This is a genomic window from Halobacillus sp. ABD4_316 (genome assembly GCF_056161385.1).
In genome coordinates, this window is record NZ_JBSWZA010000002.1 from 288,059 (window position 1) to 403,401 (window position 115,343).

Sequence of the window (115,343 nt, forward strand, 5' to 3'; positions counted from 1 at the left end):
TGGAACTGATTGAAGCGAAGAAAAATAATGAAGAAATTACAACAGCGAAGGATAAACCGGCTCCGGATAACGTTACAAGTCTGATGGACGCCTTGGAAAAATCCCTTGAAAAGACAAAAGGACCCACGAAAAAGCGCAAGACCAAAGCAGCACGAACGAAAACAACGACGTCTGGAAAGAAGAAATCATCCTGAATACATCAAGCCCTCCCCGTCATGGGAGGGCTTTTTTTAGAGGGTTTTACAAAGATTCCCCTCTCTGCCCCTTTTCCGACTATCAATCCATCCCCTATAATAAGTAATAATCAGAATTTTTTATCTATTTCAGGGGGGATTCTTTGGAACAGCTGTTGTTGAGAGATGTGTGGAAAGCGAGGAAACGTATCGGGAGCATCGTGAAACCGACGCCGCTTGTGTATTCGGAGTATTTCTCCGACCGCTCAGGGCAGCCGGTTTACTTGAAAATGGAACAATCCCATCCTACAGGATCTTTTAAAATAAGGGGGGCGGCAAACAAGCTGCTATCTTTAACAGAAGATGAAAAAAAGCGTGGTGTGACAACATTTTCTACAGGAAATCATGGAATCGCCACCGCCTACGCAGCACGGCAGATGGGTATTCCTTGTACGGTTTGCCTATCCCGTCGTGTTCCAGAAGCGAAGCTTAGACGTCTGAAGCGTCTGGGGGCGGATATCGAACGGACGGGGGTCAGTCAGGATGAAGCTGCTGTTCGCTGCAGGGAGCTGGCATCTAAGTATGGAATGACGATCGTCCAGCCCTTTGATGACCCCGAGGTGATTGCTGGACAGGGAACCATCGGTCTTGAATTGATGGAACAGCTTCCTGAACTGAAAGAAGTGGTGATCCCGCTGTCCGGAGGCGGCCTTTTATCCGGGATCGGATTCGTTTTGAAAAAGATGGATCCTGCTGTTTCAGTCACCGGGGTGACGATGGAACGAAGTGCCGTCATGCAGGCCAGTCTGAAAAAAGGGGCGGTCGTTAGGCTGGAAGAAGAGGATACCCTGGCCGATAGTCTGCTGGGTGGCATTGGTGAGGATAACCGTTATACATTTTCTATGACCCGGTCGTTGATGGATAAAGGTGTGCTTTTACAGGAAGACCGTATTAAAGAGGGATTATACAGTCTCCTTGATCATCATAAAATTATCGTAGAGGGTGCAGCCGCTGTTGGAGCCGGCTATCTCCTTGATCAGCCGATTTTGGAAGGGCCTGTGGTCTTGATCATTACGGGAAACAATGTAGATACAGATACGGTTCGAACGTGGATGGACAACTGAAAAAGGGGGAGTGGGGATGGGTGTACCTGTGGAAGAGGTATTGAAGCTGCCGATGTTAGAGAAAGCGAACGTGCAGACGCCTGTTTATGAGCGTGATGTGGAGTGGATCTCTGTCATAGAGACGCCTGTCGAAAATTTTGTGAGAAACAATGAATTTGTTCTCAGCACGGGAGTGGGATGCGGGGAGGATATCCCGGCCCTGGAGGCCTACGTGAAGGATGTCATCCGGTCAGATGCTTCCATTCTGGCTTTTGCCACCGGCCGTCATTTGTTTAAAATCCCTGATCGTATCATTGCTCTAGCTGAACAACATGAGCTCGTGCTTGTGGAAATCCCCTGGGAAGTACGGTTTGCGGATATTCTTCAAGGCGTGCTGCAGTTAATCAATGATGAGAAACAGAAGATTCACAGGCATGTCGAAGGGATCCGTCAGGAATTGATCAATTGCGTGCTGAATGGGAAGGGACTTCAGGAAATCACGACCATCCTCTATCAATACACAGGGCTGCCCAATGCCATCAGTGACCATTTGAAGCACATCCGGGCCAATCAGCATTTTGATTCTTCCCTGATTGAAGCGTTGAACGGGCGTAAAGAAGCGGTTGTTTCTTTAATTGAGCATCCTTTCCGTGTGGAGCACCCGCTTACACATTTTATAGAAGCTTATCAAATCGGTGAAGAATGCTGTTATCAGCTTACGATTCTATCCAACTATAAGAAACAGGGATATTTGTTGTTTCAGCCGGAAAAGGACCAAGAGGTAACAACAGAGATGATGACGATTCTTGAGCACACGCTGACCGCCTGTGCCCTTTATTTCGTGAAGGAAAATGCCATCGAAATGACAGAAATCCGTCTCAAGGATAACTTTCTTTTGGAACTGGCGAAGCAGGAGCAGCGCATGGACAAGCAGCTGTTGTCGAAAGCCAGGCTTCTCGGCTATGATCTTGAGAAACCTTACGTCTGCTTTGTCGGAGAGGTTCTGTTCCATCGGCCGGCAAGCCGTTCAGTAGGAAACGATGGACAGCTTCCCTCTTCTTCTTCTCTACAGAGCCGCAACTATTACATCCAGAAGGAGGCCGCTTATGCCGGGCACATGGTGGGACGGCAGGTGATGACGACCTTTGATGAAGAGAGAGTCATCATCTTTCTGGAGGCGGATAAAGCAGGCAGTGAGGAAGCAGCGAATCAATTTCTGGACCTTGTCGAAAGGCGTTTGTTCGAACTGCTGGCTGGTGTCACGATCCAATGGGGGATTTCGTGTCATAAAGAAGGGTATCAAGTCTTCCATCACAGCTATGAGGAAGCGCGGACAGCCCTGCAGATGGGAGAGCAGCAGAACGAGGCCGGGGGCCGGACATTCTTTAAGGAGACAAGGATGAACAGGCTTTTGATGGCCTTATCCCATAAAAAAGAAATCGAGGATATTGTTCAGGATACTCTCCAGCCCCTGATTGATTATGATCAGAAAAGGCAGGCGGAGCTTCTTCATACATTTATGGTTTATAACAAGTACAACAGCAATGTCAGCCAGACATCGAGGGCACTGAATCTGCACCGGCAGTCCCTTCTGCACCGGCTGAGGAATATTGAACAGCTGACGGGGTTGTCCTTGTTGAACGCGGATGATTTATTTTTACTGGAGCTGAGTGTGCGGCTGTGGCTCCTGAAAAAAGTAGAGAAGCCCGGGCCGCAGTGAACGGAAGTCTTTTTGCCTGGCTGCATGAGGCAGGAGATGATGACAGATTCAACCAGTTTTGTTATGATGGATGCAAGTGAATAGATTTCAAAACTACTAGGGGAGCCTGAAGAGGCTGAGAGGAAAGCATGGACGCTTTCTGACTCTTACGTACCTGATCTGGTTAATACCAGCGGAGGGAAGTAGTCACATGATCGTCATTGATCGACTTCTTCTATCAAAACCAGGTCCCCGGTGGACCTGGTTTTTTATTTTATTCCCAGGAAGGAGCTGACTGATGAATAAAACCAGAATTCTTACATTCATGGCCGTCCTTGTGGCCGTAGGTACACTAGGCTCGCAGTTTTTATCGTTTCCCGCTGGAGCAGCCAAAGCCTACCCTGTCCAGCACGCCGTCAATGTCATGGCAGCCGTAATGCTCGGTCCGATTCCAGCGGTGGCGGTCGCTTTTGTCATCGGCCTGCTGCGTTTTCTGCTGGGACTCGGGACGATTCTGGCTTTTCCCGGAGGTATGTTCGGGGCGTTTTTTGCCGGTGTATTTTATAAGGTTTATGCACGGAAGCTTTCTGCAGCAGCAGGAGAAGTGCTGGGCACAGGTGTGATTGGTGCTCTGGCCGCCGTTCCCTTCGCCAGCTGGTTCATGGGAAGCTCAGCAGCGGTCTTTGCGTTTCTTCCGTCGTTTCTAGTGAGTAGTCTGTCAGGAGCGGTCATTGCTGTGTTCCTTTTATCAAGAGTGAAGGTGGAAAGCCCGCTCCCGCAGTCCTGATGAAATCCAATTGAAAAGAATGATTGATAGGAAAGGAAGTGGTTCAATGAAACCCGCATGTGTATTAACAATTGCCGGTACGGATCCAAGTGGAGGAGCCGGCATCCAGGCCGATTTGAAAACATTCCAGGAATTGAAAAGCTATGGTATGAGTGTGGTGACTTCGGTTGTCGCCCAAAATACGACAGGAGTCAAAGATGTGCATCATCTCCCTGACTCCTTCCTCCGTGAGCAGCTGTTTGCGGTAAGTGATGATATGCCGGTGCACGCTGTGAAGACAGGGATGATTGCCAATAAGGAAATGATGCAGGTCATTAAAGACTGGATGCAGACCATCGATGCTCCGTATATTATGGACCCTGTCATGATTGCTCAAAGTGGAGATCCGCTTGTAGAGCAGGAAGAACAGATCTATTTAAAAAGGCATCTTGTACCAGAATCGACGCTTGTCACCCCCAATATTCCGGAAACAGAAACCCTTCTCAATCGAAGGATCCATCATGAAGAGGATATGAAGGAAGCAGCTGTGGAAATTGTAGAACAGCTGGGAGCCGGTGCTGCGCTTGTAAAAGGCGGCCATTTAAAAGGGAAAGCGGTCGACTTTCTATATGACGGATATGAGCTGCACACCTTCGAAGAAGAACGGATTGATTCAGCGAATACCCATGGCACAGGCTGCACGTACTCGGCTGCTATAGCCGCTTATATGAGCCAGGGATATCCGCTCGCGCAGGCGGTAGAGAAGGGCAAGCATTTTGTGACAGAGGCTATTCGCCATTCTTTCGATCTTGGTAAAGGGGACGGCCCGACCAATCATTTCGCTGTACGCAGGGAGGTTTTTCATCCATGACACAAACATTGATCCAGAAGCTGCGGAGTGAACGCCCTTTGATTCATAACATTACCAATGCAGTCGTCATGAATTATACAGCCAACGGCCTGCTTGCTCTCGGCGCTTCGCCGATTATGTCGAATGCCGTTCAGGAAGCCGGGGATGTCGCTCGTTTGGCAGACGGCCTTCTGTTGAATATCGGCACATTGAACGAGCAGCAGGTGGAAGCGATGCTGGAGGCGGGAAAAGCGGCGAATGAAGCCGGCGTCCCTGTCGTTCTGGATCCTGTAGGAGTCGCTGCCACCTCCTACAGGGAAGAGGCCTGTAGGAAAATATTGTCGACGGTTCATGTCGATGTGATCAAAGGCAATGCGGGAGAACTGGCTTTCCTTGCTGGAGAGAAAGTCGAAACAAAAGGGGTGGACTCTGGAGAAGCCTCCAATACCGATGAGATTGCTCTCAAAGTTTCTGAACTTTATCAGACGATGGCTGTCTGCACAGGCAAAACCGATGTGATCGGGTATGAAGGAGAAGTCTTCAAAAACGATACAGGACACCAATGGCTTTCAAAAGTCACAGGATCCGGATGTCTGCTAGGTGCCGTTCTCACTGCGTTTCTTGCCATTGAAGGAGACCGCGCAGGAAACGTCCGGGCCGGTCTCTATCATTTTGGTAAAGCAGCAGAACAGGCCGCTTCTCACCCTCATGTGTCAGGACCCGGGACATTTGTTCCTGCGTTTATCGATGCTCTGGGAGCAGAAGAGGAGGCGGACCGGTGAATTTGGAACAGCAGCTCAGAAAATATTTGATCATGGGCAGTCAGGACTGTGACAGGGACCCTTTATCCATCCTGGACGAAGCGATTGAAGGGGGCATTACGGCTTTCCAATTCCGGGAAAAAGGGGAAGGGGCGCTGCAGGGGGATGAAAAATATCAGCTGGCGGCTGCATTGCAGCAGCGCTGTAAATCCGCCGGTATTTTATTCATCGTAAATGATGATGTGGACCTTTTCCGCCGATTGAACGCGGAAGGCATCCATGTCGGTCAGTCGGATGAACACGTCAAGGGGATCCGGGAGGCACATCCTGATGCGGTGATCGGTCTGTCCGTCTCCGACCTGGATGAATGGGAAAACAGCCCCGTTGATCTCGTTGATTACCTTGGAGCAGGACCGGTCTATCCTACAACGAGTAAAAAGGATGCCAACCCGGTTTCCGGTACGGAATGGATCAAAGAATTAAAAGATAGACAGCCGGACATGCCTGTGGTCGGCATCGGCGGCATCACCACGGAAAATGCACACAGAGTGATGGAAGCCGGCGCATCCGGCACAGCTGTCATATCCGCCATTACGAAAGCGGAGGATATCCGGAAGGCTGTTGGAGAGTTATAAACGCTGAAAAGGACCGGAACGACGCAATGACGAGCGTCGTTCCGGTCCTTTTTATAGAATCAAACGTTTGTAAATGAATTACGGTACATCATGGCCCATGGAGCTCTGTAGAATTTCAAACCACTGATCATGAGTAAGGGTGTAATCCAGGCTTCTAACGGCACCGGCGATCCGGTTCTTTTTACCGGATCCGACGATCGGCATAATCCGGGACGGATGGTTCAAAAGCCAGGCATACATGACTTCATCTATGCCCTCGGCACCGATTTCCTCCTGGATCTTCGCCAGTGTGTCTCGCAGCCGCACGGCTTTATCATCGTTGGATGTAAAGACTTCTCCGCCGGCCAGAGGGGACCAGGCCATGGGCGCGACGCGTTTCTGCTGACAAAGGTTTAACGTACCGTCTTCAAAGTTTTCCAGTTGGTAGGCGGAAAGTTCCAGCTGGTTGGTTACAAGAGAAAACGGCAGATAGGATTCAAGCATCTGCCATTGATGATCCTTGAAATTGGACACACCAAAGGTACGTACTTTTCCTTCTTTCTGCAGCTGAATAAAGGCCTCAGCTGTGGATGCAGGGTCCATGAACGGGTCGGGACGAAGGATCAGCAAAGTGTCTACATACTCTGTCTGAAGATCGGTAAGCGACTGTTCCACCGACTTGATGATATGTTCTTTCGTCGTATTGTAGTGATGAGACATATGCTCCGGGCGGTTTTCTGAAGGAAGTACGATGCCGCACTTCGTTACAATCTCCATCTGATCCCTGAGAGATGGCTTCAGACTGAGTACCTCTCCGAAAAGCTTCTCACAAGTATAGCTTCCGTAAATATCAGCATGGTCAAATGTCGTTATGCCTTGATCGATATTGTGTTCAATCAAGTCCAGTGTCTCTTCCTTCGATTGGTTCCAGTCGGCTAAACGCCATAATCCGTGTACAATGCGTGAATAAGAGAGGTCTTCTGCTATTTGTATGCGTTCCATTCTATCCCAACTTTCTTTAAGAATACTTTCATCATACCTTTCTTTTCAAAGTGTCACCAGGTTGAAGGATTGGAATATCAAGGTTTACGGTGTCCGGATATTTGATGCCGGCTCCGGTATTCAATACGACGACGTGCTCTTCTTCCTTGATCCAGTTCTTCTGACGCAGCTGCCGGGCAGCAGCAAAAGCAGCCGCACCTTCCGGGCAGACGAATGTTCCCTCCATTTCCGCCGCCCGCTGCTGTTCTTCCAGAATCGATGATTCAGATACAGCAGCCGCACAGCCATTGGACTCATAGATCGCCTCCAACACAAGGAAATCACCGATGGCTTTCGGAACGTTGATTCCAAACGCCATCGTATCTGCATCCTCCCAGAAATCGGACTCTGTCCGTCCCTCTTCCCAGGCCTTCACAATGGGGGCACAGCCCTCTGACTGGACAGCAGCAAGTCGCGGCATCCGCCCGTCTTCTACCCATCCCAGTCGCTGGAGCTCCCGAATCGCTTTATAAATACCGATTAAACCGACGCCGCCTCCGGTCGGATACAAAATGACATCCGGCAGCTTCCATTCGGTCTGTTCTGCGATTTCAAGCCCCATTGTTTTCTTTCCTTCGATTCTATAAGGCTCTTTCAATGTGGAAACATCATAGATGTCCGGGTCCTGAGCGGCCCGTGAAATGATTTGGCCGGCATCGCTGATCAAGCCATTGACAAGGAAAAGGCGTGCTCCCGAAACCGCGCACTCATTCCGTGTGATTTTCGGGGCATCGACCGGCATAACAATGGTGGGGGTGATGGACGCTCTGGCGGCATAGAGGGACCAAGCCGCTCCTGCATTGCCATTTGTCGGCATAGCCAGTTCCTTCACGCCAAGTTCGCGGGCTTTGGATACCCCGACAGCTGCTCCGCGGGCTTTGAAAGAGCCCGTCGGAATGACGCCTTCATCCTTCATATCCAGATGGGGGATGTTCATGTCTTTTCCAAGAGCGGGCAGAGAAAGGAGCGGTGTCATCCCCTCTCCCAGGGAGACCCGGTAAGAAGGGTTCTGTAGTGGAAGAAGTTCATGATAGCGCCAGAGATCGGGATTGCGGTCCCTGAGGCTTTCTTTTGACCAAGATGTAGACAGCGCTTCCAAATCATAGTTTACAAGCAGTGGTGAGCCGCAAGTACATAAGTGGTGAGGTTCTGAGGTGTTGTAGGTTTTCGAGCATTTCGGGCAGTAAAGGTGAGAGATGTAACTGTACGTCATGGATCATCCTCCTACAAGCATTTATAAAGAGCATAACACCAAAGGGGACATCTGTGTCCATTATGTAGCAAGGACAGCCTTGAAAATTCATACAATTTTTACATTACATAAAAAATTTCTGTTGAATACAATGGACGTAATGAAGATTTAAAATTCTGACTACTTGGATGGAGGGGATGGAATGGTTCTTCCGTTTGACATTTTGGAGTACCAGAAGCGTCTGCAGGCCGTCAAAGGAAATATGGCGGACAGAGGGATCGATGTGCTGCTGATAACGGATCCTGCCAATATGAATTATCTCTCCGGTTATGATGCGTGGTCCTTTTATGTCCATCAAATGCTCGTAATTTTGATTGATGAACCTCAGCCACTCTGGATTGGCCGATACCAGGATGCCGGCGGTGCCAAAGTGACGACATGGATCTACGATGAAAATGTCATCGCCTATCCGGATTACTATGTCCATTCAGCCGTTTACCATCCGATGGATTTTGCAGCGGAAATCATCCGGCAGATCGGTCAGGGGAAACGACGCATCGGTGTGGAAATGGATCACTACTACTTCACGGGTATGGCTCTGGAACGGCTGAAGCAGGGACTTCCGGACGCTTCTTTTGCGGATGGTTCGCTTTTGGTCAACCAAGTGAGGATGGTCAAGTCAGACCAGGAAATTGAATACATGAGGCGGGCAGCCCGGATTGCGGATCTTGCCATGACTCAAGGGGTGGAAAGCGTCCGGCCCGGTGTCAGAGAATGTGATACGGCAGCGGAGATTTACTACCATCTCGTAAAAGGGACGCCGGAATACGGCGGGGATTATCCATCCATCGTGCCGCTTCTGCCGACCGGAGACCATACATCGATTCCTCATTTAACGTGGACGGACCGTCCGTTTGTAGAAGGAAGCGCCGTTATTATAGAACTGGCAGGGTGTTATAAGCGGTACCATGTTCCACTTGCAAGAACCGTAGCCATCGGACAGCCGAATGAGAAGATGAAGCAGGTCGCTCCCGTAGTTCTCGAAGGTATTCAGACGGTGCTTGATTTTGCGAAGCCTGGAGTCACCTGTGGAGAGCTTGAAGAAGTATGGCGGCACACGATCAAAAAATACGGATATGAAAAAGAAGCCCGTCTCGGGTATTCTGTCGGCATGAATTACCCTCCGGACTGGGGCGAGCATACAGCCAGTATTAGAAAAGGGGACCCGACTGTCCTTCAGCCTAATATGACCTTCCACCTCATCCCGGCACTCTGGTTTGATACAGATGGGATAGAAATATCGGAAACGTTCCGGGTGACGGACTCAGGCAGTGAACGCTTCACCACATATCCTCAGGAATTAGTCATTCGTGACCATTTGGATTTGAGCGGACAAATCAGCTGAAAGGAAGTGGCCGTGATTCAATTGTATACCAGGGAGGAGATCGAGCGCCTCATACGTCTCGACCCCCCATTACTCAAAGTCATCGAACAAGCCTTTACGGCATTGGTCACGAAAAAGGTGACGATGCCGCCGATTATGCGTATAGACGTGCCGGAGCATAACGGGGAAGTGGACATCAAGTCCGCCTATATTGAGGGCGAAGACAGTTTTGCTGTTAAATTATCCACCGGCTTCTTTAACAATCCTTCCGCAGGCCTTCCGACATCCGGAGGCATGATGATTCTGCTTGACAGCCGTACCGGACAGCCGCTTGCCGTGCTGGCAGATGAGGGTCTATTGACAGATCTGCGTACCGCCGCCGCGGGGGCCGTGGCAGCGGCGTTCTGCAGCAGAAAAGACGCACACCGGGCCGGTATCATCGGGACAGGTGCCCAGGCAAGACTCCAATTGAAAGCTTTGACGCTCGTCCGTCCTATCGATCACGTATATGTGTATGGACGAAGAGTGGAACAGGCGGAAGCGTATAAAAAAGAGGTGGAAAACGAACTGGGCCTGCCGGTAACGATCTGCTCAAGCGTGAAGCAGGTCGTCGATGAAAGCGACATCGTTGTAACGACCACCCCGTCCCGTGAGCCGCTGATTTATGCAGCATGGTTAAAACCCGGCCTTCACATCACAGCAATGGGATCGGATGCGGAACATAAGCAGGAGCTTGACCACGGGGTGTTGGAACAAGCGGACAGCATCACCTGTGATGTCATCCATCAGTCCAGACGTCTCGGGGAACTGAGAGGGGTACCGGATCTGGAAAAACAGGCTCTGGAACTCGGGGAGCTCACCAGCGGCCGTAAACAGGCCCGAACTTCCGATGAGGATATTACGGTCTGTGATTTAACAGGAACAGGGGTGCAGGACACAGCCATCGCAAGGTTTGCGTGGAAAGCTTTGAAAAATAAAGGAGATGATCTTCGTGAAAGAAGCTAAAATGAGCACAAAATCCATCTGGGCTGGTGAAAAGGAACAGCTGGCTTTCGGAGCGACACAGGTACCTGTCGTCCACAGCGTATCTTTTGGTTATGACGACATGGATGAATGGTATGACGTTGCTGTAGGCGCTAAGCCCGGTCATATTTATGGCAGGAACACCAACCCGACTGTGCAGGCGTTTGAAGACAAAATCCGTATCTTGGAAGGAGCGGAGGCAGCCACAAGCTTTTCCACAGGGATGGCGGCCATCAGCAATACGCTCAGTACGTACTTGTTCCCGGGCGACAGGGTGGTGTCCATTAAAGATACGTACGGCGGAACGAATAAAATCTTTACTGAATTCCTTCCCAAACAGCAGGTCGAGGTTGTCCTTTGTGAGACTGGAGATCACGAGTTGATTGAAGGGGAGATTGCCAAAGGATGCAAGGTGTTGTACTTGGAAAGCCCGACCAATCCAACCGTGAAGATTACGGATATCAAGCGGATGGCTGAGGCTGGAAAGGCTGCTGGTGCCCTTGTCATCGTCGATAATACATTTGCGACACCGGTCAACCAAAACCCACTGGAGCTAGGGGCAGACCTTGTCATCCACAGTGCCACGAAATTCCTCGGTGGCCATGCTGATGCTCTTGGGGGAGCAGTCTGTGGCAGAAAAGAATTGATTGAACCGATCTACCACTACCGTGAAATCAATGGAGCCACCCTCGACCCGATGGCTGCCTACCTGCTTCTGCGCGGGATGAAGACGTTGAAGCTGCGCGTCGATCAACAAAACAAGAATGCTGCAGCCATCGCTGAATACTTGAAATCCTTTGACGAAGTGGAAGCCGTTTTCTATCCAGGCCTTCCGGAGCATCCGCATCACCAGACAGCGAAAGAACAGATGAGAGGATTCGGTGGCATGCTCAGCTTTTCTGTGAAAGGCGGAGTGGCAGGTGTCCGTGATTTACTGCCTAAGTTGAATTATGCCAATAGAGCCGCCAACTTAGGGTCTGTAGAAACCGTTGTCGGCCCTTCGAGAACGACGAGTCATGTGGAGTGTACACCAGAAGAACGAGCGGCTATGGGAATTCCTGAAGGCTTGATCCGCTATTCGGCGGGAATCGAAGACATTGAAGATTTGAAGGCGGACTTAGCCCAGGCATTCCAATCGCTGAAAACCTATGTGAATCCTTAAGGGGGGAGCGGTGTGGAGACCAGAAACCCGGACTTGGCCTTGAGATCCCGTCAATTGTTTGAGCAGCTGGTCAGCTGGAGAAGGGATTTCCACCGCCACCCTGAACTCAGTTTTCAGGAAAAGCGGACGAGTGAAACGATTGCTGCGGAACTTAAGAAGCTTCCAATCTTTAAGGTAGAAGAAAAAGTAGGCGGCCATGGCGTGGTTGCTTCCATTCGTCATGGAGAAGGTCCGGTGGTCGGACTGCGGGCGGATATGGATGCCCTCCCGATTCAAGAAACGACCACCCATTCGTTCTCTTCCAGGGTTCCAGGGGTGATGCACGCCTGTGGCCATGATGCCCATATGGCTGTACTGCTGGGTACCGCTCAGCTGCTGCATGAAGATGCAGAACGAGGGCGTTTCAAAGGCACAGTGAAGTTGATCTTTCAACCGGCCGAAGAATGCTGCGACTCTAAAGGGGAAACCGGAGCTGTGAAAATGCTGCAGACAGGAAGATTGGATGATATTCAAAAAATGGTGGGGCTCCACATGTGTCCGTGGCGTAAACCAGGGGAAGTGCAGTGGCATGACGGGCCGAGTATGGCAAACAACGATGAATTTTCCATTGTCATCCATGGTTCCGGCGGCCATGCCGGCTATCCACAGCAAGTGAAAGACCCAATCTGGATGGCCTCCTCGCTGCTGGGAGCTTTATACAGCCTGAATGGGCGCCGGATGGACCCATTGGAAGTCGGGACACTCAGCGTCGGCCGGGTTCAGGCTGGTGAAGCGGGAAACATTATCCCCGACCGGCTTTATCTGGAGGGTACGATCCGTTCTTATAAGGAATCCGTCCGAGAACAGCTGCTGGAAGAATTGAAGCAGACCCTTGCACTCGTGACAGCCCTTGGCGGGAAATATGAACTTACTGTCCAGCGGGGAGAACCAGCCCTTGTAAACGACCGCGATATCAACACAGCCATCAAAACAGCCGCAGGTTCTTTGAAGCTTATTGAAGAACCCTTCGGCATGGGGAGTGAAGATTTCAGTTTTTACACGAAAACCATTCCCGGTGCGATGTTTTTCCTTGGCTGTGGGCTGACCGAAGAGAAAAGTCTGCATCAATCCGATTTTGATTTGGACGAACAAGCACTGCCCCATGGTGTTCAAGTCCTTTTGGGGAGTGCTTATGAACTATTAAAGCGAGGGGGATGACAATGCCTGTTAAAATCGCCTTTATCGGTTTTGGAGGAGTCGGACGCGCACTTGCGGAAATCATCGAAGAGAAAAGATTCCGCCTTAGGAAGGAGTATGGCTTGGATACTGTCGTTGTCGGAGTCAGTGATGTTATGAAAGGGGCGGTATATCATCCGGATGGGCTTGATATTCCCGTTCTTTTGAAAGGGCTCAGCGATCATGGGACTGTGGAAACCTATCCGGAACACGCGGGTGTCGTTAAAGGCTGGGACAGTTTGGAGATGATCGATCACGCTCATGCAGACGTCATCGTGGAAGTCACTTATACGAATGTGGAAACAGGCGAACCGGCATTGACCCACTGCCGCCGGGCTCTGGATCAAGGGAAAAGTGTCATCACGACGAATAAAGGACCTGTCGCCCATGCGTATGAGGAGTTGACCCGGAAAGCGGAGGAGAAAGGTGCATTTTTCGGTTTTGAAGGCACGGTCATGAGCGGAACACCTGCGCTGCGTCTTCCAGAGCAGACACTTGCAGGAAATACGATCCATAAAATCAAGGGCATCCTGAATGGTACGACCAATTATATTTTGACGGAAATGGAGCAGGGTCTGGACTATGGAGAGGCTTTGAAGCAGGCGCAGGGCCTAGGGTATGCAGAAGCTGATCCCACCAGTGATGTGGAAGGTTATGATGTCCGTTATAAACTCGCCATCCTGTCCAGTCATGTCTTTGGTGTGGCGTTGTCCCCGGAAGATATTCCTTGTACAGGGATTACGGGAGTGAGTGCATCGGATATACAGGAAGCGGAAAAAGCGGGAAAGAAATGGCGGTTGATCGGTACATTAACCTTGGACGGTGACCGTGTTACAGGGGTGGTCAAGCCGGAACGCATCTCCGCTCATGAGCCTCTTGCGGGAGTATCAGGAGCCTTGAATGCCATTTTATATGACTGTGACATGTCCGGCCCCATTTTTATGACAGGAGCAGGAGCGGGACTGAAGGAAACCGGGTATGCCTTGTTGATTGATTTGATCCATTACCATAAACAGCAGTCCAGAATAAAAGTGTAGGAAAGGAGCAGAGCCATGAAAACGAATCCTGTTGTTGAAAAAATGCTGTGCGCGGGGCGGTGGGTCGAAGCCGATTCCACTTTCCCGGTCTACAATCCTCAGGACGGGCGTTTACTCGCCGAAGTACCTTCCGCCTCCAAATCAGATATGGAAGAGGCGGTGGAAGGGGCGCATCGTGCTTTTACTTCCCGGCGCCCTTGGCCGACGCATGAACGGATGACAGTGTTGAAAAAAGCTGCCGCTTACGTGCGGGAGAATCAAGAGTCCTTTGCTGAAGTGATCGCCCTGGAAGGAAGCAAAACGATTACCGAAGCCAGGGGAGAAGTGAAGCGGGCGGTTCAGACGATTGAAATCAGTGCCGAGGAAGCGCGGCGGTTAAAAGGAGAAACCATCAATTTTGATCAGAATGAAGGCGGTGAAAACCGAGTCGGCTATTATCAGCGCTTTCCGATCGGTGTCATCGGAGCTATTACGCCGTTTAATGATCCCCTCAACTTAGTGGCGCATAAGATCGGCCCTGCGATCGCTGCGGGTAATGCGATTGTCCTGAAACCGGCCTCTGTCACCCCCTTAAGTGCTTTGAAACTTGCTGAGGCGTTTACAGCCGCAGGGCTTCCAGAAGGGTATTTGTCCGTCATTACAGGATCAGGAAAAGATATTGGTGACACTTTAATCACTCATCCGGCCGTTCAGATGATCTCATTTACCGGTGGACCCGAAGCAGGTGATGCGATTACGAAAAAAGCAGGGACAAAAAAATTAAGTATGGAGCTCGGATCCAATTCCCCTGTTATCGTCTTGAACGACGCAGACCGGGAAGAAGCTGTAAAAGCCTGCGTTTCAGGTGCTTTTTCAGCGGCCGGGCAGAATTGCATCGGTGTGCAGCGGATTTATGTGGAGGAACAGCAGTATGGAGCTTTTCTTGATGAGTTCGCAGCCGCGTCAGCTGCTCTCCATGTTGGCGATAAAATGGAGGAAGAAACGGATGTCGGGCCGATGATTCAGGAAAAAGAGGCGCTCAGGGTGGAAAGCTGGGTGGAGGAAGCGGTCAGCGAAGGGGCGGAGATCGTCCTTGGTGGAAGAAGAGAAGGAGCCTTTTACTATCCGACCATTCTGACCGGCGTTCCGCATGATGCAAAAGTGGCTAAGGAGGAAATATTTGGACCTGTTGTGCTCGTACACCCGGTGAGAAGTCTGGATGAAGCGATTGAATTGTCCAATTCTGTGAACTACGGGCTGCAGGCGGGAATTTTCACCAATACTATTCAACAAGCGTTTGAAGCTATTCAGTATATGGATGTTGGAGGACTGATGATCAACGACAGCAGTGATTACCGGATTGATGAGATGCCGTTTGGTGGAACCAAGGGATCGGGGATCGGCCGGGAAGGTGTGCGCTTCAGCATGGAAGCAATGACCGAGCAGAAGGTCGTCTGTTTCCGATTGAATCACCGGTGATAAGTACGAAGACTGTGGGGTTCCGCAGTCTTTTTTTTACGTGGAAAAGCAAGAGTGATGCTGGTACTTCTTTTCAGGGATAAGGTTATGGAAAGAGCAGATAGTATAGATGAACCTATTCCTTAAGGAGGATGAAAATGAGGAAGAATATCCTTGTGATCTTATCAGTCATCATGCTTCTCGGCTTGTTGGCTGCTTGTAATACAACAGAAGAACGTGCGCGTGAAAGTCAGCGCAACAATTTGAACCAGGTTACCTTCGATCCGGAAGATGAGAACATGCAGCAGGAACAAAGGTATGCCGTAGACCCCCGTTCCAATGAACAGAGCCGTTTCGATGCCAACGTCTATTTTGAGGGCATCAATCCCAATGGTCCGAATGGAAGGATGGAAGGCCCGTACTTTTTCGATCAGGAAGGCCGTTATGACCAACGTCAGGCTGCACCATCCGGGGATAACCAAGGACAGCCGGAGTCTGCTCAGCAAAACAAGAACCAAACTGAAAAAGACTCCAGCCCAAGCGAAAGCCAGGCAGCATCCGGTGATTTTCAGAAAAAGGTCATCGAGTTAACAAACGAAGCCCGTAAAAAGAATGGGTTGGAGCCATTGAAGAATAGTGCAGAAGTGGAAGAGGTCGCCCAGGTGAAATCAGAGGATATGGCGGAGAATGATTATTTTTCCCATACGTCTCCAACCTACGGCAGTCCGTTCGATATGCTGAAGGACTTTGATGTCGATTATTCTACAGCGGCTGAAAACATAGCTGCAGGCCAGCAGTCTCCAAAATCCGTTGTGGATGGATGGCTGAACAGCTCCGGACACCGGAAAAATATCATGAACAACAGTGTCACCCACATTGGTGTAGGCTATGCCAAGGATGGGAACTACTGGGTGCAGATGTTCATAGCGAAGTAAAGAAAAGCGGCCGGCTCTGCCGGCGCCTTTCTACATAAACCAGCAAAGGACGATACACATGAAGAAGACAGGACTACTACTGTTTCTGCTCATATGGATGACGGGAGCTGTCCATGTCTACAGCTTCCCTGAAAAGCAGATCACAGCGCTTGGTGACTCCATCCCATATGGGTATCACCTTACCCCCGTCAATAAACAGCCATCACCTTATGCTTTTCCTTATTTGATTGGGAAAAAAGGGAACATGGCCGTCAATAATCTCAGTGTCCCGGGACTTACATCAGGAGAACTGCTTCAGGAGTTGAAAACAAATAAGGTCTTCCGTAAAGCGGTCGCTGATTCGGATTATATCCTTCTTTATATTGGAGGGAATGACCTGCTCAATTTCCTTAAGAAAAACGATAACCTACAAGGGGTGGATCTGGAGGAAGCGGCACCTGTCATCAGAGATCTTATTTATAATGTGTATTCGACAATCCTTGAAATTGACGATTTGTCAGACGGGGAAATTCTTGTCTATAATTTATATAATCCCTATCCGGCAGCCTCTGATCAGTTGAGTGCCCCCCTCTCCTACATTAATCAGCAGTATCAATCACTCGTCCAACTGGTCCGTCATTTTGCCTCTGTTACGCTGATTGATGCGTATGGAGCTTTTGAAGGACATCCGGAATATATCATAGAACGGGATGTTCACCCGAACAAAAAGGGACAGGAAAAACTGGCTGAGCTGGGCTGGAATCAGTTGAAAAACTAGCGGTAAATATAGGGGTTTCCTATGGTTTCATGTATAATGACCATAAAGAAGGGGCGGTGTATCGTTTTGAAATTTGCCATCATAGGAACAAATACCATTACCGAAAAGCTGATTGAAGCCGGGCGCAGCCATCCGGAATTTGAATTGACAGTGGTTTATTCAAGAAACCAGGAGCGGGCCGATGCGTTCGCCGATCAGTACGGAGCTCCACTCCGTTTCACAAAAATAGCAGACCTGGCTCTCAGTGAAGAAATCGAGGCCGTCTACATAGCCAGTCCGAATGCTCTCCACGCCGAACATGCGGTCACTCTTATGAAGCATGGAAAACATGTACTCTGTGAGAAGCCGATGGCGTCAAACCAGCAGGAAATTGCCGGTATGATTGATACAGCCAAAAACCAAGGGGTCGTCCTGATGGAAGCGATGAAGTCCACGCTGATGCCTGGATTTTCAGCGGTGAAGCAGCATCTCCATAAGCTGGGCCCTGTCCGCCGGTATGTAGGGAACTTCTGTAAGTACAGCTCCCGCTATGACGCGTATAAGCAAGGGGAGGTCCTGAATGCCTTCAAACCTGAATTATCCAACGGCTCATTGATGGATTTAGGGATTTACGGCATCTATCCGATGGCGGCTTTATTCGGGGCACCACGCTCCATTAAAGCAAACGGCCTGTTTCTGGAATCCGGTGTCGACGGCCAAGGATCTGTAACAGCGGACTACGGCGATATGGAAGGGGTCGTTATGCACTCGAAGATTATCGACTCCCATTCTCCTTCAGAAATTCAAGGAGAAAAAGGGACCATGATCATTCCGAACATTTCTGAACCGGAAAACATCCACATCCTATACCGGGACGGAAAACGGGAAGAACTGACGGTCGAGAGTGATTTTCCTCCTATGTATTATGAAGTGGCTGAGTTTATTGAGGTCATTGGACGGGGGGCGAAACAGTCTTCTGTAAATTCCTTCGAACACACGTTGATCACTGCCCGGATTATGGAGGAAGCCCGCAGACAGATTGGTCTCCTATATCCCGCAGATGAATAAGACGAAGAGAAAAGAGGCACGTGTATGAACGTGCCTCTTTTTTCTTAAGATGTGGATTCGTCACCTGCCCGGTCAGGATAGGGCTGTGCAGCTTCCAATTCTTCCTGATGCTTGATTCCCCACTGGTTCATAGCATGGAGGAAGGAAGCTGTTGAGCGGCCGTAAGGGGATAAGCGGTATTCAACATGAGGCGGAACGGTCTGATGGTCAATTCTTTCCACAAGTCCGTCATTCATCAGCTGTTTCAGCTCACGTGCCAGGATCCGCGAAGAAATATTACCATCAAGAGTACGACGTAGCGCATTAAACCGCATGGATTCAGCCTGAAGAAGCTTCCAGAGAATCAACCCCTTCCATTTCCCACAGACGACCTCAAGTGTGACACTAATGCCGACTCTGCCTCCCATCAGTCCCGCCTCTTTTCCATTTATTTTTTCTGCCCCTGTTTCTGCATGGCTTTTTCATAGCCTTCCATGATGCCCTGGGCATATACTTTATTTAATACCGTCATTGTTTGAGGAATGATTTTTTCTTCCTCTGATTGAGATATTTGATTCAACAAGTCCACAAGTTCGAGCAATTCTTCCGTAACCGGAAAAATTGGCTTTATATTGTCCAAATGGATCACCTTCCTGATAAATCGGAAAACGCTATTACTATAATTCTATTTCCTTTTTATTCACATCACAAGTAGTTACAAAAAGGTTAGTTTCAACATAGACCATTATGAACTAAAAATAGTTGGTTAAGCAACAACTAAGTCCGTGTTTTTGGTTTGTACAGCCTGTTGAAAAGGGGTGTACAGGTATACAAAAGTTATACTTATATAATAAATTTCGGGGTTTTTGTATAAGTGCATGCGTCGGACCATACATAACACAGGGGCTGTATACGGAACAGCTTGTACAGTGGACACAGCCGGAAAGGAAAAAATATGAAACGAATATTTTCTTATGCCATTCCATATAAGAAATCCGTAGTTATCGCTTTACTGCTGATGGTGATTGAGTTGATCGTCGAACTGACTCAGCCTGTCCTTATGGCGAAGATTATCGATGATGGAATTGTCCCGGGTGATTTATCGGAGGTCACGATCTGGGGACTTGTTCTGCTCGGGTTATCGTTCGCCGCCTTTGCTGCCGGGATAACAAATTCCTTTTATGCCGCCGATTTCAGTCAAGGAGTGGGGCATGACCTGCGTCGTGACTTATTTGAAAAAGTCCAGTATTTTACCGATGATCAATTTCAAAGGATCTCGACACCGAGTCTCGTTACAAGAATTACAAACGATGTCATACAGCTGCAGTCCCTGCTTTTCATGCTGGTCAGAATCGGGCTTCGCGCCCCTCTTTTCATCATTTCTGCCCTTATCATGGCACTGACCATTGATGTCCGTCTTTCCATGATTTTGATCGGGGGTGTTCCTGTATTTCTCGTATTCTTATTTTTCACTTTAATGAAAGGGGTCCGGTACTTTAAAAAAGTGCAGGAAAAGCTTGATGCTTTGAATAATGTAATCAGACAGAATTTATCTGCCGTCCGTCTTGTGAAAGGATTCAATCGCAAAGATTACGAGGAAGAGCAGTTCCGCACGGCTAATGCGGGGCTCGTCGCTGAGAATAAAAAGGCGCTCTGGTTGATGGAAACCGCTATGCCGATGGTCATGCTCGGCATGAATGTGGTCATTCTCGTTCTGTTATGGACGGGCTCCGGTTTTCTGGCCATCGGAAGTCTACAGCCGGGAGAGCTTGTCGCCATCATCAATTATGCGACTAGAATTCTTTTCACATTCTCTGTGTTCACCTTCCTCATTGTGATGGTTTCCCGCGGCCAGGCTTCTGCCGGGAGGGTGGAAGAGGTTCTTTTATCATCTGTGGAGACCGACTGTGCGGCCGGGTCCTGTTCGCTTGACCATGTCGAAGGTGGAATAAATTTCTCGAATGTCTCTTTCCGCCGGGGCGGTCAACGTATTCTAAACAACATTTCCTTTGAAGCTGAGAACGGAAGCACCGTGGGAATCCTAGGAGAAACAGGCTCAGGTAAAACGTCTCTCCTTCATTTAATACCCCGATTATACGAAAAAGAATCCGGTCGAATTGTTTTGGACGGAAAAGATATGGAGGATTATTCCCTGGAGGTGTTAAGGCAGTCCGTCAGTCTTGTTCCTCAGGAGGTCCAGCTTTTCTCAGGAACGGTCCGTGAAAATATCAGCTGGGGCAGACCGGGAGCGGACGAAGCAGAAATCAGGGAGGCGGCCGCTCAGGCGCAGATAGCTGACTTCATTGAATCACTTCCTGGTGGGTATGATACACAAATCGGGCAGAAGGGCGTCGTTTTTTCCGGCGGGCAGAAACAACGGTTGTCCATTGCGCGGGCTTTAGTGCGGAATCCGTCTGTTCTGCTGCTGGATGACAGCACCAGTGCTCTCGATGCCCATACGGAAAAACAGCTGTTGAAAACTCTGGATGATCAGTCCTGTACGGTCTTCATTACAGCTCAGAAGATCAGTTCCATCCAGCAGGCGGATCTGATTCTGCTGCTTGATCAGGGGAGGATTGCTGCGAAAGGAACACACGAGGAACTGCTTGAAACGAATGCCTATTACAAGCGGGTCTTTGAGTCACAAAAGGAAGGGGTGATGTCATGAAGCGCCAGGAAGCAGGGGGAGGCCGCCATCACTCGATCGGAATGTCAGGACAGAAGACGGATCAATTTGGTTCGACTTTAAGACGGATTTGGAGCTATATGAGTGGACGCAAGTGGGCTTTTTTCCTCGTTATAACAGCTATTGTACTAAGTGCGGGTCTTTCTCTTCTCGGACCTTACCTGCTCGGAAGAACAGTAGATACCGTCATTGAGGATCCAGGTAGAGGACAGCTGCTCATCATGCTTGGGCTTCTCTTGGGTGTATATCTGATGCACTCTGTCTTTTTATGGCTCCAAAATTACTGGATGATCGGGATTGCCCAGGAGGCTGTGCAGGGTATGCGGGACCAGTTATTTGCCCATGTTCAGCAGCTGCCTGTCATCTATTTTCAAACAATGCCGCAGGGGGAGCTGATGAGCCGTCTGACCAACGATATTGAAAATGTAAGTCGGACGCTGAACACAGCGGTTGTCCAATTCGTTACGAGCGTGTTGACCATTGTGGGTACAATCGGAATGATGCTTTGGCTGAGCCCTGTGCTGACTCTTTTGACATTGACGATCGTTCCGGTCATGTATGCCGGTATGAAATGGATTACGAACCGGACAGGCCCTTTTTTTAAGAAACAGCAGCGGAATCTCGGTGACGTGAATGGATATGTAGAGGAAATGTTCACCGGTCAGTTCATCGTAAAAATGTTCTCAAGAGAACCCCACGTCATTGAGGACTTTGCTGAAAAAAATAAAGCGTTGAGAGAGTCCGGCTATTATGCGCAGGTATATACCGGGTTTATCCCCAAACTGATGAACATGCTGAATAACGTCAGCTTTGCCATTATTGTAGGAGCAGGCGGCCTTCTCGCGGTCAATGGATTCATATCGATTGGAATCATTGTGACTTTCACGACCTATTCCCGTCAGTTCACCCGGCCTCTTAATGATCTTGCCAACCAATTCAATATGATCCTGTCAGCTGCTGCAGGAGCGGAAAGAGTTTTTCAAGTGATGGATGAACAGATGGAAACCGAGGATGAATCCCGGTCTGTATCGATTCCTCTGCAGGGGGAAGTGGAGTTCCAGAATGTCTCCTTCGCCTACAAGGAAGGACAGGATACCTTGAAGGATATCAGCTTCAAGGTGAAACAAGGGCAGACAGTGGCCCTTGTAGGACCGACAGGGGCAGGGAAGACCACTGTAATCTCCTTGTTATCCCGCTATTTTGAACCGGATCGAGGAAGCATCCTGCTGGATGGTACAGCTTTGAGCGATATCCGCCGGGACAGTCTGCGCAGTCAGATGGGAGTCGTTCTCCAGGACGCTGTCATGTTTAACACGACAATTCGGGAAAACATCCGGTACGGCCGTCTTCGTGCTTCGGATGAAGAGGTGGAGCAAGCCGCCATTTCTGCACATGCTCATGATTTTATCGTCCGGCTTCCGGACGGCTATGATACGAAACTCGATTCGGATGGGAAGGGGGTCAGCCACGGGCAGCGCCAGCTTCTTTCTATCGCCCGGGCCATGATCGCTGACCCGGCACTTTTGATCCTTGATGAAGCGACAAGCAGTATTGATACAGTGACGGAAATCAAAATCAATGCAGGACTGACGGAATTGATGAAAGACAGGACAAGTTTTGTCATCGCCCACCGTCTGCATACGATTCGATCGGCGGATGTGATTCTTGTTATGGAGAATGGGGCCATCGTAGAGCAGGGGACCCATACGTCCTTAATGAAACAGGGCGGCAGATATGCGGGATTGATTCAAGCTCAGTCCGGGACTCAGCGTTCATCAGCTCGGTGAAAAATACACCACCGTGGTCCCTGTGTCATATGGTATGACATAAGGGAGGGGAAGCGTATGTCCCGTAATCACAACTATCCACTTTGGACGGAACTGCCTTACGCAGGAGAAGATCATCCTCCGAAGCTCGATTCCGGTGTTGAAGTGGAGGCAGGTGAATGGAAGACTTATTTTATTCACCACAGCCGCCGGCATGGGTTCAAACGGCTTGATGGACAGCCAATCCGTTTAATGATCCAGGACCCGGAAACGATCCACTGGCAGGAAGAGTTAAAGAAAGTGAAGAGAGTACTGGCAGGTTTGACGGACCATGACATCCGTGTAGCGAAATATTGGGGGGAGGGGCCGGCTTCCAAGCAGTGGCTTCCGATTGCTGATCGTTTGATCGACACTTATGGGGTGGAAGCTCCACGGGCTGCCCGGATGTTAGGGGCTTTGTTCAGTGGGATGAATGATGCGTTCGTCGTCTGCTGGTCGTTGAAGTATAAGTGGCTGGTGCCGCGTCCGAACCAGCTTGATCCATCTCTGGCCACCGTCATCTGCACACCGGACCATCCTTCGTATCCGTCCGGCCATGCAACCGTATCCGGAGCCGCAGAAGCTATATTAACCTACTTCTTTCCGGCAGAAAGGAAAAAAATCAGGGAGCTCGCGGAGGAAAATGCCCGGTCACGGCTGCTCGCTGGTGTTCACTATCCTGTCGACAACGACCAGGGCCTTCGACTGGGGCGCCAGATCGGCGGCATCGTTGTTGAAGAATTGAAGAAGGATCAAGTCCGGGGTGTCCCGCTCGATCGACCTTTCACCCAGTATAGAAATGCGGACGTGTACCCTGCGGATTATACGCAGGCCATACCCTTTGATTATGATCAGCGGTGCCGGTCCCTGCTTCTCAGCGAAGACGATGAATCCTCGTCCTATACGGAATGGATTGATCCAAAGCTCTTTTTTTAATATGGATGAGAGAGAACAGCCGGACGGCTGTTCTTTTTGTATGGGAAAAAAGAGACAAGTTCCCCTGGAGGACCTGCATATATATGTAAGGAACATCTACAGGAGGGATAAACATGGAAGCATGGATATGGTCGGCGAAGAAAATCGGTCTGATCGGGGGTGCCCTTGTTATAGCACTGGCCGCCTATTTTATCGGATCATTCTTTTGGAAAAGTGCCGTCTCGACAACGACAGCCCCGTCAGGTGGAGAACCGCGGGGGGTCCAGCTTGTAACAGGGGAATTCAAAGCCGAAAAAGCGGATGGCACAGAAATGGAAGCCTACCGATGGGACCCGGGAACAATTCTTGTTGAAAAGGGAGAGGATGTCCAATTATCCATTTATGGAGTGAATGGGAAAGAGCATCCTTTCTATATTGAAGGTACAGACATCAAAGGAGTGGTGGAGCAGGGCAAGGAAACGGTGGTGGATTTGAAATTTGATAAGGAAGGCATCTACCGGCTGATCTGTACAACGCATGCAGAGATCGATACCGACGGACCTATGATTGCCTACATTGTCGTTGATTAAATCTGCAGGGGGGAGAATGGATGGTTACTCTTCTTGCAGGTTCCATTGTCCTGGGATTATCTATAGCAGCCCCTGTCGGACCCATTAACATAGAAATTATCCGGAGAGGGCTGACCTTTGGCTTCTGGCCGGCGTTATGTGTAGGGCTTGGCGGGATGTCTTCCGATTTACTGCTGATGTTTGTGATGTTTTTAGGAGCAGGCACTGTGCTGTCATGGTCTTGGGTGCAGATTACTTTATTGCTTCTTGGATGTTTGGTTTTAACGCATGCCGGGTGGACAAGCTTCCGTAAACCTGTCGTAGCGGAATGGGACGCAGCGGAAGGAAACAGGAGCAGCCGTGGTGCCTCCTTGGTTTCCTATGCCCGCGGCGTGCTGATTGCCGGCACCAATCCCATGAATATTCTTTTCTGGGTAAGCATTTACGGATCTGTGTTAAGCGGTGCGCTGCAGAAAGAGGATGTTCTTCACTCTTTTTTGATCAGCTCCATGGTCTTTATTGGAATCGGATTGTGGAACATGAATCTCGCTTTTATTGTCCATTTCAGCAGATCCATCATGACCTTTACTCTGCTGAAATGGGTTCAGAGAACGGCCGGACTTGTTCTCTTTTATTATGGAGTGAAATTCGGATTTGAAGCATGTCTTCTCATTGGAAGATCCGGGTGGCTGTAGCAGACGGATCTATCAAAGCAGATCCTTAAGGCTGTCGGAAAGGTTTCCGGCAGTTTTTTGATGGATGAATCTCGTTCATCTCTCTTTGGGAACAGCTCTCCGGGGGTTCTTTGGTTTGTCAAAGCTTCTTTTGAAAGACGATCATGTCGATCCCCCGTATGCCGTTTTCATAGAACGGTTCCGGATAGGACAGGAAGAAGTCTTTTTTTATAGAATGAAAGCGGAAGCCGGCTTTCTGGTAAAACAAGAGGTTCTCAATGCTGGAGTTGGATGTTCCGGCGATCACCCTTGTTTTTCCTTTGCTCCTGTAAAAGGCTTCAATCTTTTTAATCGCTGCTTTTCCGATTCCCTGCCCGCGGAAAGCTTCCTTTAAAGCGATATTCTTAATTTCGATGGTAGATTCTTCCGGGAACGTACATACACATCCCCCTGCTGTTCTGCCGTCTACAGTAATCGCATAGAAATCGCCCTCGTTCATATACGACCGGATCAGCTCTTCGCTTTCATCAGCCAGCAGAAGGACGTCCATGTAAGCAGCGGGTTCTTTTTTATGTATCTTCACTTCATCGTTCAAGTATATCTGCTCCTCTCTACGAACATCCTGAGCATATGATAACATAAGACTAGTAGATCAAATTCTGAAATCTATCACTTTTCAGATAAGGAGTCGTGGATGATGGAGCAACAAGAAAAGGTTTTTGACTTAATCGGTGTAGGGGTAGGACCATTCAACCTCAGTTTAGCAGCACTTTCTGAGCCGCTTGAAGATGTAGAGGCTCTGTTTTTTGAAAAACAGCCCGCCTTTGAATGGCACCCAGGGATGTTGATCGAAGGGACGAAAATGCAGGTCCCATTTCTCGCTGACTTAGTAACGATGGCGGATCCGACAAACCCGTACAGCTTTTTGAATTACATCAATAAACATGGACGGATGTATCCTTTTTATTTTCTGCAGCGCCTGGATATCCCGAGGAGGGAATATAACGATTACTGCCAATGGGCCGCTGAACAGCTGACCAGCTGTGTGTTTGGAAAAGAAGTTGTGGGATTGACGCTCGAGGAAGAAAAGTCGTTGTATACGGTTGAAGTCCGTGATGTAGGAACACAGGAGGTTTGCACGTATTACGCAGAGAACCTTGTGCTCGGCACAGGCAGTGTCCCTGTGATGCCGGCCTCGTTCCGAAAAGTGGAAGGCGAGGGGGTTTTTCATACGTCTGAATTTCTATCCCACTACGACCACTGCAGGAATGCGGAATCGATTACAGTGGTCGGTTCAGGACAGAGTGCTGCCGAAACGTTTCGCGAACTTCTGAAAGAGCAGAAGAGCGGGGGCTACCGGCTGGATTGGATCACCCGTTCTGCCGGATTTGAATCGATGGAAGAATCAAAGTTGAGTCTGGAGCACTTTTCTCCGGATTATGTGGATTATTTTTATCAGCTTCCCCAAAAGCAGAAAGATGATATTTTTGCCGGGCAGGGATTGTATTACAAAGGAATCAGCAATCATACCATTAATGATATCTATAATTTGTTATACGAGCATTCGGTCGGCCGGGAGACATTGAACGTCGGATTGAAAGTGCTCAGTGAAATCAATGGAATAGAAAGAAATGAATCGGGGGGCTTCACCCTTGAAGGCCGTCATATTCAGAAGGGTGAAACATTCAGTCATGATTCTGAAGTGATTATTGCAGCCACAGGTTATCAGCCATATGTTCCGGACTTTGTCACGGAACTCACCGATCTATTGGTGTGGGACGATGAGGGCCGGTATAAAGTGACAGAGGATTACCGTCTGGTGCAGCAGAAACCGAACTCCAATCATATTTATGTCCACAGCGGCATTTCCCACACCCATGGCGTTGGTTCCACAAACCTCGGGTTGTCGGTACACCGGAATAAGGTGATTATTAACCACCTGACGAAGAGAAACGTTTATCCTTTGAATGAGACCAACGTTTTCCAAACCTTTGACGTCTAATAACCGAAACGGCGTGGCACATGCTGGACCATTTCATTGTATAGACAACCCTGTGATTTCTGCTTTGGCTGTTATGATCCATACGGATGGTTTTCCGGTGAAGGGGAAGCACATTTTTTCGCACCTATGACTTTATAGGATAAGAGAGGAGTTTTTCTGGTGAACAGAAAAACTCCTCTTTTTCATTCCGTCATAAGGTGAGGTCTCGAGGAGCGTTCGGTGGTGACGCCTGCGGGAACAGCACGGACCAAAGATCCACTTGGACAGATGGTTTTCCTGTCCAAGTTAGCTGAGGTCGTGCCCGCGGCAAGCATCCACCGATAAGCGGAACGTGGCCGTCAAACCTTTTATGTGGAAAGATCCTTACCTTTTCTTAGATAGGGAAGGGCATATAAGACTTTGATTGTGGTTTTTGTGTATAAATGTGTGTATATGATGTGTGTATATGTGAATAAAAACAGAAATTTTCAGGAATAGGTGTCAGTTATGCACATGTGGATAACTTTGAGCTGGAAAAGCTGGATGAATTGCAACAACAGCAGTCTATGAGATTACGACACTGTAAAATCGTCAGAATGTGGCAGCAACCTATTGACAGATGACTTCTAAGGGTTAATAATATTGTAAATATACAGACCTTATCATATTTATACATAAAGGTGGTTTTTTCGTTGAAAGCAGGAATTGTAGGGGCGACAGGATACGGAGGCATGGAACTGTTCCGGATCCTCAGCACTCATCCGCAGATCAGTCAAATAACGCTGTACTCCTCATCAAGGGCAGGAGAAGTTTATGAGGAAATGTTTCCTCAGTTTGCAGGGGGAAGCCGTCATGAATTACAGGATCTTGTCCCTGAAAAGATGAAGGAAGAGCAGGATGTCCTGTTCCTGGCAGCACCCTCAGGAGTGTCGTCGGAACTTACACCTGAACTGCTTGGAGGAAAAGCTAAAATTATCGATGTATCCGGAGATCTGCGCCTGCGGGATCCTGAAGCTTATCAACAATGGTATAAAAAGCCGCCCGCTCCTGTTGAAACCCTTCAGAAAGCTGTTTACGGACTTCCTGAATGGAATGCAGAAGCCATTCGTGCAGCCGGAGTGATCGCTAATCCGGGTTGTTACCCGACGGCTTCTCTGCTCGGACTCGGTCCAGTGATATCCGAAAACCTTGCTGACCCATCATCTATTGTCATCGATGCGAAATCGGGTGTTTCCGGAGCAGGTAAAAATGCCAATCCATTGACGCATTTCGCTCATGCCCAGGAAAATTTCCAGATTTATAAAGTGAATCAGCATCAGCATATCCCGGAGATTGAGCAGCAGCTTTCTGTATGGAGTGGAGACACGCGTCCGGTGACGTTTTCCACCCATCTGGTTCCGATGACGAAAGGAATCATGGCTACGATCTATGTAACATTAAAAGAAGAAAAGACAGCCGAAGAACTGCATTCTCTTTTTCTCAAATACTATGAATCCAAACCATTCGTCCGTGTGCGAAGGCCGGGGGAATTCCCAGCTACGAAAGACGTATACGGGTCCAATTATTGTGATATTGGTGTAACGGTCGACCCAAGAACGAACCGGGTGACCATCGTCAGTGTCATTGATAACCTAATGAAAGGTGCAGCCAGTCAGGCCGTTCAAAATATGAATCTATTATTCCAGCTTGACGAAAGAACAGGACTTGCGCCACATCCTGTCTATCCCTAACTAAAGAAGGAGAGAAATGATTTGATACAAGTGGATAAATCAAAGCAGATGGAAAAAGTAACGGGAGGCTCCATTTTGTCTCCAAAAGGGTACCGTGCAGGCGGGATTCACAGCGGCCTCCGCTACCGTAAAAAAGACTTTGCCCTTCTGCTAAGTGAAACACCAGCTTCTGCTGCAGCCGTTTATACCCAGAGTCATTTCCAGGCTCCTCCATTGAAGGTGACTCAGGAGAGTGTCAATGAAGCAGGGAAACTCCAGGGGATTGTCATTAACAGTGCTGTAGCGAACGCCTGTACAGGAGAAGAAGGTTTGCAGAACGCCTATGAAATGAGAAAAATGATCGCCGGACGCTTTGGTCTGCCTGAACATTTTGTAGCCGTCGCTTCCACCGGTGTAATCGGACAGCAGCTTCCTATGGAGAAAATATCCTACGGGTGTGAAACCGTTGAAGTATCGGAAGAGGGGTACAGCGATTTTCAACAGGCGATTTTAACGACAGATACCTGTCAGAAATCCGCCTGCTATCAGGTGGTGATTGATGGGAAAACCGTGACCATCGGCGGCGCATCCAAAGGTTCAGGGATGATTCACCCGAATATGGCGACGATGCTTGGTTTCATTACGACCGATGCGGCTATTGAACCCGCAGCGCTCCAACGCGCGCTCAGCCAATCGATAGATAAATCGTTCAACCAGATTACTGTGGACGGGGAAACTTCCACGAATGATATGGTTTTGACGCTTGCCAACGGCCATGCGGATAATGAACCGCTTGATGAGGATCACGAAGACTGGGATGCATTCCAAGCGACCCTTCAACTGGTGTGCGAGGATCTGGCCAAGCAGATCGCTAAAGACGGGGAAGGAGCTACCAAGCTCATCGAAGTGAACGTTTCCGGTGCTCGTTCAGATGAAGAGGCACGGATCATTGCTAAGAAGGTAGTCGGCTCAAGTCTTGTGAAGACGGCCGTCTACGGGCTGGATGCCAACTGGGGCCGGATTGTCGGCGCGATTGGTCACAGTGAAGCTGAAGTGAACGCGGAAGCGTGTGACATTTATATTGAGGATCAGCTCGTCTTCAGCAAAGGGACGCCGTGTCCGTTTTCAGAAGAGCAGGCAACGGAGGATCTGGACAATGAAGAAGTTCATATTTCCATACACCTTGATGAAGGAAATGGAGCTGGAACGGCCTGGGGGTGTGACTTAACGTATGACTACGTCAAAATCAACGCCAGCTACCGAACATAAACCAACCATTGTCATCAAACTCGGCGGCAGTATGCTCGATAAGCTGACAGACGATTTTTATGACAGTTTCCAGGAACTCCTTACCCATTACCGCTGCATCATCGTGCACGGTGGAGGACCTGCTATCAGCCGGCTGCTTGATCGTCTGCAGATCCACGGGGAGTTTATTGAAGGGTTGAGGAAAACGACAGCAGATACGATGGAGGCTGTTGAGATGACCCTCGGTGGTACCGTGAGCAGTCAGATTACAGGAAGGCTTGCCGGACGAGGGATAAAGGCTCTCGGTGTGAAAGGATCTGAAGCCGGATTGTTGACCGCTGACTTTGTGGACGAAGCACAGCTTGGTTTCGTTGGAAAAGTGAAAGAGATCGATCCATCCGTGCTCGATCACCTGCTTGAGGGTGGATACGTACCAGTCGTCGCTCCATTTGGAAAAACGACAGACGGACGCACGGTAAACATCAATGCCGATACCGCCGCCGCCGCAGTAGCAAGAGCTGTTCAAGCAGAAAAGCTCCTCTTTGTCACAGATGTTCCCGGTATTTTAGTAGAAGGGGAGCTGGTTGTGGGTACCACCCCGGAGGAAATTAATCAGTACATCCAGGAAGGTGTCATTTATGGGGGGATGATTCCAAAGGTGCAGTCCGCCGTAGAAGCCTTATCGGACCGGCTTCAGGAAGTGTGGATTGTAAGCGGCGGGGATCGTCTTGTACAGGGCAGCCATTTGAAAGGAACCTCCATCCGTTCTGGACGAAAGGAGACCGTATTATGAGTTTATTTCCGACATATAACCGTTTTCCGTTAACGATTGTATCTGGAGAAGGTACAAGAGTGACGGACGATCAAGGAAAGGAATACTTGGATTTTGTATCAGGCATCGCTGTCTGTAATCTCGGACACCGTCCACCCAAGGTCCAGGAAGCCCTTCAGAAGCAGCTCGATCAGGTGTGGCACGTATCCAACCTTTACGAAATTCCTGTTCAGCAGAAAGCGGCGGAGCTTTTATGTGAAGGATCGGGTCTGGATTATGCCTTCTTCTGCAACAGCGGGGCGGAAGCGAATGAAGCGGCTATTAAATTGGCCCGCAAGCATACAGGAAGGGAAAAGATTATTTCCTTCAAACAGTCCTTCCATGGACGGACCTTTGCGACGATGAGTGCGACAGGTCAGGCGAAAATTCAGGAAGGGTTCGGAAGTCTGCTGCAGACGTTCGAATACTTCCCTTACAATGACAAGGAAGCCATTGAGCGCGTTCATGATGGTTCAGTTGCCGCCATCATGGTTGAGGTGATCCAAGGGGAAGGGGGCATCATCCCTGGTACCACAGAATTTCTGAAGGCAGTTGAAGCCAAGTGTGACGAACTCGGGGCACTTATGATCATTGATGAAGTACAGACAGGGATCGGCAGGACAGGGAAATCGTTCGCCTACCAGCATCATGGTCTGAACCCGGATATCGTAACGACAGCGAAGGGGCTTGGCAGTGGGTTTCCGGTCGGAGCCATGATCGGAAAAGAAGAACTGGCTCCTTCCTTTTCAGCCGGGTCCCACGGCTCTACATTTGGCGGAAACCCGCTGGCTTCTGCCGCTGTGCAGGCGACGCTGGAAGAGATTTTTGTTTCTTCCTTCTTATCCGACGTAGAGGAGAAGGGACGCACGTTCGTCCAAGCGCTCCAAGAAGAGCTTGGCTCTTTAAACAGCGTCAAGGATATCCGTGGAAAAGGATTGATGATCGGAGTGGAGGTGGACACGCCGGCCATTGAGCTCGTCCACTCCCTCAGAGGCAGAGGACTGCTGGCTGTTGTAGCCGGGCCGAATGTCCTGAGACTGCTTCCCCCATTAACGGTGGAAACGGACGAACTGCAGCGGGCGGCCGCTTTGATCAAGGCATCCCTTGTGGAACAGGAAAAAAACCTGCAGAACGCCTAATAGATGAGACGGTGACTTCTAAGCGCCGTCTTTTCCAGACACTCAATGTATAAAAATTCAGTGTATATAATAAATATTCATTCAGCGAGGTGAAGGGCATGGAAAGTTACCTACATTTGCAAGACGGCCGGACATTTAAAGGAAAGGCTTCTTCGACGTTACAAGAACCGATGCAGGGGGAGATTGTTTTCTTCACCGGCATGACCGGATATCAGGAAGTTCTTACAGATCCCTCCTACAAAGATCAGATCGTCGTTTTCACGTATCCACTCATTGGAAACTACGGCATTAATGAAACGGATGAAGAAAGCAGCGAAATTCAAGTGAGTGGAGTGGTCATGTACCAATGCACACAGCAGCCTTCTCACTTCCAGTCGACCCAGTCGCTCGGGGCCTATTTGGATGGGCAGCAGGTGCCCTATCTCACGGGCGTAGATACAAGGGAAGTCACGAAAGCGATACGGGCTCATGGAACACAACAGGCAGTTATGAGTCATCAGAATCATCACGACTTTTCCGAACCGTCTGATCAGCAGATATTCGCTGTACAGGGGGAGACGGTAGAGACGTATGGTGAAGGAAGTCTTCATGTCGCTTTAATCGATTTTGGTTGGAAAAAATCCATCCTGCAGGCTTTGCTGAAGCGCCAAGTGAAAGTTTCGGTTATTCCTTTTACACAGGTTGAAGCCGTTCATAAGGTGAAACCAGAGGCCGTCATTTTGTCCAACGGTCCCGGTGACCCGAAAGATGCTTTACCGAAGATTGAACAGATCAAATCCATTCTCGACGAGTATCCGTCCTTCGGAATCTGCATGGGCCATCAGGTCATTGCACTGGCCTACGGAGCGGATACGGAGAAGCTTCCATTTGGTCACCGCGGTGCCAACCACCCGGTCAAAGATGCCGTGACAGGGAAGGTTTTTTTAACGTCCCAGAATCATAACTACGTTGTGAAAAAAGACAGCTTATCACAGACCCCGCTGTCAGAGCGTTTCTTTAATGTGAATGATCGTTCGATTGAAGGGTTGATGCATGATTCAGGACGGTTGATGTCGGCTCAGTTCCACCCGGAAGCCCATCCTGGTCCACAGGATGCGGAATGGTTGTTTGATGATTTCATTAGTCTTGTAGGCAGCAAAGGAGTGAAGGAACATGTCTAAAGTATTGGTGATCGGATCAGGACCCATCATGATCGGTCAAGCCGCAGAGTTTGATTATTCCGGAACACAGGGATGTCTGGCACTGAAAGAAGAAGGTCATGAAGTCATCCTCGTCAACAATAACCCGGCGACCATCATGACGGATTATGATGTGGCGGATAAAGTCTACTGCGAACCGCTGACGGTAGCGAGTCTGGAAAAAATCATTGCGATGGAGCGCCCCGATTCTCTGTTAGCGGGCCTGGGCGGACAGACGGCTCTGAACCTCGCCGTCGAACTGGAAAAGGAAGAAGTATTGAAAAAATATAACCTCACCCTTCTGGGGACAGGGATCTCCTCGATTATGCAGGGAGAGGACCGCGAATTGTTCCGTGCTTTGATGAACGACCTTGATCAGCCGGTTCCGGAAAGTGAGGTCATCACTACGACGGAACAGGCGCGCGTATTCGCTGCGGAAGTCGGTTATCCGATCATCAGCCGCCCGGCCTACACCCTTGGGGGACGCGGTGGTGGAATCGTTCACGATGAGGCAGACCTGGATGAATTGATAGCTACAGGTCTGAAGGCGAGCCCGATTCATCAGGTCATCGTCGAAAAAAGCATTGCCGGATTTAAAGAAATCGAATATGAAATCATGCGGGACCATAAGGGGACGTGTATCTCGGTATGCAATATGGAAAACTTCGATCCCGTCGGTGTGCATACGGGGGATTCCATCGTCGTTGCGCCTTCCCAATCTTTGACCGATGATGACTATCAAATGCTTCGTTCCGCTTCGATAAAAATCGTATCGGCGCTTGAAGTCATTGGAGGATGCAATGTCCAGCTGGCCCTTGATCCAGTAAGCAAGCAGTATTACGTCATTGAAGTCAATCCGCGTGTCAGCCGCTCCTCCGCCCTTGCTTCAAAGGCGACAGGCTACCCGATTGCTAAAATGGCCGCCAAGATTGCACTTGGATACACACTGGATGAGTTGGAGAATCCATTGACAGGATATACGTACGCAAGTTTCGAGCCTGCTCTTGATTATGTTGTCGTCAAATTCCCAAGATGGCCGTTTGATAAGTTTCCACAGGCGGACCGTTCGCTTGGTACGAAAATGCGGGCGACCGGCGAAGTGATGGCGATCGACCGCACGATGGAGGGAGCGTTCCAAAAGGCTGTACAATCGCTCGATACAAAAATTCCTGAAGTGGAAAATCATTGGTACCATCTGCACCAGCCGACAGACCTGCGCTTTTTTGCTATCTATGACTTGATTCGGAAAGGGACGTCGATGGATAAAATCCATCAGGAAACACACATCGATCCTTTGTTCCTTCAAGTCATCCGTCATTTAGTCGATACAGAAAAGGCTCTTGGTACGGAAGGACTGTCACAGCCGCTGCTTCATCAGGCAAAAGTCTACGGGTTTTTGGATGACCATATCGCAGCGCTTGCCGGGTGTACAACAGCCGATGTGGAAGAGGCACGCAAAGCGTATGATATCCAGCGTTCCTTTAAACTTGTCGATACATGTGCAGCGGAATTTGAAGCCGCCACAAACTATGTATACAGTACATTTGCCGGTATGAATGAAATTGCACCGCTGCCTTCAAAAGGGAAGAAGGCGTTGATTCTTGGTTCCGGGCCTATTCGAATCGGTCAGGGGGTTGAATTCGACTATAGTGCGGTTAAGGCGATTGAAAGTCTTCAGAAGCAGGGATGGACGACGATCATGATCAATAATAATCCGGAAACGGTCAGTACTGATTATGAAACCGCCGACCGCCTTTATTTTGAACCGATCCAAAAAGAAATCATCGCTTCCATTGTGGAACACGAAAGCATTGACCTTGTCTTCCCTCAGTTTGGAGGACAGACGGCGATCAATCTGGCTGAAGACTTGGAGAAAGCGGGCCTTCCGTTAGCTGGCGTCCGCGCCGATGTGCTTGATGCCCTGGAGGACCGTGATAAATTTTACGCAGCGCTGAAAAAACTTGGTATCCCGCATGTGGCCGGAACGACCTGTCATTCCAAGCAAGAAGCGCTGGAAGCTGCGGATTCCTATACCTTCCCGCTTCTCTGCCGCCCTTCGTATGTTATTGGTGGTCAGGGGATGGTCATTGTACAGGATAAACAGGAGCTGGAGCAGGCGCTCGCTGAATCGGATGATCGTCATTATCCGATCGTTTTGGACTCTCTGCTCCAAGGGGCGGAAGTAGAGGTGGATCTCGTGTCGGACGGCCATTCGATCTACCTGCCGGACATCATCGAACATATCGAGCCTGGTGGAGTTCACTCAGGCGACAGTATGGCTGTATTCCCATCCACACTGGCAGATGCATGGAAGCAGAAAATCCGCACGTATAGTGAAAAGATTGCGGCGGAATTCGCCTATTGCGGCTTAATGAACATCCAATTTCTCATTCAGCAGGATAACGTGTACGTCCTGGAAGTCAATCCACGGGCAAGCCGTACGGTTCCGATCGTCAGTAAGGTCGCAGATATCCCGATGGTCGACTGGGCCGTCCGTATCCTGATCGATGACGCTGAATTCAGTCTGTCCCAACAGCCGGCTCCCGTTTTTCAGGAGACAGCTGTCAAATACCCGCTCTTCTCCTCCTATGCCATGACGGACCTGGATCATAAGCTTGGTCCAAACATGAAATCGACGGGAGAAGGCATGTGTCTCGGAACAACGGTCGAGGAAGCTCTTGCCAAGGTATTCGCTCATCTCCCTGATCTGTATGACGTGAAGGAAGCGTGTATGGTGGAACTCGAAGGAAGACACGTTCCAGAAGCTTCTGACCTGTCATTCGAGGAATGGATTACGAAAGAAGATGCGGCTGTTTATGTCAATGACCAATCGGGTGAGGAAGCAGAAAAACGCAGAATTACAGCTGTCAAAAACGGCCTGACCGTCATGAGCGAGGCAGCGACCTTTGATGCGTATGTGAAGGGGTTGGAATGCAAAGACCCTGTACCTGTCCCTCTGCCACAGCAATCCCTTGAAGGAGTGAAACCCCTATGAATTTAATGGAACAAATGCACGCAGCTAATGAATCCCTGCACGGCCGTCATCTGCTCACGTGGCTTGATTATACCCAGTCGGATGTCTCGCGGCTCCTGGCGGCCGCCCAGCATGTGAAGGAGAATCCTTACTCGCAGTCCATGAAAGGGAAGACGCTGGGCATGATCTTTGAGAAGTCTTCCACAAGAACCCGGGTGTCCTTCGAAGTCGGAATGGTCCAAATGGGAGGGCACGCCCTATACTTGAATTCAAGAGATATTCAAATCGGTCGCGGTGAAACGATCGCTGATACAGCACAAGTTCTGTCAGGGTATGTGGATGCGCTTATGTACCGCACCACCTCCCATGAGAAACTCGAGGAACTGGCTGCCCATGCTTCTGTCCCGGTCATCAACGGGTTGTGTGATCGCTACCATCCGTGTCAGGCTCTTGCGGACATCTTTACGATTCTTGAAATCAAAGGCCGTCTTTCTGGATTGAAAGTGGTCTATATCGGCGATGGCAACAATGTGGCCCACTCTCTGATGATCCTATCCGCTATGATGGGGATGGAAGTGGTCATCTGTACCCCGGAAGGCTATGAACCGGACAAGGAGCTGACAGAACGGGCACGGGGGCTGGCCGGCAAATACGACGGGAAAGTGACGATCGAACCGGATCCCAAGCGGGCCTCATGGAAGGCTGATGTCATTTATACAGATGTCTGGGCAAGTATGGGGCAGGAGGACGAAGCGGAGGCCCGCCTTCAGGACTTCAACGGTTACCAGGTCAACGATGCATTGTTGAAGCAGGCAGCTGACGATGTCACCTTTCTCCACTGCCTTCCTGCCCACCGGGGAGAGGAAGTGACGGCCGACGTCATTGATGGAAGCCATTCTGTCGTTTTTCAACAGGCGGAAAATCGTATGCACGTGCAGAAGGCGGTTCTGCAGGCGGTTATCGGCTGGAAATAAAAATGACATAAATGCTCCTCCCTGCACCGTAAGATAAAGGAATGGAACTTTATACTTTATCTTACGCCAGGGTGCATAAAAAGATAGTCGAATGGCTGCGAATATCATCGAACGAGTTATTTCTACAAGGGATTACAAGGTTTCATGTGGAAGTAGTCAAAGAGAGATCAAAATCAAAAGGAGTGGCCATGCAATGAGTGAGCAAGTGACAACAGCAGTGGAACCTAAGGTCGTTGAAAAGCCCCATTTCAAGGTGGTCGGTGTCTCTTGTCAAACGATGATGGATGAACGTGCCATCAAGGTGCCGAGGCTGATGGAACAGTTTCATACGATGAAACTGCCGAAAGTGAAGAACCGTGTCCACGCCCCCCGGTCGATCGGAATGTTTGTAGACCCGCCGAATTGGAATGAATCCAGAGATGCTTTTTATTGGATTGCTGCCGTGGAAGTTGAGAGTTTTGAGAAGATTCCACAGGATATGATTACTAAAACCGTCCCTGCTCACACGTACGCCATGATCGATTATGACCCTTCTATTCATGACTTTGACCCGTATACGTTTCTTCATCAATGGATTGTAGAAAATGGATATCAGCAGGTGGAAGGATTCGGCTTTGAGGAGTATCAGCCTTACACGGGACAGGAAACAAGATACTGCCTCTATCTGCCAATCAAATGAGGCTGGAAAACCACTCCGGCTCCCCGGTGTTTAAGCTGGATAAAATGTGGATTACCGCTCGGCTTTCTGCCGCAGTCGTCACCAAATGAGACTCAGAAAAAAAGGAGCTGATCTGTTTAAGCGGATCAGCTCCTTTTTTGTGCTTCAATGTTCAAGTCAGAAAGAAGGAAAGCATGAAATAGAGAACAGCGGCAGCACCGGCGGCAATGAGAGCGGGACGGAGCTTGAACCGGGCGTACTTCATAGGATTCAAATCCAGAATACCGGCCGTCGTATTCGTATCGTCACTTAATGGAGAAGCAAAAGCTCCGAACGTACCACTTGCAAAGACAGCTCCGATCACCATAGGAAGGGAACTGTCGGCGGCAGCAGCAATGGATACTCCGACAGGCATGAGGATGCCCCACGTCCCCCAGGAAGACCCAATGAAGTAGGAGATGCCGCAGCCTGCAATAAATGTAATCACGGCGACAAATCCTGCAGGGACCCAGGAAAAGGAGGAGGAAATCGTCTCCGCAAAACCAAGCGCTTCCGAGCCGGTGCTCAGCCCCCATACCATCGCAAGGAGGAGGATGACGCCCATCATATCATTCCCGCCGGCAATTAAGCTGTCCATCATTTTTTTCAAAGATTCCGACCGCAGCTTCAAATAGATGACAAAGGCTGTTAACGTAAGCACAACCGCAAGGACCATGGCATCAAGCACATTGGCGTTGATCAGAGCATCAAGTCCCTGGCGGCCGGCTTGAACGCCGAGACTGTACATGAGTAGAAAAGTCAGGAGAATGACGCTGATCAAAGGGACAATCAAATGCCACGGTTTGGCAGGAAGATCTTTCGTTACGGCCGGGTGGCAGTCCTCCCATTGATCATCCTCCGTCTGTTCCCCATGATTTTCAGCATCAGTGGCAGGCATCTTATTTTTATGAAAAAAACTTAGATAGAAGCCTACCCCGAGCATTGCAAAAGCGAAAAAGTTGTAGGGGATGCTTTGGATGTAAAGGCTGTAGGCATCTCCCTCCAGTCCCGCCTGTTTGAGTGATAATTCGATGACGGAGGTCATGTAGCCGACGAAGGCTGTAGCGATCGGAATCAGGACGACGAGGGGGGAGGCGGTCGTCTCGATGACAAATCCAAGCTCCTGTTTCGTCATAGGGATGGATTTTCTTAGAGCTTTCATGACAGGTCCGATCGTGACGATCCGGAAGCTTGGGGCGCTGAAGGTTCCGACAGAGGAAATCCAGGTCAGCATGAAAGCTCCCCGCTTATGTTCAATCCGTTCGGCCGCCTCCTGCACAAATCCTTTAATCCCGCCTGACATTTTAATCAGACCGATCAAAGCAGAAAAAGCATATAAAAACAGGATAATTTTAATGTTGCTTTCATCCTTCAGGCCGTCAATAATGAAACCGAGAGCCGTCAACATCCCTCTAAGCCAGTGGAAATCCATAATATATCCGGCAACAACAACCGCGAAGAGGAGACTTGGAACGACCTGCCTGGTCCATATGGCTGCGAAGATGACAACGATAAATGGAAGGACGGATAACCAGTCCATCATCGGTCCTCCTTTCAAACCTCTATTTTTCGTAGGTTGTGTGTTTCCACACGTGTTATACCTCCAGGAGCGGGAGAAATGGAATCATCATCTGGAAAAAGGGGGACGGGCCTTTTGTGGAGAATAGGAAAAGGAGAGAGAAAGGAGGAAGTCTATGAGTTTTATGACCCAGACGGTCCTGATTGAACGGCCGGTAGAAGAAGTGTTCCAAGCTGCCGTGGATTTTTCCAACAGTCCGCAGATTATGGAAGCGGTCGTTGGGGTGGAACTGCTGAGTGATGGCCCTGTAAGAGAAGGGTATAAATTCAAAGAGACGAGAGAGATTAGAGGCAGGAAGGTCTCGGCGGTCATTGAGGTCACCGCCTTGGAAGAAAACCGGTCGTATTCGGTGAAAAGTGTACAGAGTGGTCTTGACCTGCGTTACCATTATCAGTTTGAACCGGCGCCGGGAGGAACGAAGGTGGTCTTCAAGGGTGAATTGTTCACACAGGGACTGCGCAATACGCTGACCCGCCCGTTAATCAAACAGATCATTAAAAAAGAAGACCAGGATCACCTGCAGCACTTGAAGAAGTTTATCGAATCTTAAACGCAATCATGCTATACTGAAAGTAAGCTGTGGATCACACATGAAGGCCTCTCCATCAACCGAATTGGGAAGAGGCCTATTTTTTATACCGTGAATCATACACAACGTTTTTCAGATAGAAAGGAACGAATAAATCATGACAGATAAACAACAGGAATGGCTGGAGAGCTTATCTTCCTCTACGAAACAGGCATGGGAGGAATCCGGCTTTGATTCGTGGACAGCTGTGCAGGAAGCGTCTCTTCCTCCTATTTCAGCGGGGGAGGATGTGCTGGCAGAAGCACCGACAGGAAGTGGGAAAACCCTTGCCTATCTCCTTCCACTGATCGAGAAAATCGACAGCAGCCAAAAGCATACGCAGATCCTTCTCCTTGCTTCTTCCCATGAGCTGGTGATGCAGATCCACCAGGAAATTCAAAAGTGGACGAAGGGAAGCGGGATTACGAGCACGACGTTGATTGGCGGGGCGAACGTGAAACGCCAAATCGATAAATTGAAAAAGAAACCGCATATGGTGGCAGGGACGCCCGGGCGTGTCCATGAGCTCATCCAGAAAAAGAAATTAAAAGCTCATGAAGTAAAGGCTGTCGTTCTTGATGAAGCGGATCAGCTCCTTGTCCCTGAACACAAAGAGACGATCAACCATATTTTAAAAAGCGTCCAGCGCGATACGCAGAAGCTGTTATTCTCTGCGACTCTTCCAGACGAAGTCATCGACCTGGCGCAGACATTCATGGATGAGAATGCCGAAGTCATCCGCATTGATGAAGAGATAAAAAAGCCACAAGTGACCCACCATTATATCGTCAGTGAAGATCGGGAAAAAATTGAAGTGGTCCGGAAGCTGGCCCACACCGAAGGGTTTACCGGACTAGCCTTCATGCAGGATATCGCCAAACTGAACGTGATGGCTGAAAAGCTGGTTTACAAAAAGCTGGATCTTGGTCTCCTTCACAGTGATGCGAAAAAAGAACAGCGTGCAAAAGCGGTCAAGGAGTTCCGTAACGGGACTTATCCATTATTGATGGCGACAGATGTGGCCGCGAGAGGACTGGATATCCACGAAATCAATCACGTCGTCAATCTGGATATTCCGAAGGACCCGAGTTCTTATGTGCATAGAGCAGGAAGGACCGGCCGTATCGGGGCAGTGGAAGGACGCGTCGTTTCCATCGTCAACCCCGTGGAAGAGAAGCGTTTGAAAAAGATGGCTAAAGACCTTGATATTCCGTTAGAGGAAAGTATCATCTATAAAGGCCGTCTGCAGACCCGGTAGCAGACAGCGGGAAAGTTGCCTTTTGAAGGGGAGCATGGAATACTGGAAGTAGAATCATACCTTCACAAACCAAGGAGAGAATCATCATGATAAAGAAACTTGTCCTCTTTTCAGCCGCCTTGTTTGTCATTATTGTTGCAGCTACTCCTGTCTCTGCTCAGGACCTTTTTAAAGAAGGGCCGAAAGCCTCTTATGAAAAAGTCAGCCAGCATATTCAGGGATGGGTGAAGGAAACCGATTTTCAAAAAGAAGTGGAAGGATTCCGGTCCGACCTTCAGGACTTCTTTACGTTTATAGATCAAATCGAATGGACCTACCCGGATGAGTCTCCGTCGGAACAGGACGGGGAAGGGGAACAACCTTCAGCTGAGTCTTCCTCCTCTTCTCAACCGGATGGAGAGGACGAAGCCGAGCCGACAGCGGAAGTGCAGGCGCTGGACAGCTACACCCCCGGTGAATATGAGCGGGAAGTCGTTGTCCTTGTCAATAAAGAGCGGGCTGAAGAAGGTCTGCCGCCTTTAGAAATGCATGATCGATTGAGCGGCATGGCCGATGTGAAATCCCAGGATATGGCGGATAAGAATTACTTCAGTCATGAATCGCCGACATATGGAAGTCCGTTTGATATGATGGATCAGTTTGACTTCTCCTACCTTGCTGCTGGTGAAAATATTGCAGCCGGACAGCGGACACCGGAGGAAGTAGTGGAAGGCTGGATGAACAGTGACGGTCACCGGGCCAACATCCTTCATGAGGATTTCACTCATATCGGAGTGGGTTACGTAGAAGGGCAGGGCAGGTTCGGTACGTATTGGACCCAGTTGTTCATGAAGCCGAGATAAATGTGAACAGGAAAGGCTGCCGGGAATGTTCCCGGCAGCCTTCTTTTTTCGTCTGCGGTGTGGAAAATAAATGTGTACTTGTTACGCTGTAAGTATGGAATCATGAAGGTTCGTTGCGTTGGACACGGTGGAACTTCCCTTTCACCGTTGACCGGTCCGTTTGTTCTTCTGCAGCTGCCCACGTATGGATGAAATAGAAAAGGTACATGATCAATGCGGTGGTCCCTGTCGTCATAAACGTGATGGATACAGGGTCTCCCTGTACATAACCGGCGGCTTGGTGATAAAAGTAGAAGAGCATACCTGTAACGATCAAATAGGCGAACTTTTCCATAGAGGTTCGTTTCCGCAAAAAAGGAGCCGGGATCAAAAGAGGAGACCAGAAAAGCAGCGCCGCCCAAAATGACAGGCTCAGATGGATGCCCGTCCATATGGAGGACGGTGCCTCTTGGGCCGGGAAGTCGTATGCGGCGGTGGTGCCTGTCAGAAAAATTGCTGCGGTTACCGGCAGGCAGGAGACCGTAGGAAGCAGCTGTTTCCAGGAATGGCGGAACCAGCTCCCCCTTTTTGTAGTGTATCCAATCAAAGCCGGGGCTGCACCAAAACAGAGAAACGTCCGGATCAGCTGAAGCAGTCCTTCCTGATGGGTGAAACTGATAAACAAGGACAAAATCATGAGAGCGGCCGCATACGCCGTCCAGAAGATGTTAGGATGCACACCTTTTCCCTCCTCTTTTGTTTGTTTTACTTTACCCTGGCATAAAGGGGACAAACCTGTACATATTCAGGAAAGTATAAAGGAGGAAACATAATGGAACACCGTGAACTTTACCGTTATGATGCGTGGGAGCTTCGAAAGAAACTCCTTCAGAAAGAATGGAAAATTGAAGAAGTGATCGATCACTACCGGGCTGTCATCAACCGGAAAAACCCGGATCTGAACGCTGTTGTTCATCAAATCGAAGAGCCTGTGAACACCGATGGTCCATTTATGGGGCTCCCCTTCTTAATTAAAGATTTGAATGCCGTGAAGGGCCATCCGTTAACATATGGATCCAAAGTGATGGAAGGATTCAAGGCTGGATGGGATGATGAATTCGTCAAGCGCTTTAGAAAAGGAGGCTTGACCATCATTGGAAAGTCCAACACCCCTGAATTCGGCTTTACACCAGCGACAGAGTCTGTCCATCTCGGGTTTACGAAAAATCCGTGGAACAAAGATTTCTCACCCGGTGGATCGAGTGGTGGAGCTGCAGCGGCCGTCGCATCAGGGATGGTTCCTTTCGCCCACGCCAGTGACGGTGGAGGCTCGATCCGGATTCCTGCTTCCAACACCGGGTTGTTCGGATTCAAGCCGACAAGGGGGCGGACTCCATTCTCCATGCACTTGAACAGTTTTGCGGTAAGTCATGGGGTGACTAAATCTGTCAGGGACAGTGCAGCCCTGCTTGATATTTTAGAAGGCCCGCAAAAAGGGGATCTATTTGCCACTCCTGCGCAGGGAAAACCTTATGCCGGCCTGGATCATCGCGATCTGGGCTCCTTGAAAATCGGATATATGGCTGATTTCGGCGACGTTATGCCGATCAGTCAAGATGTTCAGGAAGCCGTAAATAAAACAGCACGGCTGTGCGAATCACTCGGTCATCACGTTGAGCAGGCGTACCCGGACATTGATTTGAACAAGTTTATGGATGCTTTTGTCGTCGTGTGGGTCGTAGGAGGCGCATTGGCCGTGAAAGAAGCGGCACAGATGAATGGGAAAACGGCAGACCGTCACAGCGTAGAACGGATGCTTTCCACCCTTATTGAAAAAGCAGAAGGTTATTCAGCTCTTGATTATGAAAAAGCACGTCTCTATCTGGCGGCTGAAAGCGCGAAATTCCATGCGTTCTTTGAGAAATACGATGTTCTCCTTCACCCGGTCAATGCTTCTTCCGCGCTTCCGCTCGGCTGTTATAACGGGGAAGAGAAGACGATTGATGAAATCCTTGCTGTTTCAGCGGCCTATGCCCATCTGGCCCCGGCAGCCAATGTGACGGGGCTCCCTGCGATGAGTGTGCCGCTGTATTGGAAAGAGAACCATGTGCCTGTCGGTTCCCACTTCACGGGCCGGTTCGGAGATGAAAAGACGCTCTTTAAACTGGCGGCGCAGCTGGAGGAGGCGGAGCCATGGTTCCACCGATATGAAACATTAATATAATAATGAAGGCTGGTGGATTCTCCCGCCAGCCTTGTTTGTTTTTATAAATCAGGTCATCTTCATCTCTGTATGCCGTGTTTTAAGGTTTCATGAGTGGTGGATAACCAGGAAGATAAAGGATATTCACAGGAAGAGGAGATCATTTTTCTAAAATAATAGTAAGAAATTTTATAAAAAAACGGTTACATAGAAGATTGGAGTTTTACTAAAAAAAAACCGGGGTATTTCCTGAAAATGTTCCCATACAAAAGACGATCAGGAGGTACCACACATGAAGAAAGGGAAAAGTTTACACGCTTTAATCATTTTAATGTTTACTCAATTTATATCAGGCGGGGTGACCAACACCAAAGGGATTGTCCTTGACCAGGTGGAAAATGATCTGGGTCTGGACATGAGCCAGTTTGGTCTTGTCGTTTTAATCTTCCAGCTTGGCTTTACGCTTGCCAGTGTCATCATTGGATATTACACAGACAAAAAAGGTCTGCGTACGATGACCATCATCGGCTCGATTATTATGGGTCTTGGATTCCTGGGGACAGGTCTTGCCCCCAATATTATGTTTTTCCTCGGTTTTTATATGATTGTCGGTTTTGGTCTTGGAGCGCTCGGGGTAGCTTCCAACGCCATTGTTCCCGCCGCTTATCCAGAAAAACAGAACCAGATGTTCAACCTTGCGATGGGTGTTTATGGTCTTGGGATGGTGATCTTCCCACAAGTATTGAACTTCCTTTTCCAATTCGCGTCCTGGAGATACTTTTATCTAGGCATTGCGGTTTCACTGGTTGCTGTCATTATCTATATCACAAGTGTAGCCTTCCCTTCAGGGAAAGCGGAAAAAGTCGATTTGAAGGCTTTTATTCCGATGCTGAAGGATGCTCAATTCGTTTTCCTTATGATCTTTCTCGTCTTTCAAGTATCGGCGGAAGTGTCCTTTACAAACTTCTTCCCGGTCTACCTCAAATCGCTTGATTTAGGAGGCATGGCAACGGCAGAGAAGGAAGATCTGGTAGCGGCTATTCTATCGATTTTCTCTGTTTTCTTCATGGTTGGAAGACTCGCAGCCGCCTATATTACCAAATGGGTGAACGAGCGGGTGATCCTGATCAGCTTTTCGGCAGGGGCGCTGCTGATGGTCGGTATCAGTTTCCTTGTAGCGGAAAGCTTCCCGTATCTTTTCGCAGGAGCCGGCCTGTTCTTCTCAGCATTGTTCCCGACAGCGACAGCGTTTGGGACGCAGATGTCCAAAACCAGCGGTTCTGCCTTAGGACTGATCTATATTGCTGCCGGTATTGGCGGGGGTATTGCCGGTTACATTGTAGGCCTGGCCTCTGAAATTTTCGGAATGGCCGGTGGATTCAGCATCGTGCTCGTATTCCTCGCCCTTATGCTGCTCATGACCTTCTTTATGAACAGTAGCAAATCCCGTCAGCAGCAGGCTTGATGTTTACTCCGTCTCCTTGAAGAGACGGAGTTTTTTTATTGATGTTGTGATATTCACTTGAATTTCCTGTAAAATTTAAGAAAGGAAAGGGTGGGAAATCAATGGATAAGTGGGTAGGGGGCATCTTTCTGGTCGTTCTTTTCTTAGTTGGATGTCAAACGGGAGAAAAGGGAGAAGATCAAAGGAGTGTTGAAATGCTGGAGGGGAGATGGGAAGGTTCCATTGAAGTGCCGGGACAGCCGCTGGGCATTGTTATACATATGGATAAACAAGAAGAATGGCAGGGAACCATCAGCATCCCTGCCCAAAACGTGGAGGATTTCGTCTTGTCGGATATTACGGCAGGCGGGGAGGAAGTGGCTTTCACGATGCCGGTACCGGGTCAATCCATTCAATTCAATGGACAATTAACAAAAGGGGAGCTTGCGGGGACATTTACCCAGGGAGGACAGTCCTATCGTTTCCAAATGCAGAAAAAAGAAGCGGCCCCTGAAGAAGAGGGGGAGTTTCTGAGTATAGAGACGGATTCCGGCACCCTCTACGGGGAGTTGGTGATGCCTGAAGGGCTGGAACAGGCGCCGGTGGCTCTGCTCATTCCCGGATCAGGCCCGACGGATCGTAACGGAAATTCGCAGGGCGTGCAGGGGAGGAATGACAGTCTGAAAATGCTTGCCGCGACACTTGCGGAATCCGGGGTCGCTTCTGTTCGCTATGATAAGCGGGGCGCGGGGAAGAACCGTGAGGCCGTTATGGATAATCAAAACATGAGGTTTGAAGTGTTTGTTCATGATGCCAGCCAATGGATCGACAAACTCTCCAGGGATGACAGGTTTACGAAAACAGCGGTCATCGGGCACAGTCAGGGATCACTTGTCGGCATGATGGCCGCTGAGGGCCATCCGGTGGACGCTTATGTCTCCCTTGCAGGCGCCGGCCAGCCGATTGATCGAGTGCTTGAAAACCAGCTCGAGGAGAGTCTGCCAGAGGATTTATATAAGGAAAGTCTGGATGTGTTGGAGAAGTTGAGGAATGGAGAGGATGCCGGGAGGGTGAGTTCTCCCCTGCAGAGCTTATTCGCTTCTGACCTTCAGCCGTTTCTCCGTTCTTGGATGAGCTATGATCCAGCCGGCCGGATCAGTGAGCTGGATATGCCGGTGCTCCTTGTGAACGGTACCCATGATGTTCAGATTCCGGTAGCGGAAGCTGAGCGTTTAAAGAAAGCGGCACCGGAGTCGGAGCTTCTTCTGGTGGAAGGGATGAATCATGTATTGAAGGAAGCTCCTGAAGACCGTGAAGGAAATCTGGAAACATATACAGACCCGGACCTTCCGCTGCCGGAGTCCTTCACTGATCCATTGATCACTTTTTTACAGAACAACGGTTTTTGATAATCATGATGAAATCCACTCAATGCCAGACGATTTTCTATAACAGCATAGCTGCCTTTCTTCTAATATCTTTTGAAGCAGTAACCTGCCTGGCCCATTTTAACAAGCAGGCAGGAGACGGCTGGCGATGACACCAACACAAGAAAAGAGGGATTTTTTATCATTGAAGGTTCAGATCTTATTATGCAACTCTATGTCTATATAGGTATTGGCGGGCTGATGACAGGTTTGATGACTTACCTGATTATACGAGGTATTATTAGAAAAAAGCCCTTTGGTGTATGGATCATAATCTTTGCAGGATTCACAATAGCTTTCGGGATTTCAACTACCCTCACGGGCATTTTCGACATCCAATCAACAAAGTCTATCCTCCAAACTGACGAAAGTGGAGTTTTATTAGACCAGTTAACACCCAACAGCATCAGCCTGCCGGTATTATATATATTCCTCAGCATGCAAACCCTTTTGGGATACACTCTTACCCGCAAGCATGAAAAGGAAAAGGCTGCCCGAAAAAAAGAAAAACAGGACCGGCCGGTCAATGATAAAGTATGAAAAAAGCATGGAAGGAACCCTGGGGTTCCTTCCATGCTTTTAGTGTTTCAGCGCCGAATCTTCTGTAAGAGTCTGAGAATTTCAATATAGAGCCACACAAGCGTCACAATCAGACCGAAGGCGCCGTACCATTCCATATGCTTAGGTGCCCCGCGTTCCACTCCCTGTTCGATAAAGTCAAAATCAAGGACGAGATTCAACGCAGCGATAGCGGTAATAAATAGACTGATGCCGATGCCGATGGGCCCGCTGGAATGGAGATAGGGCACTTCCATTCCGAAAAACTGCAGAATGAACTGCACAAGATAGACGAGGAATATTCCAAGCGTAGCGGAAACAACCATCAAACGGAAGTTCCTCGTTACCTTAATGATTCGGGTGGCATATAGAAAAAGCAGGGCAGCCATGACTGCCAGCGTTAAACTGACCGCTTGAATGACAATGCCTGAGTAAGCTCCCTCCGCATAAGCGGACAGCCCTCCGATCAGAAATCCTTCCAAAGCGGCATAAATGGGAGCTGTAACAGGAGCAGCTTTTGGAATAAAAGCGGTCACCAGGGCGAATACCAATCCTCCGAGCGCTCCGATCAACATCATCGTTGTTACGTCCGCTCCCTGGGCGTACTGATACCATGTATATCCGGCAGTTCCAAGCAGGAACAGGAATAAAACGGCTATTTTGGCGATCGTTCCGCCAAGAGTCATTGTTTTCCCCTGTTCACGGGATCGCTGGAACGCGTCTGTTTTTAATATCGGGTTGCTGGTTCTCAATAGAGAGCCTCCTTTATAAATCGTTCGATACCCCTGTACCCTGAGGGCGGGGGATGTATGTTAGTGTGCGTACCATTTATATAATTTTTTCGGACGGCCGATGCGTTGGTGGCTCACGACCTGTTTTACTTTTCCTTCTTCCAGCAGGTGCATTAAGTAACGATAGACCGTTGGATAGGCAAGACCGATTTCCTTAGAAATCACATCGACAGGGAAGGCTTCCCGGTTTTCCTGTAAGTATTGAGCGATGGAGTGGAGCGTACCTTTGCTGATTCCTTTGGCGGTAAAGACATCTTCCTCTTCTTCCTGGACATGTTTCATATTCGCAATCTGGGCATGGAGTTTGATTCGTGAAATGAGATCAGGAGCTTTCACAGGCTTTAATGCGAAATCCGTCGCCCCTTCTTCAAGGAAACGGTCGGCGACTTCCTGCCTTTCGTCGACGGTCAGGACAAGAATAGGCACGATCGAGTTATGCCGGCGGATTTCCTTGACTGTCTGTAAACCGTCCATCTCCGGCATATGGTAGTCTACGAGAATCACATCATAGTTTCCTTTCAGAAACAGATCTACGCCTTCACGGCCATTGGCGGCCGTATCGGACTCCCATTGGGCATGACGGCAGAATTCCGTAAGCATATATCTAAGAGATTCGTCATTATCCATGATTAATATTTTCATCTCGTACTCTCTCCTTCGGTAAGTGAATCCAGAACGTAGTTCCCAGGCCTTTCTTACTTTCAATCGTCATTTCAGCGCCATGCTCTTTCACGACGTTTTTCACAAATGTCAGGCCGACCCCCGGATGGGATTTCGTACTGTAGCCTGCATTCCATATTTTATTGATGTTCTCTTTACTGATGCCATGGCCGTTATCCTGGACACCGACGGATACGCCCTGCCCGCTCTCTTTCGTAGCAATCGTTACTTTGGCATCTGCTTTTCCTTCGACCGCATCTCCGGCATTATCAATTAAGTTGACAAGCGCTCTTGTCATACGGATTTTGTTGATATTGATTTCCAGTTCTTCGTCCGCAGCCAGGTCAAACGTGTACATCGTCTCTGATTCCGACAGTTTATTGGCCCTGACATATTCGATGAAAGTCTTTAATGAACACCAGTTCTTTTTTTCATGATAGAGGATTTCGGAAACCATATCACTGGTGGCTTGGATGGATGAGGATATTTTATTGGTGTACTGCAGGATTTCCCTGTCTTCTGTCTTCATCTGGATGAGGGAGTTGAGCCCTTCCATTAAAGAGAGTGGTGTTTTCAAATCATGCACGAGGTGCAGAGCTTCCCGTCCGGATCTGGATTCCACCATGTCGAGACGGGCAATATCGAGGTCCTGCCTCATGCGTGTTTTCTGTTCAGCCACAGTCAGGTAGACAGCAAGGACGGTGGCGTTACTGATAAAGAAGGCGAAGAAAAGGAAGCTGTAAAGGCTGATCGCCTGTTCAAAGCCGAGCAGTTCTGCCGTAGTTTTCACCAGCATGGAAAGCTCTCCGCCCCCGAATCCGAAGGCTGTCAGGTACGTGATCGTATCCAGCCACTGGAATCCGAATAAAAGCTGGGCGAGAATAAAGGCTTTGTAAATCGGGCGGAGCTGTCCTTTGCCTAACAGGTGAAGAACAGCTATGGATAATAAGAGAATGATGGCGGGTCCGCCAAAATGATAGTTGATCGAATTATACCCGTTGATGATGGCATAGACAAGGGGAATGATGGCGAACGGCACAGCAATCTTGAGCCAGGGTCGTTCCAGGCGTCTTCCTAATTCATCACCAAGAAGGAGGGCCCCGATATAATGGGGCAGCGCCCGGATGGTGTTCAGCATGACAAGGCCGAAGGCAGCGAGCATCAGGGTGCTTCCATCGGGATCGGTTTGGAGGGTTTCCATCCATTCATCAATGCCTGTCCGTTCAATACTCAGCCACAGCGGCATCGTAATACCGATTACGATACAGGCGATCTTGATCCATATGCTTTTTGAATAAAGCAGTTGTTTCCACATTTGATTCATCCTCACTGGAGCGCATCTTTTTATACATTCTAATATATCCATCAGTCATTTTCGATTGTTTTTTCCTGAGCTGATGGATTTTACCAGCAGTTCTTCCTATGAGGAGGACCTCAAAGGGTAGTATAATGAAAGCATTATGATTACGGACGAAAGGTGAACGAAACTATGATCGTCGTTATTGATAACTATGATTCTTTTACGTATAACTTAGTACAATATTTTCGGCAGATGGACACAGAAGTCATCGTCAGGAAAAATGATGCCGTATCGGTAGAGGAAATTTCCCTGCTTGCACCAAATCTGATTGTGCTGTCCCCGGGGCCTGGTAAACCATCAGAATCCGGTGTCTGTCTGGAGGTACTCCGGGCCTTTGAAGCCGACATCCCTATTCTTGGTATTTGTCTCGGCCACCAGCTGATTGTAGAAGCTTATGGAGGCTTGGTCCGTAAAGGGAGGCAGCCGATGCATGGAAAGGTAACAGCGATTACCCACGATGGGGCACACGTGTATGAAGGGCTTCCGGAAAAGGTACAGGTTACACGGTACCATTCCCTTGAGGCCGATAAGCGCCAGCTTCCGGAGCAGCTTGAGCTGACAGCTTCATCTGAAGATGGAAGTATTATGGGGGTCCGGCACAAAGACTATCCAGTGGAAGGGATCCAGTTCCACCCGGAATCGATTCTCACTGAACACGGCTTTACGATGCTGTGGAACAAGTATCAGCAGTCTCTGCACTATCAAGCAGGCAGGAAAGGGGCGGTTGTATGAATGAAGCGCCTTTCCTGCATTTTGAGTTTGTGAACGAGCACGGAAAAAAGGAGACCAGCCGATTTGAAAAACCGGTCGAAATCTTAACCACCGACGACCACAGGGAAGTGAAGGGGATTTTCGATCGGCTGGAGCATGTTCTTGATGAAGGGTATTATGCGGCGGGATTCGTCTCCTATGAGGCAGCACCGGCTTTTGATGAGGCGTTCACGGTTCATGATTCACCGGAATGGCCGCTCGTCTGGTTCGGTATCTTTGAGAAAGCGATGGACGCTCCTGAGCCTTCCTCGAACCTGCCTTTTCATGTGTCCCAGTGGAAAATGAAGGGCAGCTATGAGCACTACCAAAAAGGCATCGAGCAAGTAAAGAGGGGCATAGAAGAGGGGGACACGTACCAGGTCAATTATACGACAAGACTGGAAGCAGCGTTTTCGGGTGATGCTTATTCGTTGTATAAGCGCTTGATTAAAAATCAGAAGCCCGATTATGGCGCTTATATAAATATGGGAGGACATAGTCTTTTATCCGCCTCTCCTGAACTTTTTTTCCGGATGGACAACGACACGATTACCACAAAGCCGATGAAAGGGACGGCTGCGCGTGGAAGGTTTCACCGGGAAGATGAAGAGCAGTACAGACATCTTCAAGTTTCTGAAAAAGAAAAATCAGAAAACCTGATGATTGTCGACCTATTAAGGAATGATCTCGGCCGGCTTGCCATACCCGGGTCTATCCGTGTGCCGGCTCTGTTCGATATAGAAACCTATCCTACGGTCCATCAAATGACTTCCACCGTGAAAGGGGAGCTTCCTGCCTCCTTCACGATGTATCAGGTGTTTGAAGCGTTGTTTCCGTGTGGATCGATTACGGGGGCGCCTAAGGTGCGGACAATGGAATACATCCAAAAGCTCGAAGATTCTCCCCGTGACGTGTACTGCGGAGCGATCGGCTTTATCACTCCGCGGAGGGAAACTGTTTTTAACGTCCCGATCCGGACGATCATGATCAATCATGACAGCGGAAGGGCGGTTTACGGAACCGGGGGCGGGGTAACTTGGGATTCGACTTCAGAAGGGGAGTACCAGGAGGTCCTGACCAAAGCGCGTCTTCTCACAGAAAACCGCCCCGACTTTCATCTATTGGAAACGATGAGGCTGGAGGAGGGACACCTTCACCTGCTGGATTACCACCTGCAGAGGCTCGAGCGGTCGGCCCGGTATTTTCGTTTCTCTTTAAACCTATCCCGATTGAAGCAGCGGTTACTGGATGAAGCGGATCAGCGGCCGGAGGGTCTGTACAAAGTAAGACTGCTCACGGGTGAAAAGGGGCGGGAGGAAGTTCAGGTCACACCGATGGATCAGCCGGATTCCCTTGTCCAGACCGCTCTTGCCGACACCCCTGTGTCCGACCAGGATCCTTTTTTGTTTCATAAAACAACCCACAGGGAAGTGTATGAGAGACACAAGAAGCCCGGTAAAGCAGCTGTTCTGCTTTGGAACGAACGGGGGGAGCTGACAGAATTCACAATAGCGAACCTCGTCGTTAAATACCAGGGAGAGTACCTCACCCCACCAGTTACCAGTGGTCTTCTCGGAGGGACCTACCGGCAGTACCTGTTGGATGAATCACTGATAAAGGAGCAGATTCTCTACAAGGATCAGGTTGGAGAATTCGATGAAATCTGGATGGTGAACGCCCTGCGCGGATGGGTGAAGGTGGAGTTTTCATAAAGGAGTGATCCAGTGAAGCATATCGTGTTTTACGATGCGCAGTGTCCTTTCTGCTTCTATGTAAAAAAAGTATTGAGAAAGTTTGACTGGATGGAACAGATTAAATGGGTAGCTGTACAGGAAACAGAGAAATATGGGAAATACCCTTACTTAAAGGATCGAAACGTCTTAGATGAGATTCATATGCTGACAAAGCAGGGGGAAGTCACTCAGGGGTTTGAAACGATTCGGCGGCTGATGCTTGCCCTGCCATTTTTTGCAGCCCTTGGCGTCCTCTTATCCCTCCCTGGCGCCTCCCGGATCGGATCGCCATTATACCGTTGGTTTTCCGCCCACAGGCACCAGTGGTTCGGGAGATACGATCTTCCCAGATATGCATGAAAGCCTTCTGCACAGAAGGCTTTTTGACTGTAGAATAAGCCTGTGTTAACCAGTTAGAGTTGTCCATTTGTCGTGTGAAGGGTCACTTTCCGCTTATCGGTGGATGAATGCCGCGGGCACGCCCTCCGCTGACTTGGTCAGGAAGGTCGCCTGCCCAAGTGGGTCTTCGGCCCGTGCTGTTCCCGCAGGCATCACCACCGAACGCTCCTCGTGCCGACGTTAGAATATAGAGGAGAGAGACTGTGCCCTGCGCTATGGCCGCTTGCGTGGAAAACAAAAAGGGAAAGAACAGGCGCTGGTGCCGGCTGGCTGCCGGAATATGAAGAAGACTTTCCTCCATCCAGCAAGGATAAGCGGGGTGAAGGAGAGTCTTTTTCAATTTTAAAGAACTCTCAAGGAGCGGTGCCCCTTCCACTCCTGCGGAAGAACGAGTAGTCCGAGATCGCCGAGCGTGGGTTTTGCGAGGAAACTCGGGCGCTCGTCCGCGGAAAGGGAAGGGGCTTTCGCTCCTGGCAGCAAGAAAGAAAAAAGCTTATAAAGAAACAGAGGTTCCTCTACAAGCTGAAAGCCTTCTGTACAGAAGGCTTTATTTTTGGTTTTTCTTAAAAAGGCGGTAGGACCCAAAGGCAATGATGAGAAGGGCGATGATCAAGGATGTCCATTCCCCCTGAGAAACACCAATATAGAGCCCCCTGGTCAGGAAGAGAAGGCAGAGTACAAGAAAAACAATCAGAGTCGCTTTATTCATATGGATCCTCCATGGATAAACGTTTTCTTTCTCATCATACAAAAATTGAACAAAGAAGAATAGGCATAGTTATTCTTTCAAAAAATAGTTTATGGTATGGTTAGGACAAAAGAATACTTTAAACAGGGAGACGGTTGCAGATGAATAATGAGCTGTCCTACATAAAAGAGAAGATTTTATCCAGCAGGGAGACGCTGGGTGAGCAAGTCAAGGCGATGAAGAAAAAAGAATATGGGGTACAAGCCCTCATGACTGCTGACTGGGAGCAGTTGTTCATTTATATTGCCCAGAGCCTGGAAGAAGAGACGTTGGAAATTCATGAAAAAGTGAAGAACTGGTCGGAGAAAGAAGTGGAAAGCAAAATCAACCAGGGCGGGGAGTTATCCCAGTCGCTGCGAGCTGTACATTTCGTCCGTCGGGTCCTTTGGGATCACTTTCAGGAAGAGGTGGAACAGGACGTTTTTTCTTCTTCTGCGATTATAAAAGTAAGTAAAACGATCAGTTCCATCCTGGATGAAGTTACCCGTCATTTCAGCGAATGTTATTCAAGGAGCATCCAGCAGGAGGCAGAACGGAAAGAAACCAGACTCGCTGAATTGTCTGTGCCGGTTGTTTCCATCGTTGAAGGAGTGGCGGTTCTTCCTCTTATTGGAGAGGTCGATCCCCCAAGGGCAAGAATGGTGATGGATACGTCTCTGCGCCGGAGTATGGAACTGGATCTTGATGAGCTGTTCATCGATGTATCCGGGGTTCCGATCATAGATACGTATGTAGCCAATTACATTTATCAAATCTTTCATGCCTTGGAGCTTGTCGGTGTGAAAACGACATTGACAGGACTGAGACCGGAAATGGCCAAAACAATGGTGGACCTTGGGGTCAACTTTAAACGGATCCATACGAAAGGCGGCCTTGAACAGGCGCTTAGTGATCTGGGAATCCAGCGCCCTTCCAAATCGCTTGAAACGTAAAAAAACCTGTAGAAGGAGCCCTTCTACAGGTTTTTTTACAATTAGGAATGGGAAGGTTCAGCAACTTTTACGAGCTGTTTCCCGAGGTTGGTCCCTTCAAACAGTCCAAAGAAAGCGTCCGGGACGTTTTCGAAACCTTCGATGATTGTTTCTTCATATGTCAGCCGGCCTTCCTGAAGTTTCTGGGACAAGTATTGGAAGCCTTCACTGAAACGATCCTGATAATCGCCTACAGTGAACCCTTTAATAAGGGCGCTTGATTTAATAAGGTGGGACTGCATGCGAGGTCCCTGAGCGTTCGGTGTATTGTATGTGGAAATTGCTCCACACTGGGAAATCCGCGCAAATTTATTCAGGCGTGGATAAACCGCATCGGAGATCTCACCACCGACGTTATCGAAATAAATATCAATGCCGTTGGGGCAGGCTTCATCAAGACGGGAAGGAACGTCATCCGTTTTATAGTTGATGACTTCATCGACACCCAGCTCATCTTTTAAATACGCAAGTTTTTCATCAGAGCCGGCGATACCAACGACGTGGCAGCCTTCAATTTTACCGATTTGAACGACAGCTGAGCCAACAGCCCCGGCCGCACCGGAAACGACCAGTGTCTCGCCTTGTTTCGGCTGACCAATGGCCATCAATCCGAAATACGCGGTTAATCCCGGCATACCAAGGACACCGAGGGATGTGGTTACAGGTCCCAGACTTGGGTCGATTTTTCTCAGGGTATTTGGATCAGCCGTTGTGAACTCCTGCCACGGAAGCATGCCGGTTACGATATCTCCCGACGCAAGGGCATCTGATTTTGATTCCACAACTTCAGCGACAACGCCGCCTTCCATCGGTTCATTTAATTGGAAAGGGGCTACGTAAGACTTTGCATCACTCATACGTCCACGCATGTAAGGATCTACAGATACGTAAAGAAGTTTCACAAGGACCTCTCCCTGCTTTGGTTCAGGTGTTTCTGTTTCAGCGATGTTGATATGCTCATGGGTAGGCGCGCCTACGGGTCTTTCTACCAGCTGGATTTCTCGATTACTCATTTAATCATCCTCCTTTGTTTCTATTTTATCGTAACGCTTTTTAAACCCTGCTGAAAAGTAATAGGGCCTGCGTAATGAACATTCATTCAATGGAAGGGGATACATGTATGATGCCTGCAGAAGAAGGTGCCATCAAACGAATCGAAGGTGAAAAGTATATCACCATTGAAGATACAGGGAGATTGTCTGCAGCGGACATCTGCTCATTGGCAGATGTTCTTGAACAGGATGCTTCCCCGGGGCAGATCATTACGCTTATGCTGGAAAATTGTCCTGAAGCAGAAGTGTACCTGCTGAACAACGGCTTTACCAGGCACAACACGACCGTTTTTTACCGGACCCCTTTAAAGTCTCTGCCTTCTGTTTCCTCTTCATACACATGGAAGACAGTCTCAGAGATAGGGGAACCTTTATTTAAGAAAGTCTGGGAGCAGTCGATGAACGATTCTCCAAACGGAAAGTCGACGCTGACGATGGATGATCATATGGAAAGCGTCAAACAGGAATTAGGAAAAGGATACGAATCCTCCTGTCTGACCGTTTTTGAGAAGAGGCGGCCGATTGGGATTGTTATGCCTCATATTGAACCAGGAACAGAGAATGAGGGGCGGGTGTTTTATTTCGGACTGGTGCCTGAAGAGCGTGGAAGGGGAAAGGGGACGGCGTTGTTTTTTGGTACTCTCCGCAGGCTGAAGCATGACTTCGGTGCTTCCTCCCATGTAGGTTCGACAAATATCCGGAACAAAGCGATGCTGAGGCTGTTCGAAAAAGCGGGTGGTGTCCAAGAGAGAGTCACGACAGCTTTCTGGAAACAAAAGTGAATGGACATCCGAGGATTGAAAAAAGGCTGCCGGGAATATTCCCGGCAGCTGGTTGAGAGCCCTTTTACTTCTTCACTTCTGCTTCTTTCAACTGCTGATACTCTTCATCCGTGAAGGCGCGGGACCTCGTAAGAAATCTTTTCCCTTCGACTCCTTCGAGAGAAAACATGCCTCCCCGTCCGTCCACAACATCTATGATCAGCTGGGTATGCTTCCAGTAATCAAACTGCCGCTTATTCATATAGAAGGGGGTGTCCCCGATTTCCCCGAGCCGGACATCCTGACTGCCAATCATCAGATCGCCTTCTTCGTAACACATCGGCGAGCTGCCGTCGCAGCATCCGCCTGATTGGTGAAAAAGGAGGGGGCCGTGCTTATTCTTCAGACGGTCGATGAGATCCAGGGCAGCATCGGTTGCTTTTACACGTTCCACCATCTTAAAGAGGTCTCCTTTCTTTTAGGAAGCTGAGGGGGATCAAAAGAACCCAAGCTTTTTCGGACTGTAGCTGACAAGCATATTTTTCGTCTGCTGATAGTGATCGAGCATCATTTTATGATTCTCACGGCCGACGCCGGACATTTTGTATCCACCGAAGGCTGCATGAGCAGGATAGGCATGGTAGCAGTTTGTCCACACACGTCCGGCTTCAATGCCGCGGCCGAAACGGTAGGCGGTATTCATATCCCGCGTCCATACACCAGCTCCGAGACCGTAAAGGGTATCATTGGCGATTTTCATAGCTTCGTCATGGTCTTTGAATGTGGTCACAGACAAGACGGGTCCGAAGATTTCCTCTTGGAAAATACGCATGCTGTTGTTCCCTTTAAAAACTGTAGGCTGGACATAATAGCCGTCCTTAAAGTCGCCGTCCAGCTGATTGCGTGCTCCACCGGTCAGGCACTCGGCACCTTCATCCTTACCGATTTCCAAATAGGACAGGATTTTTTCCAGCTGTTCAGAAGAAGCCTGGGCACCCATCATCACTTCAGGGTCCAATGGGTTTCCGGTTTTGATTTCTTTCACCCGCTTTATCGCACGCTCCATGAATTCATCATAGATGGACTCCTGGATAAGGGCACGGGATGGACACGTGCAGACTTCACCCTGGTTCAAGGCGAACATGACCATGCCTTCGATCGTTTTATCAAGGAAATCGTCATCTTCGCGCATGACATCTTCAAAGATTATGTTTGGTGATTTACCACCAAGTTCAAGCGTGACAGGAATGATATTTTGAGAAGCGTACTGCATAATCATACGGCCTGTCGTCGTTTCTCCAGTGAAGGCCACCTTGTTGATGCGGGGACTCTGCGCCAGAGGCTTACCAGCTTCCAGACCGAAGCCGTTCACGATATTCAAGACGCCTGCAGGAAGAAGGTCCTGCACCATTTCCATGAAATAAAGGATGGATGCGGGTGTCTGCTCGGCCGGCTTCAGAACGACCGTATTTCCTGCAGCCAGAGCAGGGGCGATTTTCCAAACACCCATTAAAAGCGGGAAGTTCCAAGGGATGATCTGACCGACAACGCCCAGTGGTTCTTTAAAATGGTAGGCGACCGTATCCTGATCGATTTCCCCGATGCTTCCTTCCTCTGATCGAATGACAGAAGCGAAATATCGGAAGTGGTCTACAGCAAGAGGGATGTCTGCATTCAAGGTTTCGCGTACGGCTTTTCCGTTTTCCCATGTTTCAGCGATGGCAAGCTTTTCAGCGTTTTCCTCCATCCGGTCTGCAATCCGGTTGAGAATCAGCGATCGTTCCGTGACGGATGTTGTGCCCCAGGAATCTTTTGCTTTATGAGCCGCATCCAAAGCCAGTTCAATATCCTCTTCTGTGGATCGTGCGACCTGACAGAAGGTTCTGCCGGTTACAGGAGTCACATTTTCAAAGTACTGCCCCTTAACGGGTGCTGTCCATTCCCCGCCAATGAAATTATCATAGCGCTCCTTAAACTGAACGTCCGACCCTTCTGTGTTTGGAAAAGCATATACCATAGATCCATCCTCCTATTAAAGTAATTTTGCAAGCGTTTACATCATCCTTCATTTTGAAACTACCATTAAGATGGAAAATTGTCAATTTACAGAAAACAAAACTGAAAAACAGCGCTCGATGCTTTGGACATTCTTGTTATAATAAGAGTATCTAGTGAAAAAGGAGCTTATGTATGACGACCAACCGAGTACTGCTTGTCGATGGCATGGCACTATTATTCCGCGCTTTTTACGCCACGGCTATGAGTAATTATTATATGATCAACAGCAAAGGCACACCGACGAATGCTGTCTATGGGATGATGAAGCATTTATTCACCGCTTTGGACACCTATCAGCCTACCCACGTCATCTGCTGCTGGGATATGGGAAGTAAAACCTTCCGGAATGATTTATATCCGGATTATAAAGCGAATCGGGGGGAGCCGCCTGTTGAGCTGATTCCCCAATTTGAACTGGCTAAAGAAACCGTCGCCGCCTTGGATATACCGAATGTTGGGCGGATCGGGTATGAAGCGGATGACTGTATGGGGACGCTCAGCCGGGTGTATAGTGAGGATTCCCAGGTTTTCCTGCTGACAGGAGATCAGGATCTCCTCCAGCTTTTGAAACCGAATGTGAATGTCGTCCTATTGAAGAAGGGATATGGAAACTATGCCGAGTATCATGAAGACAGCTTTTATGAGGAAAAAGGCATCACACCTTCTCAGATGATTGATTTGAAGGCCTTAATGGGGGATACGAGTGATAACTATCCAGGGGTGAAAGGGATTGGTGAAAAAACAGCCCTGAAACTTCTTCTGAAGTATGGAACTATTGAAGGCATCCTTGAAAATATCGAGGAACTGACGAAAGGGCAGCGCTCGAAAATAGAAGAGAACCTGGAGATGCTTCATTTATCAAGGAAGCTTGCTGCGATTCATTGTGAAGCGGAGGTCGACTGTTCTCTTGATGAGGCGCTGTTTTACATCGATGAGGAGAAAATGCGAGCCAAATTCGATGAGCTGGAATTTAAGAACTGGAAGAAAAACATTACCGGGATGTAAAAAGGAAAAGGCGGAAGCGGATGCTTTCTCCTCAGGCTGTAGAAGAATCCGGGTTATCCAGGCAGAGTTCTCCGCATGTCGTGTTGAGGGGACACGTTCCGCTTATCGGTGGATGCTTGCCGCGGGCACGGCCTCAGCTAAATTGGTCAAGAAAACCATTTGACCAATTGGATCTTCGGCTCGCGCTGTTCCCGCAGGCCTCACCACCGAACGCTCCTCGTGCCGACGTTAGAATATAGAGGAGAGAGTGTGTGCCCTGAGCAGATTCGCAGATTCAAAAGAACGACATGGGCTGCGCTGGTGCGCACTTGCGTGGAAAAGAAAAAGAACAGGCGCTGATGACGGCTGCCTGAATATAAAAAAGACTCTCCTCCATCCAGCAAAGGTGAGCTGGGAGAAGGAGAGTCTTTGTCGATGTTAAAGAACTCTCAAGGAGCGGTGCCCCTTCCACTCCTGCGGAAGAACGAGTGGTCCTAGATCGCCGAGCGTGGGTTCTGCGAGGAAGCTCGGGCGCTCGTCCGCGGAAAGGGAAGGGGCTTTCGCTCCTGGCGGTAAGAAAGAAAAAAGCTCGTAAAGAAACAGGGGTTTCTCTACAAGCTGAGGAGGAAGCGGATGCTTTCTCCTTTTTTTATAGTAAATCTTTTTTTTGGGTTTCTCTGTAGTGGTTGGCTTCTTTGTAGTACATGGCGGCTTTTTTGTACATGCGTTTTTCGTAATAGAGGTTGCCGAGCATTTCTACAAATTCTTTATAGTCTTTGTATTCATTCAACCGCCGGAAGTCAGGAATAATTGTATGCTCGAGCTTTTCCATGAAGGAATCTTCGAGTGTTGTTTCACTCACCATGTTCCTTAAGATATAAAACTTATGTTTGTATTTCAGGAGATTTTCCTTTTCCGACTCAGCCTCTCCATCCGCAATGTACTTCCAGCACTGGGGTAAATCATTACTATAGTAGCTGGTCAAAGCAAGCAGGTAGATCGTACTGGATCTGAACATGGTTTCCTTCGTATCGATTTCATAGGCTTGGTGCAGGTAGTGATAGGCATCAGAGTATCTTTCCTGATTAATATAGTTGATCCCCAGGTTGTGATAAATCCTTCTTTTTTCAGTAACAGGCAGCTGATATTTAGCGACCTTCAGCACTTTTAAGAGGAACCTTTCAGCAATTTGATGCACGCCGAGGGCGTTGTAATTAATCGCAATAATAATATAGTTATCAACCATGCGTTGATAATAAAGTGTAGCCTCATAGATCTCTAAGGCCTGGTAGGCATAGTAGGTGGATTCAACAAACGACCGGATTTTTGAATACGCTAAAGCTAAATGGAAATAAACCTCCCCGTCGTGGATGGGAAGTCTATTCATGAGGTGTTCGGCTTCCATAAAGTGCTTCAGGGCCTTCTTCAATTCCGCTGATAACAAGTAATGAACACCGACGGTTTTATGGAAAAAAAAACGATATTCTGGATTTGCACCGTCATAAATATTCGAAAGTTCCTTCATGACGTCATCCGTAAGGGTTTTTCCGATTTTAGTCATTTGATGGCGGGTGTGAACAATTTTATATAAGTTGGTCAATTCAATATTCTGGTTATCATCTAATTGATGGGTACACTCTTCATAGAGTTCTTCCATAAGGGAGAAATCCCTCATCTGGGCAGCCTCGTGCCAGGCATGCAGATTGTTGTATATTGCCTCGTCGAACTCTTCGTTAATATCAATCAGTTTAATTTTTAAGCGCTCGCCGAGCAGGCGGTAAATCTCTTCACTGGCATTGATTGTATCGTGCTCGATCTTACTCAAATAAGAGACCGAGCAGATTCCTGATGCAAGTTCTTCCAAGGTCATATTTTTAAATTTCCGATGTTGTTTGATTAATGAGCCTTTCATAATTCACTACTCCTTTAACGCATCAGTTGTTAACATTATAGCAGAGAATTATATTTTTCAATACTTTTGTCCTATGAAGTGACTTTGTGCCTATGCCTATTGCTTATGTATAAAAAAACCAGGCGCGCGGCCTGGTTTTTTTTGATTATAATGTTTTTAATGCCTCTTCAATCTGCTGGTTACCGGAAATCATTTCAAATGTCTTGTGATAGCAGTTCTGTTCTTGAAGGCAGGCAATCATTGTTTTCGCAACATCTTCTCTGGAAATCGTTCCAGCGTCTACTTTTTCACCGACCTGGATTTTGCTCGTGCCGGATTCATTGGTCAGACCGCCGGGACGGACGATGGTATAGTCAAGCTCCGTGGATGCAAGATAATCATCCGCTTCGCCCTTCATTTTCATGTAATGCTTCAGTTCCTCAGGCCCGCGTTCCGGTTCACCTGCGGCCATACTGCTCAGCATAATGAATTTCTTAATGCCGAGGTTTTCGGTTGCTTTGACGAGGTTGATCGCGCCATCACGGTCAACAGCTTCTGTCTGGTCAGCACCGGTACTGGATCCTGAACCGGCTGCGAAAATAACCGCATCCATTCCTTTAACCGCATACCCTACATCACTCTTGGTTACATCGGCAAGGACTGGTGTTCCACCAAGCTTCTCGACCGCTGCTTTTTGTTCTTCTTTACGAATCAGGCCGTAAGGCTCATGGCCGTCAGCTTTTAAATATTCTACTAATAGACGTCCGGTATGTCCGTTTGCTCCTGCTACAAGTACTTTCATGTCGTATACAGCTCCTTCTAGAATGTCTTCTGCTAATTGTTTAGCCTTTTCTCATCTTTCTCAAACATTCGAATTGGAAGGGAAGCAGAGTTCCTGATAATTGCACCGTGAACAGATGGAAGGATTGCTCTGCATCGGAAACTGCTGAAGGGGGAGGGGCTCATTTTTATCCGGATCGGCCAGGTACAGCTTCATCTGCTCCATACTGATTTGATAGAGGTGCTGGACATTGATCAGATCCTGATCGTCCAACTGGTGCTCCACATGTGTTCCATCAAGGAGATATTCGTTTCGGATAATGATGTCGTCCAAAGATGGAATTTCGTACTTTTGAAGCAGGTACAGGGCATAAAGAGAAAGCTGACTGCGGTCTTCTTCGGAGGACTTTCCCGTTTTCCAGTCTACGATGATCCATTTATTTCTTGTGACATCTTTGTAGACAAGGTCCATCACAACAAAAATCTTCACGCCGTCCGCTTTCATGAAACGAAAGGTTTCCGAATCGATGAATTCCATTGCTTCTTTATTCTGAACATCCTTGAATGTCCGGCTGTTAAAAAAGTGTTTCACTACATGCTTCAGCCTTCCTGTAATTTTCTCCACCTTGGCTGCCGGCAGGGTATTGGACTGGCTGTAGTATATTTCATGAAGCATGGTGTAGTGTTTCGGTCTGTTCATCCACAAGTGTTCTTTTTTTGTGGATTCAACGAAACCACGGTTCAGATGGTGGCGGATGTCATCCAAAAGATGATTCTCGCCCGGCAGGGGCTCATCCCTGCGCACTTTTTGCAGGGTTTGATAAATCAAATCGTGGACAATGCTTCCGAACAGCATTTCCAGATTGGTGATCTTCTTTAAACGATACGCCTGTCGGGCCAGCGAATCAGCCTGACGCAGCCATCCATTATGGGAAACATAGTAATCATAGGCGTATTTCCTGGAACAGGTCAGCATGGTCTTATGCCGCGAAAGAGACCAGGACAACTCGGGATATGGTTTGATTTCAAACATAGAAAAACATCCTTTTTTCACACATTCAGCTATATGGATTCATAAGGTTCATGATTCACGTATTGATAGGTTTCCAACGACACTTTATTATGAAGCACCAAAACGCCTTCATCCTCTAAAAGATTCCGCTGGACAGCCGCTTTTTCTTCATCCTGAAAAGCGATCCGCCCCTGGGCATTCACTACACGGTGCCATGGGAGCTGGTAGGTGGAGCTCATACTGTGAAGGATACGGGAAACCTGTCGGGCTGCGCGTGGGTTACCGGCCGTACGAGCTACCTGTCCATAGGTCATAATGTGTCCTTCGGGGATCTGCTTAATGATGGTTATGGTCCTTTCGGTGAACGGTTTCATCTTTACGTCTCCTTTGCCTTTATTCTACAGGATAGGGAAGGGGACTGAATAGCTTTGGACCTTTTGTTTTTGTTACAATTTATGAACAGAGAAGAAAGAGGAGGTTCATGATGGGACAAATACCAAGAGTCTTGAGTATCGCTGGTTCAGCCTCACAGGGAAGTGCAGGCATTCAGGCGGACTTGAAGACATTTCAAGAATTTGATGTTTACGGAATGAGCGCTGTAACAGCTCTTGTTGCAAATAATAGAAAAACAGAGCAGGGGATTTTTACACAGCCGCTTGTGTCTATCGAAGCTCAAATATACGCATCACTTGAGCATGTAGGCGTGGATGCATTAAAAACAGGGATGCTGTTTACGGAAGAAATCATTAAGCGGACGGCTGAAATCATTGAGGAGTCCCAGGTGGAGAATGTAGTGGTGGACCCTGTTATGGTCGGGAAAATGGGTTCACAGCTGCTGAAGGATGAGGCTGTTGAGACACTTATGAACGAACTGCTGCCATTAGCGAAAATCATCACGCCCAATCTTCAGGAAGCGGCCCATATGCTTGGTGTTCCGGTTCCGGAAACCCCGGAAGATATGAAGGCAGCGGCGCGTGATCTGTATCACCTTGGTCCAGAGTATGTATTGATTAAAGGGGGAGCGTTGAAGGATTATCCAGCCGTTGACATGCTCTATGATGGAAGCGGAATGATGGAACTGGAATCGGAACGTGTCCAGACAATCCATACAAGTGGAGCGGGTTGTACGTATTCTGCAGCCATCACCGCTGAACTGGCTAAAGGGAACAGTGTGGAGGACTCTGTCCGGCGGGCTAAGTCTTTCGTTACGACAGCCATTCAGCATGCGTTATCCTTTGACCGCGGCATCGGTTCCACTTATCATGCTGCCCACCGGCTTAAAGGATAAGCCCGGACCTGATGGAGTACGGAATGATAAAAGGCTTGTCCCCAAGCAGAGGACAAGCCTTTTTGTTTAACCGTGAATACGGTCGTATTTATCGATCTGCTTTTTCTGAACAGCATCCCAGCGGTTTTCCGGGTGCTCTTTACATTCAGCTGTGCAGGCTGCGTGATGCTCTTCTTCACAAGCTTCGCAGCAGACATACTGGCGGTTGCAGACGGGATTGCTGCAGTTGATCATGCGGTCTTCCGCTTTTCCACAGTGCTCACATTCAGCGATGACCTTTTCTTCTACGTGGTTGACGGGAATAGAGATACGCTCATCAAAGACGTACATCTTTCCATCAAACAACTCACCTTTCACTTCCGGGTCCTTGCTGTACGTGGTGATTCCACCTTCAAGCTGGTACACATCCTCAACACCGTTTTTCTTAAGAATGCCGGTCAGCTTTTCACAGCGGATGCCTCCCGTGCAGTAAGTCAGGACTTTCTTGCCCTTCCACTGGTCTGCATTTTCAGCAATCCATTCAGGGAATTCGCGGGAGTGGTTGACGTCCGGCTGAATAGCGTTACGGAAATGGCCGATCCGGTATTCATATTCGTTTCTGCCGTCAATGACGATCGTATCTTCATCTTTCAACATTTCGTTGAATTCCTTCGGCTTCAGGTGCTTACCTCCGAAGGTTTTAGGATCGATATCATCTTCTTCGAGGCTCCAGTTGACAAGTTCGGGCTTCACACGGCAGTGCATTTTCTTAAATGCGTGGCCTTCATGCTCATCCATTTTGAAGTGGATGTCTGCGAAGCGCTCATCGGAGCGGACGTAGTTCATATATTCCTCGACCTGTTCTACTGTACCTGAGACGGTTCCATTGATTCCTTCATGAGAAACAATGATTCGTCCTTTCAGCCCGAGATCCTTACAGAATTTCAGGTGGTTTTGGCAATACTCTTCGTAATCAGGAAGGTCAACATACTTATAATACAGCAGAACTCGATAATCTTTTGAGCTCATAAGTGATTCCTCCTATTGTTCTATCTATATCAGTTTGGGTTAATTAAAATTTTTCCATTCTCCATCATATTCGATTCTGCGGTAAAATTCAAATGTCAGTTTTTTGAACGTTTGGAACTTCCGTCTTTCTTGTATAAAGCGCCAGTGTCAGAATGGACAGAGCCATAAGAACAATCAATATGCCGAATGGAAGGGAGAAGTCAGACACCGTGTACGGCTGCTGCCTGAAATCCAGGAGAATCCCCGCAAGGACAGACCCGGACGCACTGCCGATAAACTGGATCTGTTGTTTAAGCCCGATTCCGGCCCCGATCTGTTCATTAGGCAGGATATGGGATACCTCGTTTGTTGAGCTAGACGACAAGCTGGAGAATCCAAAGCTTGTAAACATATACCCGACCATAATGAGATAGGGGCTGAGCCCGGAGAACATGTAAAAGATAAAGGCGGCGATCATTAATAACACCTGTGACAATAATAGGATTCTGATGTTTCCGTAGCTGTCAATGAGACGGCCGATATACACCGCAGCCACAGCTGAAAGCATGGCTCCCGGGAAAATAATCAGGCCGATGGCTGCCGCTCCTTTTCCATACACCTGTTCAAGCATAATCGGCATCAGGAATAGAACAGCAAAGTGAAGCGTGAAACCGAGAAAACTCATATATAAGATCTTCCGGTACTGAGCATTCTTTAAAATCTCAGGTTGAATGAACGGTACATCTGTATGATTGATTCTTCTCCATAATAACAGGGCGGCCAGAATGCCCCCGGCTAAATACCACGGCGTAAAGGTGGAAAAGTATAAAAGGAAAAAGGTAGCCGTACCTCCAGACCATACAGCGCCCCACACATCAAAGCTTCCACGTTTCGTTGTTTCAGCCGGCATGACCCTGTAAAGGAGAGGAACGATGAATAGAACCATAACGGTGACAACAAATAAGAAATTCCAATCGACGTAGTCCGTAATAAACCCGCCGGCAACAGGCCCGAGACCAAAACCGAGGGAAGAGGAGGAAGCGATTAATGCATAAGCACTTCCCCGGCGTGCCGGCGGAATATACCTTCCGGCGAATACCATGGACAAGCCTGGGATAGCAGCGGCCCCTGACGCCTGTAAAAGACGGGCGGTGAGCAGCCATAGGTAGGAATCTGCAAAGAATCCCAGAATGGAAGATAAACTGAAAATGGTGATCCCGATCGTCAACAGATGACGGATAGGGATATAATCCGTTAACCGCGTGTAGGTGATCGTAAAGACAGCCAGGACAATGGAATAACCGGAAACAATCCAGGCACCTTCGGAAGGTTCGAGTGAAAACTCCCGCAGAATGCTCGGGAGTGCTATGTTAAACATCGTTGTATTCATGACAACAATGAGAACAGCAGCACTTAATATAAACACGGTTTTAAAATATTTCATAGATGGTTCTGGTGATGGTGACAACCTCATCACTCCCTTCCTTTTGGTTCTGTAATGCCGGGCCATAAGAAAAGCTTCCGCTTCCCCAACGGGAAACGAAAGCTGCGCCTGTTAGATAACCTTGGCACCAAGCACGGTTTCAAAATGGGCCAGTGCCCATGCATGACCACTTTCATTGAAGCTGGCGGTCCCTTCCTTATAAATCGTAAGGGAATATCCGAGATTGTAAGCGTCCACTGCTGTATGAAGCACACAGATGTCTGTACATACCCCTGTAAGATGAAGGTCAGTAACGCCTCGTTCGCGTAATTTCAGATCGAGGTTGGTTCCGGCGAAAGCACTGTAACGGGTCTTATCGATGTATAGGACCGAAGAGCGGTCGGCATAGACGGAATAGACCTCCCCGGTTTTCCCATACAGATGTCTGCCCTCTGATCCTCTTATATTGTGAGGGGGGAACAGCTTCGTTTCCGGATGATAAGGATCGTCTTGCTCATGAACATCGACCCCGTAAACAAGCATCTGCCCCTGCTCAACAAAATCCCTGCTCAACTTGGTAAGGAATGGGTCGAGCGCCTGAGCTGCTTTTCCACAGGTCAACGCCCCCTCATCCGCCACAAAATCGTTCGTGTAATCAATGACTAGTAGTGCACGGTTCATCGAATCCCTCCCGGAATGTCTTTACACCTATATTAACAGATAAAATCTGTTAGTGGCTGGATGCGTGATTGAAAACGGGTTTACGTTTGTGAAGGACCAAAAACAGCATGCCACCGGAAAGAAGAAGCAATCCACTGGTCACGAAAAAGACCATCGAAAATCCATATGCACCTGCAACCATACCGCCCATGGCGGGGCCGATGATGTTTCCTAGGAAACGGAGACTGGTGTTGTAGCCAAGGACTTCTCCCTGCATAGCTACAGGGGCTTGCTGTCTAATGTAAGCAGTTCGAACAGGAATAATGCCTCCGATGGAAACACCGAGAAGGAACCTTAATAGAACAAGCTCCCATATGTTCGTAACGAAAGCGGCCGGCAGGTATACGACACCTGCCATAACCAGAAGGAAGATGAGAATCTTTATATAACCGATCCGGTCTGCGATTTTTCCCCATTTTCTAGCCATCATTAAATTACCCAGTCCGGCAGCGGAAAATGCAATTCCGGAAAACAAGGCGAGGTTTTCCGGGCCGTGGAGTTCCCCGACAAACAAGGAAAGGATCGGTTGAATACTGAAGTGGGCAATCTGGACAAATAAGGACACCACCATAACCATTAGTAATAGTGGGTGGTGAACAATATGGCTGAGCACTTCTCTCGTGTTATAGCTGGTTTTCTCATCGGCGCTTTCCTTTTTCACTTTCTGCTCACGTACCCCGAAATAGACGATGATGGCTGAAAGGGCTACGGTAAAGGAAACGTATTGGAATGTAGCGGCGTAACCAATGGCATCGGCAATCCATCCCCCGAGCAGCGGTCCGAGGAGGCTGCCGGTAATACTCCCGGTCTGAAGCGTTCCCAGTACACGTCCGGCTGTCTCCTTAGGTGTCTGCGTAGAGATAAGGGCCTGGGACATGGGAATAAACCCGGTGAATACGCCCATAAATAAACGCAGGAAAAAGAGCTGCCAAACGGATGTGGCATGCCCCATAAAGAAGACCGATAAGCCTAGTCCGAGCGCAGACATGACGAGAATTTTCTTCCGTCCATATCGGTCTCCAACCTTCCCCCATATCGGTGAAAATATAAAAGCAGTGACAAATGTGACGCCGAATACCCATCCGGACCATGTCTGAACGTAGGCATCTGAGAAATTTCCGAATGTTTCAATGTACAACGACAAAAAAGGAAGAACCATCGTGATGCTTCCTGCAATAAAGAAATTTGCAAACCACATCACCCACACATTTTTCCGGGCTTCTGCTGTGCTGGTCTGCATGCTTATCCCTTCTTCCTATTTATTTCGACACCCTAAATATATACCATAACAGATAGGGATGAAAAAACAATCTGCTCATATAATAACGATGTTTTGGGCTTTTTTCGTTTTTCTTCATGAAGGAAAGAAAGTCCATTTATAAATGATTAATGTTAACGGTTGCATAACTTGTATATACAAATTATAATAAAGTCATATCATGTATATACAAGTTTATTTTGATGGTTGTTGAAAGCGTTTAAGAATAGCGCTTGGATACCCGTAGATGAACCTCGTTGTTTGGGAAGAAAAAATAACATCTGGAGGTAAGGATATGAATCACAAAAAACAGGCCGAAGAAATTTTAGAAGCCATTGGTGGAAAGGAAAACCTGTCGGCTGCCACGCACTGTGTCACTCGGCTGCGGCTGGCCCTGCATGATGAGGGGATTGTCGATCAGGAGAAACTGAATCAGATTGAAGCCGTCAAAGGTTCTTTTTCTACGAATGGCCAGTTCCAGGTTGTCGTAGGCCAGGGAACAGTTGATAAAGTGTATAAGGAATTTGTAGCACTGGCCGGTATTGGTGAGTCTACAAAAGAAGAAGTGAAACAAGCGTCAAGTGAAAAAATGAATCCGCTCCAACGAGCCATAAAAACATTGGCTGATATTTTCATTCCGATTCTGCCGGCCATCGTAACCGCTGGTCTGCTTTTGGGTATCAACAATCTGCTTACAGCACCCGATATTTTCTTTGATAATCAGTCTTTGATTGATGTGTATCCTCAGTGGTCTGATATTGCGAACATGATTATTATTATCGCCAATACGGCATTCGTGTTCCTGCCTGGATTGATCGGGTGGTCCGCTGTCAAGAAATTTGGAGGCAGTCCGATTTTAGGGATTGTTATTGGACTCGTTCTCGTTCACCCGGACTTATTGAATGCTTGGTCCTATGGGGAAGCTGTTTCCGAAGGCTCCGTTCCTACGTGGAATTTATTTGGTATGACGGTCGAGAAAATCGGCTATCAGGGTCAGGTGCTTCCAGTCCTGGCTGCAGCTTATCTGCTTACGAAGATTGAATTGTTCCTGCGCAAGCGGATTCCGGACAGCATACAACTGCTTTTCGTTGGGCCGATTGCTTTACTTGTCACAGGCTTTTTGACCTTCATTATCATTGGGCCGATTACATTTGCGATTGGAAACGGGATTACAGATGGACTTGTAGCTGTATTTGATACGTTCTCCTGGCTTGGCGGGCTGATTTACGGCGGCTTGTACGGCGTGCTCGTCATAACAGGGATGCACCATACGTTCCTGGCTGTAGATATCCAGCTTGTCGGTTCTACAGGCACGACATTCCTATGGCCGATGCTTGCCTTGTCTAACATTGCCCAGGGATCAGCGGCGTTTGCGATCTGGCTTGCATCGAAGGATGAAAAACTGAAGGGGCTTGGTGTATCGTCAGGAGTTTCCGCATGGCTTGGGGTTACAGAGCCTGCCTTATTCGGTGTGAACCTGCGCTTCAAATATCCATTCATTATAGCGGTCAGTTCATCCGCCATTGCCGGACTGTATATCTCAGCTCAAGGGGTGCTGGCTAATTCGATTGGAGTCGGCGGTGTGCCGGGCATTTTCTCCATCGTCAGCGATTATTGGCTGGATTTCATGATAGGGATGGCTATCGTCATCGTGCTCCCTCTAGTAGGAACGTATCTCTATGCAAAACGTAAAAAAGACGTATAAAACTATGAAATGGTGGTGAGGTCATGAATGAACAGCCCTGGTGGAAAAAAGCGGTTGTCTATCAGATCTATCCGAAAAGCTTTAACGATACAACGGGCAATGGAGTCGGAGATATCCAGGGGATCATTGAGAAACTGGATTATCTGAATGAACTTGGAGTGGATGTTCTCTGGCTGACTCCGATGTATAAATCCCCTCAGAATGATAATGGGTATGACATCAGTGATTATTACGATATTCATGATGAATACGGAACAATGGAAGACTTTGAACGACTGCTTCATGAAACGCACAAACGCGACATGAAGCTGATCATGGATATTGTTGTGAACCATACGTCGACCGAACATCAATGGTTTCAGGAAGCTCTTCAGTCCAAGGAAAGTCCGTACAGGGATTATTACATTTGGAAGGACCCTGTAAACGGTGGTGCGCCTTCCAATTGGAAATCCAAGTTTGGGGGGAGTGCCTGGGCCTATGATGAAACGTCCGGTCAATATTACCTTCACCTTTTCGATATTACTCAGGCAGATCTGAATTGGGAAAATGAACAGGTGCGCGGGGATATTTATGAAATGATGCGGTTCTGGGGAGAGAAAGGTGTCGACGGTTTCCGCCTGGATGTCATTAACTTGATATCCAAGGACCAGGAATTTCCTGATGATGATGGCTCTAAAGCTCCGGGGGACGGCCGTAAATTTTACACGGATGGTCCAAGGGTCCATGAATTCATGCAGGAAATGAACCGGGAAGTTTTCCAGCCTTATGATTTGATGACGGTTGGGGAAATGTCATCAACTACGATTGACCACTGCATCAAATATACGGCTCCTGAACGCAAGGAGCTCAGCATGACCTTTAACTTCCATCACTTGAAGGTGGACTATCCGGGTGGAGAGAAATGGACCGTAGCCGACTTTGATTTTCATGAACTGAAAGCCATCTTATCGAAATGGCAGAAGGAAATGAATGAAGGCGGCGGGTGGAACGCTCTATTCTGGTGCAACCACGACCAGCCGCGCGTCCTCTCAAGATTTGGAGATGACGTGAACTATCCGGAGGAATCCGGGAAAATGCTTGCGACTGTCATTCATATGATGCAGGGCACGCCTTATATTTATCAGGGAGAAGAGTTTGGAATGACCAATCCTAAATTCAACCATATCGATCAATACAGGGATGTGGAATCCCTGAACATGTATGAAGAATTTAAAGGAAAAGGGTTCGATGAAGATCAGATCCTTGCTGTTCTAAAGCAGAAATCGAGAGATAATTCACGGACACCTGTCCAGTGGAATGATAACTCGAATGCCGGGTTTACAGATGGAACGCCGTGGATTGAGCCTGCAGATAACTACAAAACCATCAATGCTGAAAAGGTCATGAATAAGGAAAACTCCATTTTTCATCATTACCGCAGGCTGATTCAGTTGAGGAAGTCCCACGATATCATTACGTTCGGGAATTACCAGCTTCTTACGCCGGAACATCCACAGGTGTTCGCTTATCTTCGGGAGTGGAATGGAGAAAAGCTGCTGGTTATCAATAACTTTTACGGAGAAGCTGCGACGTTCCAGCTGCCATCATCCATAGACAGTCAGGAAGAGATGGACGTGTTGATCAGCAACTATGAGGACGCACCATCAATCAGAAAAGAAATCTCTCTCCGCCCTTATGAATCTGTGGTTTATCATCTCCCAGGCAGGTAAAATGGAAGAGGGGGATAAACCTTGAAGAACAAATACGTAGTCATCTTTAATCAACTCGTGAAAAAGATACAGCAGGGGGTCTTTTCTGCCGGTGAGACACTTCCATCTGAACATGAGCTGACTGCTCAGTTTGATACATCCCGGGAAACGATCAGAAAAGCGCTGAATTTGCTTGCTCAAAATGGATATATCCAAAAAGTGCGTGGGAAGGGATCGGTCGTTCTGGAACGGAACAAATTCAAATTCCCTGTTTCGGGTCTGACCAGCTTTAAAGAGCTGGCTGACCAGATGGGACAGGAAGTGAAAACGTCGGTGCATGAATTGGCGATCGTCACACAGGCCTCCCACATCCGAAGGCAGCTGGGATGTCCGGAAGATGCGAAACTTTGGAAGCTGATCCGCTCAAGAGAAATTGATGGAGAACGGATCATTCTTGATAAAGACTATATCCGTGAAGATTTGATCCCGGATATTACGAAGGAAACAGCGGAGCAGTCTCTCTATCACTATATAGAAGAAGAGCTGGGACTTGAAATCAGTTTTGCCAAAAAGGAAATCGTCGTCGAAGATATCACGGATGAAGACAGGGAACTGCTGGACTTGAATGGTCATCAGCAGGTGGTCGTTATTCGAAGTTATGTCTACCTTGCCGATACGACAGCCTTTCAATTTACAGAATCCAGACACCGTCCTGACAAGTTTCAATTTGTGGACTTCGCCAGGCGCACGAAAGCTTGAACAAAGGAGGGCCGTAATGGTTCTCCTTTGTTTTTTATAGTGAAAAAGGTAAAATAGGTGTAGCTAAAGAAATGAAAGAGGTGGAAAGATGTTCGTCATTGGTGCTACAAAAAAACTGCAGAATGAATTGAAATCCCCTGTTCGTGATTTGAATGATTATCAGGATGTCCCCGATTTATATAAATGGCATGCAAATATGATTACGGTGAAGGGTAGAAAGTGCCTGATGCTTATGAACAATGAAACGGGTATAAATTTGACGCTCTTCGGTTTGCAGAAAGAACAATTTGAGCATCTGGATAATGTGATTAAAGGCTCCCTTCAGCAGCTGTTTCAACTGCTGGATGTTGATAAGAAGGCAGCCTACTATATCCTTGATGCCACTGATGAAATCGTTTATACCAAAACGGATAACCGCAGTGTCATGGGCATGATGAATGAAACAAAAGCAAGAATCGATCATACCGTGCGTGACCTGTCTTACGAGGAAATCGACGCCGTAGCGTTGAATAAGGATAACAATGTATTCCCGATGAGCCCTCTGAAGCACCTGGATCCCGTCACCACTTTAAACAAATACTTTGAAGAGTAAATGCACACGGTATTCGTGTGCATTTTTTTATAAATAAGCCGGTGCCTCATTGGAAATTCCCTTGTTTTTCTTGGTCCGAAGTGGGACAGACGTATATAAGCTTCTTGGTTTTACATACGGTTAGGGGTATGTTATAAATTCAATATAAGCTTTTTAAGGAGGATGCGAACGATGTTTTTTAAATCATTTTTTGATGAAGAATTAGCTCAGATGTCATATATGACAGGATGCCAGCGAACGGGTGAAGCTATGGTGATTGATCCCGCACGTGATATCAATCCTTATCTTGAAACAGCTGAAAAAGAAGGATTTACAATCACGAAAGTGACGGAAACACACATTCATGCCGACTTTCTCTCTGGTGCCAGAGAACTGGCTCAGCATACTGGAGCTGTTCTGTATTTGTCCAATGAGGGAGACAATGACTGGAAATACGAGTATTTAAATGAATTGAATCACGTGTTACTGAACGGGGGAGATCAGTTTTACGTTGGAAATATTAAATTTGATGTTCTTCACACCCCCGGACATACCCCTGAAAGTATTTCATTTGTCTTAACTGATGAAGGAGGAGGCTCCAAGGTTCCTATGGGGATTTTCACAGGAGACTTCGTCTTTGTAGGGGATGTCGGCCGTCCGGATCTGTTGGAAAAGGCTGCCGGTTCAGAAGGGACGTCCAGGCAGGGAGCGCGCCAAATGTTCCAGTCCCTTGAAGCTTTCAAAGAACTTCCTGATTATCTTCAAGTCTGGCCGGGTCATGGCGCAGGCAGTGCCTGTGGGAAATCATTAGGAGCAGTCCCTGCTTCTACGGTTGGCTATGAAAAAGCAAATAACTGGGCGCTTCAGCACACGGATATCGATGAATTTACAGAGGAATTGATTGATGGACAGCCGGAACCACCGAAATATTTTGGGATGATGAAAAAGCTGAATAAAGAAGGCCCGTCTTTGAATAAGGGAAGAGATATAAAGAAATTGACAGTGGATCAACTGGAAGGTTATGGAGGAAATGATACGGTCATCATTGACACGAGAGATAAGTGGACCTTTGCGGCAGGCCACCTTCCAGGAACGATCAATATTCCTTACAATCGATCTTTCTCAAACTGGGCCGGCTGGCTCGTCGACTATGACCAGTCCATCGTACTCATCGGTGAGGAAAGCCGGTTAGATGAAATGAAAAAATCACTGGAAGCCATCGGTCTGGATGAAGTTACAGCTTATGTTGCACAATCAGATCTCAGTCAGATCGGAGGACTTGAAACTTATACGTCCATTACCCCGGAGGAACTGGAGAGTCACTATAAACAGGATGATCAATATGTGGTCATCGATGTGCGTAATCCAGGTGAATGGCAGGCAGGTCACATGGATCAGGCCCGTCATTTCATGCTTGGACATTTGAAAGACAACCTGGATGAAATTCCGAACGACCGGACACCGATCGTCCACTGCCAATCCGGCGTCCGCTCCGCGATCGCCGTCAGCCTGCTGCAGGCCAACGGCTTTAAGGACACCATCAACTTGAAGGGTGGATATGCGGCCTGGGAACAACAAAGGGATAAATAAATCCTGATGAAAACACGACTTTGGGAACAAGGTCGTGTTTTTTTGGTAAAAAAAGACCCCTACTCAAGAAAAGTAGAGGCGAAAGTTTGTATAGGTATAGGATTAGGGGAGGTGTTAATTATATAAAAATTAAATTAACACGTAAATTAAACTTGCTCAGCAACTAATGGTCTAGGGTAAGTTTCTACTGCGCTATCTGCAGTCATCGGAGCGGCGATAGATACAGCCAGACCTAGAACAGCGACAAATGCAATGATCTTTTTCATAACATAATTCCTCCTAAGTCAGAATGTTTATTTAACAATTGCATTGCTAACCTTAAATATTCGGAAGAGCGTTTATACATTCTCTGCCTTTCAAAGAGATCGGCTAAGAACTTAGAATACCTGATCACATAAACATGTTCCTTCTTTTTTTGAAAATAAGGAAGGACAGTTTCCTCAATGAAGGGAAGTGTTTCAGGCAGTTCTTTCAGTAAATTGTAATACACCATAAAGTGCAGGTAGTGACTTTCAGAAGCAGTTTTTTCGACTTCCGATAAGCCTTTTTCAATCCATTCAAGACACCCGGATTTATCATCCAAGCGGTAGTGTTCAATGACCAGCCCGTGAATGATATTCAAGTACTCGTGATAATCATAAGTAGATTTAGATTCACGAACATATTCTAAACTTTTCTTATAATTATGAATGGAAGAATCGTGGTTTTCAATTCTGGATTCCAACACTGCAATGTTGATATAAACCAGTTTGAGTTGTTGATTATCTTTGGTCTGAGATGCAATCTTTTTAGCCAGATTATAATTTTCAAGAGATTTCGTATAGTTTTTCAACCGGCTGTAATTGATGCCTAGAAGAATGTGGCAGTCTGCACTTTTGGCAAGATCGTACTGGCTCTTATAAGCTTCCAAGGCCTGATCTGCATAGAAAACAGAGGCAGAAACATGATGAGCCTGGCTGGAACTTAAAGATAAGTGGTAATATAAATCGCTTATTTCCCACTTTTCGATGCCCGCTGAACTGATGTAGTTCTTGGCTTTCATCAACTGTTGAAAAGATTCATCAAAATTCCCTCGATAATATTCAAGCAGGCCGGAACTTACGTGAAAATAGTACTTCATTTCAACATCGAATGTATCTTCATGCTGTTTAATATCTTTCCATGCCTCATAAGCCTTCTCCACCTTGTTTTCTAATAAAAGATGGCGAATGCGGAAGAGCTCGAAAAATATATACAGATGATGATTGTTCAGCGTATCCTTTTGATGAGAAAGTTCCTCTCTCAATCTTTCCGCGTCTTCCCTTTGCTTGTAAAAAATCGTTTTATACCATTCCTTCAGCTTTTCTTTGGAAGGGTGGTTATAGGAAGAGTCGTGAAAATCAAGGCCGAGGCGTTCATACAAAAGTTCGAGTACCTCAGAGGCAGGAACGGTCTGATCGTTCTCAATCTTGGATAAATACGCTGGCGAAATAATTCCATCTGCGAGCTGGTTTTGTGTTAACCCTTGCTTCACCCGATGGAACCGAAGCACTTTTCCATATTCCATTTTCCACACACCTAGTTGATCAACTGTTGATTTGGGAGAACAATTCTCTTTCAAATCTATTTTTAGAATACATGTTCGTTTCATCATTTTCAATAAATTTCGGCAGTTTCCCAAGTCGCAGAAAAAATGGTACTTAAGAGGTGGTTTTTGAAGGTGACTTTCATAGAAGGGACAGAATGGGTGTCCATTAGAGGTTTTTCAAGGGAAAATATGGGTTTATGAGTAATGATACACGAGAACGGGTATAAAAGGTATAGGAAAATTTCATCTATTCTTGAAATATCGACCAATCAGTGAGGAGGAGTGATTCGTGTGGGATACAATGTCACACAGAAGCTGATCCAGGACCACTTAGTCGAGGGAGAGATGACGCCTGGATCGGAAATCGGTTTGAAAATTGATCAGACTCTTACGCAGGATGCTACAGGGACAATGGTGATGCTTGAACTGGAGGCAATGGGGATTGAAAAGGCTCAAACAGAGGTTTCTGCTCAGTATGTAGACCATAATTTAATCCAGGAAGACAGCAAAAATCCAGATGACCATTTGTTCTTAGAAAGTGCCGCCAAGCGGTTCGGGCTTTATTTCAGCCGTCCGGGAAATGGTGTCAGTCATCCTGTTCATATGCAGAGGCTGGCGAGGCCGGGGAAAACACTGCTGGGATCTGACAGCCACACATGTGCCAACGGCAGTATGGGCATGCTTGCCATGGGGGCAGGCGGCATCGATGTCGCAATGGCTGTTGCCGGTGAACCGTTTTATGTAAAGATGCCGAAAGTATGGGGCGTAAAAGTGAGCGGTTCCCTTCCGGACTGGGTCAGTGCGAAGGATGCCATACTGGAAATGCTGCGCAGGCACGGGGTCAAAGGCGGAGTGAACCACGTGTTTGAATATTATGGACCCGGTTTGAAAAATCTCACAGCCATGGACAGGCATGTCATAGCGAATATGGGAGCAGAGCTTGGGGCAACTGGAACGGTCTTTCCTTCCGATGAGGAAACGAAACGATTTATGAAGCTTCAAGGCAGGGAAGACGAATGGATAGAACTGTCACCGGATGAAGATGCCACATATGATGTCCACGATGAATTGAATCTCTCAGAAATTACACCAATGGTGGCCAAGCCCTCCAGTCCGGGAAACGTGGTACCTGTTGAGGAAGTGGAGGGAGAAGGAATCTACCAGTCTTATATCGGTTCCTCGGCGAACCCTGGATTCCGTGATTTTGCGACAGCCTCCAAAATTGTTGAAAGTAAACATATAGCCGATGGCGTTTCTTTTGATATAAATCCGACCTCCAGACAAATGCTGATTGACTTGTCACAGGAAGGGCATATCGCTAATTTCCTTCAATCTGGAGGACGTCTCCATCAGGCGGGGTGTAATGGATGCATCGGTATGGGACAGGCACCTGCCACAGGACGGAACAGCCTGCGTACAACACCGAGAAACTTCCCCGGACGTTCCGGGACGAAAGAAGACAGTGTCTTTTTATGCAGCCCGGAAACCGCAGCCGTTTCTGCTTTGACAGGAGTCATAACGGACCCGAGAAAAGCCGGGTTTGACTATCCTGACGAGAAGGATTTGGATGAGCCGACCGTGGATACACGTCTTCTGGATGAACCTCTGCCCTACGAGGAGGCAAAGGACGTCGAATTAGTCAAAGGACCAAACGTCGCCTCGATTCCTGAAATGGAGGAACTTCCGGACGAAATGGAGCTCCCTGTGCTCCTGAAAATGGGGGATGACATTTCGACCGATGAGATTCTTGCAGGAGGAGCGCGAGTGCTGCCATACCGAAGTAACCTGCCGGAAATTAGTAAGTTCACCTTTGAGATCGTAGATGACACGTACTATGACCGGGCGATGGAACAGAGAGAAAAGGGTGGTCATGCTGTTGTGGCAGGTGCCAACTACGGACAGGGTTCCAGCCGGGAACATGCCGCTCTGGCTCCTAAGTATTTAGGGATGAAAGTAGCGGTTGTCGAAGATTTTGCCAGAATTCACTGGCAGAACCTGGCCAACTTTGGCGTCCTGCCGCTTACATTCAAGGATCCGGCTCAATTGGAAGAGATTGAGCAGGGAGACGTTCTCGTTTTCAAAGGATTGAGAGAGCAGATCAAAAAATCGCCGGTGGTTGAAGCTGAAATTAAAGGCAGGGGCCAAACGATTAAATTGGAGCATGCCCTATCAGACAGACAAATGGACATTATGGAAAAGGGCGGTTTAATCAACTGGGTTAAATCGCGTCTTGAATCGTAATACAGATTGCATTTTAACGAAATCAGCTTGTAGGGAAAGGTATTTCTCTACAAGCTTTTTTCATGCTTTGGGAGTCTGCTTCCCCGTTTTTTCGGAAGGGAGGAGATGAGAAGAATAAAGAAAGCCTCGTACGGTTGGCGGATTGTACGAGGCGTATGCACAATGGAGCACGATTCATGTTCTGGAAGTATCCAGTGGAGCCAGCGTTTTTTCGATTTTTTCGCGTTCGTGCTCTAAGAACGGTGGAAGAGCCAGTGATTCACCCAGGTGTGCGGGGTCTTCGTCAGTGGCAAATCCAGGTCCGTCTGTAGCCAGTTCGAATAAAATGTGGTTGGCTTCTCTGAAGTACAATGATTTGAAATAAAAGCGATCGACAAGACCGGAATTCGGATAACCGGCGGCATCGATGATTGTCTTCCACTTTGCTAATTCTTCTTCATTTTCAACGCGGAAGGCAACGTGGTGAACACTGCCCCTTCCAGGCTTTTCAGGTTGTGCATCCGGCTTTTCCTCCACATGGACTTCAGCTCCTGACCCACCTTCCCCTGTTTCATAAACCGTCCATTGATCATAGGCGCCGACTTTACGGAAACCGAGGACTTCCGTCAGTACTTTTTCTGTTTTAACGGCTTCATGAACGGTCAAATGAACAGGGCCGAGTCCAAGAATACCGCTGTCTTGAGGAATGGGGGAGTTTTTCCAGGGTGTTCCTGCACGTACGCCGGTGTTGTTCTGATCGGATACAAGCATAAGCCGCTGGCCTTCCGGGTCTCTGAACGCGAGCGTTTTTCTACCCAGACGTTCCTGTATCCTGTCTACATCAAGGTCGTAATCATTCAAACGCTTCTGCCAGAATAGCAGGGCTTCATCATCTTTCACCCGTAGAGATGTAGTGGAGATGCTCCTTGTTCCCGGATAGGTATGGCCGGCCCGGTGGATTTCGAAAAAGGTCAGGTCCGTCCCGGGATTTCCCTTTTCATCCGCATAGAATAGGTGGTACATAGAAGGGGAATCCTGGTTTACCGTCTTTTTGACGAGCCGCATCCCAAGCACACTTGTATAAAAATCATAGTTATTGGCTGCGGAAGCTGTAATGGCTGATACGTGATGGATGCCTTTTAACTCCATGAATGATCCTCCTCATTTACTTTGAATTCGAGATAATTATAACGCAGAGAGTCATGAGGTTCAACATGTGCGCTCATGACTTCCGTTCGTACGGAAAAATACGTGTCTGGACGGATTTGGAATAATAGGTGATCGGTCGACGCTGGAAATGTTCGGCAGGGAGAAAGTCCAGCAGATGATTCGTTCCTACGGCCGCTTCAGCTTTCTGCAGCATCCAATTATTATGAATAATGGGCCCTTTATAAACACGCTTCCCCCGAACCACCCAGAGGGCGTACCTTTCCGTCAGCCAGTATAAAAGTGAGCCTGGACGGGCCTGCATAGGCTCACTGAGTGTCTGGAATTCCGCATGAAAGTGGGCAGGTGTGTACCCTTTATGGGTCCGCCTGCTGGAAAACTGTGTGATCGAATCATTTTTATCCATCCGCATAGAGGCGTGGACGTAAGGAAGTCCGAAAGCGGTGCGCGCTAAAAAAACCCCGAGAGGATGATCGGAGTCAAGGGTAATGAAATAAACCCCTGGTTCGCCGTTGTAGGAGACATATGTTCTTACATTCAGTTCCAGAAGATCCGTGCCAAACGGGAGTTTCGGCAGGCCGCGGAACCGGATATTCCTCATACGGAAGGGGACTACAGCAATCCAGGCTGAGCCGTCAAATTCGTCTATATCGAGCTCCTCAGGTACATGAGGCCGCAGTTCATCTACAGGGACGGGCCAGTGTATGAAATATAAATCATCCCAGTCCTGATGCATAATCCATCGGTTCTTATCCATGATTATCACCTCTGGTTAGCTTTACCCGCCCTGAAGTGGAAACATACATTCCGAAGGTGTTCAATCGGCTGTTCCGGTTATTCGAAAGAAGCGATTTCTCCTGCTTCTCTTTCCCTTTTCCTCATCTCATTCAGCAGCAGCTGGATGAACTCCTCCTCCAGCTTCAACTCCATGGCTTTATGAATGGCATCTTTCAGGAGGAAGGGAGATAGTTTATCAAAAGCCATAGCAGTTCCTCCTTCGTTACGTAAGCATTTCAACAGAAACTGTTGCCACACCTGTAATACTTCCAAGCTGATCGTAAAGAGGCTGGGCAAATACGTCATATCTGGTCAAGCCTTCGGATAGGGGAAAGGCGAGGATTTCTCTTCTCGCCATTCCATCGTCGATCACACGCTGCTTCAGCTTCATCAATGCTGTTGTGCCTTCATTAAAGTCCAGTTCCTCATCTGTTTTACCCATGACTACATTCATTTTAAAGTCCGGGTGGGGGTTGAACATCCATGTATAACGGAGGTTCAAATCACAGTGAGCAATGACTATGGGGGAATTTACGAGCGCTTTTTCGAAAGGTTCACTTAAGTGCTCGGTGTAAAAAAGAGATGGATTGATGTGCAGGTAAGACGCAATTTGAGAAGCAACCGTCATACTGGGGTTTCTGGTACCGTTCTCTATTTGTGCGTAATAGGCTCTATCAATATGAGCTCCTTCTGCAATCTCCTGCTGGGTGAGTGCCTGTTCTTTTCTTAAATTGATCAGCCAGCTTCTCATTTCTGGTTCATCACATCCTACTTTGCTTAGTTATATAATGAATTCTACTTATTGAAGAAAATTCCTTGTGGCATATTGCAACAAAATTCACTATATATGGTAGTGTATAGAAAAAAACATACTAGTCCTAGCGTTTTGTTCGCATTTTTTACATTTTTTGAGTTTTTTCGATAGAGGGGATGGAGAATTTGGTATAATCGGTGCGGCATGACATTCGTATATCGGGAAGCAGAGGGAGGGGGATAGGCATGACATGGGAAGTTTTAAACATCCTCGCCGTCAGTGCATTTGCTTTTAGTGGAGCTATTGTCGCACTGAACGAGAGGTATGATATATTCGGTACGTTTATTTTAGGAATCGCCACACCGTTCGCGGGAGGGATTATCCGGAACATTGCTTTGGATGTGCCGGTGATTCACGTATGGGATCAGGGATACTTATTTTACGTCGCATTAATCACCATTGCCATTGTGTACTTTTTTCCAAAAACGTGGGTAATGGCCTGGGACCGCTGGAATATATATCCTGATGCTGTGGGACTCTCTGCATTCGCTCTGCAGGGAGCGTCCTTTGCTGTCCAGCATGAATTCCCACTGGGCGGAATCGTTTTCGCTGCCATCCTGACAGGAGTGGGCGGGGGTGTGACAAGGGACGTGCTGGCCCAGCGGCGCCCGATGGTGCTTCACCAGGAGATTTACGCGGTATGGGCAATGGTGACTGGTGTTGTGATTGGGCTTGGGTGGGTCGACCTTTACAATCCCTTTCATACCTACAGCATTTTTCTACTGATTATCCTGAGCCGCGTGTTGTCGTATCATCTCGGATGGCATTTACGATTTCGGGATTTGTACCGCATCTAAAAAAGCCTGTGTTAACCAGTTTGAGTTGTCCATTTGTCGTGGGAAGGGTCACGTTCCGCTTATCGGTGGATGAATGCCGCGGGCACGCCCTCCGCTGACTTGATCAGGAAGACCGCCTGTCCAAGTGGATCTTCGGCCCGTGCTGTTCCCGCAGGCATCACCACCAAACGCTCCTCCGCGGAAAGGGAAGGGGCTTTCGCTCCTGGCGGTAAGAAAGAAAAAAGCTTGTAAAGAAACAGGGGTTTCTCTACAAGCTGAGGAGTCCATCGTGGACTCCTTTTTTATATCTTTTAATATCGGAATAGATCGCCTGATAAGTAGCGCTCTCCTGTATCCGGAGCGATACAGACGATGACTTCTCCCGGTTTTTTCTGTTTGGCGGCCTGGATGGCAGCCCAGCAGGCGGCGCCGCAGGATGTCCCAAGGAGCAGCCCCTCTTCACGGGCCAGACGACGGGTGATGTCATAGGCATCTTCGTCGGTGACCTGGTAAATCTCATCATAAATCTCCTGATTCAATATACTTGGAATGAATCCCGGGCTTGTACCGACCAGCTTATGCTTGCCTGGCTGACCGCCCGACAACACGGGAGATCCTGCCGGTTCCGCAACGTGGATGGTCATGTCCTTGAAGCGTTTTTTTAATTCTTCACCGGTTCCTGTAATCGTTCCTCCAGTCCCTGCTGTGGAGACAAAACCGGCCAGCGGTTTACCGAGTTCATCCATTGCTTCGATAATTTCTGCAGCTGTGGTATGGCGGTGAGCATCAGGGTTGGCCATATTCTCAAACTGCATCGGCATAAAGCCGCCGTCGATTTCTTCGACCAGTTCTTTTGCCTTGGCGATGGCTCCGGGCATTTTGGCGTCTCCCGGCGTCAGAACAATTTCCGCTCCGTATGCTTTCAGAAGATTGATCCGTTCCTGTGTCATCGTGTCCGGCATGACTAGAACAGCGCGGTATCCTCTGGCGGCGGCATTCATCGCAATACCGATTCCCGTATTTCCACTTGTCGGTTCAATGATGGTGGATCCCTCTTTTAAAAATCCATCCTTTTCAGCCTGTTCAATCATATTGAAAGCAGCCCGGTCTTTCACACTGCCGCTCGGGTTGTACTTTTCCAGTTTCATATAAATATCTGCGCCACCCTCTGGAGCCAGGCGGTTTAATTTCACTAACGGAGTATCTCCGATTAGATCCGCAATGTTGTTGACTACGCGCATGAACGTCACATCCTTTTGTTAGACCTGTTGCTTTAAGTTTACCATAGGAAGTGGAGGCCATTCATCCGCTGTGCTCTCCCGACTGCTTCAAAAATTGTCTTCCACCATCTGCTGGGCGAATTGGAACGTATCTTTCGGTACGGAAATTTTAAAAGCCAGCTGGTTGGCATTCAGGTTGAAGCGGTCCACTTTCACATTGAAGTTACTGGCCGTTTCCATCTGGGTGACGGCAACATAGATATTTTCTTCATTCGGGTTCACGATGACCCATTCCGGCAGATTGTAGTTATCCTTTAAGAATTCCAGTACTTTCTTATTAGGAAGTGGCAGCTGCCCAAGAGAGATTTTCTCCTGTTCCAGAACAAGGTCGCCGTTTTCCTGGACCACAGGGTTTAATTCCACCTTGATGGGGACTACCTGTTCAAAAGCCTTGATATTACCGGATAACGTAACGTTTTTGTCGATCGAGACGGAGTAATCAAATACGGTCTGGTTGGACAGCTCGGATAAGTATTCATTGGCGAGCTGCTCCATATTCTCTTTCGTTGAGACAATGGTGAACTCGGCATCGGTGTTTTCTTTACCACGGTCTACATTGACAAGGGTATACGAGCTCGGGAGAAAGACTAAAGCCAGAAGCCACCCGATGATCCCGATGTTGATGATGGCAAGGACCCAGAAGGATGTCCGCCATTTATTGTTAAGAAGTAATCGTTTCATTTATCATTCCACCCAGGTTATTCTTCAATATCTTCTCTAATATGAGCGAGTACGCGTTCTGCCATTTCCTTGTATCCCTGTTCATTGGGGTGGAAATGGTCTTCTTCCCATAGGAGTTCTTCTTCGTTTCCATCAAAGATATCACGGATAGGAATAAAGTGGGCCTGATCATAGGTGCCGATGATCCTTTCGCTCGCCTCGTTCCAATCGCCCATGATTTCTCCAAGCTCGGGGATGTTATCAAAATACTGGTTAAATGGATTGTACAGACCAACGAAGTAGATGGGGGCTTCGCCGTTCAAGTTTTGTGTCTTCTCAATAATTTCCTTGAGCCGCTCTTCATATCCATCGCGTTCGTTTCGGAAGTCCTGGTAGTTTAAATCTGTGAAGTTATCTTTAACCACCTTCATCACATCGTTGGCGCCGATGGTGATGAGCACAATGTCTGCCTGTTCGATGGACCGGGAAATATCTTCGTCTTCCATCCGTTCTAACATCTGGTCCGTACGATTGCCGCGTTTTCCGTAATTGATCACTTCAAGAGACGTATTGTTGTTAGTATTTGTGAAGTTGTCTTCAAGAATACCAACATAGCCGCCATTATCTGTCCCGTCTCCGACGCCCTGCGTCAAAGAGTCCCCAATGGCAACTACGGTCAAATCATTTTTTATGAAAAGGTCACGTGCGCTGTCCATGACACTTGTGAAAACGTCCCGCAGACCTTCGCCAAGGGCGTTTTCGTCTTCCTCTGTTGAAACTTCCTCCTGCTCTATCTCTGGCTGCTCTTCTACATCCGCGTCTCCTGTTTCTAACGGCTGTTCATCAGGTGTGCTGGATGACTCCTGCTCCTCTGGTGTATAGATAAAGGAGGCTGTTATAAAAAAGGCAAGAATGAGAGTAAGCAGGATGGAGGCTGTCCATCTCCACTTTTTCACGTTAGGATCCCTCCTGAGGGGGCGTTAATTTTATTATATGTGGTTTTATTTTTATGGGAAATGAAAAAGTTTTATCCATAATTATAGCATGACGCCTTTACAATAGACATACGTGAACGAGTGTTGGAAGATGAGGGTAGGGAACGAATTGGTTGCGGGAGGCGTTTGAAAAATGGATCGAAGTATGACGATTTCTGTAAGAGAGCTGGTCTCTTATGTGTACAGGGCTGGAAGTATTGATGAAAGGTTCCAGTCCAATACAGCTCTGTTGGAGGGAACAGCCATCCATCAGGAAGTGCAGAAGAAATATAAGGACGGAGATGAAAAGGAAGTTTTCCTTCAGTGTGAATATGCGTATGGAGAGCTTCGTCTGATTGTCCAGGGCCGGTGTGACGGCCTGCTTGAGGGAGAAGACGGGCCGGTCATTGATGAAATCAAGTCGACATCCGGGGACCTGGAGGAACTCGACAGTTCTTCTCATCCCGTTTACTGGGCTCAGGCAAAAGGCTACGCCTATATCTATTCTCTCCAGGAAAACCTGAAAAAAATCGATGTCCAGCTGACCTATGTGCAGAAACGGACGAAGGAAAAGAAACGCCTGCAGATAAGATTCACGCATGAGGAACTGGCTGACTTTATGGAGGAGACCGTGAAGGCTTATCAATCCTACGCCTCTGTCCTTCATCATCTGGAGGAACAGAGGGAAGCCACGGTTCCTTCCTTTTCTTTTCCGTTCTCTACCTATCGGACAGGCCAGCGGAAACTGGCGGGGAGTGTGTACAGGACGATTGAAGAAAAGCGGAACCTGTTCGCTCAGGCCCCCACCGGCATCGGGAAGACGATATCGACTTTATTTCCGGCTGTCAAAGCTCTTTCTCTTGATAAAATGGACAGGATTTACTATTTAACCGCTAAAACGACGACGAGAGCGACAGCTGAGGAGGCACTGGCCAAAATGGAAGAGCACGGTCTCTCCCTGAGGTCGGTCACCTTAACGGCTAAGGAGAAAATCTGTTTTCAGGAGGAAACGATCTGTCAGCCGGATTATTGTGAATATGCAGATGGGTATTACGACAGGGTGAATGACGGCATTGTGGATGTACTGAGGAATGAGACGCAGCTCACACGCCCTGTGATTGAAGCGTATGCCAGAAAACACCGTTTATGCCCGTTTGAGTTTTCTCTTGACCTTACGGATGTGGTGGACGTGATCATCAGTGATTACAATTACATCTTCGACCCGCGTGTTGCCTTAAAGAGGCTGATGCCTGACCGTAAGAAAAAAACAGCTCTCCTTGTGGATGAAGCGCATAACCTTGTTGAACGGGCGAGAGAAATGTACTCGGCCTCGATTTATAAAAACCCATTCAGGGAGGCTTCTGATTCGTGGGAAGACGAGGAGGGGGTCCGAAAGACCGCCCTGGCAGTGGCTGATGACCTGGAGCGCCTTGCCGGTTTCCAAGGTGGAGAGATCGTCATCAATGAGATCCCTGGAGAACTGGAAGAAAACCTGGAACGGTTCATTGGGAAAACGGAGCAGATCATCCAGGAACAAGCGGAGGACGAGCGCTCCGAATCTCTTGTTGACTTGTATTTCACCGCCCAGAATTTCCTGAGGATTTTTGAGTTTGTGGATGATCATTATCGTTTTATAGCGGCAAAAGGGGAAAATGGGGACCTGATGCTGAAGTTGTTCTGCCTGGATCCTTCCCACGTATTAAAGAAGGTGACAGATGGGTTCCGCTCCGGTACATTCTTTTCAGCCACGCTTTCACCTTTTGCCTATTATAAAGAAATGCTGGGAGGGACGAAGGAGGATTACATCCTTCAGCTTCCATCCCCTTACGACGCCTCTCAGGTGGATGTCACAATTACGCCGTTATCAACCCGGTATAAAAACCGGAATCAAACGGCCGGAATTCTGGCAGAGCGGTTGAAAGACCAGGTGGAAAGCTATAGTGGAAACCACTTATTCTTTTTCCCGTCGTATCACTACATGGAGCTTGTCTACCAAGAGTTCCGGCAGATGTCCCCTGTCGATGCAGTCATGCAGGAAAGGGGCATGGATGAGAGCCGGCGGGAGGATTTTCTTGCCCAATTCGTTCCAGGAGGGCGTCTGGCAGGTTTTGCTGTCATGGGTGGTGTTTTTTCTGAAGGTGTCGACCTCCGCGGAGACCGGCTGAATGGTGTGGCCGTCGTTGGTGTCGGTCTGGCTCCAAGAAACTTCGAGAAAGAGTTGATTAAAGACTATTTCAATGAGAAAGGCCGCCGGGGGTATGATTATGCTTACGTATATCCTGGAATGAACAAAGTGCTCCAGGCTGGTGGACGCTTGATCCGTTCGGAAGAGGATCATGGAGCTATCCAGCTTATAGATGACCGGTTTGTTTCTGGAAAATACACGAGTTTATTCCCAGAAGATTGGAGAAATTATCGAATTATTAAATAAAAAGATTTCCCGGGAAATTTATTGGCGGATACCGCTGTGCCGGGAATGGATTTTGTAGAAATGAGGGATGGATATGCCTTGGATTAAACCTGTGAAACAACAGCATATGAAAGAAATAAGAGGAGAAGATGAGCCTTCCTCTTTGTTTGACCGGCTTATTGCCAATGACCCCGGTTTATATGAAGCTTTTCTTCCACTTCAACAGGCAGTGAAGAATACCGGCCTTCCAGATGATTTGCGAGAGGCGGTCATCACGTTTGTGTCAATGAAAAATGGCTGCCGCTACTGTACAAAAAGTCATGCTTCCTTGTTAGAAGGCCACACAGGTGTGAATGATGTAGAAGAATGGCTGGATCATTATGAAGCATCATCCATGAGTGAGCAGTGGAAAGCTGTCCTGAATTATGCCGAACAGTTAACCGCCAAACCTGTAGAGGTGGATCAGGACAGCGTGAACCGCCTTACGAAAGCAGGCTTTAGTGTTCGTGAGATTGCTGTGATCAACCATACCGTGGCTTATACGAGCTATACGAATCAGTTGTCGATGGGGCTTGGATTGTAAAGGTTTAAGCACCGCTCGAGACTGGGATTTTCAGACTGTCGGGAACTTTTCCGGCAGTCTTTTTTTGGCCGCTGTGTATTTTTTCAAAAGGTGTGTGTTTGAAAAAGTTTATTGTAAACTAAAATAAATTAGTGTTGACATTATGTCAGGGTTTTTTTATCTTTAAGGAAGAAGTTGTGGAGGAGGAAAAATGATGAAGAAGTCGAAACTAAGCGTTTATGACATCACTTTAGGGAGTTTATTTGTTGCGCTGATGGCTATCGGTGCCAATATTACGGCTTACCTGCCATTTCTCCAGGTTATGGGAGTTCCTCTGACCCTGCAGACGTTTTTCGCTATTCTGGCAGGGCTTATGCTCGGAAGCCGTCTCGGGTCTTTTTCGATTCTCGTGTATGTTCTTTTAGGTTTGGCGGGAGCACCGATCTTTGCTGGGTTTAAAGGCGGGTTGTCGGTTGTGATTGCTCCGACGTTCGGATTTATTTTGTCTTATATTATTCTTGCTTATTTTGTAGGGAAAATCGCTGAATCCAGGCGGACGATGCCGAGGTACATGATGGCCGCTGCCGCCGGCATCATCATCAACTATTTTGTCGGTGTCCAATTATTTTATCTCGCACTGAATTTCTGGGTGGGAGGAGACGGGATCAGTCTCGCTCTGGCGTGGTCCAGTATGGTGCCGTTTATCATAAAGGACAGTATTCTCGCCGTAGGTGCAGTCTTGTTTACTCAGAGGTTGGAAAAGGCGTGGCTTTCCAAAACAAGACTCAGACAGGCGGCATAGTCCTGTCGTTTCATGAAAGAACGTAAGGTCCTGCCCGCATAGGGGACAGGGCTTTTTTGCCATTTTTCGGACTTTTGTGTGAGTTGGATAACGGTCTGGATTGCTATATGATGAAAGAAGATTCGAAAGGAGAGATGGAGAATGAAACATCGTTTGGATGAACTGGCTGCCTACCTGAAGGAGAAGGGTATTGATGCAGCTTTTATTAATTCACCGGAAAACTTCTTTTATTTAACCGGGTTTCTAACTGACCCTCATGAAAGACTGTTAGGATTGGTCGTCTTTCCGGAAGCAGACCCTATAGCTGTTCTTCCGGGAATGGAAAAAGCACAGCTGCAGGAAACAGGGTGGAGCCATGAAATCATTGGTTACGCTGATCATGAAAATCCTTGGACGTTGATGAAGGATTCTATGAATCAGGCGGGGATCACGAACGTACATCATGTGGGCATAGAAAAAGAAGTGCTTTCCTACGGGCGTAGTGAGTCCTTTTTTGCGTTGTTTGATGACGCAGAGGTTCTGGACATCGAAGGGAAATTAAACGAGATGCGTGTCGTGAAGGATGAGCAGGAAATCGCGGTTTTGAAGGAAGCGGCAGAACTCGCAGATTTCGGGGTCAAGGTAGGGACAGAAGCCCTGAATGAAGGGGTTACGGAAATGGAAGTCCTGGCGGCGATTGAGTATGAGCTTAAGAAAAAAGGCGTCGCTCAAATGTCCTTCTCCACGATGGTGCTTTTTGGTGAGAAATCCGGCCACCCTCACGGAAATCCTGGAGACCGTAGATTAAAAGAAGGAGACCTTGTCCTGTTTGATCTTGGAGTCGTCTGGAAAGGATACACGTCTGATATTACGAGGACCTTCGCTTTCCGCTCTGTCAATGAAAAGCAGAAAGCTATCTATGAAACGGTTCTGGAAGCATTGAATGCATCCCTGGCCATCAGTCGTCCTGGAACAAGGATTGGTGATCTGGATGAAGCGGCGCGTCAGATCATTACAGAAGCCGGCTACGGCGATAAGTTTCCACACCGGATTGGACATGGACTGGGAATCAATGTGCATGAATTCCCTTCTATGAGCCATTTGAATGACGGGGTATTAAAAGAAGGGATGACGTATACGCTCGAACCGGGCATTTACGATCCTGAAATCGGCGGTGTCCGTATTGAAGATGATGTACTTGTCACCCCGGAAGGATTTGTCACGCTGACAGAAACACCAAAAGAACTCACCATCATAAAGTGAATAGAGCAGCCGTAAGACGATCAAAGGAAAGGTGCCTGCAGAAGGCACCTTTCCTTTTTTTATTGTGTCTCTGTTATTGCTTGGTGTTGTTATTTAACATGTGAGCTCCTATCATCACCCCTTTCTGTCATGGGATTTGTAGGAGGCGGCCTTGAAAATGACTCCCTTTCCGTGGGGTACCGTGAGCCGCGGAAAGCGGACGGTTTTCCCTGCCATCCCATGCTCTGAGTAAATAGCAGACCGGACCCCTAATTCCAGACGGAAACGATTTAGTAATCGTTTGAAATATCAACCACAGACTTTAACAGAGCTTTTATTGTAGAAAAAGTGCGGGCCGGACGATCATTCCTTTTGTCTGTGAAATCAAAACAAACGAATGGGAGGGCTTTGGTTCCGGAAGGTATATAGATCTTTTCTCTCCTATGGAAAACGAGGGCGGAAGGGATATAAGCCTCTGGTCTTAGATAAAGATATATCCCCGGCTCATTACGGAAATCCTTCAGCACCGGTATGATAAAGACAAGAACAGTGCAGGGAGGGAAATACATGAAAAAGTTTCTGTTGTTCCTCGCAGGTCTGATTGCCCTTGGATTATTCATTGCGAACCTTGGCCCGATGATTCTGCTTGGTGTCAGTGTGTGGCTGCTTTATATCGTTTTCAAGCAGTTTGTGAAAAGTGACTCGACAGCCGGGAAGATCGGCTGGATGGTCGTCGGCTTGATTGTTTTAAGCGTCGCTGTTTCCAATGTTTACGCGGTCGTCGGCGTCGCTGCTGCTTTTGTCCTTTACTGGATTTATAAAAATTGGACAAGCCGTCCACGTGATCCCGCGTCTGAAAAAAAAGACGATCCATTTACAAATTTTGAGCGTCAATGGGCAGAGTTGAACAAATAACAAAGGAGATGGAAACATGGCCAACCTATTTACACGACTAAAGGATTCAATTACGGCAGATCTTCATGAGGCATTGGACCAAAAGGAACAGAAGAACCCGGCCGCTATGCTGAATCAGTACTTAAGAGAAAGTGAAAAGGAGACGGAAAAAGTCCGGAAGCTGGTGGAGAGGCAGTACCAGTTGAAGGATGAATTCACGAGGGAATATCAAAAAGCGTCAGATCTGGCTGAGAAACGTAAGCATCAGGCGCATGTGGCTGAACAGGCCGGCGAAACGTCCATGCATAATTTTGCGGTAAAAGAGCAGGAAGAATATGAATCGCGTGCTGAAAAGCTGAAGCAGTCTCAGGCAGAATGTGTAGAGCAGCTGGAGGCCCTTGAGCGTAAGTATGAGGAAATGAAGCATAAACTAAAGGATATGCATTTGAAACGGATGGCGTTTATGGGACGTGAAAATACAGCGCGTGCGCATCACACAATGAACCGTGTGCTGGAGGATGGCTCAGACAAGCCGTATTCCAGATTCTCTGAGATCGACCGTTACATGGAGGACCTGGAGTATAAGGTGAACAGTGCCTATTACCGTCATACGTTTGACAGTAAGATGGCAGAGATTGAGAAAAAGGTCCGGAATAAGCAGGAAGTGTCGGGGTAACTAAATCATGGTATGATAAAGGCGCAGTTCTCTGCGTCTTTCCTTTGTCTAAAGGGCGCAGGTGGATAAGAGGAAGGGGGAATGACCGCTGTGCTTAAAAGAATTTCAACAGATATGCTGAACACGATTTTAATCACGGGGGTGATTCTCCTGATTATTGAAATAGTGTTCTTTAACGGAGGTCTCATTTTTTCTGTCGGTTTTTCAGCCGTACTGATTTACTTCGGTTGGAAGAATTATAGACCGCTTTGGAGAAAAGTCATGTTTTGGATCGGGGCGGTCAGTCTCGGGCTGACTGTACTAAGTATGATTGCCGTTCGTTTTCTCGTGCTGGCCATCCTTTTTCTGGCGGTCCGTCATTATTACAAAACGAAGCAGCACCCGGAAAACGTTCAGCTTGGAGAGATGGACCAGGAACCGCATGACCCTCCGGAAGAACCTGTATTCACTCAAAAGTTTTTTGGGCGGCAGGCGACGCCCCCACATTCCTATCCGTGGCAGGATGTGAATGTGCACGGAGGCATAGGCGACCGGGTTATCGATTTAAGTGAGACCGTTCTTCCTTCGAACGAATCCGTTATTTCCATCCGTCATTTTATAGGCAATGTCACGATTTATGTTCCGTATGAGGTGGAAGTGACGATCCTTCACAGCGCCATCATTGGAAGAAGCTCGATTTTTCAGTTTAAAAAGTCCAGAATGCTCAATCAGATGACGTATTACCAAACACCGGATTATCAGGAAAATAAGCCCCGGGTGAAGGTGATTACGTCGATATTTTCCGGTGATCTCGAGGTGAAGCGGATATGAACCTTTGGCAGAGGCAGATTGGGTCGGGACTTTTCACGTTCTTTCTATTTGCTGTTCTCCTGACCGCTGTAACATTCGCCGCTTTTCCGGTAGAGCGGTGGTCAGTGCTCTGGACAAGAGAGGTGCTCGATCTTCCGTATGGATTTTTGATTCTGCTGTTATCCCTGTTTATGGGACTTGTAACCGGTACGGCCCAGGGGTGGTACTGGCGTCGTCAGCTTACCCATATCGAACAGCAGCTTGGAGAAGTCGTGAAAGGCAGTCCTCTGGAGACGGACACGGCGGATCTGGCAGAAGTGAAAAGAATTGAAGATCGAATGAAACAGCTGGAAGAGAAAATTGTGAAACAAGCCGAGCTTTCTCAACGTATGGTTACAGAAAGAGCGGAAGAACGGGAAAAAAGCCTTCAGGAAGTAGTCATACAAGAAAGGAATCGTCTGGCCAGGGAACTTCACGATTCTGTCAGTCAGCAGTTGTTTGCCGCTTCCATGATGATGTCAGCCATTAATGAGACAAAAGACCATGAGCGGGAAGGCGTGGATCGGCAGCTGAAGATGGTAGAGAGGATGATTCATCAATCCCAGCTCGAAATGAGGGCACTGCTCCTCCATCTTCGGCCGGTTCCCTTGAAAGATAAAACGCTGGCGGAAGGAATGACAGAGCTTCTTCAGGAGCTGATCCAAAAGGTGCCGCTTCAGATTGACTGGACGATTGAAACATTTCCATTAGAAAAAGGTGTGGAGGACCAGCTCTTCCGGATTCTGCAGGAATCGGTATCCAACACACTGAGGCACGCCAAGGCATCGACCCTTTCGGTTATGCTTCTGGAGCGTGATCAAACCGTTATTTTGAAAGTGATCGACGACGGTATGGGGTTTCATGTGGAAGAGAAAAAAACGAGTTCCTACGGTCTCCAAAATATGGAGGAGCGTGCCTTTGAAGTGGGCGGCGTGCTAAAGGTTGTCAGTGTGAAAGGACAGGGGACCCGGTTGGAAGTAAAAGTGCCCCACCGACTTAAAGGAGGTCAATCCTGATGATTCGAGTATTATTTGCAGATGATCATGAGATGGTCCGTATTGGTGTATCCGCCTATTTGTCCTCGCAGCCGGATATTGAGGTGATCGCTGAAGCAGGGGACGGCGAAGATGCTGTAGCGCTTGCCTTTCAACACCGGCCGGACATTATTTTGATGGACCTCGTGATGGAACATATGGATGGGATTGAAGCGACAAAGCGGATTACAGCCGAGTGGCCGGAGGCGAAGATTATCATCGTCACAAGTTTTCTTGATGATGAGAAGGTGTATCCCGCTTTAGAGGCGGGAGCGGTCAGTTATATGCTGAAAACGTCAAAAGCAGAGGAAATTGCCCAGGCGATCCGTGCCACTTTTGAAGGACGGTCCATTCTGGAACCGGAAGTCACCGGGAAAATCATGACAAAGATGCGTCACCCCGACCAACGGGCGCTCCATGAAGATTTGACGAACAGAGAAAAGGAAATTCTGCTTCTGATGGCAGATGGCAGGACGAACCAGGAGATTGCAGAAGAGTTGTTCATAGCCTTAAAAACGGTAAAGGTTCACGTAAGCAGTATTCTTGGGAAATTACAAGTATCAGACAGGACGCAGGCCGTCATTTACGCATTCAAACATGATCTTGTCCATTAAATACATGAAAGAGTATACGAACACCCCGGCCATGCAGGCCGGGGTGTTTTCAGTGGAGGTAGGTGACGTAGACAAAGGCGGTAATCAGAATGAGATAGAAGATGACCAGTTTCCAATAGAGTCTTCTCATGCTTTTCCCCCTTTACTTCGGCCCGTCGTATTCCATTAAGTTTATGTGAAGGAGGCGTAAAGAATGACAAAGTTTACCCCGTCGCTGTATCTGTGGGGAACCTGTTTGATACACTTTTCCTAACACCTGTGCTTGTTTCATGAGACTTTCGGGAATACAAAGAGAGAGGTGATTTGTATGAATTGGAACAATCAGCTGGCCGGGAAACCGGTATGGGCTGGCGGAATATCCAATCGGGAAGCCAAAGAACGGACCGCCGCCAGAGTGAGCGGATATGTTGAAGATCAGCAGGTGATTGGCGTCGGTTCCGGGTCGACGGCTTTCATTGCTCTGGAAAAGATCGCTGAACGGGTAAAGAACGAGGGGCTGGACGTTTATGCCGTACCGACATCGAAAGAAGCGGAGATGAACTGTGCCTTGTTCGGCTTAAAGACGACAACATTGACAGCTGCAAAGCCCGACTGGGGTTTTGACGGAGCGGATGAGGTAGACAATGCCGGCCGGTTGATCAAAGGAAGGGGCGGAGCGTTATTCGCTGAAAAACTCGTGATGGCAAGCTCCCCTAAAACGTATATTTTAGTGGATGAAAGTAAATATGTTCAGAAACTCGGTGAAAAGTATGCTGTTCCTGTTGAAGTGGATCCGAGGGCTGTGCATCTTGTAGAAACAAAGCTTCAGGAATTCCCTTGTGTGGACATTCAGCTGCGGATGGCGGCGGCGAAAGACGGCCCCGTGCTCACGGAAGCAGGAAATCTCCTGCTGGAAGTGCGGTTCCAACACATTCATGATGAGTTGGAAAAAGAGCTCAGTGCCATCCCTGGAGTTATAGAAACAGGACTGTTCATTGGGTATCCCGTGGAAATTTTAACGGTTTGACGCCCATTTTACTTATATTTGTTGGTAACTCGTAATACTTTTTCTATAATAGTAGTAAATCCTTATTCAAAGGGGAATTCATTATGGGACTGCCAAATAGGATTGCTTACCAGGATCATCGCTACCCTCATGTTGTACTTGCGCCGATTGGGAAAAAGAACAAACATATTCGTTCCATCGGACATAAATTTGAACGGGGGTTATTATCCAGGCTTAACGATGCAATTGTGGATCATATCGGCAGGAAGTCTCTGGACACAACGTCCATCCAGAATTATCTCGGACTAACCGGAGATGCAGTTCTGCCTGTAGCTTTTCAAAAGGAAGAGAGGATCCATCCACATTTGCTGCGCCCAGAATTATTTTTATGGAAGTCCCTGCCTGAAGAACATGGACTACCTTTAAAAGATCAATATTTATATAACACAGATTTCACTCAGCTGTCCGCAGACCAGTTGTATGACCATGTCGGGGAAGTGCTGGATGATTATCTGTTTCTTTCTCACATCAGCACGGAAAGTCGTGAAGACTGGCTTGATAAAATAGCAGATGCGTTTCACCGGCATCCGATGGTCCAGCTTTTTCATCAAAAGCGCGACGTCATCGATGCGGTCGAAACAATGAATCAATCCTCACTCATTTCTGTGCTGAACTATCCTGAGGACATCGCATATTGGAGGCACCGTGTCGAAATCGTCATGCGCCCGTTCCGAGCTCTTCCACAGGCGTGGGTCGAGCAGGAACAAGGCAGCTGCCCCCATTCAAAATGTTTACAGTTCGATGCCGGGGAGAAAACGATCTGCTGCTACTGTGAAACGTGTGATTTCTGTCTTTATTATGACACGGTGGAAGATATGGTCCGTTTTCCTGAAGAGTTTGATGTGGAACGGGCAGCCAAGCGCACATCGACGATTGAGCAGCAGTTCAATGACATAGCGATACAGAACAGCAGGCTTCTCGAGCAGCTTGGCCAATTGAGAGCTTTGAAAAAACAGCTCAACACCGCAAGGAAATCCCTTGATGAAAGCCTGGCTGTCGTCAGCCGTATCGAAAAGTATCAGCGCAGAAAAGACGACCTGTCCGCCTATCCTTTACTGGACATGTATGACAAATTAAGCCGGGTTCATATTCCGGAGAAGCGGACCGATTCAGAGCTGCTGTGGCTGGCAGGTGTCCAGCTTCATGATGTCCGTATTCTTAAGGAGTTGAACCGCTGGCAGAAGGTCGTGCCGGAGCATGTCTACCCGAATACCCGGCATGTCCTTGAGGAACTGAAGGCGCGTCTCGAAGAAGTCCGCTACAATGATGAGGATATCATTCTGACCATCAAAGGAAGGTCCATCACTTATGCGGATACTCAGCAGATTCTTGACCTCATCTATTATTATGGCAGTGAATATCCGGTGCACACCCTGGTCCAGATGCTCGCGGGCAAGCCGACGAACAAATTAAGAAGTCTCTATCTTCATGAAACACGCTGGTTTGGTCTGTTATCGAGCTGGCCGGAAAAGCATATTCAGCGGTTGTTCACCCAGCTGGAAAAGCAGGGCTGGCTGATGAAGCAGCAGAAGGGTTATGCAATCAGTGATTATGCAGAGGAAGTTATGTAGAACAACGTTTTTTCATAAGAAAGACCTGCTTGTAAGGGCAGGTCTTTCTTTTCTGCATGCAGCTGAATCGTAAGCGTTTACTTGTGCTATAATTCATGTACAGCCAAGGTTCCGTCTTCCCTAGTGTATTCATCACGAGGCACGGGGAGAACAGGAAAACGGATAGTTTAAAGGAGGCCGCATACAAATGAAATCCATCTACCACAAAGCACTCGGGGAGCAGTTCCATAACCTTCATCCTGAGCTGCAGAAAAAATACGGATTAACGAGTAAGCAGAATCTTATGGTCCTTGGACAGGGCAGAATGACGGAAATCCGAGGAACTCCGGCGTTCGTTAGGCCGCTGATGAGTGCGGGGGTTAAGGATCACCTTCTCTTCAGAGAGCGTGGAAAAGATGTGCCGTTTACCCTCGAAAATTACGTCTATGAAGATGAAGAGGGCAGAGAAACGATCAGTTGGATCCGCCGCTTCTTTTTCCCATATGCCATCCGCGGTTTTGATTCTGCTGCGAGGTATGATGAAGAAAAACAGTGTCTTGTCGATCATCTTGGCCGTTCGGGCCTGGTAGAGGCAGAATTTGATCTTCACGTTACTTCAGAAGGCGGATTGTATATGGAGTCAAGAACGAATCATGTGGGAGGAGTGCTGGGCATGACCGGGCCTGTGACGTCCGTATATGAACATTATGAAGAAAAAGAAGGGGCGACACGGGTGCACGTCCATACAGAAGACCCTGTCCTCGGAACGCTCTTAATGTATGAAGGGCTTGTTCACACAGAATTCCTCCCGATGACGTTCCGCAATATCCCACAGCGTGGAGTACTTGACTAAAGGAGGTCCCACTCATGACCCAGCAACCGCCGAAAGGCAGTGAAGGCGTGCATACGGATTTTTCCGATCGGATGACTTATGGAGAATATTTACGTTTAGACCAGCTGCTTGATGCGCAGAAGCCGCTTTCTTCCCATCATGATGAAATGCTCTTTATTATGATCCATCAGGTGAGTGAAATATGGATGAAGCTGATGCTTCACGAACTCCAGGCAGCCATCCGGTCGATTCAACATGACGACATGCAGCCGGCTTTTAAAATGCTTGCCAGAGTCTCCAGTATTCAGAAGCAGATCATCCAAGCATGGGACGTACTGGCGACGATGACCCCGTCAGAATACATGGAATTCCGGGATCACCTCGGCCAGGCTTCGGGGTTTCAATCCTACCAGTACCGGATGATTGAGTTTGCTCTTGGGTATAAAACGAATGCTGTATTGAAGATTTACCGGAAAGATAAAGATCTTCACAATCGACTGGAAAAGGCCTATAAAAATCCCAGCTTGTATGATGTGACACTTGAGCAGCTGTCCAAAGCAGGTTTTGATCTCGATCCACAGGTGCTGAACAGGAATTATAAAGATGTGTATGAGCAGAACCCTTCGGTTGAAGCCGCCTGGGCAATGGTCTACAAAGATGTAGATCAGTATTGGCATCTGTATCAGCTGGCTGAGAAGCTTGTCGACTTGGAGGACAGCCTCCAGCAGTGGCGTTTTCGTCATATGAAGACAGTGGAACGGATCATCGGCCATAAAAAAGGGACAGGAGGATCCTCGGGGGTCGGCTACTTGAAGAAAGTTCTGGATCACCGCTTTTTCCCTGAGCTCTGGGACGTCCGCACCCACTTTTAATGTCAGAATAGGCTGAATATATCTGATTAATTAAATGATTGTTACATTTGTGTTACAATAGGTTGTGTGACTAATAGATAAAGAGGGAAGAATTATGAGACAACCTATTTTATATATATCACTGCTGGTCGTTTTAGTTGTATCAGGATGCTCATTTATCGCAAAAGCTAATGAAAATGATTCTAAACCATCTGATGAAACAGAACCAATGTACGATATCGATATGAAGACGGAACTCGTGGAGCATAATGAATACCACATAACCATCCACTATCCGCAGACAACCAACCATCAATTGAATCAGACGATTGTTGATTACGTCAATCAACAGAAGGCCGACTTTAAACAGGCCAGCTATCAGAATAAACAATCCGTGGAGGCTTCTGAATCCCATGAGCTTCACGTGGACTTTGAGATGCTCTATCAGGATCACCGTTTCTTCGTAGTCCGCTTCATAGAAACGATGGATGTAGGCGGAAACGAGGTTATCCAAAACCAGACCGTCATGAATTTTGATAAGAAGGACGGACGCAGGCTTGAGCTGGACGAGCTGCTCAAGAATGATCCGGAAGTGCTTGATGAACTGGCTGCATTGACAGAAGAAGCAATGAAGGAAGAGGAAGTCGCCACCCATTACCATCTACCTCTTCACGTGAATAAGGGAACATTTGAAGATGTGGCCCTTACCAAAGAAGGGGTGAGGGTCTATCTTCAGGCGGAGGACGGCACATTGGGATATGTACTGGTCGAACTTGAAGAAGGGCAGGATCTCATTCGGAAAGAATTTGTAGAAGCTTTGGAATCCGCTTCCGACGCATCGGAAACATCTTCTTCAGAGCAGGAGCAAAGCCCCGTGGAGGCTGTTTCAACGGATGACCTTGGGGTGGAAACCGGAGAAAAGAGAGCTGCTCTCACTTTTGATGACGGTCCTCATCCAACATGGACAGTGGATATTCTCAACCTTCTGGAGAAGTATGACGCCAAAGGCTCGTTTTTCATGATCGGAAAACGGGTGTCCTATTACCCGGAAACGGCCCGGATGGTGGCTGAGCAGGGTCATGAAATCGGAAATCATACGTGGGATCATCCCCGCCTCGCCCGGTTAAATCCGGAAGAGGTGGATGAGCAGATCCTCGCTGCCCAGGACGTGATCAAGCAGGCCGCGGGAGTAGAAACGGCTGGATTGAGACTGCCGTTTGGCGAGAATCCTCCAAAGGCTTATAAAGGCGATTGGAATACGGTTCCATGGACGCTCTATTCCGAAGAGTGGAGCGAACAGGAGCCGGAGGAAATAGCGGAAGAGATTATTTCACAGGCAGAGGATGGTTCAGTGATTCTTCTCCATGAATTAGAGAGCCGGACCCCTGAAGTCGTAGAGCTTGTGCTGGAACAGTTAACTTCCCAAGGGTTTCAATTTGTGAAAGTCAGTGATCTTCCATCATAAAAAAGACGGGTAGATGAACATCGTGTTCGTCTACCCGTCTTTTTTATGTTTTCTAGTCCTCATTCAGCTCATCTTTGATGAAACGGCCCCATTGTTCGAATTCAACGAGAAAGCCGTCGTGACCATAATCCGTAGGGATATGCCTGTGGACGGCCTTCGGTGCCGCCGATGAAAAAGCGGAAATCAGCTCTTCTGGATACAGCAGGTCGTGTTCAAAACTGAACGTGATCAAGTCTGCTTTATACTGAGCGGCGGCCGCTTTCCATCCTCCCCGGTTTCTCCCGATGTCATGGTTATTCATTGCATCAAGCAGGTACAAGTAGCTGTTCGCGTCAAACCGTTCTTTGATTTTATCTCCCTGATAATCCAGGTAGGACTGAATTTCATAAGTGTCTCCTCCATTGGACCGGTCAAACCTTTTTTCAAAAAGAGCAGGGCTTCTGTAAGTCACCATGCCGGTCATCCGCGCAATTTCAAACCCCTGCAGGGACTCATTCGTCGTGTAGTTCCCGTCTTGGAAAAAAGGATCGTTTTTAATGGCTTTCGCCCCGATATGATTGAAGGCGATGCCGTAATCACTTAAGTAGGGGGTGGCAGCCATAATCAGCAGCTTCTCCATAAAGTCAGGGTAGAGGAGCCCCCACTCATACGCCTGCATACCTCCAAGCGATCCTCCCGCAACAGCTTTGACCTGATGAATGCCCATCTTTTTTAAAGCCTCATACTGGGCACGGACCATATCCCGGATGGTCACTTTAGGGAAATGCTGACGGAATGGTCTGCCTGTATCCGGATTCATACTGGCGGGACCTGTAGACCCGTGACAACCTCCCAGAACATTGAAAGTAATCACTTGGAACAGGGAGGTGTCGATTGGCTCCCCCTCCCCGATTAATCCTGCCCACCAGCCGGGCTGCTCTTCCGTACCCACAGCTGCCTGGTTCCCGGTTAAAGCGTGGCAGACGACAATGACGGGAGCATGAGACGGGCCGGTGCGTTCGTAAGCCAGTTCGACAGATTCCAGCCGTCCGCCGGATTCGAAATGGAAGGGTCCCAGTTCAATCGTTTCCAAAGCTGCTGTCTGGCTGGCGGGGTTTTTTAAAGACATGCTTTCATTCTCCTTTCTGGCCATTATACAGTGACGAGTGTTTGAGATAAGTGGTGTCCTGAGCGGATCGAAACGATCGTCTCGTAAAGGCTCGCACCGGATAGGATTTGTTCATTTTTCAGGGAAGAAGCAGTTTTGGACCAGATGACCGATGGATTCGCCGACTGGGCCAGATCCGTTTGGTTTTCTCCAAGGGTTTCAAAGTAAAGAATATCGAAAGCTGGATCGTTCTGTTCCAGAATGTCTTCCACCTTTGAAAAAGTAGTCACATCAAAACCGAACCGCTCCAACTTGGAGGCTTCCTCCTGCAGGCCTCCCGGCTGATCAGGAATGACGCCGATCGTTTTCCGGCGGATGTTCCCATTGGACCGGTCGAGAGAGGAACGGAGAACGGTCTCCGCTGGATGAGGCTGTTCCTTATAAGGGCGGCTGTATCCATTGGCCTTTTCTATGGCTTGATCCAAGTCCTGTATAAGATCAGTCACAGATTCCAGACCAACCGACAAGCGGACAAGTTCTTCGGAAACACCGGACTTTTTCAAGTTCTCCTCATTCAACTGCTGATGGGTGGTGGATGCCGGATGGATGATCAATGATTTCGCATCACCCACATTAGCTACGTGGGACCAGAGTGTGGAGTGATCGATCAATTTACGACCGGCTTCGCGTCCCCCTTTGATTCCGAAGACAACCATGGATCCGGCTCCGCCTTTCAAATACTTTCGGGCAAGGTCATGAGTAGGGTGATCCGGCAGTCCAGGGTAATTCACCCAATCCACCCCTTCATGATTCTCAAGGTATGCAGCAATCTCATAGGCCTGTTCTGCATGCTTTTCGATTCTCAGGTGAAGCGTTTCAAGTCCCTGCAGGAGCAGGAAGGCGTTCTGGGGGCTCAGGCAGGCGCCGATATCTCTCAAAATCTGAACACGGAGCTTAACCGCATAGCCGGCAGGTCCAGCATCAATACCGAAGCGGATGCCGTTGTAGCTTTCATCAGGCTCAGTAAAACCCGGGAATTTTTCGTGATTCCAGTCAAAACGCCCGCTGTCTACGACAATACCGCCGATAGCTGTACCATGGCCCCCGATCCACTTCGTTGCGGAGTGGACAACGATATCGGCTCCCCAGGCGATCGGTTTGCATACATAAGGGGTGGCGAAGGTGTTGTCGACAATCAAGGGAATGTGATGGGCGTGGGCAATATCCGCTACCGCTTCAAAGTCCAGCACATTCAGGCTTGGGTTCCCGATGGTTTCAGCAAAAATCGCTTTCGTTTCAGGTGTAACAGCTTCCTCAAAGGCATTAGGATCGTTCCCATCTACGAAAACAACGTTCACACCATAGCGGGGAAGGGTGTGGACGAATAAGTTATACGTACCTCCGTACAAGTTGGAGGAAGTGAGGATGGTATCTCCGGCTCCGGCAACGTTCAGGACGGCCATCGTGATTGCCGCCATCCCGGAAGCTGTAGCGACAGCAGCGGCACCGTCTTCCAGAAGGGCAACACGCTGCTCAAATACATCGACCGTCGGGTTTGTGATTCTGGAATAGATGTTCCCTGGTTCGGCCAGGGCGAATAGGTTCTGGGCATGATCGGTATCATTAAATACATATGACGTTGTCTGATAGATGGGAACAGCACGCGATCCTGTTGCTGGATCAGCTTCCTGTCCACCGTGAAGCAGCTGTGTTTCATCACCGTATACATGATTTGAATTGGTCATTGTTTCATTCCTCCTTATGATTTCCAGGACATCCTGATCCTCGGTGTAGAGGGAAAAAGAAAAACCCTCTTCTGTAAGTAAGAAGAGGGCTTTTATGTATGCTTACCTCCCCTTATCTTTCAGATCATCTGATCTGTAGGATGTAGCACCTTTTCAAGTTTTCCTTGAAGGTTGCCGGGCGTCTCAGGGCCTAGTCCCTCTGCCGCTCACGATAAGAGTTTTCAATATTTAATTTATCTGACTTGTTTGAAATTATAAAGGGGTCCAGCTCTCTTGTCAATTCCCAGCTTGAAACAAGGGTGTTTAAATCTATAATAGGGCGGGAATGGATAATTAAGTCTATGTTGAAGGAGATGTTTTCATGAAGGAATATAGTGTAGTACCAAATAAAGATGTAACCGGATGGTTCGTAAAAATTGAGGACGTAGCTCCGACAGATTTATTTGATGAGCGTGATACAGCTGTAGAAAAAGCGGAAGAAATCGCGAAAAAGAACAAACCGAGCCGCTTGTACATCCTTGACCAGAATCACGAAGTTGAAGAAGAGCGTACCTTTTAAAAAATCCCCGTCCAGGGGATTTTTTTATGGCTTCCTATGCTTGTTTTCCTGTGGCTGTAGTTTTTTTGCGTGAAACCGATTATGATGGGACACAGGTTGAGAAAGAAAGGAAGGACCGGAATGAATCATACATATGACGTGATCATTACAGGAGCCCGGGCAGCTGGGGCAAGTCTGGCTGTCCTGCTCGGGAAAATGGGGAAGCGTGTCCTGTTGATCGATAAAGCCGCGTTTCCGAGTGACACACTGTCTACTCACTTTATGTCCCATACCCGCTTCCTTGAGGAACTGGGCATCCTTCATAAACTGGAGAAGACCGGTTTGAGAAAAGTGAGCCGGATGCGGACGTATATCGGCCAAAGTTTTATAGAAGGACCGAGAGCGGATTATACGATTATACCTAAACGAGATGTCCTGGACCCTCTTCTGATCGAGCAGGCCGAGGCGTTGAGTTCCGTCACTTTTATGCCGCGTACGTCAGCAAGAGGTTTGATCAGAGAGGACGGGCGCGTTGCCGGGCTTCACCTTGAAACAGAAGGGGAAGCGTGGGAGGCCTGTGCAGCGTGGGTGGCCGGAGCGGATGGAAAGAACTCGAACATCGCTGCCTGGACGGAAGCAGAGAAGTATCGGGAAACGAAGCCTCTTCGTCCGGTCTTATACGGTTATTACACAGGCGTGGAGCCGTTAAGCGAACCTGTAACGGAGATTTTCCTGCATGAAGGACGAATCGGCTTTGTATTTCCAATGGAGGAAAACCGGGATTGTCTCGGTATTGAAATCCACCCTGGGGAATTTACGGACATGATGAAAGCGCCGCAGGATACATTTGAACAAACGTTTAATCAATTTTACGGAATGAAGAAAAGGATGGAAGGGGCAGTTCTGCAGGGAAAGATTATCGGAACCCCCGGAATGCCGAACTTTTTCAGGAATGCTTATGGAGAGGGCTGGGTCCTCCTTGGAGATGCTGGTCACAGTAAAGATCCAAGTACGGGGCTTGGAATCAATGATGCGTTTCTACAGTCCTTTCTGCTGGCCGATGCTTTTCAGCAGATGGATGAAGGGGTGGATTGGAAAACAGCCCTGGATCGTTTTCAGAGTCGAAGGGATGAACAGCTGCTGCCGGGATTTCAGCTGACATTGGATTATATTCAATCGCTCCGGAAGTGGACAGACAACGAAATGGCATTGTTTCAAACCATCGCCGCCAACCCTATGGCGTGGAATAAGCTGATGCCTCATATGGGACGGCATTTGAAAGAAGACACCAAGGATTTCCCTCTTTTTTATCAATCGGTGGAAGGGGAAGCTTCCTCCTTCGGTTTCAGGAAGGATTAACTTCCTTTGAAGGCGAAATGGTTAAGAGAGGTGATGAGAAGATGGAATGGTCGAAAACATCAGCTTTCGAAAAGCTGCAGGAAATTTATACAGATAAAGTGATGCAGGACGAAAAAAGAAGAATCTTCCAAATGGTGTACCGCCATCTGCATGGCCATCTTGACGATCTTGCTGTGGAAACAGGTCTGACAGAAAAAGCTGAAAAACAATTGAAGTTTTTTAAAGAATACACGTTTATGCCGGGCGATAATCTTTTTCAGTCGATGCGCTGGGTCTTTTTGGTCGCCCGTGGAGAAAAACCGAGGGAAGCAGAAGAAACGAGGGATCACTTGAACCGGATTTACCGTTCGTTGTATCAGCCGGCCGGCTTGAAGAATCCGGCCATTCCTGAGACTTTCTGGGAAACGCCTCTCGGTGTCGCCTGTTTGGTGGCAGAAGAAGGAGTCGAGGCGGTTTATCCGATTCTTGATGAAGTTCTTGAAGTCGAAAAAATATAGGATGAATGGGGTTTTCTGCAAAGGAAGCCCAAGAGAAGGGGAGGGTCAAGGATGGAACATTATGAAGTGACGATTATCGGTGCAGGCCTTGCAGGAATAACAGCCGCGCGCCGTTTGATGAAGCAGGGACGTACAAATATCATGCTTGTCGATAAAGGGAAAAGTGTCGGGGGACGCCTCGCCACCCGCCGGATTGCGGGCGGCAGAGCGGACCACGGGGCCCAGTTTTTCACGGTCCGTACAGAAGAACTTGAAGAAGAAGTCCAGCACTGGGTGGAGGCCGGATGGGTAAAGGAATGGTTCGGTGACGACCACCCGCGGTACACGGCTGTAGACGGAATGAATGCTTTTGCCAAGCAGCTTGCTGAGGGTATCCCCACTTTATTGGAAACAAAGATCGAGAAATTATTAGAAAATGACGGGGGATACAGGGTCTACAGTGCAGACGGTTCTGAATGGCAGACGGACAGTCTGTATTTGACGATGCCTGTGCCCCAGGTTCTGGAGCTCTTCAGAAACAGTACCATGAGCATGCCTGAACCTGTGAGAAAACAATTGAAAGGGATCCTGTTTGAGCCAACGTATGTGGGATTGTTTGAATTCAACAAGCCTACAGAACTTCCTGAGCACGGCCATTTGGATCAAGACCTTCCTGAAGGTGTGGAACGGATTGTAGATCATAGTAAAAAAGGAATTTCCGAAGATGTGATCGTCAGTGTCTACATGACAGCAGACTGGTCCAGAAAATACTACGGTGAAGATTATGTCATGTCTCTGGTGAAAGAAAAGGCGGAGAACTATCTTCCATGGGACGACCTGGAGTCGGAGCAGTTGAAGCGGTGGAGGTATGCCCAGGCGAAGAAAGTTGTGAAGGAGTCCTGTCTTGATGTGAATGGAGACGGCAGACTCATCCTCGGTGGAGACGCGTTCCTCCGCCCGAATGATACAGCCGGCCGGACCCGTTTTGAAAGTGCCTATTTGTCAGGGAAAGATGCTGCTGCCCATCTGCGCTGGTAGAAAAAGTTCGTCCTATCCAGTTAGAGTTGTCCGCATGTCATGTTGAGGGGGGCACGTTCCGCTTATCGGTGGATGCCTGCCGCGGGCACGGCCTCCGCTGACTTGGTCAAGAAAACCATTGGACCAAGTGGGTCTTCGGCTCGCGGGCTCGTCCGCGGAAAGGGAAGGGGCTTCCGCTCCGGGCGGCAGGAAAGAAAAAAGCTTGTAAAGAAACAGAAGCTCCTCTACAAGGTGAAAGGTGTTCTCTCTAAGAGAACACCTTTTTATGTGACTTTCGGTTCGTATTTCTTCATGCGCTTCATGCGGGCCATCGTATAGACGGCAAGTCCTGCCCAGATGAATGTAAAGGCGACGCCATGCACCGATGTGAATGGTTCGTCGTAGAGGAATACACCGATGAACAGCATAATCGTTGGCGCGAAATACTGTAAAAAACCCACCATGGAAAGCGGAATCCGTTTGGCCCCCGCTGAGAATAAAAGTAACGGTACAGCGGTCACGACTCCGGCGCCGAAGACAAGGAGTGCTGTGAGCAATCCCCATTCTACGGATGCCCCCTGCCCGCTTAGCTGCTGGAGCAGGAAGAAAAGCGCAGCTGGTGTAACGATGAACGTTTCAATGGTCAACCCAAACATGGCGTTCAACGGCACCAGTTTTTTAAGCAGGCCGTATGTTCCGAAGCTGAAGGCCAAGAGCAGGGCAAGCCAGGGGACGGAGCCGAACTTTAGTGTCATATAAAGGACGCCTGTTCCAGCGAGAGCGAAAGCGAGCCACTGGGCTTTCGAGAAGCGTTCCTGAAGGAAAATCATGCCGAGCAGAATGCTGACCAGCGGATTAATGTAATAGCCGAGGCTGGCTTCAACCACGTGGTTGGTATTGACAGCAAGTATGTAGGTCACCCAGTTGATACTGATGGTCACAGATGCCAGTGTCATTCCGATCATCTGCCGCTTATTCTTTAAAATCCGTCGGCATTCTTTGAAAAACGCCTGCTGTTTTTGAAGAACCAAAATGATCAGCGTCATAAAAACAAACGACCAGACGATGCGGTGGGCAAGAATCTCAAAGGCGGAAATTTCCTGAATCCATTTCCAGTAAATCGGAAGAATGCCCCATAGAATATAAGCTCCGGATGTATAGATGATTCCTAGTTTTTGATCATTTTCCATCTCTGTCCTCCTTTCCATAAAAAACTGTTCGATGTACGTCCGAATCATTATAGCACCATTTGCAGAACAGAATGGAAAGAAAAGGCCTGAAGTGCCTCCTTTTCCCTTGAAATCGAAAAGGGTGCGCTTCAGGGCCACCTATGAAGAGGAACGGTTCTGAGATGATCAAAAAGTACAGGCCGGCCAATGGCCTCTCCGGAAGATACGGGCGGCTGACCAATGGCGGTGATCTGGAAGCATGAGAAAAGCTTGTAGATAAACACATGGTTTCTCTACAAGCGGTAAAACGTTTGTTATTGATTACGGCGTGTCCTGCGGCCGGTCTGCATCACCAAGGTTTTGAAACGGGAGTTCCGCATGGTTGTCGATTGCTATTCTCAGAAGCGGCTGATCGGCTGGTCCTTCCATGACAGAACCATCATAGGAAAAGCGGGACCCATGACACGGGCAGTCCCAGGAATGTTCCGCACTGTTCCATTCGACTTCACATCCAAGGTGGGTACAGGTGGTATCCAGGACGTGAAGCTGTCCCTCCTCATCCCTGAATGCACCTGCCCTCTGTCCTTTCCACTGGACAACCATTCCTTCCCCTTTCTTTAAACGGTTCGGTTTATCTTCCACCAGTTCGACTTTTCCTTCCACCAGGTGGGCGGCTACATCGAAGTTCTGGGAAATGAACTGCTTCATACTTGGATCTGACTTGAAACGGGATGGTTTGAAAAGCTCGTGGAACAAGGAGGTTTCCCCGCATACATAATCGGTAATCAGCTGGGCAGCGAGTGTTCCATTGGTCATGCCCCATTTTCGAAAACCGGTCGCAATAAAAATCCGGTCGTTTTTCCGGGTGATCGGTCCGATATAAGGAACCTTATCGAGCGTCGTCAAATCCTGGGCAGACCATTGGAAGAGCTTCTTCCTGATGCCGAACGTCACGGCAGCAAACTCCTCCAGCGCCCGGTAGTGGAAGCTTGTATCGATCCCCTGACCGGTCTTATGACTTTCTCCACCGATGATCAGAACATTCTTTCCGTTGTACTCAGCCGTGCGGATCGAACGTTTCGGTTCGTCGATGGACAGGTACATGCCCGCAGGAACTTCACGCTCAGGTTCGACAGCGATCACGTAGGATCTTTCCGCATACATGCGGGAAAAGTACAGGCCTTTTCCATCATAAAAAGGGAAATGGCTGCAGGAGACCATTTTCTCGCAGGCCACGACGGACCCGCCGCCGGTTTTAATTTCAAGGCGGTCTTTTTCAGTAACGTCAACCGCTTTCGTCTGTTCGTAAATTTCTCCTCCAAGTCTCACAAATTCCTCAGCGATGGCTTTCAGATATTTCACAGGGTGGAACCGGGCCTGGTTTCTCATGCGGAGTGTCTTTTCAGCATCCATGCTGAAAGGGAGCGTATGACCTGTACCACCGGGAATGTCCAGCGTCTGATAGGCTTCGTACTCCTTGTCCAGTTTCAATGCTCCTTTAGAGGTGGTTGCGAATAAAAAAGCGTCTTCTTCCGCCCAGTCGCAAGCGATATTGTACTTATCGACCCATTCTTTCATCGTTTGGAGAGCCTTTGTCTGTGCCTGGTAATAAAGGGAGGCGGACTCCTCACCAAAGTGTTTAATCAACTCGTGATAGATTAATCCGTGCTGGGCCGTTACTTTGGCTGTTGTATGTCCGGAGGTGCCGTTGATCAATCGGTCCGCTTCCAGAAGAATGACTTTTCTCCCGGTTTTAGCGAGCAGATAAGCCGTCGTTATTCCGGTCATACCACCGCCGATGACAGCGACTTCCGCAGATGTATCTTCTTTTAACGGTTCATAGGAAGACAAGGATGTATCTTCTCTCCATAGTGGTTCAGGTTGTGTCCACTGTTCATAATGTGTCATAGAAACCCTCCTGAGAGATGCTTTTCTTACAGTGTTTCCTTTCCTTACCAAATCATGTATCTGGAAAAAGTATAAGTTTTCGACAATCGCATGACATAATGAGGCTGCAGGCTTCTACCTGATCCCTGTATGGAAACTTTTGTAGTATAACCAGTGGGTATATGGAATCAGATGGAAGTGATAAACAGGATGGAAGTATGTGTGGCACGGCAGCCGATTTTGACGGTGGATGATGATGAGTACGCCTATGAGCTTCTATACCGGAGTAGGGAGGAGAACCAGTTTGTGCCCATGGATGAGAACAAGGCAGCATCGGACGTGCTGATGAACAGTTTCGTTACAATCGGACTGGATCGATTGTCCAATGATAAGCCCTGCTTTATTAATTTCATGGAGGACCTGTTGTTTTAAAAAATACCGGAATACTTCGACCCTGAAGAATTGGTCGTTGAGATCCTTGATGAAGTGTCATTCAGTTTCGAGATGATCCAGGTGTGCCGTGAGTTGAAATCAAAAGGGTACACCATTGCTCTTGACGACGTTATCGATCCGGAAAGGGCCTTTATTTTCGAACTGCTTCATTACGTGGATAACCGTATGGTTACAGAAGAGAACCGCTGCCACTTGCAGAAGGGATTAAAGAAGTTGATTTTGAGTGGCTGGAGCGGCTCTTTCATGAACATTTCAATGAACTTAAGGACGGAGACGATGTGGAAGAACAAGAGTCTCTGTGATGAATATAGTAGGTAAGGGGGGAGCCTTTTCCCTTCTTTTTTGATAAACTATTAATGTAAACGCTTACAGAAAAGGGAAGGGGAAGGGTTATGAAAAAGACACATATGGAAACAAAGATGATTCACAATGAGCAGGCTGGACATAATGAAACAGGGAGCCTGACCACCCCGATCTATCAAACTTCTACATTTTCATTTGCTTCTGCTCAGGAAGGGGCGCGCAGGTTTGCCGGTGAGGAGGAGGGCTATATTTATTCCAGGCTCGGCAACCCAACCGTCGCCCAGTTTGAAGAACGAATGGCTGCTTTGGAAGGTGGCGGGAAGGGACTTGCCTTTGCATCCGGTATGGCGGCTGTATCGGCCGTCCTTATTGCGCTTACAAAAGCCGGTGACCATATTGTCTGTTCCAATGGTCTGTATGGGTGTACGTACGGGCTGCTCAAGATGATGGAAGAGAAGTATGGGATTACTCATGACTTCTGTTCTATGGAGACAGAGGAGGATCTGAAGCAGACGATAACGGACCGGACGGCCTGTATTTTCGTGGAAACGCCGATTAATCCAACGATGAAAGTCATAGATTTGGAGATGGTGTCACGGACAGCCTCTTTGTCCCGCATCCCGGTTGTCGTTGATAATACGTTCTGCACGCCTTATCTTCAAAGACCGCTCGAACTTGGATGCGACGTTGTTGTTCATAGTGCAACGAAATATATAGGAGGACACGGGGATGTCGTAGCCGGTGTCGTCGTAGGGAGCCGGTCGTTTATGGAGAAGCTTGCTTCTTCCCAGCAGAAGGACATCGGCGGTATCTTATCTCCATTTGATGCGTGGCTGTTGATCAGAGGAATGAAAACGATGCACCTCCGCATGGATCGCCATAGTGCGAATGCGTCTGAAATAGCGGCTCGTCTGATTCGTCATCCGAGAGTGAAGCACGTGCATTATCCGGGCTTTGAGGATGACAGGCAGTCCGCGATTGTACAGAATCAAATGAAGGCCGGAGGGGGAGTCATCGCATTTGAATTGAACGGAGGACGGGAAGAAGCGGAACAATTCATCAACCGGTTGAACCTCATTAAGATTGCGGTCAGCCTTGGAGATGCCGAAACATTGATCCAGCATCCCGCTTCCATGACTCATGCGGTCGTTCCTGAAGAGCAGCGGAACGCTATGGGCATTCACGAATCGCTTATCCGTATATCCGTCGGACTCGAAGCCGTCGACGATATTTGGTATGATTTATATCAGTCCCTCTCGGAAGATTGATGAACGCGTCAAAGCCGTGACACCTGTCCGGCTTTTTTGTTTTGTTCGGCGTTTATCCTTTCCGGTGCAGGGAAAAGTAAAAGTAGCTTCATGAACAACCGTGAAACTAGCTTTAACATTTATAAAAACATAAAGGACGGTGCCGTATGTTTAAAAAATTATTCGGTAAAAAAAATGAAGAAGAGCAGCTGACTGCTCCTGTCAGCGGGAAAGTTGTCGCTCTTGATGAAGTGGACGACCCTGTATTCAGCCAGCGTATGATGGGGGATGGTGTTGCCATTGAACCTGCAGATGGAAAAGTGGTCAGTCCTGTATCCGGAGAAATCGTTCAACTGTTCCCAACCAACCATGCCGTAGGGATCAAAACGAAGTCCGGTGTTGAAGTCCTTGTCCACATCGGTCTTGAAACCGTATCAATGGAAGGAGAAGGTTTCGAAGGTCACGTGAAAGCTGGAGATCAGGTGAAAGCTGGAGACCATTTGATCACATTTGATATGGATCTGGTTAAAGAAAAAGCGAAAAGCACCATTACTCCTGTCATCATTACCAACTATGACGATATCATCGACTCTTTTGAACCATCGTACAGTGATCATGCAGAAGCTGGTCAGTCTACAGTGGCTGTCTTAACGACGAAGTAATAGGAAAAGCCTAAAATACCCTGGTGTTTTAGGCTTTTTTCTTTTTTATGCAGAAGATTTGAAGAAACAAAGCAATCTGCGTGGAGCAGCATGGCTGTCGGCTCGTATTCATCTGCTGGGATATGAATGGAAAATAGATAGAAAACGCTATATAATAGGTGGAAAGAATCAGGTGATAGGACGTATTTATACATAGAGGGGGATGACATTGACGGAGCGGGACGAGGAACTGAGAGAACTTGTAGAAGCAGAAGTACGTAAAAACAAAGAGAGTGTGGAAGGGGATCCTTACCGCCTCACGTACCACCATATGCCTGCAGCAGGATTGATGAATGATCCGAATGGATGGATCCAGTGGAACGGCACCTACCACTTGTTTTATCAGTGGATGCCTTTCCATACAGGCCACGGCGCCAAATTCTGGGGACATCGGACATCCAGGGATCTTATCCACTGGACGGAGCAAAAGCCTGCGCTTACGCCGTCCGAATGGTTTGATAAGGACGGGGCATTCTCTGGGAGTGCTGTTGTATCGGATGATCAGCTGCATCTTTTCTATACAGGAAATATAGATGGTGATGGAGACCCTGAAGAGGAGTATCAGTGCCTGGCTGTTTCGAGTGACGGGGTGACCTTCACGAAAAAAGGTGTCGTCGTGGAGCGTCCCGAAGGGTATACCAGTCATTTCCGGGATCCTAAAGTATGGCATCATGAAGGAAAGTGGTACATGGTTGTCGGGGCACAGACGGAAGCCAAGCAGGGGCAGGTGTTGTTATATCAATCACAGGACCTGGAAAACTGGGAGTTTATCGGACCTGCCGCAGGGAGTTTCCAAGGGCCGCTGCAAGCGTTCGGTTATATGTGGGAATGCCCGGATTTCTTTCATTTGAACGGCCGGGATGTATTGATTGTTTCTCCACAGGGGCTTGACCCGGATGGGATGGATTATGCCAACACTTATCAGAGTGGATTTTTCACCGGCAGTTTGGATTATGAGGCTGGGACCTTCGATCATGGCGCCTTCAAGGAACTGGACCGAGGATTTGAATTTTATGCGCCGCAGACGATGGAGGATGAGCATGGAAGACGCCTCCTTGTCGGATGGATGGGAGTGCCTGATCAATGGGAGGAGGCTCACCCAACGGTCGATAACCATTGGATCCATGCCCTGACCCTTCCGCGGGAATTGACATGGAGGGATGGACAGTTGATTCAGTCCCCGGTGGAGGAACTGCAGGAAATGAGAGGGCCGGTCCTTCTGCATTCGTCCATCACAATTGAAAATGATCAGAAAGCTGTGAGAGGAGTAGAAGGGCGGTCCATAGAGCTTAACCTTGAATTTGAAAAGCTCGGGGATCAGTTTGCGCTGGAATTCTACCAATATGCCTCCCTCAGCTATAGAAAAGGCATTCTTACTTTATCGCGTCCGCGTCTGGATGAGCATTCCAAAACGGAATTCCGGAGAGTCCGTCTTGAACGGCCATTGGAAAGCTTACGTATCTTTGCGGATACATCCAGCCTGGAAATTTTCGTGAACGGGGGCGAGGAAGTGTTCACCTCGCGGATCTTCCCTCAGCCGGAAGAAGAGCATATATTGTTTACTTCACTTGGGGAGAGCACCTTCTCCATTGAAAAGTGGAATTTGTCAGGGTGGACACTTGAGCAGGGATGAGGCTCTGTCAAGCTTCCTGAACACTATTTCTGTATGGTAAGATAAGGATACGTATTTTGCACGAAGGGGTCATGTCTATGAGTCAATCTTCTAAAAAAATGAAAGCAAATGAACGGCGGGAGTACATCCTCACCCTGTTGAAGCAGCGGGGGATGCCGATTACGGGAAGTGCTCTAGCTGAAGAAATGAATGTAACGAGGCAGGTGATTGTCGGTGACGTTTCCCTGTTGAAAGCGGGGAACGAACCGATTGTGGCTACCAGTCAGGGCTACATGTATATGTCAGAGGCTAAAGAAGATCTGGCTTATCAGCGGACCATTGTCTGTCGGCACGAAGGAAGCGAGACAGAAAATGAATTGAATATCCTGGTGGATCATGGTGTCCACGTCCGGGACGTCGTCGTCGAACACCCGGTATACGGGGATTTGACCGCACGACTTCAAGTCGCAAACCGCCGCGATGTAAAGAAGTTCATTGAAAAAGTCCGTTCCACCAATGCTCCCTTTTTATTGGAGCTTACGGGCGGCATTCATACGCATACGATTGCTGCAGAGAGCAGGGAAGCGCTGGATGAAGCAGAACAGGCTCTTAAAGAAGCAGGAATTCTTTTGGAACATCAAGGATAGATGGGTACGAGACAGGCATAAGGTGAAGCGCCTGTCTTTTTTTATGGTATTTTTTACATGATTTCATTCCATTCCCAACCTTTGTGAGGTAGAGAATATGATATATTGAGAGAAATGGTGTTCATTAAAAGGCAGGTGTCTACATGATCGATATATTTCCAATTTTATTAAGTATTATTCTTGGCTTAAACGTCCTGCTCGCTTTGGCGATCATCTTCCTCGAACGAAGAGATGCCAGTGCGACGTGGGCGTGGCTGATGGTGCTCTTATTCATTCCTATTGCCGGATTCCTGCTGTACTTGATTTTCGGGAGGCGACTCAACCGGAAAGAAATCTTCACGTGGGATAAAAAGAGCCGTCTCGGTCTTCTTACGGCTGTCCAGGAGCAGTTGACGGCCATTAAGGAAGGACATCTGGAAGTTCAGCATAAAGACATTATTCCTTATGAGGATCTGATATACATGCATCTGAAAAACAACGATGCCCTTCTTTCCCAGAACAATGCTGTGCAGATCTTTACGGATGGGCAGAAGAAATTCCAGGCTCTTCTTGAAGATATTGAACAGGCGGAAAATCATATCCATCTGCTGTATTACATTCTCCGGGATGATAACCTTGGACAGCGGCTCGCAGATGCGTTGATTCGAAAGGCGAAAGCCGGTCTTGAAGTAAAGCTTCTTTATGATGATATGGGATCACGTCTTTTGAAGCGGGGCTACCTGAAGAAGATGAAGCAGGCCGGCATTCAGGT

At 48.2% G+C, this 115,343-nt stretch carries 110 protein-coding genes and 2 riboswitches (2 of these 112 running past the window's edge); of the genes, 76 read left to right on the top strand and 34 right to left on the bottom strand.

Going from position 1 to position 115,343, the window contains the following annotated elements:
- The 7 genes from ku to thiE all read left to right on the top strand — a co-directional run.
- Nucleotides 1-194, top strand: the end of a protein-coding gene (ku, locus tag ACXAJH_RS08540; protein ID WP_474969938.1) for a non-homologous end joining protein Ku. 652 nt of this gene lie to the left of the window's left edge; only the last 194 of its 846 coding nucleotides appear in the window; its start codon lies off the left edge, out of view; the stop codon is at nucleotides 192-194.
- A gap of 143 nt (nucleotides 195-337) precedes the next feature.
- The gene (locus tag ACXAJH_RS08545) at nucleotides 338-1,297 is read left to right on the top strand and encodes a pyridoxal-phosphate dependent enzyme (protein WP_474969937.1); all 960 of its coding nucleotides are present in this window, start codon (nucleotides 338-340) and stop codon (nucleotides 1,295-1,297) included.
- A 16-nt stretch (nucleotides 1,298-1,313) separates the two neighbouring features.
- On the top strand, nucleotides 1,314-2,996 hold the full coding sequence (locus ACXAJH_RS08550) for a PucR family transcriptional regulator (protein WP_474969936.1): 1,683 nt from the start codon (nucleotides 1,314-1,316) through the stop codon (nucleotides 2,994-2,996).
- A gap of 88 nt (nucleotides 2,997-3,084) precedes the next feature.
- A riboswitch (TPP riboswitch) is annotated at nucleotides 3,085-3,194 on the top strand.
- Between the two features lie 79 nt (nucleotides 3,195-3,273).
- Entirely contained in the window at nucleotides 3,274-3,762 is a 489-nt protein-coding gene (gene thiW / locus ACXAJH_RS08555) for an energy coupling factor transporter S component ThiW (RefSeq protein ID WP_474993629.1), read from the top strand.
- A gap of 46 nt (nucleotides 3,763-3,808) precedes the next feature.
- Complete coding sequence (gene thiD / locus ACXAJH_RS08560; protein ID WP_474993631.1) at nucleotides 3,809-4,612, top strand: bifunctional hydroxymethylpyrimidine kinase/phosphomethylpyrimidine kinase; 804 nt, start codon at nucleotides 3,809-3,811, stop codon at nucleotides 4,610-4,612.
- On the top strand, nucleotides 4,609-5,373 hold the full coding sequence (gene thiM / locus ACXAJH_RS08565; RefSeq protein WP_474970766.1) for a hydroxyethylthiazole kinase: 765 nt from the start codon (nucleotides 4,609-4,611) through the stop codon (nucleotides 5,371-5,373). Before thiD (ACXAJH_RS08560) ends, thiM begins: the two co-directional genes overlap by 4 nt.
- Nucleotides 5,370-5,987: a thiamine phosphate synthase gene (gene thiE, locus ACXAJH_RS08570; RefSeq protein WP_474970767.1), complete on the top strand. Its 618-nt coding sequence runs from the start codon at nucleotides 5,370-5,372 to the stop codon at nucleotides 5,985-5,987. Before thiM ends, thiE begins: the two co-directional genes overlap by 4 nt.
- A 78-nt stretch (nucleotides 5,988-6,065) precedes the next feature.
- Here the strand turns inward: thiE and ACXAJH_RS08575 are convergent, their stop codons facing one another.
- Both ACXAJH_RS08575 and ACXAJH_RS08580 read right to left on the bottom strand, forming a co-directional pair.
- Complete coding sequence (locus tag ACXAJH_RS08575; protein ID WP_474993633.1) at nucleotides 6,066-6,968, bottom strand: aldo/keto reductase; 903 nt, start codon at nucleotides 6,966-6,968, stop codon at nucleotides 6,066-6,068.
- A gap of 31 nt (nucleotides 6,969-6,999) precedes the next feature.
- Nucleotides 7,000-8,220, bottom strand: coding sequence for a threonine synthase (locus tag ACXAJH_RS08580; protein ID WP_474993635.1), 1,221 nt, complete (start codon nucleotides 8,218-8,220; stop codon nucleotides 7,000-7,002).
- A 181-nt stretch (nucleotides 8,221-8,401) separates the two neighbouring features.
- On the opposite strand from ACXAJH_RS08580, the gene ACXAJH_RS08585 reads away from it, so the two are divergent.
- The 9 genes from ACXAJH_RS08585 (at nucleotide 8,402) to ACXAJH_RS08625 (ending at nucleotide 18,196) form a co-directional block, all read left to right on the top strand.
- Nucleotides 8,402-9,604 (top strand): M24 family metallopeptidase, encoded by a 1,203-nt coding sequence (locus tag ACXAJH_RS08585; protein WP_474969929.1) that lies wholly within the window; start codon nucleotides 8,402-8,404, stop codon nucleotides 9,602-9,604.
- Nucleotides 9,605-9,616: 12 nt separating this feature from the next.
- Nucleotides 9,617-10,588 (top strand): cyclodeaminase, encoded by a 972-nt coding sequence (locus tag ACXAJH_RS08590; RefSeq protein WP_474990345.1) that lies wholly within the window; start codon nucleotides 9,617-9,619, stop codon nucleotides 10,586-10,588.
- A gap of 1 nt (nucleotide 10,589) precedes the next feature.
- Entirely contained in the window at nucleotides 10,590-11,768 is a 1,179-nt protein-coding gene (locus ACXAJH_RS08595) for a cystathionine gamma-synthase family protein (RefSeq protein ID WP_474970453.1), read from the top strand.
- Between the two features lie 12 nt (nucleotides 11,769-11,780).
- On the top strand, nucleotides 11,781-12,965 hold the full coding sequence (locus tag ACXAJH_RS08600) for a M20 metallopeptidase family protein (RefSeq protein ID WP_474993637.1): 1,185 nt from the start codon (nucleotides 11,781-11,783) through the stop codon (nucleotides 12,963-12,965).
- Nucleotides 12,966-12,967: 2 nt separating this feature from the next.
- On the top strand, nucleotides 12,968-14,020 hold the full coding sequence (locus ACXAJH_RS08605) for a homoserine dehydrogenase (RefSeq protein WP_474993639.1): 1,053 nt from the start codon (nucleotides 12,968-12,970) through the stop codon (nucleotides 14,018-14,020).
- Nucleotides 14,021-14,035: 15 nt separating this feature from the next.
- On the top strand, nucleotides 14,036-15,478 hold the full coding sequence (locus ACXAJH_RS08610) for an aldehyde dehydrogenase family protein (RefSeq protein WP_474969925.1): 1,443 nt from the start codon (nucleotides 14,036-14,038) through the stop codon (nucleotides 15,476-15,478).
- 137 nt (nucleotides 15,479-15,615) lie between these two features.
- The gene (locus ACXAJH_RS08615; RefSeq protein ID WP_474969924.1) at nucleotides 15,616-16,392 is read left to right on the top strand and encodes a CAP domain-containing protein; all 777 of its coding nucleotides are present in this window, start codon (nucleotides 15,616-15,618) and stop codon (nucleotides 16,390-16,392) included.
- A 58-nt stretch (nucleotides 16,393-16,450) separates the two neighbouring features.
- On the top strand, nucleotides 16,451-17,149 hold the full coding sequence (locus tag ACXAJH_RS08620; RefSeq protein WP_474993641.1) for a GDSL-type esterase/lipase family protein: 699 nt from the start codon (nucleotides 16,451-16,453) through the stop codon (nucleotides 17,147-17,149).
- Between the two features lie 36 nt (nucleotides 17,150-17,185).
- Nucleotides 17,186-18,196 carry a Gfo/Idh/MocA family protein gene (locus tag ACXAJH_RS08625; RefSeq protein WP_474994121.1) on the top strand — a complete coding sequence of 337 codons (1,011 nt, stop codon included), beginning with the start codon at nucleotides 17,186-17,188 and terminating at the stop codon, nucleotides 18,194-18,196.
- A gap of 44 nt (nucleotides 18,197-18,240) precedes the next feature.
- Here the strand turns inward: ACXAJH_RS08625 and ACXAJH_RS08630 are convergent, their stop codons facing one another.
- Complete coding sequence (locus tag ACXAJH_RS08630; protein ID WP_474969921.1) at nucleotides 18,241-18,603, bottom strand: winged helix-turn-helix transcriptional regulator; 363 nt, start codon at nucleotides 18,601-18,603, stop codon at nucleotides 18,241-18,243.
- A gap of 20 nt (nucleotides 18,604-18,623) precedes the next feature.
- Entirely contained in the window at nucleotides 18,624-18,815 is a 192-nt protein-coding gene (locus tag ACXAJH_RS08635; RefSeq protein WP_474970773.1) for a hypothetical protein, read from the bottom strand.
- Between the two features lie 315 nt (nucleotides 18,816-19,130).
- On the opposite strand from ACXAJH_RS08635, the gene ACXAJH_RS08640 reads away from it, so the two are divergent.
- From ACXAJH_RS08640 to ACXAJH_RS08660, 5 genes are all read left to right on the top strand, one after another.
- The gene (locus ACXAJH_RS08640) at nucleotides 19,131-20,843 is read left to right on the top strand and encodes an ABC transporter ATP-binding protein (protein WP_474993643.1); all 1,713 of its coding nucleotides are present in this window, start codon (nucleotides 19,131-19,133) and stop codon (nucleotides 20,841-20,843) included.
- Nucleotides 20,840-22,648 carry an ABC transporter ATP-binding protein gene (locus ACXAJH_RS08645; RefSeq protein WP_474993645.1) on the top strand — a complete coding sequence of 603 codons (1,809 nt, stop codon included), beginning with the start codon at nucleotides 20,840-20,842 and terminating at the stop codon, nucleotides 22,646-22,648. Before ACXAJH_RS08640 ends, ACXAJH_RS08645 begins: the two co-directional genes overlap by 4 nt.
- A 57-nt stretch (nucleotides 22,649-22,705) precedes the next feature.
- The gene (locus tag ACXAJH_RS08650) at nucleotides 22,706-23,602 is read left to right on the top strand and encodes a vanadium-dependent haloperoxidase (RefSeq protein ID WP_474993647.1); all 897 of its coding nucleotides are present in this window, start codon (nucleotides 22,706-22,708) and stop codon (nucleotides 23,600-23,602) included.
- 113 nt (nucleotides 23,603-23,715) lie between these two features.
- Entirely contained in the window at nucleotides 23,716-24,171 is a 456-nt protein-coding gene (locus tag ACXAJH_RS08655) for a cupredoxin domain-containing protein (protein WP_474993649.1), read from the top strand.
- A gap of 20 nt (nucleotides 24,172-24,191) precedes the next feature.
- Nucleotides 24,192-24,845, top strand: a complete 654-nt coding sequence (locus ACXAJH_RS08660; RefSeq protein WP_474969915.1) for a LysE family translocator — start codon at nucleotides 24,192-24,194, stop codon at nucleotides 24,843-24,845.
- A gap of 118 nt (nucleotides 24,846-24,963) precedes the next feature.
- Here the strand turns inward: ACXAJH_RS08660 and ACXAJH_RS08665 are convergent, their stop codons facing one another.
- Nucleotides 24,964-25,419: a GNAT family N-acetyltransferase gene (locus tag ACXAJH_RS08665; RefSeq protein ID WP_474970777.1), complete on the bottom strand. Its 456-nt coding sequence runs from the start codon at nucleotides 25,417-25,419 to the stop codon at nucleotides 24,964-24,966.
- A gap of 102 nt (nucleotides 25,420-25,521) precedes the next feature.
- On the opposite strand from ACXAJH_RS08665, the gene ACXAJH_RS08670 reads away from it, so the two are divergent.
- From ACXAJH_RS08670 to ACXAJH_RS08710, 9 genes are all read left to right on the top strand, one after another.
- Nucleotides 25,522-26,826: a lysine N(6)-hydroxylase/L-ornithine N(5)-oxygenase family protein gene (locus ACXAJH_RS08670; RefSeq protein WP_474970778.1), complete on the top strand. Its 1,305-nt coding sequence runs from the start codon at nucleotides 25,522-25,524 to the stop codon at nucleotides 26,824-26,826.
- Between the two features lie 671 nt (nucleotides 26,827-27,497).
- Complete coding sequence (argC, locus tag ACXAJH_RS08675) at nucleotides 27,498-28,535, top strand: N-acetyl-gamma-glutamyl-phosphate reductase (RefSeq protein WP_474970779.1); 1,038 nt, start codon at nucleotides 27,498-27,500, stop codon at nucleotides 28,533-28,535.
- A gap of 21 nt (nucleotides 28,536-28,556) precedes the next feature.
- Complete coding sequence (argJ, locus tag ACXAJH_RS08680; RefSeq protein ID WP_474969911.1) at nucleotides 28,557-29,783, top strand: bifunctional ornithine acetyltransferase/N-acetylglutamate synthase; 1,227 nt, start codon at nucleotides 28,557-28,559, stop codon at nucleotides 29,781-29,783.
- Nucleotides 29,746-30,555, top strand: coding sequence for an acetylglutamate kinase (gene argB / locus ACXAJH_RS08685; RefSeq protein WP_474993651.1), 810 nt, complete (start codon nucleotides 29,746-29,748; stop codon nucleotides 30,553-30,555). The genes argJ and argB overlap by 38 nt, the downstream gene beginning before the upstream one ends.
- Nucleotides 30,552-31,712, top strand: a complete 1,161-nt coding sequence (locus ACXAJH_RS08690) for an acetylornithine transaminase (protein WP_474993653.1) — start codon at nucleotides 30,552-30,554, stop codon at nucleotides 31,710-31,712. The genes argB and ACXAJH_RS08690 overlap by 4 nt, the downstream gene beginning before the upstream one ends.
- A 98-nt stretch (nucleotides 31,713-31,810) precedes the next feature.
- Nucleotides 31,811-32,872 carry a carbamoyl phosphate synthase small subunit gene (locus ACXAJH_RS08695; RefSeq protein ID WP_474969908.1) on the top strand — a complete coding sequence of 354 codons (1,062 nt, stop codon included), beginning with the start codon at nucleotides 31,811-31,813 and terminating at the stop codon, nucleotides 32,870-32,872.
- Complete coding sequence (locus ACXAJH_RS08700; protein WP_474970782.1) at nucleotides 32,865-35,885, top strand: carbamoyl phosphate synthase large subunit; 3,021 nt, start codon at nucleotides 32,865-32,867, stop codon at nucleotides 35,883-35,885. The genes ACXAJH_RS08695 and ACXAJH_RS08700 overlap by 8 nt, the downstream gene beginning before the upstream one ends.
- A complete protein-coding gene (argF, locus tag ACXAJH_RS08705; RefSeq protein WP_474969906.1) occupies nucleotides 35,882-36,838 on the top strand; it encodes an ornithine carbamoyltransferase in 957 nt (318 codons plus the stop codon). Before ACXAJH_RS08700 ends, argF begins: the two co-directional genes overlap by 4 nt.
- A gap of 193 nt (nucleotides 36,839-37,031) precedes the next feature.
- Nucleotides 37,032-37,517, top strand: coding sequence for a GyrI-like domain-containing protein (locus tag ACXAJH_RS08710; RefSeq protein ID WP_474969905.1), 486 nt, complete (start codon nucleotides 37,032-37,034; stop codon nucleotides 37,515-37,517).
- 151 nt (nucleotides 37,518-37,668) lie between these two features.
- Here ACXAJH_RS08710 and ACXAJH_RS08715 read toward each other — a convergent pair whose 3' ends face one another.
- On the bottom strand, nucleotides 37,669-39,075 hold the full coding sequence (locus tag ACXAJH_RS08715) for a Na+/H+ antiporter NhaC family protein (RefSeq protein ID WP_474993655.1): 1,407 nt from the start codon (nucleotides 39,073-39,075) through the stop codon (nucleotides 37,669-37,671).
- Between the two features lie 154 nt (nucleotides 39,076-39,229).
- On the opposite strand from ACXAJH_RS08715, the gene ACXAJH_RS08720 reads away from it, so the two are divergent.
- From ACXAJH_RS08720 to ACXAJH_RS08730, 3 genes are all read left to right on the top strand, one after another.
- Nucleotides 39,230-39,664 (top strand): SRPBCC family protein, encoded by a 435-nt coding sequence (locus ACXAJH_RS08720; RefSeq protein WP_474993657.1) that lies wholly within the window; start codon nucleotides 39,230-39,232, stop codon nucleotides 39,662-39,664.
- 136 nt (nucleotides 39,665-39,800) lie between these two features.
- Nucleotides 39,801-40,940, top strand: coding sequence for a DEAD/DEAH box helicase (locus ACXAJH_RS08725; RefSeq protein WP_474993659.1), 1,140 nt, complete (start codon nucleotides 39,801-39,803; stop codon nucleotides 40,938-40,940).
- Nucleotides 40,941-41,026: 86 nt separating this feature from the next.
- Complete coding sequence (locus ACXAJH_RS08730; RefSeq protein WP_474993661.1) at nucleotides 41,027-41,782, top strand: CAP domain-containing protein; 756 nt, start codon at nucleotides 41,027-41,029, stop codon at nucleotides 41,780-41,782.
- Between the two features lie 100 nt (nucleotides 41,783-41,882).
- Here the strand turns inward: ACXAJH_RS08730 and ACXAJH_RS08735 are convergent, their stop codons facing one another.
- Complete coding sequence (locus tag ACXAJH_RS08735; RefSeq protein WP_474993663.1) at nucleotides 41,883-42,500, bottom strand: hypothetical protein; 618 nt, start codon at nucleotides 42,498-42,500, stop codon at nucleotides 41,883-41,885.
- A 93-nt stretch (nucleotides 42,501-42,593) separates the two neighbouring features.
- On the opposite strand from ACXAJH_RS08735, the gene ACXAJH_RS08740 reads away from it, so the two are divergent.
- The 4 genes from ACXAJH_RS08740 to ACXAJH_RS08755 all read left to right on the top strand — a co-directional run bounded on the left by ACXAJH_RS08740 (nucleotide 42,594) and on the right by ACXAJH_RS08755 (nucleotide 47,375).
- Nucleotides 42,594-43,985 (top strand): amidase, encoded by a 1,392-nt coding sequence (locus tag ACXAJH_RS08740; protein WP_474993665.1) that lies wholly within the window; start codon nucleotides 42,594-42,596, stop codon nucleotides 43,983-43,985.
- A gap of 271 nt (nucleotides 43,986-44,256) precedes the next feature.
- A complete protein-coding gene (locus ACXAJH_RS08745; protein WP_474969899.1) occupies nucleotides 44,257-45,429 on the top strand; it encodes an MFS transporter in 1,173 nt (390 codons plus the stop codon).
- Nucleotides 45,430-45,530: 101 nt separating this feature from the next.
- Nucleotides 45,531-46,817, top strand: a complete 1,287-nt coding sequence (locus tag ACXAJH_RS08750; RefSeq protein WP_474993667.1) for an alpha/beta hydrolase family protein — start codon at nucleotides 45,531-45,533, stop codon at nucleotides 46,815-46,817.
- Nucleotides 46,818-47,000: 183 nt separating this feature from the next.
- Nucleotides 47,001-47,375 (top strand): hypothetical protein, encoded by a 375-nt coding sequence (locus ACXAJH_RS08755; protein WP_474993669.1) that lies wholly within the window; start codon nucleotides 47,001-47,003, stop codon nucleotides 47,373-47,375.
- A 47-nt stretch (nucleotides 47,376-47,422) separates the two neighbouring features.
- Here the strand turns inward: ACXAJH_RS08755 and ACXAJH_RS08760 are convergent, their stop codons facing one another.
- From ACXAJH_RS08760 to ACXAJH_RS08770, 3 genes are read right to left on the bottom strand one after another with little or no spacing between them, the layout of a single operon-like run.
- Nucleotides 47,423-48,145, bottom strand: coding sequence for a Bax inhibitor-1/YccA family protein (locus tag ACXAJH_RS08760; protein WP_474970788.1), 723 nt, complete (start codon nucleotides 48,143-48,145; stop codon nucleotides 47,423-47,425).
- 60 nt (nucleotides 48,146-48,205) lie between these two features.
- Entirely contained in the window at nucleotides 48,206-48,826 is a 621-nt protein-coding gene (locus ACXAJH_RS08765) for a response regulator (RefSeq protein WP_474969895.1), read from the bottom strand.
- Nucleotides 48,804-50,159, bottom strand: coding sequence for a sensor histidine kinase (locus tag ACXAJH_RS08770; RefSeq protein WP_474969894.1), 1,356 nt, complete (start codon nucleotides 50,157-50,159; stop codon nucleotides 48,804-48,806). The genes ACXAJH_RS08765 and ACXAJH_RS08770 overlap by 23 nt, the downstream gene beginning before the upstream one ends.
- A 174-nt stretch (nucleotides 50,160-50,333) precedes the next feature.
- Between ACXAJH_RS08770 and ACXAJH_RS08775 the strand changes: the two genes are divergently transcribed.
- From ACXAJH_RS08775 to ACXAJH_RS08785, 3 genes are read left to right on the top strand one after another with little or no spacing between them, the layout of a single operon-like run.
- On the top strand, nucleotides 50,334-50,936 hold the full coding sequence (locus ACXAJH_RS08775) for an anthranilate synthase component II (protein ID WP_474969893.1): 603 nt from the start codon (nucleotides 50,334-50,336) through the stop codon (nucleotides 50,934-50,936).
- Nucleotides 50,933-52,666: an aminodeoxychorismate synthase component I gene (pabB, locus tag ACXAJH_RS08780; RefSeq protein WP_474993671.1), complete on the top strand. Its 1,734-nt coding sequence runs from the start codon at nucleotides 50,933-50,935 to the stop codon at nucleotides 52,664-52,666. The genes ACXAJH_RS08775 and pabB overlap by 4 nt, the downstream gene beginning before the upstream one ends.
- A gap of 12 nt (nucleotides 52,667-52,678) precedes the next feature.
- Nucleotides 52,679-53,047: a thiol-disulfide oxidoreductase DCC family protein gene (locus ACXAJH_RS08785; RefSeq protein ID WP_474969891.1), complete on the top strand. Its 369-nt coding sequence runs from the start codon at nucleotides 52,679-52,681 to the stop codon at nucleotides 53,045-53,047.
- Nucleotides 53,048-53,633: 586 nt separating this feature from the next.
- On the opposite strand, the gene ACXAJH_RS08790 is transcribed toward ACXAJH_RS08785, so the two are convergent.
- Nucleotides 53,634-53,795 (bottom strand): hypothetical protein, encoded by a 162-nt coding sequence (locus tag ACXAJH_RS08790; RefSeq protein ID WP_474969890.1) that lies wholly within the window; start codon nucleotides 53,793-53,795, stop codon nucleotides 53,634-53,636.
- A 140-nt stretch (nucleotides 53,796-53,935) separates the two neighbouring features.
- Here ACXAJH_RS08790 and ACXAJH_RS08795 point away from each other — a divergent pair, with 140 nt between their 5' ends.
- Complete coding sequence (locus ACXAJH_RS08795; RefSeq protein ID WP_474969889.1) at nucleotides 53,936-54,766, top strand: STAS domain-containing protein; 831 nt, start codon at nucleotides 53,936-53,938, stop codon at nucleotides 54,764-54,766.
- A 41-nt stretch (nucleotides 54,767-54,807) separates the two neighbouring features.
- Here ACXAJH_RS08795 and ACXAJH_RS08800 read toward each other — a convergent pair whose 3' ends face one another.
- Nucleotides 54,808-55,818 (bottom strand): NADP-dependent oxidoreductase, encoded by a 1,011-nt coding sequence (locus tag ACXAJH_RS08800; RefSeq protein ID WP_474993673.1) that lies wholly within the window; start codon nucleotides 55,816-55,818, stop codon nucleotides 54,808-54,810.
- A 107-nt stretch (nucleotides 55,819-55,925) separates the two neighbouring features.
- Here ACXAJH_RS08800 and ACXAJH_RS08805 point away from each other — a divergent pair, with 107 nt between their 5' ends.
- Nucleotides 55,926-56,639, top strand: a complete 714-nt coding sequence (locus tag ACXAJH_RS08805) for a GNAT family N-acetyltransferase (protein ID WP_474993675.1) — start codon at nucleotides 55,926-55,928, stop codon at nucleotides 56,637-56,639.
- A 64-nt stretch (nucleotides 56,640-56,703) separates the two neighbouring features.
- On the opposite strand, the gene ACXAJH_RS08810 is transcribed toward ACXAJH_RS08805, so the two are convergent.
- Nucleotides 56,704-57,075, bottom strand: a complete 372-nt coding sequence (locus tag ACXAJH_RS08810; RefSeq protein WP_281658864.1) for a DUF779 domain-containing protein — start codon at nucleotides 57,073-57,075, stop codon at nucleotides 56,704-56,706.
- Between the two features lie 39 nt (nucleotides 57,076-57,114).
- Entirely contained in the window at nucleotides 57,115-58,635 is a 1,521-nt protein-coding gene (gene adh, locus ACXAJH_RS08815; RefSeq protein ID WP_474993677.1) for an aldehyde dehydrogenase, read from the bottom strand.
- 173 nt (nucleotides 58,636-58,808) lie between these two features.
- On the opposite strand from adh, the gene ACXAJH_RS08820 reads away from it, so the two are divergent.
- The gene (locus ACXAJH_RS08820) at nucleotides 58,809-59,681 is read left to right on the top strand and encodes a 5'-3' exonuclease (protein WP_474993679.1); all 873 of its coding nucleotides are present in this window, start codon (nucleotides 58,809-58,811) and stop codon (nucleotides 59,679-59,681) included.
- Between the two features lie 628 nt (nucleotides 59,682-60,309).
- Here the strand turns inward: ACXAJH_RS08820 and ACXAJH_RS08825 are convergent.
- The 4 genes from ACXAJH_RS08825 to ACXAJH_RS08840 all read right to left on the bottom strand — a co-directional run bounded on the left by ACXAJH_RS08825 (nucleotide 60,310) and on the right by ACXAJH_RS08840 (nucleotide 63,717).
- The gene (locus ACXAJH_RS08825) at nucleotides 60,310-61,572 is read right to left on the bottom strand and encodes a helix-turn-helix domain-containing protein (protein WP_474969884.1); all 1,263 of its coding nucleotides are present in this window, start codon (nucleotides 61,570-61,572) and stop codon (nucleotides 60,310-60,312) included.
- Nucleotides 61,573-61,717: 145 nt separating this feature from the next.
- Nucleotides 61,718-62,353 carry an SDR family oxidoreductase gene (locus ACXAJH_RS08830; protein WP_474969883.1) on the bottom strand — a complete coding sequence of 212 codons (636 nt, stop codon included), beginning with the start codon at nucleotides 62,351-62,353 and terminating at the stop codon, nucleotides 61,718-61,720.
- Between the two features lie 60 nt (nucleotides 62,354-62,413).
- Nucleotides 62,414-63,364 carry a PD-(D/E)XK nuclease family protein gene (locus ACXAJH_RS08835; protein ID WP_474993681.1) on the bottom strand — a complete coding sequence of 317 codons (951 nt, stop codon included), beginning with the start codon at nucleotides 63,362-63,364 and terminating at the stop codon, nucleotides 62,414-62,416.
- 29 nt (nucleotides 63,365-63,393) lie between these two features.
- Nucleotides 63,394-63,717: an MGMT family protein gene (locus tag ACXAJH_RS08840; protein ID WP_474993683.1), complete on the bottom strand. Its 324-nt coding sequence runs from the start codon at nucleotides 63,715-63,717 to the stop codon at nucleotides 63,394-63,396.
- 110 nt (nucleotides 63,718-63,827) lie between these two features.
- On the opposite strand from ACXAJH_RS08840, the gene thiD (ACXAJH_RS08845) reads away from it, so the two are divergent.
- The gene (gene thiD, locus ACXAJH_RS08845; RefSeq protein WP_027956670.1) at nucleotides 63,828-64,631 is read left to right on the top strand and encodes a bifunctional hydroxymethylpyrimidine kinase/phosphomethylpyrimidine kinase; all 804 of its coding nucleotides are present in this window, start codon (nucleotides 63,828-63,830) and stop codon (nucleotides 64,629-64,631) included.
- A 66-nt stretch (nucleotides 64,632-64,697) separates the two neighbouring features.
- Here the strand turns inward: thiD (ACXAJH_RS08845) and trhO are convergent, their stop codons facing one another.
- The 4 genes from trhO to ACXAJH_RS08865 all read right to left on the bottom strand — a co-directional run bounded on the left by trhO (nucleotide 64,698) and on the right by ACXAJH_RS08865 (nucleotide 69,001).
- A complete protein-coding gene (trhO, locus tag ACXAJH_RS08850) occupies nucleotides 64,698-65,639 on the bottom strand; it encodes an oxygen-dependent tRNA uridine(34) hydroxylase TrhO (RefSeq protein ID WP_474969880.1) in 942 nt (313 codons plus the stop codon).
- Nucleotides 65,640-65,727: 88 nt separating this feature from the next.
- Nucleotides 65,728-67,086 carry an MFS transporter gene (locus tag ACXAJH_RS08855; RefSeq protein ID WP_474993684.1) on the bottom strand — a complete coding sequence of 453 codons (1,359 nt, stop codon included), beginning with the start codon at nucleotides 67,084-67,086 and terminating at the stop codon, nucleotides 65,728-65,730.
- A gap of 87 nt (nucleotides 67,087-67,173) precedes the next feature.
- Nucleotides 67,174-67,722, bottom strand: coding sequence for a cysteine hydrolase family protein (locus ACXAJH_RS08860; RefSeq protein ID WP_474993686.1), 549 nt, complete (start codon nucleotides 67,720-67,722; stop codon nucleotides 67,174-67,176).
- Between the two features lie 49 nt (nucleotides 67,723-67,771).
- Nucleotides 67,772-69,001, bottom strand: coding sequence for an MFS transporter (locus tag ACXAJH_RS08865; protein WP_474969877.1), 1,230 nt, complete (start codon nucleotides 68,999-69,001; stop codon nucleotides 67,772-67,774).
- 313 nt (nucleotides 69,002-69,314) lie between these two features.
- On the opposite strand from ACXAJH_RS08865, the gene treP reads away from it, so the two are divergent.
- From treP to ACXAJH_RS08890, 5 genes are all read left to right on the top strand, one after another.
- Nucleotides 69,315-70,724: a PTS system trehalose-specific EIIBC component gene (gene treP, locus ACXAJH_RS08870; RefSeq protein ID WP_474969876.1), complete on the top strand. Its 1,410-nt coding sequence runs from the start codon at nucleotides 69,315-69,317 to the stop codon at nucleotides 70,722-70,724.
- Between the two features lie 23 nt (nucleotides 70,725-70,747).
- Nucleotides 70,748-72,433, top strand: a complete 1,686-nt coding sequence (gene treC, locus ACXAJH_RS08875; RefSeq protein ID WP_474993688.1) for an alpha,alpha-phosphotrehalase — start codon at nucleotides 70,748-70,750, stop codon at nucleotides 72,431-72,433.
- Nucleotides 72,434-72,454: 21 nt separating this feature from the next.
- Complete coding sequence (gene treR, locus ACXAJH_RS08880) at nucleotides 72,455-73,171, top strand: trehalose operon repressor (protein WP_474969874.1); 717 nt, start codon at nucleotides 72,455-72,457, stop codon at nucleotides 73,169-73,171.
- An 88-nt stretch (nucleotides 73,172-73,259) separates the two neighbouring features.
- Nucleotides 73,260-73,763, top strand: a complete 504-nt coding sequence (locus ACXAJH_RS08885) for a DUF6933 domain-containing protein (RefSeq protein WP_474993690.1) — start codon at nucleotides 73,260-73,262, stop codon at nucleotides 73,761-73,763.
- Between the two features lie 171 nt (nucleotides 73,764-73,934).
- Nucleotides 73,935-75,332: an MBL fold metallo-hydrolase gene (locus ACXAJH_RS08890; RefSeq protein ID WP_474993692.1), complete on the top strand. Its 1,398-nt coding sequence runs from the start codon at nucleotides 73,935-73,937 to the stop codon at nucleotides 75,330-75,332.
- Between the two features lie 262 nt (nucleotides 75,333-75,594).
- On the opposite strand, the gene ACXAJH_RS08895 is transcribed toward ACXAJH_RS08890, so the two are convergent.
- Nucleotides 75,595-76,965, bottom strand: coding sequence for a tetratricopeptide repeat protein (locus ACXAJH_RS08895; protein WP_474970451.1), 1,371 nt, complete (start codon nucleotides 76,963-76,965; stop codon nucleotides 75,595-75,597).
- A 225-nt stretch (nucleotides 76,966-77,190) separates the two neighbouring features.
- Between ACXAJH_RS08895 and ACXAJH_RS08900 the strand changes: the two genes are divergently transcribed.
- A complete protein-coding gene (locus tag ACXAJH_RS08900; RefSeq protein ID WP_474993694.1) occupies nucleotides 77,191-79,140 on the top strand; it encodes an aconitate hydratase in 1,950 nt (649 codons plus the stop codon).
- A 174-nt stretch (nucleotides 79,141-79,314) separates the two neighbouring features.
- Here the strand turns inward: ACXAJH_RS08900 and ACXAJH_RS08905 are convergent, their stop codons facing one another.
- The 4 genes from ACXAJH_RS08905 to ACXAJH_RS08920 form a co-directional block, all read right to left on the bottom strand.
- Nucleotides 79,315-80,268 carry a ring-cleaving dioxygenase gene (locus ACXAJH_RS08905; RefSeq protein ID WP_474969870.1) on the bottom strand — a complete coding sequence of 318 codons (954 nt, stop codon included), beginning with the start codon at nucleotides 80,266-80,268 and terminating at the stop codon, nucleotides 79,315-79,317.
- A 73-nt stretch (nucleotides 80,269-80,341) separates the two neighbouring features.
- Nucleotides 80,342-81,043: a YqjF family protein gene (locus ACXAJH_RS08910; RefSeq protein WP_474993696.1), complete on the bottom strand. Its 702-nt coding sequence runs from the start codon at nucleotides 81,041-81,043 to the stop codon at nucleotides 80,342-80,344.
- Nucleotides 81,044-81,120: 77 nt separating this feature from the next.
- Nucleotides 81,121-81,270: a sporulation histidine kinase inhibitor Sda gene (gene sda, locus ACXAJH_RS08915; RefSeq protein WP_474969868.1), complete on the bottom strand. Its 150-nt coding sequence runs from the start codon at nucleotides 81,268-81,270 to the stop codon at nucleotides 81,121-81,123.
- 16 nt (nucleotides 81,271-81,286) lie between these two features.
- Nucleotides 81,287-81,814, bottom strand: coding sequence for a helix-turn-helix domain-containing protein (locus ACXAJH_RS08920; protein ID WP_474969867.1), 528 nt, complete (start codon nucleotides 81,812-81,814; stop codon nucleotides 81,287-81,289).
- Between the two features lie 248 nt (nucleotides 81,815-82,062).
- Between ACXAJH_RS08920 and ACXAJH_RS08925 the strand changes: the two genes are divergently transcribed.
- Entirely contained in the window at nucleotides 82,063-82,674 is a 612-nt protein-coding gene (locus ACXAJH_RS08925) for a trimeric intracellular cation channel family protein (RefSeq protein ID WP_474969866.1), read from the top strand.
- A gap of 290 nt (nucleotides 82,675-82,964) precedes the next feature.
- Here ACXAJH_RS08925 and cysK read toward each other — a convergent pair whose 3' ends face one another.
- The 3 genes from cysK to ACXAJH_RS08940 form a co-directional block, all read right to left on the bottom strand.
- Entirely contained in the window at nucleotides 82,965-83,894 is a 930-nt protein-coding gene (gene cysK / locus ACXAJH_RS08930) for a cysteine synthase A (protein WP_474969865.1), read from the bottom strand.
- An 87-nt stretch (nucleotides 83,895-83,981) separates the two neighbouring features.
- The gene (locus ACXAJH_RS08935; protein WP_474969864.1) at nucleotides 83,982-84,614 is read right to left on the bottom strand and encodes a YpmS family protein; all 633 of its coding nucleotides are present in this window, start codon (nucleotides 84,612-84,614) and stop codon (nucleotides 83,982-83,984) included.
- Nucleotides 84,615-84,631: 17 nt separating this feature from the next.
- Nucleotides 84,632-85,549 (bottom strand): SGNH/GDSL hydrolase family protein, encoded by a 918-nt coding sequence (locus tag ACXAJH_RS08940; RefSeq protein WP_474969863.1) that lies wholly within the window; start codon nucleotides 85,547-85,549, stop codon nucleotides 84,632-84,634.
- Between the two features lie 172 nt (nucleotides 85,550-85,721).
- Between ACXAJH_RS08940 and ACXAJH_RS08945 the strand changes: the two genes are divergently transcribed.
- The 14 genes from ACXAJH_RS08945 to ACXAJH_RS09010 all read left to right on the top strand — a co-directional run bounded on the left by ACXAJH_RS08945 (nucleotide 85,722) and on the right by ACXAJH_RS09010 (nucleotide 100,351).
- Nucleotides 85,722-87,998: a helicase C-terminal domain-containing protein gene (locus ACXAJH_RS08945; RefSeq protein ID WP_474993698.1), complete on the top strand. Its 2,277-nt coding sequence runs from the start codon at nucleotides 85,722-85,724 to the stop codon at nucleotides 87,996-87,998.
- A 73-nt stretch (nucleotides 87,999-88,071) separates the two neighbouring features.
- Nucleotides 88,072-88,560: a carboxymuconolactone decarboxylase family protein gene (locus ACXAJH_RS08950; protein WP_474990273.1), complete on the top strand. Its 489-nt coding sequence runs from the start codon at nucleotides 88,072-88,074 to the stop codon at nucleotides 88,558-88,560.
- A gap of 193 nt (nucleotides 88,561-88,753) precedes the next feature.
- Entirely contained in the window at nucleotides 88,754-89,341 is a 588-nt protein-coding gene (locus ACXAJH_RS08955; protein ID WP_474969860.1) for a biotin transporter BioY, read from the top strand.
- Between the two features lie 141 nt (nucleotides 89,342-89,482).
- Nucleotides 89,483-90,583, top strand: a complete 1,101-nt coding sequence (locus tag ACXAJH_RS08960) for a M24 family metallopeptidase (protein WP_474969859.1) — start codon at nucleotides 89,483-89,485, stop codon at nucleotides 90,581-90,583.
- Between the two features lie 546 nt (nucleotides 90,584-91,129).
- Complete coding sequence (locus ACXAJH_RS08965) at nucleotides 91,130-91,477, top strand: lmo0954 family membrane protein (protein WP_474969858.1); 348 nt, start codon at nucleotides 91,130-91,132, stop codon at nucleotides 91,475-91,477.
- 16 nt (nucleotides 91,478-91,493) lie between these two features.
- On the top strand, nucleotides 91,494-92,132 hold the full coding sequence (locus ACXAJH_RS08970; protein WP_474969857.1) for a PspA/IM30 family protein: 639 nt from the start codon (nucleotides 91,494-91,496) through the stop codon (nucleotides 92,130-92,132).
- 81 nt (nucleotides 92,133-92,213) lie between these two features.
- Entirely contained in the window at nucleotides 92,214-92,942 is a 729-nt protein-coding gene (liaF, locus tag ACXAJH_RS08975; RefSeq protein ID WP_474970808.1) for a cell wall-active antibiotics response protein LiaF, read from the top strand.
- Complete coding sequence (locus ACXAJH_RS08980; protein WP_474969855.1) at nucleotides 92,939-93,976, top strand: sensor histidine kinase; 1,038 nt, start codon at nucleotides 92,939-92,941, stop codon at nucleotides 93,974-93,976. Before liaF ends, ACXAJH_RS08980 begins: the two co-directional genes overlap by 4 nt.
- Nucleotides 93,976-94,608: a response regulator gene (locus ACXAJH_RS08985; protein WP_474969854.1), complete on the top strand. Its 633-nt coding sequence runs from the start codon at nucleotides 93,976-93,978 to the stop codon at nucleotides 94,606-94,608. Before ACXAJH_RS08980 ends, ACXAJH_RS08985 begins: the two co-directional genes overlap by 1 nt.
- A 307-nt stretch (nucleotides 94,609-94,915) precedes the next feature.
- Nucleotides 94,916-95,614: a ribose 5-phosphate isomerase A gene (gene rpiA, locus ACXAJH_RS08990; protein WP_474990263.1), complete on the top strand. Its 699-nt coding sequence runs from the start codon at nucleotides 94,916-94,918 to the stop codon at nucleotides 95,612-95,614.
- Nucleotides 95,615-95,697: 83 nt separating this feature from the next.
- Complete coding sequence (locus ACXAJH_RS08995; protein WP_474969852.1) at nucleotides 95,698-97,224, top strand: RQC-minor-2 family DNA-binding protein; 1,527 nt, start codon at nucleotides 95,698-95,700, stop codon at nucleotides 97,222-97,224.
- Nucleotides 97,225-97,411: 187 nt separating this feature from the next.
- Nucleotides 97,412-98,056 (top strand): DUF4166 domain-containing protein, encoded by a 645-nt coding sequence (locus ACXAJH_RS09000; protein WP_474969851.1) that lies wholly within the window; start codon nucleotides 97,412-97,414, stop codon nucleotides 98,054-98,056.
- Nucleotides 98,057-98,070: 14 nt separating this feature from the next.
- The gene (gene kynA / locus ACXAJH_RS09005; protein ID WP_474969850.1) at nucleotides 98,071-98,907 is read left to right on the top strand and encodes a tryptophan 2,3-dioxygenase; all 837 of its coding nucleotides are present in this window, start codon (nucleotides 98,071-98,073) and stop codon (nucleotides 98,905-98,907) included.
- 94 nt (nucleotides 98,908-99,001) lie between these two features.
- Complete coding sequence (locus tag ACXAJH_RS09010; protein ID WP_474969849.1) at nucleotides 99,002-100,351, top strand: polysaccharide deacetylase family protein; 1,350 nt, start codon at nucleotides 99,002-99,004, stop codon at nucleotides 100,349-100,351.
- Nucleotides 100,352-100,403: 52 nt separating this feature from the next.
- Here the strand turns inward: ACXAJH_RS09010 and metX are convergent, their stop codons facing one another.
- Entirely contained in the window at nucleotides 100,404-101,459 is a 1,056-nt protein-coding gene (gene metX / locus ACXAJH_RS09015; RefSeq protein ID WP_474969848.1) for a homoserine O-acetyltransferase MetX, read from the bottom strand.
- A gap of 23 nt (nucleotides 101,460-101,482) precedes the next feature.
- Nucleotides 101,483-103,183, bottom strand: a complete 1,701-nt coding sequence (locus ACXAJH_RS09020) for an O-acetylhomoserine aminocarboxypropyltransferase/cysteine synthase family protein (protein WP_474993700.1) — start codon at nucleotides 103,181-103,183, stop codon at nucleotides 101,483-101,485.
- 109 nt (nucleotides 103,184-103,292) lie between these two features.
- Nucleotides 103,293-103,401, bottom strand: a riboswitch (SAM riboswitch).
- 143 nt (nucleotides 103,402-103,544) lie between these two features.
- On the opposite strand from ACXAJH_RS09020, the gene ACXAJH_RS09025 reads away from it, so the two are divergent.
- The 4 genes from ACXAJH_RS09025 (at nucleotide 103,545) to ACXAJH_RS09040 (ending at nucleotide 106,594) form a co-directional block, all read left to right on the top strand.
- Nucleotides 103,545-103,742 (top strand): DUF2188 domain-containing protein, encoded by a 198-nt coding sequence (locus tag ACXAJH_RS09025; RefSeq protein WP_474970813.1) that lies wholly within the window; start codon nucleotides 103,545-103,547, stop codon nucleotides 103,740-103,742.
- Nucleotides 103,743-103,862: 120 nt separating this feature from the next.
- Nucleotides 103,863-105,080: an FAD-dependent monooxygenase gene (locus ACXAJH_RS09030; protein WP_474969846.1), complete on the top strand. Its 1,218-nt coding sequence runs from the start codon at nucleotides 103,863-103,865 to the stop codon at nucleotides 105,078-105,080.
- A 41-nt stretch (nucleotides 105,081-105,121) separates the two neighbouring features.
- Complete coding sequence (locus ACXAJH_RS09035) at nucleotides 105,122-105,577, top strand: hypothetical protein (RefSeq protein ID WP_474969845.1); 456 nt, start codon at nucleotides 105,122-105,124, stop codon at nucleotides 105,575-105,577.
- A gap of 51 nt (nucleotides 105,578-105,628) precedes the next feature.
- Entirely contained in the window at nucleotides 105,629-106,594 is a 966-nt protein-coding gene (locus ACXAJH_RS09040; RefSeq protein WP_474969844.1) for an NAD(P)/FAD-dependent oxidoreductase, read from the top strand.
- 263 nt (nucleotides 106,595-106,857) lie between these two features.
- On the opposite strand, the gene rarD is transcribed toward ACXAJH_RS09040, so the two are convergent.
- Together rarD and ACXAJH_RS09050 are read right to left on the bottom strand one after the other, a co-directional pair.
- A complete protein-coding gene (gene rarD / locus ACXAJH_RS09045; RefSeq protein WP_474969843.1) occupies nucleotides 106,858-107,763 on the bottom strand; it encodes an EamA family transporter RarD in 906 nt (301 codons plus the stop codon).
- A gap of 300 nt (nucleotides 107,764-108,063) precedes the next feature.
- The gene (locus ACXAJH_RS09050; RefSeq protein ID WP_474969842.1) at nucleotides 108,064-109,650 is read right to left on the bottom strand and encodes an FAD-dependent oxidoreductase; all 1,587 of its coding nucleotides are present in this window, start codon (nucleotides 109,648-109,650) and stop codon (nucleotides 108,064-108,066) included.
- A 201-nt stretch (nucleotides 109,651-109,851) separates the two neighbouring features.
- Here ACXAJH_RS09050 and ACXAJH_RS09055 point away from each other — a divergent pair, with 201 nt between their 5' ends.
- From ACXAJH_RS09055 to cls, 7 genes are all read left to right on the top strand, one after another.
- The gene (locus ACXAJH_RS09055) at nucleotides 109,852-110,061 is read left to right on the top strand and encodes a hypothetical protein (protein ID WP_474993702.1); all 210 of its coding nucleotides are present in this window, start codon (nucleotides 109,852-109,854) and stop codon (nucleotides 110,059-110,061) included.
- Nucleotides 110,062-110,154: 93 nt separating this feature from the next.
- Entirely contained in the window at nucleotides 110,155-110,400 is a 246-nt protein-coding gene (locus ACXAJH_RS09060; RefSeq protein ID WP_474970817.1) for a hypothetical protein, read from the top strand.
- A 74-nt stretch (nucleotides 110,401-110,474) separates the two neighbouring features.
- On the top strand, nucleotides 110,475-111,653 hold the full coding sequence (gene megL, locus ACXAJH_RS09065; protein ID WP_474969839.1) for a methionine gamma-lyase: 1,179 nt from the start codon (nucleotides 110,475-110,477) through the stop codon (nucleotides 111,651-111,653).
- A 146-nt stretch (nucleotides 111,654-111,799) separates the two neighbouring features.
- Nucleotides 111,800-112,294, top strand: a complete 495-nt coding sequence (locus ACXAJH_RS09070) for a PTS sugar transporter subunit IIA (RefSeq protein ID WP_281658899.1) — start codon at nucleotides 111,800-111,802, stop codon at nucleotides 112,292-112,294.
- Nucleotides 112,295-112,496: 202 nt separating this feature from the next.
- Nucleotides 112,497-113,966 carry a glycoside hydrolase family 32 protein gene (locus ACXAJH_RS09075; RefSeq protein WP_474970818.1) on the top strand — a complete coding sequence of 490 codons (1,470 nt, stop codon included), beginning with the start codon at nucleotides 112,497-112,499 and terminating at the stop codon, nucleotides 113,964-113,966.
- 77 nt (nucleotides 113,967-114,043) lie between these two features.
- The gene (locus ACXAJH_RS09080; RefSeq protein ID WP_474969836.1) at nucleotides 114,044-114,592 is read left to right on the top strand and encodes a 3H domain-containing protein; all 549 of its coding nucleotides are present in this window, start codon (nucleotides 114,044-114,046) and stop codon (nucleotides 114,590-114,592) included.
- A 146-nt stretch (nucleotides 114,593-114,738) separates the two neighbouring features.
- Nucleotides 114,739-115,343 carry the start of a cardiolipin synthase gene (cls, locus tag ACXAJH_RS09085; protein WP_474970450.1) on the top strand. It continues 838 nt past the right edge of the window, so the window shows 605 of its 1,443 coding nt (coding positions 1-605); it begins with the start codon at nucleotides 114,739-114,741; its stop codon lies beyond the right edge, outside the window.

Coding starts and splice junctions, on each gene's coding strand:
- ACXAJH_RS08550 (WP_474969936.1), top strand. CDS start 1,314: ATGGGTGTACCTGTGGAAGAGGTATTGAAGCTGCCGATGTTAGAGAAA.
- thiW (WP_474993629.1), top strand. CDS start 3,274: ATGAATAAAACCAGAATTCTTACATTCATGGCCGTCCTTGTGGCCGTA.
- thiD (WP_474993631.1), top strand. CDS start 3,809: ATGAAACCCGCATGTGTATTAACAATTGCCGGTACGGATCCAAGTGGA.
- thiM (WP_474970766.1), top strand. CDS start 4,609: ATGACACAAACATTGATCCAGAAGCTGCGGAGTGAACGCCCTTTGATT.
- ACXAJH_RS08575 (WP_474993633.1), bottom strand. CDS start 6,968: ATGGAACGCATACAAATAGCAGAAGACCTCTCTTATTCACGCATTGTA.
- ACXAJH_RS08580 (WP_474993635.1), bottom strand. CDS start 8,220: ATGACGTACAGTTACATCTCTCACCTTTACTGCCCGAAATGCTCGAAA.
- ACXAJH_RS08585 (WP_474969929.1), top strand. CDS start 8,402: ATGGTTCTTCCGTTTGACATTTTGGAGTACCAGAAGCGTCTGCAGGCC.
- ACXAJH_RS08595 (WP_474970453.1), top strand. CDS start 10,590: ATGAGCACAAAATCCATCTGGGCTGGTGAAAAGGAACAGCTGGCTTTC.
- ACXAJH_RS08605 (WP_474993639.1), top strand. CDS start 12,968: ATGCCTGTTAAAATCGCCTTTATCGGTTTTGGAGGAGTCGGACGCGCA.
- ACXAJH_RS08610 (WP_474969925.1), top strand. CDS start 14,036: ATGAAAACGAATCCTGTTGTTGAAAAAATGCTGTGCGCGGGGCGGTGG.
- ACXAJH_RS08615 (WP_474969924.1), top strand. CDS start 15,616: ATGAGGAAGAATATCCTTGTGATCTTATCAGTCATCATGCTTCTCGGC.
- ACXAJH_RS08620 (WP_474993641.1), top strand. CDS start 16,451: ATGAAGAAGACAGGACTACTACTGTTTCTGCTCATATGGATGACGGGA.
- ACXAJH_RS08625 (WP_474994121.1), top strand. CDS start 17,186: ATGACCATAAAGAAGGGGCGGTGTATCGTTTTGAAATTTGCCATCATA.
- ACXAJH_RS08630 (WP_474969921.1), bottom strand. CDS start 18,603: ATGGGAGGCAGAGTCGGCATTAGTGTCACACTTGAGGTCGTCTGTGGG.
- ACXAJH_RS08640 (WP_474993643.1), top strand. CDS start 19,131: ATGAAACGAATATTTTCTTATGCCATTCCATATAAGAAATCCGTAGTT.
- ACXAJH_RS08645 (WP_474993645.1), top strand. CDS start 20,840: ATGAAGCGCCAGGAAGCAGGGGGAGGCCGCCATCACTCGATCGGAATG.
- ACXAJH_RS08650 (WP_474993647.1), top strand. CDS start 22,706: ATGTCCCGTAATCACAACTATCCACTTTGGACGGAACTGCCTTACGCA.
- ACXAJH_RS08655 (WP_474993649.1), top strand. CDS start 23,716: ATGGAAGCATGGATATGGTCGGCGAAGAAAATCGGTCTGATCGGGGGT.
- ACXAJH_RS08660 (WP_474969915.1), top strand. CDS start 24,192: ATGGTTACTCTTCTTGCAGGTTCCATTGTCCTGGGATTATCTATAGCA.
- ACXAJH_RS08670 (WP_474970778.1), top strand. CDS start 25,522: ATGGAGCAACAAGAAAAGGTTTTTGACTTAATCGGTGTAGGGGTAGGA.
- argB (WP_474993651.1), top strand. CDS start 29,746: ATGACTACGTCAAAATCAACGCCAGCTACCGAACATAAACCAACCATT.
- ACXAJH_RS08690 (WP_474993653.1), top strand. CDS start 30,552: ATGAGTTTATTTCCGACATATAACCGTTTTCCGTTAACGATTGTATCT.
- ACXAJH_RS08695 (WP_474969908.1), top strand. CDS start 31,811: ATGGAAAGTTACCTACATTTGCAAGACGGCCGGACATTTAAAGGAAAG.
- ACXAJH_RS08700 (WP_474970782.1), top strand. CDS start 32,865: ATGTCTAAAGTATTGGTGATCGGATCAGGACCCATCATGATCGGTCAA.
- argF (WP_474969906.1), top strand. CDS start 35,882: ATGAATTTAATGGAACAAATGCACGCAGCTAATGAATCCCTGCACGGC.
- ACXAJH_RS08710 (WP_474969905.1), top strand. CDS start 37,032: ATGAGTGAGCAAGTGACAACAGCAGTGGAACCTAAGGTCGTTGAAAAG.
- ACXAJH_RS08715 (WP_474993655.1), bottom strand. CDS start 39,075: ATGGACTGGTTATCCGTCCTTCCATTTATCGTTGTCATCTTCGCAGCC.
- ACXAJH_RS08720 (WP_474993657.1), top strand. CDS start 39,230: ATGAGTTTTATGACCCAGACGGTCCTGATTGAACGGCCGGTAGAAGAA.
- ACXAJH_RS08725 (WP_474993659.1), top strand. CDS start 39,801: ATGACAGATAAACAACAGGAATGGCTGGAGAGCTTATCTTCCTCTACG.
- ACXAJH_RS08730 (WP_474993661.1), top strand. CDS start 41,027: ATGATAAAGAAACTTGTCCTCTTTTCAGCCGCCTTGTTTGTCATTATT.
- ACXAJH_RS08740 (WP_474993665.1), top strand. CDS start 42,594: ATGGAACACCGTGAACTTTACCGTTATGATGCGTGGGAGCTTCGAAAG.
- ACXAJH_RS08745 (WP_474969899.1), top strand. CDS start 44,257: ATGAAGAAAGGGAAAAGTTTACACGCTTTAATCATTTTAATGTTTACT.
- ACXAJH_RS08750 (WP_474993667.1), top strand. CDS start 45,531: ATGGATAAGTGGGTAGGGGGCATCTTTCTGGTCGTTCTTTTCTTAGTT.
- ACXAJH_RS08755 (WP_474993669.1), top strand. CDS start 47,001: ATGCAACTCTATGTCTATATAGGTATTGGCGGGCTGATGACAGGTTTG.
- ACXAJH_RS08765 (WP_474969895.1), bottom strand. CDS start 48,826: ATGAAAATATTAATCATGGATAATGACGAATCTCTTAGATATATGCTT.
- ACXAJH_RS08770 (WP_474969894.1), bottom strand. CDS start 50,159: ATGTGGAAACAACTGCTTTATTCAAAAAGCATATGGATCAAGATCGCC.
- ACXAJH_RS08775 (WP_474969893.1), top strand. CDS start 50,334: ATGATCGTCGTTATTGATAACTATGATTCTTTTACGTATAACTTAGTA.
- pabB (WP_474993671.1), top strand. CDS start 50,933: ATGAATGAAGCGCCTTTCCTGCATTTTGAGTTTGTGAACGAGCACGGA.
- ACXAJH_RS08790 (WP_474969890.1), bottom strand. CDS start 53,795: ATGAATAAAGCGACTCTGATTGTTTTTCTTGTACTCTGCCTTCTCTTC.
- ACXAJH_RS08795 (WP_474969889.1), top strand. CDS start 53,936: ATGAATAATGAGCTGTCCTACATAAAAGAGAAGATTTTATCCAGCAGG.
- ACXAJH_RS08800 (WP_474993673.1), bottom strand. CDS start 55,818: ATGAGTAATCGAGAAATCCAGCTGGTAGAAAGACCCGTAGGCGCGCCT.
- ACXAJH_RS08805 (WP_474993675.1), top strand. CDS start 55,926: ATGATGCCTGCAGAAGAAGGTGCCATCAAACGAATCGAAGGTGAAAAG.
- ACXAJH_RS08810 (WP_281658864.1), bottom strand. CDS start 57,075: ATGGTGGAACGTGTAAAAGCAACCGATGCTGCCCTGGATCTCATCGAC.
- adh (WP_474993677.1), bottom strand. CDS start 58,635: ATGGTATATGCTTTTCCAAACACAGAAGGGTCGGACGTTCAGTTTAAG.
- ACXAJH_RS08820 (WP_474993679.1), top strand. CDS start 58,809: ATGACGACCAACCGAGTACTGCTTGTCGATGGCATGGCACTATTATTC.
- ACXAJH_RS08825 (WP_474969884.1), bottom strand. CDS start 61,572: ATGAAAGGCTCATTAATCAAACAACATCGGAAATTTAAAAATATGACC.
- ACXAJH_RS08830 (WP_474969883.1), bottom strand. CDS start 62,353: ATGAAAGTACTTGTAGCAGGAGCAAACGGACATACCGGACGTCTATTA.
- ACXAJH_RS08835 (WP_474993681.1), bottom strand. CDS start 63,364: ATGTTTGAAATCAAACCATATCCCGAGTTGTCCTGGTCTCTTTCGCGG.
- ACXAJH_RS08840 (WP_474993683.1), bottom strand. CDS start 63,717: ATGAAACCGTTCACCGAAAGGACCATAACCATCATTAAGCAGATCCCC.
- thiD (WP_027956670.1), top strand. CDS start 63,828: ATGGGACAAATACCAAGAGTCTTGAGTATCGCTGGTTCAGCCTCACAG.
- trhO (WP_474969880.1), bottom strand. CDS start 65,639: ATGAGCTCAAAAGATTATCGAGTTCTGCTGTATTATAAGTATGTTGAC.
- ACXAJH_RS08860 (WP_474993686.1), bottom strand. CDS start 67,722: ATGAACCGTGCACTACTAGTCATTGATTACACGAACGATTTTGTGGCG.
- ACXAJH_RS08865 (WP_474969877.1), bottom strand. CDS start 69,001: ATGCAGACCAGCACAGCAGAAGCCCGGAAAAATGTGTGGGTGATGTGG.
- treP (WP_474969876.1), top strand. CDS start 69,315: ATGAATCACAAAAAACAGGCCGAAGAAATTTTAGAAGCCATTGGTGGA.
- treC (WP_474993688.1), top strand. CDS start 70,748: ATGAATGAACAGCCCTGGTGGAAAAAAGCGGTTGTCTATCAGATCTAT.
- ACXAJH_RS08885 (WP_474993690.1), top strand. CDS start 73,260: ATGTTCGTCATTGGTGCTACAAAAAAACTGCAGAATGAATTGAAATCC.
- ACXAJH_RS08890 (WP_474993692.1), top strand. CDS start 73,935: ATGTTTTTTAAATCATTTTTTGATGAAGAATTAGCTCAGATGTCATAT.
- ACXAJH_RS08895 (WP_474970451.1), bottom strand. CDS start 76,965: ATGATGAAACGAACATGTATTCTAAAAATAGATTTGAAAGAGAATTGT.
- ACXAJH_RS08905 (WP_474969870.1), bottom strand. CDS start 80,268: ATGGAGTTAAAAGGCATCCATCACGTATCAGCCATTACAGCTTCCGCA.
- ACXAJH_RS08910 (WP_474993696.1), bottom strand. CDS start 81,043: ATGGATAAGAACCGATGGATTATGCATCAGGACTGGGATGATTTATAT.
- sda (WP_474969868.1), bottom strand. CDS start 81,270: ATGGCTTTTGATAAACTATCTCCCTTCCTCCTGAAAGATGCCATTCAT.
- ACXAJH_RS08920 (WP_474969867.1), bottom strand. CDS start 81,814: ATGAGAAGCTGGCTGATCAATTTAAGAAAAGAACAGGCACTCACCCAG.
- ACXAJH_RS08925 (WP_474969866.1), top strand. CDS start 82,063: ATGACATGGGAAGTTTTAAACATCCTCGCCGTCAGTGCATTTGCTTTT.
- cysK (WP_474969865.1), bottom strand. CDS start 83,894: ATGCGCGTAGTCAACAACATTGCGGATCTAATCGGAGATACTCCGTTA.
- ACXAJH_RS08935 (WP_474969864.1), bottom strand. CDS start 84,614: ATGAAACGATTACTTCTTAACAATAAATGGCGGACATCCTTCTGGGTC.
- ACXAJH_RS08945 (WP_474993698.1), top strand. CDS start 85,722: ATGGATCGAAGTATGACGATTTCTGTAAGAGAGCTGGTCTCTTATGTG.
- ACXAJH_RS08950 (WP_474990273.1), top strand. CDS start 88,072: ATGCCTTGGATTAAACCTGTGAAACAACAGCATATGAAAGAAATAAGA.
- ACXAJH_RS08955 (WP_474969860.1), top strand. CDS start 88,754: ATGAAGAAGTCGAAACTAAGCGTTTATGACATCACTTTAGGGAGTTTA.
- ACXAJH_RS08960 (WP_474969859.1), top strand. CDS start 89,483: ATGAAACATCGTTTGGATGAACTGGCTGCCTACCTGAAGGAGAAGGGT.
- ACXAJH_RS08965 (WP_474969858.1), top strand. CDS start 91,130: ATGAAAAAGTTTCTGTTGTTCCTCGCAGGTCTGATTGCCCTTGGATTA.
- ACXAJH_RS08970 (WP_474969857.1), top strand. CDS start 91,494: ATGGCCAACCTATTTACACGACTAAAGGATTCAATTACGGCAGATCTT.
- liaF (WP_474970808.1), top strand. CDS start 92,214: ATGACCGCTGTGCTTAAAAGAATTTCAACAGATATGCTGAACACGATT.
- ACXAJH_RS08980 (WP_474969855.1), top strand. CDS start 92,939: ATGAACCTTTGGCAGAGGCAGATTGGGTCGGGACTTTTCACGTTCTTT.
- ACXAJH_RS08985 (WP_474969854.1), top strand. CDS start 93,976: ATGATTCGAGTATTATTTGCAGATGATCATGAGATGGTCCGTATTGGT.
- rpiA (WP_474990263.1), top strand. CDS start 94,916: ATGAATTGGAACAATCAGCTGGCCGGGAAACCGGTATGGGCTGGCGGA.
- ACXAJH_RS08995 (WP_474969852.1), top strand. CDS start 95,698: ATGGGACTGCCAAATAGGATTGCTTACCAGGATCATCGCTACCCTCAT.
- ACXAJH_RS09000 (WP_474969851.1), top strand. CDS start 97,412: ATGAAATCCATCTACCACAAAGCACTCGGGGAGCAGTTCCATAACCTT.
- kynA (WP_474969850.1), top strand. CDS start 98,071: ATGACCCAGCAACCGCCGAAAGGCAGTGAAGGCGTGCATACGGATTTT.
- ACXAJH_RS09010 (WP_474969849.1), top strand. CDS start 99,002: ATGAGACAACCTATTTTATATATATCACTGCTGGTCGTTTTAGTTGTA.
- metX (WP_474969848.1), bottom strand. CDS start 101,459: ATGTCTTTAAAAAACCCCGCCAGCCAGACAGCAGCTTTGGAAACGATT.
- ACXAJH_RS09020 (WP_474993700.1), bottom strand. CDS start 103,183: ATGACCAATTCAAATCATGTATACGGTGATGAAACACAGCTGCTTCAC.
- ACXAJH_RS09025 (WP_474970813.1), top strand. CDS start 103,545: ATGAAGGAATATAGTGTAGTACCAAATAAAGATGTAACCGGATGGTTC.
- ACXAJH_RS09030 (WP_474969846.1), top strand. CDS start 103,863: ATGAATCATACATATGACGTGATCATTACAGGAGCCCGGGCAGCTGGG.
- ACXAJH_RS09035 (WP_474969845.1), top strand. CDS start 105,122: ATGGAATGGTCGAAAACATCAGCTTTCGAAAAGCTGCAGGAAATTTAT.
- ACXAJH_RS09040 (WP_474969844.1), top strand. CDS start 105,629: ATGGAACATTATGAAGTGACGATTATCGGTGCAGGCCTTGCAGGAATA.
- rarD (WP_474969843.1), bottom strand. CDS start 107,763: ATGGAAAATGATCAAAAACTAGGAATCATCTATACATCCGGAGCTTAT.
- ACXAJH_RS09050 (WP_474969842.1), bottom strand. CDS start 109,650: ATGACACATTATGAACAGTGGACACAACCTGAACCACTATGGAGAGAA.
- megL (WP_474969839.1), top strand. CDS start 110,475: ATGAAAAAGACACATATGGAAACAAAGATGATTCACAATGAGCAGGCT.
- ACXAJH_RS09070 (WP_281658899.1), top strand. CDS start 111,800: ATGTTTAAAAAATTATTCGGTAAAAAAAATGAAGAAGAGCAGCTGACT.
- ACXAJH_RS09075 (WP_474970818.1), top strand. CDS start 112,497: ATGACATTGACGGAGCGGGACGAGGAACTGAGAGAACTTGTAGAAGCA.
- ACXAJH_RS09080 (WP_474969836.1), top strand. CDS start 114,044: ATGAGTCAATCTTCTAAAAAAATGAAAGCAAATGAACGGCGGGAGTAC.